We start from the raw sequence: 115,343 nt of genomic DNA, 5'->3' as shown, positions 1-115,343 counted from the left end.
CGCAGGAGATTTTCTCTTCGACGATTTCGCCAATCTACCCGCGCTTGGGCGGTACGGCGGCGTCAGAGATGTCGAATCGCTGGTCTGGTTTCTGACGTCCGGAATCGCAGACCCGACCGGCCGCCCGGTCTCGATGGCGTCCTTTCTGCTCGATGCAAGAGACTGGCCTGCCGACGCCTACGCGTTCAAACGAACCAACATTTTTCTGCATGCGGTCAACGGGCTGGCGCTGTTCTGGATGCTTTGCGCGCTCCTGGAGCGGACAACCCGTGACCGGTCCCGCGCGCGCTGGACAGCCTTCATCGCTGCTGCGATCTGGATTTCCCATCCGCTCTGGACATCCACCGTGCTCTATGTGGTGCAGCGCCAGGCAATGCTTGCCGCCTTGTTCTGCCTACTCGGCCTGCGGGCCTGGATCGGGGCGCTCAATGCATTCGATGCGGATCGCCGCTGTGCCGGCTGGTGTCTCGCTGTTCTCGCGATTCCTGTAGCCGGTCTGCTCGCAGGTTTGAGCAAGGCCAACGGATTTCTACTGCCACTGCTGGTCGCCAGTCTGCAATGGACCCTGCTAGGGGCGGCGCCGGCCACCGGCGCACAGGGCCATCGCCGCACCGTCATCCTTCTGCTGGTGGCGGTTCCGTCATTGCTGATCGTGAGTTACATCACCTACGCGTCCATTGCTGCCGCGCCAGGTGTGGAAGCGATGCGCGGGTGGTCCACTTCGCAGCGGCTGCTTTCCGAGCCGCGCGCACTCGCGGAATACGTGTCCGCGCTCTGGGTGCCCGGCCTAGATGCACGCGGTATCTTCGCGGACGACTTCGTAGTTTCGCGCGACCTTCGGACGCCGAACACCACGCTGCCCGCGCTGCTCGCCCTCGCGGCAGCGGTCGTCGCCATGGTCGTGCTGCGGAAGCGCCTGCCGTCGGTCGCTGCCGCCATCGCGTTCTTCCTTGCGGGACACCTGATGGAGAGCAGCGGACTTCCGCTAGAGCTGTATTTCGAGCATCGCAACTATCTGCCCGCCATCCTGCTGTTCCTGCCGCTCGCTATGTATCTCACCGCGCAGCGTCGCTATCGCCTTTACATCACCGCCGGAACGGGCGTGCTGCTTCTACTCCTGCTGGCGCTGACATTTGCCCAGGCGAGGCTCTGGGGCGACACCGGTGCGCTGTCTAGGGCGTGGGCAACCGCCATGCCTGACTCGGCCCGCGCCCAGAACTTTGCCGCGCTCGTCGAGCTCGATACGGGACGCGCAGATCTCGCAGAGGCGCGCCTTGTGCGCGCATCCTCACGCCTGCCTTCCGAAATCCAGCTCGCGATCTCGCTGTTCAAGGCGAGGTGCGCTCTCTGGAAAGCGCCTTCAGCAAGACAGGTCGAAGCGTTGTTGCCGCGGCAAGGCATATTGTTCGACGTGAGCTATAACTGGCTTCTCGAGGTCATGCGAACGCCTCCCGGAGACGAGTGCAGCCTCGACGTCGTCACGCGAAAGAGGCTGCTGGCGGCCGCCATTTCAAAGCCAACGGCGAGCGCGGAAGAACAAGGCCGCATGTCGAACCTCCGCGCACACGACGCACTTTCGCGCCTGGAGTGTCCCGCGGCCCTGGCTGCATTCCGGAGACGGCTGGAGATACAGCCAAGACCGGAATTCGCGCTGACCGACACAGGACTCTTGGCAACGGTCTGCGGCCCCGGTTCCGGACTATCGCTGCTGAACGCTTATCTCGAAGCCGGCACGCCGATCGCCCCCGCCGCGTCTCCCATCTTGCGGCTGCGAGACTCGCTGATGCAGCGGAACGACTATTGGGGCCGGGAACTGGAGACTCTGCGCCGAACACTGGTGTATGAGTCCGCTCCCTGACAATCGAGGTGCAGCTCAGCCCCTTATCTGCGACTGATTTCCGGCTTTGCCGGAACTGCTGGCGCTTTTCTTGCGTCGTTTGCGATCGCTATTGAAGTGCATCAGCCTGGCGCAGCTTCTCTCGCCCCTGATCTGAAGGCGCTCTGTGAGGCTCTTTTGGAGGAAAAACGACTTATGCAAGGCTCTCGCGGATTCAGCTTGATCGAGTTGATGATCGTCGTTGCAATCATCGCCCTGCTCGCTGCCATCGCGATTCCGTCCTACCAGGAGTACGTGGTACGCGGCCAGGTCGCCGAAGGCTTCTCGCTTGCAGAAGATGCGCGCATTGCTGTGGTTACTTTCCACGCCGAGCAGCAGGGCTACCCCGCGGGTAATCTGGATGCCGGACTTTCGGCGCCGGGCTCCATCGCCGGTCGCTATGTCACCGCGGTCGAACTCAGGCCGGGTGGTCAGGTCGAGATCACGTTCGGAAACAGGGCGAGTGCACGCATCCAAGGGCAGACGCTTTCCATGACCATGACCGATGAGGGGGGTAGTCTTCATTGGACTTGTGCCGGACTTTCTAAGCACTACGTTCCGTCGGCCTGCCGTTGACCGCCGTCTGTCCCTGGCTGCTTGTTCGGAGCGATGCGAGGAATTTCGAGGCACGCATCGCGCGGCATCGAAGCTCCGGGCAACATTCGCATACCGGGCTCAGCCTTGCCGCCGCTCCGGAGAGACAGATTTAAGGATGTAGAACTTCAAGATGACCGAGGCAACATTGCATCGAATTCTCCACGTTACCCGCAATCTCCCGCCGCTGGTGGGAGGCATGGAGCGCCTGAACTGGCACATCGCCGATGGACTCTCGCGCTGTGCCCAGGTGCATGTCGTAGGACCCCGTGGCGCGGCGGAGAACAAGCCGTTCGACGTCGATGTGCAGGAGGTACCGTTGCGGCCATTGTGGTGGTTTCTTTTGATCTCGGCTTGGCAAGCGTTCCGCTTGGCGCGCAAGCATCAGCCAGCACTTGTTCTGGCGGGAAGCGGATTGACGGCGCCCGCGGCCTGGCTCGCGGCGCGTGCGTGCGGTGGACGCGCTGCGGTTTACGTGCATGGCCTGGACATCTCGGTTCGGCATCCCGTGTATCGCGCCCTCTGGCATCCGTTTCTACGACGAATGGATGTTGTGATCGCCAATAGCCGGCCCACGGCGGTGATGGCCCATGGCATCGGCATCGCCCCCGGCAACGTCCACGTTGTGCACCCGGGGGTTGCTCTGCCTGAAGTGGCGCTCTCCGACAGAGCGCTGCGTGCTTTTCGCGAGCGACATGCTGTGGGCGATGCGCCGCTGCTGCTCTCAGTTGGTCGGTTGACTCAGCGCAAGGGCCTGCGCGAGTTCGTGCGCGAAGCGTTTCCGGCCATTGTCCGGCAAGTACCCAACGTCCAGTTGATGGTGATTGGCGACGCCGCCAAGGACTCGTTGTTGCCTGGAATGCAGTCCCGTGACGACATCCAAGCAGCCGCCGATGCCGCTGGAGTGGGTGCGCATCTCCGGTTCCTGGGAGGCGTGAGCGACCTGGAACTTGCCAGCGCATACGAGGCCGCCAACGTCCACGTCTTTCCGGTAATCGAAGTGCCCGGCGATCCGGAGGGTTTCGGCATGGTCGCCATTGAGGCGGCAGGGCATGGGTTGCCAACGGTCGCCTTCGCCGTGGGTGGAATCGTCGATGCTGTGCAGGAGGGCGAGTCGGGACGACTCGTCGCGCAAGCCGACTATCCCGCCTTGGCTTCCGCTGTGGTCGACCTGGTGCAACGCCCCGCGCTCGATCAGCATTACGCTGCGCGACGTTTTGCGGAGCGGTTTGCGTGGCCGCATTTCCATCGCGATCTATGGGCTGCACTCATGCCGGACAGCACTGCGGTGCCGGCCGCCCTCCCATCAGCGAATGGGTAAGCCTATGAGCGTCGTCCATTGTCATTCCGCTGCGTCGCGGCCCAGGAAACCGATGGTCTCCGTCTGCATCGCCAACTACAACGGCGTGGGTGTGCTGGAGGATTGCATCGCGTCTGTGCTGTCGCAGGACGCCGAGGTGACCATCGAGATCATCATCCACGACGATGCCTCCGCGGATGGCTCGGCAGAATGGATCCGATGCCGGTATCCAGATGTAGAACTGTTGGCATCCGAGCAGAACATCGGGTTCTGCGGCGCGAATAACCGCATGGTTGCCCATGCGCGCGGTGAGTATGTGCTGCTGCTGAACAATGACGCCGAGCTGTTTCGCGACGCCATTAAAGTGTTGCTGGCGAGCGCCCGCGCCATGCCCACGCCCGGCATCCTGTCGCTGCCGCAGTTCGACTGGGAAAGCGGCGCGCTGGTGGATCGTGGCTGCCTGCTGGATCCTTTCTATAACCCCGTACCGAATCTCGACCCGAATCGCTCCGACGTAGCCATGGTCGTCGGTGCGTGTCTGTTTTTGCCGCGCGCCACTTGGCAGGCCCTGGGAGGCTTCCCGGAAACATTCGGGTCGCTGGCCGAGGACGTCTTCCTGTGCTGCACCGCTCGGCTGCAGGGCCTGCCAGTCCGGGTGGAACAGCGCAGCGGCTATCGGCATCGTCAAGGCGCCAGTTTCGGGGGCAACCGCGTCGACCACGGCAAGCTGCGATCCACCTACCGACGACGTGCGTTGAGCGAGCGCAACAAGACTGCGGTGCTGTGCATCTGCACACCGGGACTTGCGATGGTGCCGCTGCTGCTCCTCCACGGCATTCTGCTGCTTGCCGAGGGCGCGGTCCTGGCGCTGCTGAAGCGTGACCTGCGGCTGTGGCGGGAAATCTACACCAATGCTGCCATCCAGACCTTCCGCCAACGTGCGTTTCTGCGGGCTGAGCGCTGGCGCGTACAGCGCGGGCGAGTGATCACCTTGCTGGAGTATGTCCGGCCCTTCGTGCTGCTGCCTCGCAAGCTGGTGATGCTGATCCGGCACGGCGTACCCGGCCTGCGTTGAGGAGCGTGTTCAAAACGCCTTGTGGAACAGGAAAAACGGTTCAGCCGGATTCACGCCATGGCGGATGACATCGCATTCGGGAAGTAAAGCGTCGTGGGTCTGCACCCGCGGGCGAAGTCCAGACCTCGCGAACCGGCTGACGATGTCCCGCCCGAACAGGCGAACGTGGTCCTCTTGGCCATAGGCCTGGAATCGGGCCTGCGGCGTGTCGACGCCCGTGTCCTCCCACGTGGCGTGCAGCTTCGTGCTGTAGGGCGTCTGCAGAATCGCGTGGCCGCCTGGCTTGAGAACGCGGAATATCTCGCCCAACGCCCTGTCGACATCGTCGACATGCTCGAGCACGTGATTGGCGATGAGCATGTCGACTGAAGCTGATTCGATATCCATGTCCAGCATGTCAACCCGGCGAACGTGCGATGCCTGCGGATACAGGTCGCAGGCGGTGTAGTCAGCCGGGCCCACGGCCTGAATCCAGCGCGGCAGTCGCTTCTCGGGAGCGAAATGCAGGATCGACCTGCCCTTCATCCACTTCAGCATCCCGCTGGCACGCAGGTACAACAAGAGATGTCGCTCACGGTCGTGCGCACCGCAGCGCGGACATTCGAAGTTGTCCACGTCGCTTCCGACAACGTCCAACGCGTGCATCAGTGCCGCAGCACCGCGCGAGCCATCGCGGTAAGGCATGAATCGCCAGACACGATGGCCGCAAACTGCGCAATGACGTCGCCCGCCGGGAATCCAGCCTGCAAGGGTATAGGGGACGATCCTTGTAAGTTGCAATGCCATTGGCGGCTCTGTCAGTGCCGGTAGAGGACGTTCTTCTCGTATCCAGAGAAGGAAATGTACGCGACCAGCATCTTGCCGGCCATGCGCAGCGTGTTGGCGGCGACTAAAGTGGTCATCCGTACTCGACCGTAAGGAGAGACGGCATAGACGCGCGCCACCCACGTACGAAGCAGTGCCAGACTCCGTGTTGCTATGGAGCGGAAAAGAACCCTGCGCAGGAAGTCGGCGAGGCCATGCGCGTAGTCGGCGTCATTCACCAGATCGCGCGGCACGCTCTGGATTGCCTGCCAATAGAGCTCGCGCACGCGGGCATTGGAAGCGGCGACCATTGACCCCCGAGTAGCAACCCGATAAACGGCGAGCGGCTCGGCGATGTGACCAAGCTGTCCATTGCGAACTAACTCGAGATGCAGCTGATAGTCGATTTGCTCGGATCTTTCCAACCAAGCGTATTGATTGCCATTGCGGAACAGCACCGAACTGTTGTTGAGAACATTACCTCTACGCACCAGAGCGGCCAGGTCCAATTGAACGTCGCCGAGGTCATTGAAATGACCAAGAATCTTGCCGGCTTCGTCCACCGTGACTGCATTGGTAAACACCGCGACACAACCGGCGTGGCACTTTAGATAGGCCAGCTGCCGTGCGAGCTTGCCAGGCAACCAGTAGTCGTCGCCATCAACTCGGGCGATGAAGTCCCCCTCCGCACGACCGATCAGATCGCACATGTTCTCGAAGGCGCCCAGGTTCGGACTGCGCACCAGGTGCTGGACGCGCGAGCCGTATTCTTGGACCAAAGCCGCGATAACCTCGCTGGTGCCGTCCGTGGACGCGTCATCCCCCACCAGCAGCTGCATCTCGGCATCTACCTGCTGGTCCAGAATGCTACGCAAGCAAAGATCGATGTAATCACGCTGATTGTAGGTCGTCACGCAGACGCTGATGACGGGCTTTCTCACTTCAGCTCACCTTGCCCGGCTGGGCTCCGACTCCACAGTGTTCGCACAAAGCTCAGAAGGTCTCGCCAAGCCTGAAGACGACTACTTGCGGCTCCGATCACGTAGGTACATGCGGCAGAAAATGCGGCAACAAAGATGGCTGTGGGCATGCTGGCGCTGGCCGCAATAGAGCTACGCAGACCCAAGGCGGCGACTCCGGTGCTCATCAGGGCCAACACCACGGTGGGCAGCGCATCACGCAACTGGGCGCGCAGGCCGTATCCGAATAGACGCTGTGAATGCCATGTGTTGATTACCACACACAACAGACTGGAAATGAACACCGCTCCTGCCACTGCGGTCACTCCAATAAAAGCTGCGACCATCACCAGCGGGATCGTGACAAGTGTCTTGACGATTTCCAGGCGCAGAACCAGATCCGCTTTTCCGATAGCGCTGACAGCGGCCAGGTTCAACACGTGGAGTGGCCAGAACACTGCTGATAGCGCCAACAAGCTGAGCAATGGACCAGCCGGCGCCCAATTGTCGCCATAGAGCAGCCTGATCAAAGGTGTGGCAATGACCGCGATGCCCATCATGCAGGGGGTGAATACAAAGACGGACAGGCGCAGGGACAGGCGAAGTGCGCCGGCGAGCTTTTCCGGCTGATTCGCGACGATGGAGAACATGGGCAGCCCGACCCGGTTCAACAGCGAGCCCAGGAACTGCGCTGGCGCTTGCTGGGTGTCCTGTGCGATAGCGTAGAAGCCAAGCGTGCGCGCATCGAATAGCCGGCCTATCAACAGCGATTGCAAGCGCGTCGAAGCCACATTGAGGAGATTGGCCAGCAACAGAGGTCCGCCGAAGCGGAGAAGCTGGACAAGTGCGGGTGCATCGAATCGCCCACGGGGCCGCCAACCCGACAAATACCACAGCAGCAACATGCGCACGCCGGCAGCGGCAATGATCTGCCAAGCCAGACTCGAGACACCCTGACCATGCCACGCCAGCAGGAGGGCCAGACCAGCACCGCATCCTGAAGCAAACAACTCGGCAAGCATGCGGCTACGGAAGTCCAGCCGCTGCGTCAGGACCGCTGCCGGGACGGTGGCCAGCGCGCTCAAGGGCAGCACCCACACCATCAGCTGCACAAGGGAGAGCAACGCCGGCTGGCGGTAGAAATGGGCGATGGCCGGGGCACACAGCCAAAGCAGAACCGTCAGCATGCAGCCCAGTCCGAGGTTCACAACAAAGACGCTGGATTCCTCATCTGGGGACGTCGTCTGTCGCTGCACTAGAGCGCTGCCTAGCCCGCTCTCGATCAGCAGCACGGAAAAGCTTGTGAACACCATTACCATCGCCATCAGACCGAAGTCTTCCGGTTGCAGCAGACGAGCTAGAACAACGGTGACCACCAGTTGCAATCCGTACCGGGTAGCGATCTCCGCCCCACTCCACCAAGTGGCATGCGTGGCACGACGGGTCAACACCGGGACATCTGCTTTTTGCACGGCCGATGAGCAGTCTGGAGTTGGAGGAGGCGGTCGGCGCTCGCCAGAAGCGACTTATGGATGATGACATGAAGCGCCGCCGAGAAGATCGATACCCAAGCCGCCTTGAACGCGCGCCTACCTAGATCATCGACATGCTTGTTTCCGAACTGCCTGTTGGAAGCGGTTGGCGACCTCACTGCGGCACCTCGGGCCTCCGTCAGCCAAGCTCGGCCAGACAGCCGAACTTGCCGGACACCTTGCTGTTGGTGGAAAGTTGTCTGGTCTTACACCCCGAGGAGGCAATCCCGACCGCCTTCGGTCCATTGCGGGGGCTCACGACTGACTGCGCTCCCCCACCTTACGGACCGGCACGGCGATGAAACTGGCGATCATGCAGCCCTACCTGTTTCCATACGCCGGCTATTTTCAACTGGTTGCCTCTGTCGATCGTTTTGTGTTCTACGACGATGTCAACTACATCAAGGGCGGCTGGATCAATCGGAACCGGCTCTACATGTCCGGCGGGGTGCGATGGTTCACCGTGCACCTGCAGGCAGCCAGCGCACATCGAAAGATCAACCAGCTGCATGTGGCGCCAGACCACTTCTGGAGGCGCAAGCTGTTGGCATCCGTCAGCGACGCCTACCGCAAAGCGCCTTATTTCGAACAGGCCTATGCCATGTTGGCCGACGTGATTCATTCCAGTGATACATCGTTGTCAGCGCTTGCCCGTAGCAGTGTGATCGCAGTGGCCCGTTATATCGGTCTGCAAACAGAGTTCGTGGTGTCCACAGAGCGCTATGGCAATGAATATCTGACGGGCGCCGACCGTGTGCTTGACATCTGTTTGCGCGAGGGCGCTGAGGAATATCACAACTTGCCAGGCGGAACGGGGCTGTACGCGGCTGAGAAGTTCGCGACATCCGGGGTTACCTTGCGGTTCGTGCAACCCGCTTTACGGCCCTACAGTCAGTTCAATCGTCCGTTCCAGCCTGGTCTATCGGCGCTGGATCTCCTGATGTTCAATGATCGTCTGTCCGCACGACGACTGATGGGTAAGGCTGTTATCGATGAGCAAGTGGCAGAAATTCTGGGATAGCTATCGCAATGATCATGCGTTGTCCGAGGCTGACCTGTTTATCCAAGTGGGCAAGACGGTGGCGCGGCAGCCGATATCGCGCGTGATGTTCCAGCACATGGTGCAGCGGATCGTGGATTCACTGCAGCTCGGGCAGAATGACCATGTCCTCGATCTGTGCTGTGGCAATGGCTTGATCAGTTTCGAGCTGGCGGCGGTTGCCAAGCAAGTCACCGGCGTGGACTTCGCGCGACATCTGATCAGCGGGGCGCAAGCCTTCAAATCACGCTCCAACATCAGCTACCGGGTAGCCGACGTCACCCTGCCGCTCTCAGAATTGGTTGGTGAAACTGACGGACTGCCCGACAAGCTGCTGATGAACGATGCACTGGCTTACTTCGAGCCCGGCACCTTGGCGGTGATTGTGGACAATGTGTGTGACGCGCTGGATGGAAGAGCATTCCGCTTTCTGCTGACCGGAATTCCCAGCAGTGCGCTTAAATGGAACTTTTACGACACGCCTGAGCGCAAACGCCGTTACCAGGAAAACCTGCAGGCGGGAGACAGCACCAATGACGGGCTGGGACGATGGTGGACGACCGATGAGATCGAAGCGTTGGCTATTTCCCGGGGCCTGTCTGTGCGAGTGGAGGACCAGCCTGAAGGTATTTCGAATTACAGGATGGATGCATTGATCTGGCGGGACTGACTTGTGATCATCTTTTCGACGGTGGGCGGCACCACACGCAAGGTGGCAAAGCGGATCGCAGCGAGGATCGGCGATACGGTATGCGTGGATGCGCAAACTGCGCGGGCGACGCCGCCTGTATCCGATGACCGCTGTGTTGTCCTGCTGTGTCCTGCCTACGGTGATGAAGAACTGGAGGATCATTTCGAGTCGCTGCTGCTGGAGTGGAACTGGTCTGCACTGAGTGGCAACAGCTTCGCTTTCTGCGAGATCGGCATTTACACCGGTTATGAAGACTTTGGTCATGGGCTGGCCAGGATGGTTAGGCAGAAGCTGCATGCCCACGGTCTGCGTGAACTGGTACCGCCACTGTCGGTGGATGCCGTACCGATCAGCGACTGGGCAATGATCGACGCTTGGGCCGACCTGCTTGTGCGGCCTTCCGGGGTGATCGATGAATGACCATGATGTCGTGCGAGCACTGCGCCGACGGGTCGGTTCGGAATTCGATTGCCGGTTCCAAGGTGATGTATGCGTATCGCTCAGCCTTCATGACCCCGACCATCCCTTGGCGGGGGTGATACGCAATCACACCGCTACGGAGAAGCGCGAAATCCTCCGAATGATCGCCAAGCTGCAGGGATTGGAACATTTGAACCTGCGCAAGAACAGGTTGGGTGACCTGCCAGATGACCTGATGGGTCTGTGGCACTTGCGCCATCTCAACTTGGGTAGCTGCGCACTGCGGGTTGTTCCCCAGTTCGTGCTCCACAACCGCTCACTGGAAAACCTGTTTCTCGGGAGCAATCCGATCGAGGCGCTCGACGCACGCCTGTTCGATCTGGAGCGAATGCGCAGTTTGCATTTGCACAAGCTGTTGCTGCGCGCGTTACCCGAGGGCTTGAGCCGACTGCGGTCGCTGGAAGTGATGCATCTGTATCTTTCCGGGCTGAAGGAGATGCCCCCCGAGTTGTTCGAGTGCCGAGACCTCTCCACCGTGAGCTTCGGCTTCAGCCCAATGCGGGTGCTGCCTGATGCGATCAGCAAGTTGCGCAAGCTGAAGTACTTCAGCCTGATCCTGACCAAGGTGGCCTCGCTTCCGGACAGTTTCTGCGAGCTGGGCGAACTGGTAGCAACACGGTTGTACAAGAACAGGATCCAGTCCTTGCCCGAAAAAATCGGCGATTTACGCAATCTTGAGCAGATGACGCTCTACCAGAACAATCTGCGGCAGCTTCCTGCATCGTTCGCCCAGCTTTCCAGACTACGCAAGCTCAACCTCGCCAAGAATGCATTCCAGCAAATGCCTGAAGCCGTGCAGAAACTTCCTGCGCTGGAATGGTTTGCTTTCTTTGACAATCCCGGCACACAGGACGCTCGCAAGCCGCCACGAGTGGAGACTTTGCTGGAACGCCCCTTTGGTGCGAGCCTTGATGCGGGAACTGTCATTCCTGCCGACACAGCTTCTTCCCCTGACTAACCCAAGGCCCGCAGAACATCGCCGGTTGTGATGATCGCCTCGGCCGCGTTGGGGAGGACGATGATTTTCTCCCCGAGCACGCAGGTATGAGGCAAGGCAGACGCTGCCTGCGGGAACAGTCCACGATAGGGCTGCATGCCGTGACAGCCAGGCCAGAAATACTTGCGTGCAAGGATGTTTTCCGCATGAAGGACGTCAATTATGGCGTCCCGGCTGACGGCAAAGCTGGCATCCACTTCCAGCACGATGTAGTGATGGCTGTTGCGTTCGCCGGGGTCATAGTCGAGCAGGGTGATGCCTCCGATCACACCCAGTGCAGCCTTGTAGCCAGCATGATTACGCCGGTTGGCATCGAGCACTGCATCGAAACCCTCCAGGTTGGCCAGCCCCATCGCAGCACAGACCTCGATCATCTTTCCGTTGGTGCCCGGGTGAATGACGTTGTCATACCCCTTGAAGCCGAAGTTGCGCATCAGCCGCATGGCTTCTGCCAGCTCGTCGTCGTTGGTCGTGACGGCGCCGCCTTCCATTGTGTTGAAAGCCTTGGTGGCATGGAAGCTGAAGACCTCGCACGCACCGAAGCTGCCCACGCTCTGCCCCCTGTAGGTGCTGCCGAACGCATGCGCCGCGTCGAACATCAGCTTGAGGCCATGCTCGTCGGCAATGACCTGCAGTTCGTCCACCGGGGCCGCCCGTCCCCACAGGTGCACGCCGATGATTCCGCTGGTGCGCGGAGTGATCATCCGGCGGACTGCAGCTGGATCGAGGTTGTGAGTGGCCGGGTCGATGTCGGCGAATACGGGGGTAATCCCCTGCCAATACAGTGCGTGGGCAGTGGCCACGAAGGTCCACGATGGCACGATGACCTCGCCTTCCAGCCCCAGTGCACGGATGGCAATCTCCAAGGCGATGGTGCCGTTGCACATCGCGATGCAGTGTTTGACGCCGAGATGCGTGGCAATGCGCTGTTCGAAATCCTGCACCATGGGACCGTTGTTGGTCAGCCACTGATTGTCGAGGATCGTTGCCGCCCGGCGCAGGAACCCTTCTCGATCGCCGATGTTCGGACGTCCGACGTGGAGAGGCTCAGCGAATGCCGGCGGCGCTCCGTACAAGGCCAGATCTTGCTGATTTCTGATCCTCTTCATGCGAGATCAGTCACGGCGATAGGTCAGATTGGTGATCTGTTCGCTGATGAGACCGATCAGGAAAATGATGACGCTCGCACTGAAGAGCAGCGTACTCATGTTGGTAAAGCGCCCCATGGTGGAAAACGTGTAGGCGTAGTAACCGAGCCCCGCCCCAAAAAACACCAACGTAGTTGGCAAAAACAGTTTCAAGGGTGAGTACAGGGTTGCGATCTTGAAGATGATCAGCAGAAATCGGATGCCATCGCGCATTGGCCGGATGTGGCTGGTACCAATGCGCTGCGCCACCGGGATCGGCACGTAGGCCACCGGATAGGCACTGCGGAAGAACGCCATCGTCGAAGTCGTGGGATATGAAAACCCGTTGGGCAACAAGTGCAGGAACTCGCGGAACTTCGAGGCGCGTACCGCGCGAAAGCCAGAAGTGAGATCGGCGATGCGATGCCCGGTCATCCAACTGGCGAGCCGGTTGTAGAAGTCGTTCGCCAGGCCACGGCCCCGATTTGCCTGGCCAGAGGCGTCGCGCGCGCCCACTACCATGTCGAAACCGGCACCCAGCGGTGCGAGCAGCGCGGCGATGTGCGCCGGATCGTGCTGGCCGTCAGCGTCCATAAAAACGATCACCTCGCCCGTGGCTGCCCGCGCGCCCCGCTTGATGGCAGCGCCGTTGCCCATCGAATATGGGGCGCTCACCACGCGCACCCCTGCTTCCCGCGCGACCGCAGCAGTGGCATCGGTGGAGCCGTCGTCCGACACGATCACCTCCGCCTCCGGAAACAGCGTGATCAACGCCGGCAGCGTCCGCCGAAGACCATCGGCTTCGTTCTTTGCTGGCAGTACGACCGATATCCGCATGCACGCTCCCCAAGTCCCAGCGCGAGGGTACCGCGCGTTCGCCGGGCCGGAAAGCGGACCTCGCCGCGGGATGATGGAAACGCCCTCCATCCGGCCTGCCTTGCAGTAAAGTTGCGCGCAGGCACTCGGGAAACAAGACCATGAACGCAGTCACCACGCCCAATCTGGTCGGCATCACCGGCATCGCGAGGCGGCTTGTTCTCGATGGCGCCCTGGATGAGACCTCTGCCCGAGAAGCGCTTGAGAAGGCCACCGCGACTCGCAAGCAGATCGCCACGTATCTGCGCGAGCACAAGCTGGTCAGCGCAGCCCAGATGGCGGCCGCACAGTCGGTGGAGTTCGGCATGCCGATCCTCGACGTCTCGGCCGTGGACTCGCAGTCCACAGCGGTCAAGCTGGTCAACGAGGAACTGCTGCAGAAGCACATGGTGCTGCCGCTGTTCAAGCGCGGTGCCCGCTTGTTCGTCGGCATCTCCGACCCTACGAATACGCCGGCGCTCGACGAGATCAAGTTCCACACCAACCTGACGGTCGAACCGATTCTGGTCGACGAAGAGAGTATCCGGAGAACCCTGGAGATCTGGCTGCAGTCCTCCGACAGCTTCGGCGAGGAGCTGGACGGCGCCGACGGTCTTGATGCCTTGGACACCGGGGGCGATGACGACCCCAGCAAGATGGACAATGTCGTCGACGGCAAGGACGACACGCCGATCGTCAAATTCGTCAACAAGGTGCTGGTGGACGCGATCAAGCGCGGCGCCTCCGACATCCACTTCGAGCCTTACGAGACCGATTACCGGGTGCGTTTGCGCATCGACGGCATCCTGAAGCAGGTCGCCAAGATGCCGGTCAAGCTCAACGGCCGAATCACCGCGCGCTTGAAAGTCATGGCGCAGCTGGACATCGCCGAGAAGCGGATTCCACAGGACGGCCGCATCAAGCTGAATCTGTCCAAGACCAAACAGATCGACTTTCGCGTCAGCACCCTGCCGACACTGTTCGGCGAAAAGGTGGTGCTGCGCATCCTCGATGCCAGCGCCGCCAAGCTGGGTATCGACAAGCTGGGCTACGAGCCGGACCAGCAGAAGCTGTTTCTCGACGCCATCCACAAGCCCTACGGCATGGTGCTGGTGACCGGCCCGACCGGCTCGGGCAAGACCGTATCCCTGTACACCGCGCTGGGTATCCTCAACGACGAGACCCGCAACATCTCGACGGCCGAGGATCCGGTGGAAATCCGCCTGCCGGGCGTGAATCAGGTCCAGCAGAACAACAAGCGCGGCATGACCTTCGCGGCGGCGCTGCGCTCGTTTCTGCGACAGGACCCGGACATCATCATGGTCGGCGAAATCCGCGACCTGGAAACGGCCGAGATCGCGATCAAGGCTGCGCAGACCGGTCATATGGTGCTGTCCACCCTGCACACCAACGATGCGCCCCAGACCATCGCGCGTCTGATGAACATGGGCATCGCGCCTTACAACATCACTTCGTCGGTGACGCTGGTCATCGCTCAGCGCCTGGCGCGGCGGCTGTGCTCCAAATGCAAGCGGCGGGTCGACCTGCCGGACCACGCCCTGCTGGCCGAGGGCTATTCGGAAGACCATGTCCGGGCCGGCATCGAACTCTACGAGGCGGTGGGCTGCGAGGAATGCACCAATGGATACAAGGGACGAGTCGGTGTGTATCAGGTCATGCCGATGAGCGAGCAGATCCAGGAGATCATCCTTCAGGGCGGCAATGCGCTGCAGATCGCCGAGGTCGCGGAACGCGCTGGTGTCAACGACCTCCGGAAATCGGCGCTCGAGAAGGCGCGACAGGGCCTGACGAGTCTGGCGGAGATCAACCGGGTGACGAAGGACTGATCACCTGCGGTCGTGGCACGCATGATGCATGCCCCCCCCCCCAGAACCGCACTCCCAGCCTGGTCGCTCTCAATCCTGACCCGCGCCTCATTTCTAAGTCCCGACCGACACTTTTTCTGGCAACCGGCTAACATGCGGCCGTAGTCCGGCTGGGGAAGGCCGGCCCTTGGGGGAACACCCGGATGTCCATCAGTCGAACTGCAGCCCGCAAGACCGTCGCCAAACCGGCGCAACCCGTCCGGCTGGGCGTGGAACTGGACACCTTCATCTGGGAGGGCACCGACAAGCGCGGTGTCAAGATGAAAGGCGAGCAGCAGTCCAAGAACGTCAACATGCTGCGGGCCGAGCTACGGCGTCAGGGCATCCAGCCCGGCGTCATCAAGGCGAAGTCCAAGCCTCTGTTTGGTGCGGCCGGCAAGAAGATCTCGGCCAAGGACATCTCGGTCTTCAGTCGACAGTTCGCGACGATGATCAAGTCTGGCGTGCCAGTGGTGCAGGCTCTGGAAATTGTCGGCAACGGCAACAAGAATCCGCGCATGGCGAAGCTGCTGAACACGATGCGCATCGACATCGAGGGCGGCTCATCGATCAATGAGGCGCTGGCGAAACATCCGGTGCAGTTCGACGAGCTCTATCAGAATCTGGTGCGTGCTGGCGAGTCGGCGGGTGTACTCGAAACAGTGCTCGATACGATCGCGACTTACAAAGAAAACACCGAGAAACTGAAGGGAAAGATCAAGAAGGCGCTGTTCTATCCGATTGCGGTGATCGCGGTTGCGATCATCGTCAGTGCGATTCTTCTGATCTTCGTGGTCCCGCAGTTCGAATCGGTATTCAAGGACTTCGGCGCCGAACTGCCTGCTTTCACCCAGATGATCGTGTCAGCGAGTCGCTTCATGGTGGCCTGGTGGTGGATCGTGCTGCTTGCTCTCGCCGGCAGCATCGCCGGCTTCATGTTCCTCTACAAGCGTTCCGTCCCGCTGCAGCACGGGATCGATCGTCTTCTGCTCAAGATTCCGGTGATCGGGCAGCTGCTGCACAATGCGGCGATTGCTCGCTTCGCGCGCACGCTCGCCACGACGTTCAAGGCGGGTGTGCCCCTGGTCGAGGCGCTCGAGATCGTCGCGGGCGCTACGGGCAATACGGTCTACGAAAAGGCCGTGCTTCGCATGCGCGACGACGTATCCGTTGGTTACCAGGTCAATATGGCCATGAAACAGGTCAACCTGTTTCCGCACATGGTGGTGCAGATGACGGCAATCGGTGAGGAAGCCGGCGCGCTCGACACCATGTTGTTCAAGGTCGCCGAGTTCTACGAGGAAGAAGTGAACAACGCGGTCGATGCACTCAGCAGCCTCCTGGAACCGATGATCATGGTCTTCATTGGCGGGCTCGTCGGCGGCATGGTCATCGGCATGTACCTCCCGATCTTCAAGTTGGCAGCAGTGGTCTGATGTGTGCAGTGAGCTGGTGATTGCATAGATGGCGTTCCTCGACCAGAACCCCGCACTGGGCTTCCCACTGGCGGCCGGCTTCGGCCTGCTGGTCGGCAGCTTCCTCAATGTCGTGATCCTGCGCCTGCCACGGCGCATGGAATGGCAGTGGAAGCGTGACTCGCGGGAGATGCTGGGGGAGCCGGAGCTGTACGATCCGCCGCCGCCGGGGATCGTCGTCGAGCGGTCGCACTGCCCGCATTGCGGCCATCAGCTGTCGTGGTACGAGAACATTCCCGTCGTGAGCTGGCTGGCGCTGCGTGGCAAGTGCCGCAGCTGCAAGGCGCCGATTTCGGCGCAGTATCCGGCGGTCGAACTGTTGACGATGCTGCTGTTCGTGGCCTGCGTTTGGCGCTTCGGATTCGGCTGGCAGGGGTTCGGTGCACTGGTGTTGACCGGGTTCCTGGTCGCGGCGTCCGGTATCGACGTGCGGACGCAGCTGCTGCCCGACTCGCTCACCTTGCCGCTGATGTGGCTGGGACTGATCGCGAGTCTCGACAACCTCTACATGCCCGCGAAACCGGCCCTTCTAGGCGCGGTGGTGGGCTACGCGAGCCTGTGGACGGTGTGGTGGCTGTTCAAGCAGGCGACCGGCAAGGAAGGCATGGGGCACGGCGACTTCAAGTTGCTGGCCGCGCTCGGTGCTTGGTGCGGGTTGAGCGGGCTGCTGCCGATCATCCTGCTGTCGGCCGTGGCCGGCGCGATCATCGGGTCGATCATGCTCGCCGTGCAGGGGCGTGACCGGTCGACGCCGATCCCGTTCGGGCCGTATCTGGCCATCGCGGGCTGGGTGACCTTCATGTGGGGTCACGATCTGGTCGACAGCTACAAGCAATTCGCCGGCCTCGGCTGACCGCAGCGTCGCGATGAGCGCGTTGATCATCGGCCTGACCGGCGGGATCGCCTCGGGCAAGACCGCAGCGACCCAGGCGTTCGAGCGACGCGGCATCGTGGTCGCGGATGCAGACCTCGCGGCGCGCGAGGCCGTCGCGCCGGGCAGTCCGGGACTGGCGGCGGTCGTCGATGCGTTCGGGGCGGAGGCGCTCGCAGAGGACGGCGGTCTGGATCGCGCCGCGATGCGGCGCCGGATCTTCGAGAATCCGCAGGCCCGTCTGCGACTCGAAGCCATCATCCATCCGCGTGTGCGCGCTGCGTTGCGGGCCGCTTGCGAGGCGGCACCCGGGCCCTATGCGGTGGCGGCGATTCCGTTGCTGACCGAAGGCGGCCGCGCGGCCTATCCGTGGTTGCATCGGGTGCTGGTGATCGACGTGCCGCGCGATCTGCAGCTGTCCCGCCTGCTCGCACGCGACGGGATCGACGAGATTCTCGCCGAGCGGATGGTCGCTGCGCAGGCCTCGCGCGAGGCGCGCTTGGCGGTTGCGGACGACGTGATCGTCAACGACGGCACGCTCGAGGCGCTGGGTGCTGCGGTGGGTGTGCTGGACAGGAAGTATCGCGCGATGGCGGCGTCGGGCTCCTAAGCGGCAAGGAGTCGCTCTGCAGCGTGCGCGTCAGCGAGGCCCGTCGACGACCGTCGAATAGGATGGAGCGAGGCACAAAACCCATCGTTCGCCTGGACGCCATACGTCACGCGACATCGCGGCCCTGGCCGCCCACGCTGACCGCGCGGCAACGGGTCGAGCGCTGGAACGCGTTCTCTCCGGCAGGCAGACGTGGGTCTCCGCGCCATTCGCTTTCGACGACGGCTGCCGATGCGATCCTCCCTCGCTCCATGATGCAAACCGGGGCCCGGTCAGGCTGGAAAAGCGGGTGCCACCTCGATCGTGCAGGCCGTATCGCGAGCATCCGCCCTCACTCCAACCCCGCTCCCGGAGGGAGACGGGCTCTGCAGCACTGCTTCGGCCATCGATGCGTGTCGCCTGCGCATCGCGCAGCGCGCGTCGATGACTGCCATCACCACGCAGTGTTCGCCCGCAGGCTCGTAAAGCGTGCAGGCAACTGCCGAACTCGGGCTTTTGCGGAGTTACTCGCGTGGCGAGATGGACTGAACCCGAACGCTCTTCCGGTATGCGGTCAGACGCTCGCATCGTCTGTATCGGGCGAGCGCGATGGGTTTCGCTTCGCTCTACCAATCCTACGAATGCTCGCGCAGCGCGCCATGCGCTCAGCCGGGCGACCACAGGCTCCGGATCGCGGCGATGCCCTGGGCGCCGTGGCGGCGGGCTTCGGGGATGTCGTCGGGACTCATGCCGCCGATGGCGTAGATCGGCAACGCCGTGGTCTCGCGCAGGTGGGCGAAGGCGGTCCAGCCGATGCCGGGTGCGCCGGGATGACTGGCGGTCTCGGCGACAGGACCGAGGACGACGAAATCGCAGCCCAGGCGGGCGGCGTGCGAGAGGTCGTCAGCCGTGTGGCAGGACGCTGCCAGCGGCGTGCCTTCCGGGACCGGGCGCTCGGCGAGTGTCTGGAGAACGGATGCCTTCAGATGGACGCCAACACCCGCCGCCAGCGCAGCTTCGACGGGACCGTTGAACAGGAGTTGCGCGTCACGTCTCCGGCAGCGGACGGCTGCCTGCTGCAGGAGCGCGTGCTGGCGCGCGTCCGCGATGCCCGGCAGGCGCAACTGGATGCGCCGGATACCGCGCCGGAGGGCGTCATCGAGCGCCTGCAGCCAGGGCGCGTCCGCGTCGCCCGGGGGCGGTGTCACGAGGTAACGGTCGGGGGTCTGCAGCGCGGCGACGACGGGGAGATCTGCCGGCGGCATCGAGTAGCGGCCAAGCTTCTCGGGCGCGACCCAGGCCAGCGCCTGCCCTTCGCGCCCCTTGGGCACGCCGTCCCAGTGGGTGACGTGACGGACGTCGAGCCGCAGGCGCTTGGTCGGATACCGCTGCGGCACCGCCATCAGCGGCGGGCCGACGGTGACGCGAATGCCCAGCTCTTCGTCGAGCTCACGGATCAGGGCGGCCTCGGGCGTTTCGCCGGCTTCGCGCTTGCCGCCTGGAAACTCCCAGAGACCCGGCATGTCGCGATTGGGCGTGCGGCGCGACAGCAGGATCCGGCCGCGCTTGTCGGTGATGACGCCGGCGACGACCTCGATGACGCGTTCGCTCATGCCGCTCGGAAGTTCGGAGAGGGCGGTCAGGTTAGGCGGGGTGCGGGCGGTTTGCCAGCCATCGCGATGGTCAGGCTCGCATCCGATGCGATGGTCGGTCCCCGGCGCCCTGAGTTCCAGGCAAGACCGGCTTGCAGGGCTCCATGGGCGCCTTGCCCGCAGCCGACGAGCGGTCCGCGTCGACCTTGGCTCAAGTCTCTCCCGGAGGGAGAGCTGCCGAGAACCACTGCCCGGAACTCAGCTCAACTGCCCGTGGCAGTGCTTGAACTTCTTGCCGCTGCCGCACGGGCACGGATCATTGCGGCCGACCTTGTCGCCGTCGCGGACGATCGGCGCCTGCGCGCCCTGCGACGCGGCGGCGGCGCGCACGTCTTCCGCTTCTTCGTCGGCGCCGTAGCCGCCGGCGTCGGCGTGCTGGAACTGGGCCTGGTTGAGCTTGGCTTCGACCTGGCGACGCTCTTCGGCTTCCAGCGCGGCGATCTCGTCCTCGCTGCGCACGCGTACGCGCGCCAGCATCGTCACGACGTCGTGCTTGACCTTGTCCAGCATCTCGGAGAACAGCTCGAAGGCTTCGCGCTTGTACTCCTGCTTCGGCTGCTTCTGCGCGTAGCCGCGCAGGTGGATGCCCTGGCGCAGGTAGTCCATGCGGCCCAGGTGCTCCTTCCAGCCCTGGTCGAGCACGTTGAGCATGATGTGCTTCTCGAGCATGCGCATCGTCTCGTCACCGAGCGAGGCTTCCTTCTCGGCGAACAGGCGGTCGACTTCCTTCTGCACGTGCTCGGCGATCTGCTCGGAATCGAGCTCCTCGCTGGTCTTGGCCATCTCGGTCAGCGGCAGACGCACGCTGAACTCGCGGTCGATCTCCGATTCCAGGCCCGGCAGGTCCCACTGTTCATCGATCGACTGCGGCGGCACGTAGCGGCCGACGATGCCGGCGACCACATCGGCGCGGATGCCGTCGACGTTCTCCTGGATGCTTTCGGCATCCAGCAGTTCGTCGCGCTGGCCGTAGATGACCTTGCGCTGGTCGTTGTTGACGTCGTCGAAGTCGAGCAGGTTCTTGCGGATGTCGAAGTTGTGCGCCTCGACCTTGCGCTGCGCGTTCGCGATCTGCTTGGTGACCAGCGGCGATTCGATGATGTCGTCTTCCTGCAGGCCCATGCGCGCCATGACCTTCTGCACCCAGTCGGCGGCGAAGATGCGCATCAGGTTGTCTTCGAGCGACAGGTAGAAGCGGCTCGAACCCGGGTCACCCTGACGGCCGGAACGGCCGCGCAGCTGGTTGTCGATGCGGCGCGATTCGTGGCGCTCGGTACCGATGATGTGCAGGCCGCCTGCCGCCTTGACCGCGTCGTGGCGCACCTGCCACTCGCTGCGCAGCTTCGCCTTCGTCGCGTCGTCGACCGGCACGCCGGTCTCGGCTTCCAGCGTCGCCAGTTCGGTTTCGAGCGAACCACCGAGCACGATGTCGGTACCGCGGCCCGCCATGTTGGTGGCGATGGTCACTGCGCCCGGACGACCGGCCTGCGCGATGATCGTCGCCTCGCGCTCGTGCTGCTTGGCGTTGAGCACCTCGTGGTGGATGCCTTCCTTGCGCAGATGCTCGGACAGCAGTTCCGACACCTCGATCGACGTCGTACCGACGAGCACCGGCTGGCCACGCTCGTTCGCGGCCTGGATCTCGCGCGCGACCGCGCGGTACTTGCCGGCACGGTTGAGGAACACCGCATCGGGCGCGTCCTTGCGGATCATCGGGCGATGCGTCGGGATCACCACGACTTCGAGCGAATAGATGCTTTCGAATTCGAACGCTTCGGTATCCGCGGTACCGGTCATGCCCGACAGCTTGCCGTACATGCGGAACAGGTTCTGGAACGTGATGCTGGCGAGCGTCTGGTTCTCGCGCTGTACCGGCACGCCTTCCTTCGCTTCCACCGCCTGGTGCAGGCCGTCGGACCAGCGGCGGCCCGGCAGCGTACGGCCGGTGAACTCGTCGACGATGATGACTTCGCCGTCCCGGATGATGTAGTGGTCGTCGCGCTGGTAGATCGCATGCGCGCGCAGGCCGGCATTGAGGTGATGCACGACGTGGATGTTCTGTGGCGCGTACAGGCTGTCGTCTTCGCCCAGGATGCCGGCCTTGCGCAGCAGTTCTTCCGCGTGTTCCTGGCCGGCTTCGGACAGGTGGACCTGCTTGGCCTTTTCATCGACCCAGAAGTCGCCGTCGCCGTCCTCGGCTTCCTGGCGGACCAGCGACGGGACGATGCGGTTGACCTTGATGTAGAGCTCCGGCGAATCATCGGCCGGGCCGGAGATGATCAGCGGCGTGCGTGCTTCGTCGATCAGGATCGAGTCGACCTCGTCGATGATCGCGTAGTTGAGACCGCGCTGGTACCGGTCCGCCTTCGACAGCGCCATGTTGTCGCGCAGGTAGTCGAAGCCGAACTCGTTGTTGGTGCCGTAGGTGATATCGGCGCGGTAGGCATCGCGCTTGGCTTCGCCGTGCGGCATGCCGGGCCAGATCACACCGACGGTGAGCCCCAGCCAGTTGTAGAGCTTGCCCATCTGCGCGGCGTCGCGACGCGCCAGATAGTCGTTGACCGTGATGACGTGGACGCCCTTGCCCTCGAGCGCATTGAGGTAGGTCGGCAGCGTGCCGACGAGGGTCTTGCCCTCACCGGTGCGCATCTCGGCGATCTTGCCCATGTGCAGCACCATGCCGCCGATCAGCTGCACGTCGTAGGGCCGCATGCCCAGCACGCGCTTGCTGGCCTCGCGGCAGACCGCGAAGGCTTCGGGCAGGATCTTGTCGAGCGTTTCGCCCTTGGCGACGCGGTCCTTGAACTCGGGGGTCTTGGCCTGCAGTTCGGCGTCCGACAGCGCCTCCATCTGCGGCTCGAGCGCGTTGATCTTCACAACGATCTTCTCGAGCTGTTTGACGAAACGGTCGTTGCGGCTACCGAAGACGCTGGTGAGCAGGCGATTGAGCATTGGAAGTCCGGGTTCTGGAGACGGAACGCGGCCCGGGGCGGTTTCCCCCGAATCCGCAAACAAGAAAAAGGGCGCTTGGCGCCCCTCGATGGCAACACGCATTGTAGCTTGGGGAGCGCAGCGGCGTTTTCAAGCGACTCGCCGCTCGTGCGCGACCGACCGTCGATCGCACACGACGTGGCGAGCGGGACGTCATCTGCGTCAGCGGACTGAAGCCCGCCCCGGCGGCGTGGGGGCGGGTTGGACGGTGGCGATCAGCGCAGACCGGATCGCCTGATCTGGGCGCCATCTCGAATGCGATACCCGCACGCTTGCGAGCGGGAGGCTCACCCAGTCCCGGCCTTTGGCCCATGAAGGGTCCACTGCTCCGCACGCGGAGGCAGGCAAAAAAAACTTACTGCCGGCTGACGCCCATGTCGCCGAGGAACTTGCGCGGGTTCTGCACGCGGCCGTTCTCCCAGACTTCGAAGTGCACGTGTGCGCCGGTCGAGCGTCCGGTCGAGCCGGCCTTCGCGATCTCGTCGCCGACGCGGACCAGGTCGCCCACCTTCACCACGTTGCGCGAGTTGTGCGCGTAGCGGGTCACGTAGCCGTTGCCGTGGTCCACTTCGACCACATTGCCGTAGCCGCTGCGCACGCCCGAGTAGCTGACCACGCCATCGGCGACGGTCATCACGCGATCGCCGGTGCGGGCGTCGAAGTCGATGCCCTTGTGGAACTGGCCACCGCGACCGAACGGGTCGGCGCGATAGCCGTAGGACGAGGTCACGTAGCTGCTCGCCACCGGCGAGCGCGACGGCAGTGCGTTCTGCTCGATCCGGCGATCGAACAGCAGCGCTTCGAGCACGGAGAGCTGCTGGCCGGAGTTGGCGAGATCGCCGTCGAGCGCGTCCATGCCGCCGATCAGCTTGCGGGCCGGCATGTCGCGCGCCGGTTCCGCACCACCCTGGCCGACCGGACGGTCGAAGTCGAACTCGCCGTCTTCCAGGCCCGCGCCACGCGCAAGGCGGTCACCGAGGGCATTGAGCCGGTTGGCCTGCGCCTGCAGTTCGCCCATGCGGGCGGCGAGTGCGTTGATCTCGCGCTGCGCGTCGCGGCGGGTGTCTTCGATGCCCTGCTCGTTCGCCGAGGCCACGCCGTGCATGCGCGCGACTTCGGCGGCATTGAGCGCGGCGCCGCCGCACAGGCTGGCGACCGCAACGGCGGTCATGACGGTGAGGGGCTTGCGGACCGCGAGTGCGCGGGCCTTGGCGGCCACCTGCGCAGCGCGGCCGCGCATATCATTCAACAACGAATCTAGAGTCATGCGTGCCAATGTCTGATTTCAGGTCCAGGTCCAAGCCACCCCGCATCGGTGCATCCCGTAGCGGGATTCCGACGGCCGCGCTGGACGCGGCACTGGGTGGTGCGTCGGCCGATCCGATCCGCCGGGCCATGTGGCTCGACGCGCTGGACCGCCGCCTCGTTCCCCTGCTCCCGCCGTCGCTGGCGCCGCATGCGCGGCTGGCCAATGTCGATGGCAGCAGGCTGGTCTTCCTCGTCGATTCGCCCATCTGGCACGCCAGGCTGCGCCTGTCGGCCGATGTGCTGCTCGACGCCGCCCGGTCCATCGGGCTGGATGTCAGCGACATCGTGATCAGGACCTCGACCCGACCGCTTCGACCGGAAGTCGATGCAGGCCGTGCCCGTCCGACACCGCCGTCCGCCGTGGCCCGCAAGGCCGTGGCAGCCGCGCTGGCCTCGTTGCAACCGCCTGATGACGACGACAACGGGACGCGATGAGTCGGGAGATCCGTCTTCCCCTGGTCACCGACGTCGACGTCGGGTGAAGGGGAGCGGGCATCCTACCGGCGGTGCGTCGGCGGGAAGTTAACTGAAAATTAAATATTCAGAAATTCAAAGTTAAATTTCTGTTATCTGCGCGGTGAGCCCTGAACTGCTCCGACTCGATGTCGAAGAAGTTCATCGCGGATTGCCGAAGCTGAATGCCGCGGATCAGGCGATCGCGGGCGTGCCGTAGGCGACCGGCGCAGGCGCGGTCTGGTCGAAGCTGATCTTTTCCCACGCATCCGCTTCGGCCAGCAATGCGCGCACCAGCTTGTTGTTGAGCGCGTGGCCGGACTTGTAGCCGACGAAACGGCCGAGGATCGGGTGACCGGCGAGGTACAGATCGCCCACCGCGTCGAGGATCTTGTGCCGCACGAACTCGTTGGCGTAGCGCAGGCCGTCGTCGTTGAGCACGCGGAACTCGTCGAGCACGATCGCGTTGTCCATCGAGCCGCCGAGGCCGAGGTTGCGCTCACGCATGTATTCGAGATCGCGCATGAAGCCGAAGGTGCGTGCGCGGCTGACTTCGCGGATGTAGGCCTCGGTCGAGAACTCGACTTCGGCGCGCGACTGCGCGACCGGGATCGCCGGGTGATCGAAGGCGATGGTGAAGTCGAGCTTGAAGCCGTCGTAGGGCTCGAAGCGCGCGATCTTGTCGCCTTCGCGCACTTCCACCGGCTTGAGCACGCGGATGAAACGCTTGGGCGCGTCCTGCTCGACCACGCCGGCCGACTGCAGCAGGAACACGAAAGGACCGGACGAGCCGTCCATGATCGGCACTTCGGCCGCGGACAGTTCGATATAGAGGTTGTCGACGCCCAGGCCCGCGAGCGCGGACATCAGGTGTTCGACGGTCTGCACGTTGGCCGGGCCGCAACTCAGGCCGGTGCACAACGTGGTTTCGGTGACGAGGTTGCCGTCAGCCGGAATCTCGACCACGGGATCCAGGTCGACACGGCGGAACACGATGCCGGTGTCGGGCGCTGCCGGACGCAAGGTCAGGAACACTTTCTCGCCACTGTGCAGGCCGACGCCTGTCGCGCGGATCACGTTCTTGATGGTGCGTTGGCGGGGCATGGGGGAGTCCGCAGGGAGGGAGGATCCGCGTGTCCGTCATGGGACTGTCATCGGAACCGGGGGGCAGATTATCACGGCACCGCCTGAACCTGAACGAAAGCGCGGCGGTGCTTCAGAACGCCGGATGCATGCGGAAATCCGCACGGCAGCGCCGGAAAACGGTCCACCGGGAACCCCGGTGGACCCAAAGGCGCCGCGCGGACAACGCGACGCCGGGCAAAGCTTCATGGCGGGAGGACGATCCGCCATGCAGCGGCACGCCATCGCCGCGCACCGCTCAACGGTGCGCGCACGACGGACTGCCGCGATCGACGCGGATCAGTCGGCCGGGCGGCGCAGGGCGCGACGAAGCGCTTGCGAGGCACTGCCTCGCGCTTCGTCGCGCGCCTGGCCATGGATGGCCGGGCCGGACCTGCCGGAGCCGATGATCTGCGCCATGGATGGCATCAGTCAGCCTGGCGACGCAGGAAAGCAGGAATATCCAGGTAGCTGCTGTCGCTGCCGAAGTCGGCCGCCTTCGGCGCGTCCGACGATTCGGCGCGGGTCGCACCACGCAGCGGCGAGGCCGCCGACGCGCCACCACCGTTGCCGCGCAGCGAGGCCGCGATGCTGTGACCCGGGCTGTACGGGGCCACGGCGTCGGACTCGTCGTCGATCAGCATGCCGGTCGTGCCGTCGCGGACACCGCGCTGGTTGTTGCTGATCAGCTGCACCTGCGGCTTGCCGCGGCCGGCGCTGTCGCCGTTGTAACCGGTGGCGCGCGCGGGTGCACGGTTGAGGCCGGTGGCGACCACGGTCACGCGGACTTCGTCCTGCATGTCGGGATCGAGCACGGTGCCGATGACGATGGTCGCGTCTTCGCTGGCGAAGTTCTCGACGGTGCGGCCGACTTCGTCGAACTCGGCCATCGTGAAGTCCGCGCCGGCGGTGATGTTGACCAGGATGCCGTTGGCGCCGGCCAGGTTGACGTCGTCGAGCAGCGGGTTCTGGATCGCGGCTTCGGCGGCGGCCTGCGCGCGGTCGTCGCCACGTGCGTTGCCGGTGCCCATCATCGCCAGGCCCATTTCCGACATCACGGTGCGCACGTCGGCGAAGTCGACGTTGATCAGGCCCGGACGGACGATCAGGTCGGCGATGCCCTGCACGGCGCCCAGCAGCACGTCGTTGGCGGCGCGGAAGGCCTGGATCATCGTGGCGTTACGGCCCAGGACGGTGATCAGCTTCTCGTTGGGAATGGTGATCAGCGAGTCGCAATGCGCCGACATCTCTTCGATGCCCTTGAGCGCGACCTGCATGCGGCGACGGCCTTCGAACGGGAACGGCTTGGTGACCACGGCGACGGTCAGGATGCCCATCTCCTTGGCCAGCTGCGCGACGACCGGCGCTGCGCCGGTGCCGGTGCCACCGCCCATGCCGGCGGTGATGAACACCATGTCCGCGCCCTGCAGCGCATCCATGATGATCTCGCGGTCTTCGAGTGCGGCCTGACGGCCGACTTCCGGGTTGGCGCCTGCGCCCAGACCCTTGGTGACGCTGCTGCCGAGTTGCAGCTGCAGCTTGGCGCCGCAATTCTTGATCGCCTGCGAGTCGGTGTTGGCGGTGATGAACTCCACGCCGTCGACGCTGTTGTTGACCATGTGGGCGACCGCGTTGCCGCCGCCGCCGCCGACGCCGATGACCTTGATCACCGCGTTTGGAGCCATCTTCTCGACCAGTTCGAAATGTGCCATGTCCGTCGTCCTCTGGGTTTGGGCCGGGTTCGGCGTGGTGTCCACGTCCTTCCCGGCATCTATTGGTTTAGGTACCGCCTGCCGCACTTGCGTCTGTCGCCGTCGCCCTGCCCGCCGCATCCCGCACTGGCGCGAATCAGAATTCGCCGTTGAACCGCGCCCACATCTTTTTCACCCACCCGCCGGCGCGACCGCCGGAAACCACCGGACGCCGCGGGTGCTCGATCTGGCTGCCCATCAGCAGCAGGCCCACGCCGCTGGCGTGCACCGGATTGCCGACCACTTCGCCCAGGCCCGTGACGTGCTGCGGAATGCCCACGCGCACCGGCATCTGCAGCATTTCCTCGGCGAGTTCGACCACGCCTTCCATCTTCGAAGCGCCGCCGGTCAGCACCATGCCGGCGCGGACGTGCTGCTCGAAGCCCGAGCGGCGCAGTTCGGCCTGCACCATCTCGAAGATCTCCTCGTAACGCGCCTGCACCGCCTGCGCCAGCGACTGGCGCGGCAGCCGGCGCGGCGGACGATCGCCGACGCTCGGCACCTGGATCGATTCTTCCGACGTTGCCAGCTGCGCGAGCGCGCAGGCATAACGGACCTTAATTTGTTCGGCTTCCGGCGTCGGCGTGCGCAGCATGTGCGCGATGTCTTCGGTGACCTTGTCGCCGGCGATCGGCAAGCTGGCCGTGTGACAGATCGCGCCCTGCACGAACACCGCCAGATCCGTCGTGCCCGCACCCATGTCGACCAGCACCACGCCGAGCTCGCGCTCGTCCGAGGTGAGCACCGCGGTGCTCGAGGCCAGCGACGACAGGATCAGATCGTCGATCGAGAGGCCGCAGCGCTGCACGCACTTGCTGATGTTGGCGGCGGCCGACTGCGCGCACACCACGAGATGCGCATGCACTTCCAGGCGCACGCCGGTCATGCCGACCGGATTGCGGATGCCTTCCTGCGAATCGTCGAGCACGTACTCGCGCGGAATCGCATGCAGGATCTTCTGGTCGGCCGGAATCGCGACGGCCTTGGCGGCGTCGAGCACGCGATCGAGGTCGGCCCAGGTCACTTCGTTGTCGCGGATCGGCACGATGCCCGGCGAGTTACGGCACTGCACGTGGTTGCCGGAGATCGACGCGTAGACCGAGCGGATCTCGCAGCCGGCCATCAGCTCGGCCTCTTCGACGGCGCGCTGGATCGACTGGACCGTCGATTCGATGTCGACCACCACGCCGCGCTTGAGCCCGCGCGATTCGTGGCTGCCGATGCCGATGACTTCGATCGGGTTGCCCGGCGAATACTCGCCGACCAGCGCCACCACTTTCGAGGTGCCGATGTCGAGTCCGACGATGAGCGTCTTGTCGCCTTTGCGGTTCATGTGAGGCCGTGCTTCTGGATGCGGAGTGCGTGGGAGATCGGGGCCACCGCGACGCGGTTGGCAGGTGCGCCGGCCGGCGCCGCGGCGCCTGCAGCGGCAGCGGCTTCGGCCGCTTCGGGCTGCGCCCAGACGAGAGCGAAGCCGTTGGTGTAACGGAGGTCTGCGCGCGCGAGCGGCTCGCTGCGGCCGGTGGTCAGGCGCGGCAGCATCCGTGCAAACCGCGCCAGGCGCAGGCGCGCTTCCTGGCTGCCGACGATGACTTCGGTGCCGCTCGACAGCGTCAGCTGCCAGCTGCCGCGCGCGTCGAGCACGACGCGCTCGACCTGCACGCCGGCGCCGCCGAACAGATCACGGGATTCGTTGTAGAGCGCGACGATGTCGGCGATGCGGTTCTCCGGACCGTCAAAGCGCGGCATCTCCGCCGGCGCCTCGACGCCTTCGGCGGCGAACAGCCGGCCGCGCGTCGACAGCAGGCGCGCGTCGCCCCAGTGCGCGAACGGCACGTGTTCGGCGATCCGCACTTCCAGCACGTCCGGCCACTTCTTGCGCACTTCGACGCCCGCGACCCACGGCACGCGTGCGACATCGCGCTGCGCATCGCCTAGATCGACGGCGAAGAAGCCGCGCTGCGCATGCGGCAGCACTGCAGCGCGTACGCGCGCGGTGTCGACCTGTTCCAGGCCGTCGTTGATGCGCAGCACGCGCAGCGGCCAGCGCTCGGCGCCGATCCAGCCGTTGACGACGGCGACCACCGGCAGGGCCACCAGCGCAATCGCCAGTGCCCAGGCCAGGACCCGCGCCATCGTGCCGAACGCCTGGTTCATCGCGGCGCCACCTCCGAAGGGATGGTCGCTTCGAGCACGCGCCAGCACAGCGCCGGATAGTCGATGCCGATCTTCGCCGCGGCCTTGGGCACCAGCGAGTGGCTGGTCATGCCCGGCGCGGTGTTCACTTCGAGCAGCAGCAGCGCGCCGGTGCGGCGATCGCGCATCACGTCGACGCGGCCCCAGCCGCTGCAGCCGGCCGACACGAACGCATCGACCGCGAGCGCGCCGATGCGCGTCTCGTCGTCACCGTCCAGGCCCGGGCACAGGTACTGGGTGTCGTCGGACACGTACTTGGCGTCGTAGTCGTACCAGGCGCCCTTGGGCACGATACGGATCGACGGCAGCGCGCGCGGGCCGTCGACGTCTTCGATCACCGCGACGGTGAGTTCGTCGCCCTCGACCATCTGTTCCATCAGCAGCTCGCCGGGATAGCGCGCGGCGAGTGCGACCGCGGCGTCCAGGTCGGCGTCTTCGAACACGCGGCTGATGCCGACGCTCGAGCCTTCCTTCGACGGCTTGATGATGACCGGCAGACCGATCTCTCGCGCAGCGGCGTGTACGTCGTCGCCCGGCTGCAGACGGCGGTAACGCGGCGTCGGCAGATCGAGGCTCATCCACACCTGCTTGGTGCGGATCTTGTCCATGGTCAGCGCCGAACCCAGCACGCGCGAACCCGTGTACGGGATCGCGAACGCATCGCACAGACCCTGCACCACGCCGTTCTCGCCATCGCCGCCGTGCAGGATGTTGAAGACGCGGTCGAACTCGCCGGCGACGATCGCCTTCGCGAGCGCGGGCACGCCATCGACGGCATGCGCATCGACACCGCGCGCGCGCAGCGCATCGAGCACGCCCTGCCCCGACTGCAGCGAGACCTCGCGTTCCGAACCCGGGCCGCCGAGCAGCACGGCGACGCGGCCGAACACGGCCGGATCGGTGAAACGCGGCGGCGACAGCGTCAGGCTCATCGCGCGGCCTCCGTCGTCTGGAAACCGGATTGCGCCAGCTGCTGCACGGCCGCGCCGATGTCACCGGCGCCCATCATCAGCAGCAGATCGCCGTCCTGCAGGATGTCGGGCAGCACGCCGGCGAGCTCGTCGGCGCCGCTGACGACGACGGGATCGATGCGGCCGCGCGCACGGATCGCACGCGCCAGCGCTTTGGCATCGGCGCCGGCGATCGGCGCTTCGCCGGCCGGGTAGACCTCGGTCAGCACCAGCGCGTCGACATCCGACAGCACGCCGGCGAAATCGTCGAACAGATCGCGGGTGCGGCTGTAGCGGTGCGGCTGAAACGCGACCACGAGGCGGCGATCACGCCAGCCACCGCGGGCGGCTTCGAATACCGCAGCCAGTTCCTTGGGGTGATGGCCGTAGTCGTCGACCAGCTGCACGCGTGCGCCGGTCGGGGTGACCAGTTCGCCGAGCAGATTGAAGCGGCGGCCGATGCCTTCGAAGCGGCCGAGCGCGGCGACGATGGCTTCCGGCGCGACGCCGAGCTGCCAGCCCACGGCCGCGGCGGCGAGTGCGTTGAGCACGTTGTGGCGACCCGGCAACGCGAGGCGCGCCCGGATGCGGGTGTTTTCGGGCAGGCACAGCGTGAACGTCATCGCCGCGCCGTCCTGGCCGATGTCTTCGGCGCGCACGTCGGCGTCTTCCGACAGGCCGTAGGTCATCACGTGACGCGGCGTCTCGGACGCGAGGCGCGCGACTTCGGCATCGTCGATGCAGAGCACCGCCAGGCCGTAGAACGGCAGGCGGTGCAGGAATTCATGGAATGCGGCCTGCACACGGGCGAAGTCGCCGCCGTAGTTCTCCAGATGATCGGCGTCGATGTTGGTGACGATCGCGATCAGCGGATTCAGGCGCAGGAAGCTGCCGTCGCTTTCGTCGGCCTCGGCCACCAGCCAGTCGCCACTGCCCAGTCTCGCGTTCGCGCCTGCAGCCAGCAGCTGACCACCGACCACGAAGGTCGGATCGAGACCGCCTTCGGCAAGCACGCTCGCGGTCAGCGAGGTCGTCGTCGTCTTGCCGTGCGTGCCGGCCACCGCAATGCTGCGACGGAAGCGCATCAGCTCGGCGAGCATTTCGGCGCGCGGCACCACCGGAATGCGCTGCGCGCGCGCTTCCATCAGTTCGGGATTGTCGTGACGGATCGCGCTCGACACGACCACGCAATCGGTGCCGAGCACATTCGCCGCGGCGTGGCCGCGATGCACGGTCGCGCCGAGGCGCGTGAGGCGACGCGTCGTCGCACTGTCGGCGGTGTCGGACCCCGATACCTTGTAGCCCAGCGTGCACAGCACTTCGGCGATGCCGCTCATGCCGATGCCGCCGATGCCGACGAAATGCACGCGCGAGAACACCTTGGCGAAGTCTTCCTTCGACAGGCCGCGGGTCTGGTGGAGACGACGGATCATGCTTGGCTCCTGCCGCCGAAGCTCGGTTCGACGCGCTGCTGCAGGCGGCTGGTGCCGCGCGACAGCGACGCCGACTGCACGGGCAGCGGCGGCTGGGTGGTGGGACGCACCGGGCCGGCCGGCGCCGGCGCTGCGGCATCGCCGCGCAACCGGGCGACCTGGCGCTGGGCGCGGTCGAGTTCGTAGGAGACGCGCAGCAGCAGGCCCATCGCCACGCAGGTCATCATCACGCTGGAACCGCCCGAGGACACCAGCGGCAGCGTCAGACCCTTGGTCGGCAGCAGGCCGAGATTCACGCCGATCGACACCAGGCTCTGCAGGCCGATCATCAGCGCCACGCCGAACGCGCAGTAACCGGCGAAGTGGCGGCGCATCTCGACGCACTTCAGGCCGACCCACAACGCACGGCCGACCAGCGCGACGAACAGGCCGATCACCAGGCACACGCCGATGAAGCCGAGTTCTTCGGCCAGCACCGAGAAGATGAAGTCGGTATGCGCTTCGGGCAGGTACGACAGCTTCTGCACCGAGGCCCCCAGGCCTACGCCTGCGAACTCGCCGCGGCCCACCGCCATAAGCGCATTGCTGAGCTGGTAGCCGGCGCCGAGCTGGTCCTCCCACGGATTCATGAAGGACGTGATGCGGCGCATGCGGTAGGGCTCGAGCACGGCGACGCCGATCACCAGCGGCAGCAGACCGATGACCGGCAGCATCATGCGCTGGAGATGTCCGCCGCCGAGCACCAGCATGCCGCCGGTTACGCCCAGCAGCAGCATCGACGAACCGAAGTCGGGCTGCAGCAGCAGCAGCGCGACCAGCACCACCGCGACGCCGATGGGCTTGAGCATCGCGCCCCAGGTCGCGTTGACGTCGTCCCGGAAGCGCACCAGATAGCTGGCGAGCCAGACGATGTAGATCACCTTGACGGCTTCGACGACCTGGAAGTTCGACACACCCAGCCAGATCCAGCGATGCGCGCCGTTGACCGAGCGCCCCAGGCCGGGCACGAACACCAGCAGCAACAGGCCCACGCAGCCGAGCAGCAGGAAGCGGTCGTACTTCTCGACCGTCTTGAGTTCGGTGCGCATCACCGTCACCGCCAGTGCCAGGCCGATGGCCAGGAACATCAGGTGGCGCGTCAGGAAGTGGTAACGGCCGACGTCGAGGTCTTCGCCGATCGCGATCGAGCTCGACGCGACCATGATCACGCCGAGCGTCGCGATCGACACGATGATGCCGACCAGCCACGGATCGAATCGGCCCACGATGTCGTCGATGCGCGTCGCCTGGCGGGCGGCGCTGTCGTGGGCGTGCTGCTCGTATGGCCGGGCCATCAGCGCACCTTCAACGTGGCGAGGCCGACCAGCACCAGGATCACCGAGATGATCCAGAAGCGCACGATCACGCGCGGCTCGGGCCAGCCCTTGAGTTCGAAGTGATGATGGATCGGCGCCATGCGGAACACACGCTTGCCGGTCAGCTTGAAGCTGGCGACCTGGATCATCACCGACAGCGTTTCGATGACGAAGATGCCGCCCATGATCACCAGCACCAGTTCTTGGCGCACGATCACCGCCATCGTGCCGAGCACGGCGCCGAGCGCCAACGCACCGATGTCGCCCATGAAGACCATGGCCGGATACGTGTTGAACCACAGGAAGCCGAGCCCGGCCCCGGCGATCGCCGCGCAGATGATCACCAGTTCACCCGCGCCCGGCACCTGCGGGATCTGCAGATAGTTCGAGAACACCGCGTTGCCCGAGGCATACGCGAACACGCCCAGACCGCAGGCGACCAGCACGGTCGGCATGATCGCCAGACCGTCGAGGCCGTCGGTGAGGTTCACCGCGTTCGAGAAGCCGACGATCCAGAAGTAGGCGATCGCGACGAAGCTGATACCGGCCAGCGGCAGGGCGATCGACTTGAACAGCGGCACGTAGAAGGTCGTGGCCGCAGCGACGTCGGCGTACAGATAGAGATACAGGCCGGCGGCGAGGCCGAAGATCGACTGCAGCAGGTACTTCCAGCGCGATTTCAGGCCATTGGGATCGCGCTTGACGATCTTGATCCAGTCGTCGTACCAGCCGATCGCGCCGAAGGCCAGCATCACGGCCATCACCACCCACACGTACCTGTTGCGCAGATCGCCCCACATCAGCACCGACAGGAAGATCGTCAGCAGGATCAGTGCGCCGCCCATGGTCGGCGTGCCGGCCTTGGAGAAATGCGTCTGCGGGCCGTCCTGACGGATCGGCTGGCCGCCCTTGAACTGGGCGAGCTTGCGGATCACCGCCGGGCCCAGCCACAGCGACAGCAGCAGCGAGGTCAGCGCCGCGAGGATGCCGCGGAACGTCAGGTACTCGAACAGCTTGAAGAAGTCTTCCAGACCCTGCAGCCAGCGGGCGAGTTCAAGCAGCATGTCCGGTTCCTTCAGTGGTGCGCAGCGCGGTGACCACACGGTCCATCGCACTGCCGCGCGAGCCCTTCACCAGCACGCGCGCATCGGCGTGCAGGTCGGCCCGCAGCGCTTCGATCAGCGCCTCGTGGGTATCGAATCGGCGCGCACCGTCGCCGAAGGCATCGGCCGCGGCCGCGCTCAGTGCGCCCAGCGCGTACAGCCGCGCGATGCCGGCGGACTTCGCGCGCACGCCGGCCTGAGCGTGCATCGCCGCGCCGTCGCTGCCGAGTTCGCGCATGTCGCCCAGCACCAACCAGCGGTCCCCGCCGCCGGCGGCGAGCGTGTCGATGGCGGCATTGAGCGAACCGGGATTGGCGTTGTAGCTGTCGTCGATCAGCACCGCGCCGTCGGCCACCGTGTAGCGGACCAGGCGGCCGGACACGGCTTCGGCGCTGCCCAGTGCGGCGACGATGGTGGCCAGCGGCACGCCGGCCGCGAGCGCGATGGCCGTCGCGGCGAGCGCGTTGCGCACGTTGTGGCGACCCGGCAGCGGCAGCGCGACGTCGGCCTCGCCCACAGGCGTGAGCAGACGGAAACGCGCACCGGTCTCGTCGAGGCGCACGTCGCGCGCGGAGATGTCGGCCGTGGCCTCGATGCCGAAGCGCAGCAGGCGACGGCCGTGCGCGCGCTGCGCGAAGAACGGGGCGAAGGCATCGTCGGCATTGATGACGGCGGTGCCGTCGGCCGGCAGCGCATCGTAGATCGCAGCCTTGGTGTCGGCGATGCCGAGCAGGCTGCCCATGCGCTCCATGTGCGCCGGCGCGATGTTGTTGACCAGTGCGATGCGCGGCTGCGCGATCGCGGTCAGATACGCGATGTCGCCCGGCTTGCCGGCGCCCATCTCGTAGACCGCGAACTGCGCATCTTCCGGTGCATCGAGCACGGCCAGCGGCAGACCGATCTCGTTGTTGAAGTTGCCGGGGTTGAAGCTGGTGGACGCGTGACGCGACAGGATCGCGGCGACCAGCTGCTTGACGCTGGTCTTGCCGTTGCTGCCGGTGATCGCCACGACCGTCGCCGCGCGCGCACGCTGGACCGCGGTCGCCAGTGCACCGAGCGCCAGCTGCGGATCGGCGACGACGATCTGCGGCAGCGCGATGTCGAGCGGACGCGCGACCAGCGCCGCGCGCGCACCGCGGGCCGCGGCATCGGCGACGTGATCGTGCCCGTCGAAGGTGTCACCCTTCAGCGCGACGAACAGCAGTGCGTGCACTTCAGCCGCGTCGAGCTTGCGGGTGTCGGTGGCGACGGCGTCGATCGGAAAATCGCTGTCGACGCCGTGCAGGCGACCGTTGACCAGCTGGGCGATGCGGGCGAGCGACAACGGATTCATCGCGCGCCCTCCGCGTTGCGTGCATCCAGCGCGGCCTGCGCGACGACGCGGTCGTCGAACGCATGCTGCACGCCGTCGATCTCCTGGTAGGGCTCGTGGCCCTTGCCGGCGATCAGCACGATGTCGCCCGGCTTCGACTCACCAATCGCACGTTCGATCGCGCGGCGACGGTCGCGCTCGATCGCGACAGACTCGGGTCGTGCGAAGCCGGCCATGATGTCGGCGACGATCGCATCGCCGTTTTCGCCGCGCGGGTTGTCGTCGGTGACGATGACGCGGTCGGCATTGGCTTCGGCAATGGCCGCCATCTGCGGACGCTTGCCGGTATCGCGCTCGCCGCCACAGCCGAACACGCAGACCAGCTCGCCGCGCAGATGGCCGCGCAGCGACTGCAGGGCCTGCTGCAGCGGATCGGGCTTGTGCGAGTAGTCGACGACGACCAGCGGTTGCGTGTCGCCGCCACCGAGGCGGTTCATGCGGCCGGCAATCGGCTGCAGCCTGGCGAGCACGCGCGCGATGTCCGCGGGGGCATGTTCCAGCGCGCGCAGCACGCCGGCGACGACCAGCAGGTTGTCGACGTTGAAGCGGCCGAGCAGCGCCGCGCGTACCGGCAGCGACTGGCCGTCGATGCGCAACGAGAACCCGATGCCGCGGTCGTCGAGCGCTATGTCGTGCGCGGCGATGTCGGCGGCGGCATCGCCGGCGGCGCTGATCATGATCGCGCGGACGCCGTCGGCGAGTTGCGCGGGCAGCGTCGCGCCGAAGGCATCGTCGATGTTGATCACGGCGGCCTTCAGGCCCTCGCGCACGAACAGCTTGGCTTTCGCCGCGCCATAGCCGGCCATGTCGCCGTGGTAGTCGAGATGGTCGCGGGTGAGGTTGGTGAACACCGCAACGTCGTAATGCACCGCGTCGACGCGGCCCTGGTCGAGCGCGTGCGAGCTGACTTCCATCGCCACCGCAGCTGCGCCGGCGTCGCGCAGTTGCGCGAGCAGCGCATGCGTCTGCAGCACCAGCGGCGTGGTGAAGCCGGTCGGCTCGACGGCGCCATGCAGACCGGCGCCGAGCGTGCCGATGGTGCCAGCGCGCGTGCCGATGGCCTCGAAGGCCTGCGCGAGCAGCTGCACCGTCGAAGTCTTGCCGCTGGTGCCGGTCACGCCGACCATCGTCATCGCGCGCGACGGCTGGCCGTGGAACGTATCGGCCATCGCGCCCATGCGCGCACGCAGACCGGCGACGGCGATCGCATCGGCCGGCAGCGACGCAATCTCCGCCGGCACCGGCGGTTCGAACAGGATCGCGCTGGCACCAGCGGCGCGCGCGACGTCGGTGAAGTGCAGACCGTGCGTGCCGAAGCCGCCGATCGCGACGAAGGCGTCGCCCGGACGGATCGCGCGGCTGTCCTGCACCAGACCGGTGATCACCGTGTCGGCCGGCACCGCAGCCACGTCGGGCAACAATGCGTTGAGGGCCATCGCGCGGCTCATCGCTGGCCTCCGGCGACGTGTGTCGCGGCGACCGGCGTGCTCTGCACGGCGGAAACGACCGGCGCGACCGCAGGCGTCGCCGGCGCGGGCACGGCACGGCCCTGCTCGCGCGCACGCTTGGCGTCGGCCGTGGCCTGCGCGGCCAGCCAGGTGTCGATATCGTCCGGCGGCACGTCCATCAGGCGCAGCGCGCCGTCCATGACCCGCTGGAACACCGGCGCGGACACGTAGCCGCCGCCGTAGGTGGAACCGCCCTTGGACGTATCCGGATCGTCGATGACCACGGCCATCGCGAAGCGCGGATTCTCGACCGGCACCAGGCCGGCGAAGAATGCGAGGTAACGCCGCGCGTATCCGCCGCCGCTGGCCTTGCGCGCCGTGCCGGACTTGCCGGCGACGTGATAGCCGAGGATCGCCGCGCGCGTGCCGGTGCCGCCGGGTTCGGTGACGGTCTGCATCATCCGCACCACTTCATCGGCGACCGCGGCCGAGACGACCTGGCGCGATTCGCCGGCGTGGCCCTTGACGAAGGTCGGCGCGATCGAGCGGCCGTGGTTGCCGAGCGTGGCGTAGGCGTGCGCGATCTGCATCGGTGTGACCGACAGGCCGTAGCCGTAGGACATGCCCTGCTTGCTCGTGCCGCTCCAGCGCGAGGGATCCGGGAACAGGCCCGCGGCTTCGCCCGGGAATCCGCTGCCGGTGCTTTGGCCGTAGCCGAAGCTGCGCACGAAATCGTAGAAGTACTGGTTCTCGAGCTTGTGCACGATCATCGCCGAGCCGACGTTCGAGCTCTTGGTGATGATGCCGGTGGTGTCGAGCACGCCGTAGTTGCGGAAATCGCTGGTGCGGAAGCGACCGTTCGGAATCCAGCCGGGGCTGGTGTTGAACGTGCTGGCCGGGGTGATGACGCCCTTCTCCAGCGCCGCGGCCACGGTGATCGGCTTCATCGTCGAGCCGGGCTCGAGCAGATCGGTCACCGCGCGGTTGCGGTGCGCATCGCGGTTCTCGCCGGTGACGCGGTTGTTGTTGTAGGTCGGCAGGTTGGCCATCGCCAGCACCTCGCCGGTGGCCACTTCGAGCACGACGATCGAGCCCGCGCTCGCGCCGGTTTCCTCCAGCGCGCGGCGCAGCTCGCGATGCGCGAGGAACTGGATGCGGCGGTCGATGCTCAGCACCAGGTCCTTGCCCGGCTCGGCGGCGCGCACCAGGCTCACGTGTTCGACGATGCGGCCGTGGCGATCACGGATCACGTTCTGCGCGCCCGGCTTGCCGGCCAGCCACTCGTCGAACGCGAGCTCCACGCCTTCCTGGCCGTTGTCGTCGATGTTGGTGAAGCCCAGCACGTGCGAGACCGCTTCGCCCTGCGGGTAGAAACGGCGGTATTCGCGCTGCGAGAACACGCCCGGCACGCCGAGATCGAGCACGCGCTTGGCCGCTACCGGGCTGATCCGGCGGTGGCGCGGGAGATACATGAATTCCTTGTCGGCGCGCTGCGACACCGCACGCGACAGCTCCTCGAGCGGCAGACCGGTGGCTTGGGCCAGCTCAGGCAGACGATCGGGATGCTTGCTCAGTTCCTGCGGATTGGCCCACAGCGATTCGACCGGCGAGGAGATCGCCAGCGGCTCGCCGTTGCGGTCGGTGATCATGCCGCGCGAGGCCGGGATCGGCACTTCGCGGCGGAAGCGCGCATCGGCCTTCTGCTGGTAGAACGCGTTGTCGATCAGCTGCAGGTCCACCGCGCGGCCCACCAGCGCCACCGCGCCCAGGCCCAGCGCGCCGCCGACCAGCATCAGGCGCAGGCGCAGATCGAACTGCGCGCGCTTGCGCGGCTTCTTGGCGTGGCCGTCGCCGGCCTTGATGAACTTGCGGAAGTTCATGGGCGCACCACGACGATTTCGGCCGTCTCGGGGAAGCGCATGCCCAGACGCTCACGCGCGACCTGGTCGACGCGGTTGCTCATCGCCCACGTCGCCTGTTCGAGCTGGAGACGGCCGAAGTCGATGTTGAGTTCGTCGCGCGCGCGCTCCAGACGGGTCAGGGCGATGTAGAGCTGGCGATAGTCGTGGCGGGCGTGGACCACGCCGATCGCGGTGATCACGTTGGCGGCGAGCAGGATCGCGACGACGAGATGGCGCAGCTTCATGCGGCCGCCTCCAGCTTCTCGGCCACGCGCAGCACCGCGCTGCGGGCGCGCGGGTTGGCGCGCAGTTCGGTCTCATCGGCCTTGGTCGCGTCGGCGACGATGCGCAGGCGCGGCACGAACGGCGCGGCTTCTGGCAGACGGCGATTGCCGGCCGGCGCCTTCGCATGACCGGCGATGAAGCGCTTGACGATGCGGTCTTCCAGCGAGTGGAAGCTGATCACCGCGAGACGGCCGCCGGGACGCAGCGCCGCGAGCGCGGCGTCGAGACCGGTTTCGAGATCGGCCAGTTCGCGATTGATGTGGATGCGGATCGCCTGGAACGAACGCGTCGCCGGATTCGTCTCCTTCTGGCCCGGCTTGGACTTGCTGCGCGGCACGTTGGCGCCGATCACCGCGGCGAGATCGGCGGTACGCAGGAACGGCGTCTCGGCCCGACGCGCGACGATCGCACGCGCGATGCGGCGGCTCATGCGCTCTTCGCCGTAGGTCCACAGCACATCGGCGATCGCGGCCTCGTCGGCGCGCGCGATCCACTCGGCCGCGCTCTCGTCCGCGTCCGGATCCATGCGCATGTCGAGCGGACCGTCCTTGCCGAAGCTGAAACCGCGCTCGGCAACGTCGAGCTGCGGCGAGGACACGCCCAGATCGAACAGCACGCCATCGAGGGGCGCTTCGGTGGCCTCATGCCAGCCGGTCAGCTCGATGAAGCTGCCGCGGTAGATCGACACGCGCGGATCCTCACCGAAACGGGCCTGGGCGACGGCGATCGCCTCGGGATCCTTGTCCATCACCAGCAGGCGGCCATCGGCGCCCAGTTGCGCGAGCACGCCGGCGGCATGACCGCCGCGGCCGAAGGTGCCATCGAGATAGCGGCCATCCGGGCGCACGTGCAGGCCGTCGAGCACCTGCGCGTACAACACCGGGAGGTGGCCGGACATCGCATCCGTACCACCGGCGGTCACAACGGCAATCCTTCGAGATCGTCGCCGGCCATGTCCTCGTCGGTCAGGGTCTGGCGGATCTGCGCCTGGTGCGCCTGCTCGCTCCAGAGCTCGAACTTGTCGCCCATGCCCACCAGCACCGCGCGGCGGTCGATGCCGACCGTGTTGCGCTGGCTGGACGGAATGCCGATGCGGCCACTGGCGTCGGGTTCGAGCACCGTGGCGGCGCCGACCAGCTTGAGCTGCAGGATGCGGTTGCGGGCCAGCGTGCGCGGCAGCGCATTGACCTGGTCGCGGAGCGTTTCCCAGGCCTTGAACGGGTAGAGGTACAGCCCGCCGGCATCGAAGGGGTTGTACGTCAGGACCAGCCGGTTGTCGCATTCACGCGCGACGAAGTCCCGATAGGCGGTGGGAATCGCCAGTCGGCCCTTCTCGTCGATGGTGATGGCGGTCTCGCCCTGCAACACGTCCGTTCCTGCCCGTTGGGTGCCCGTCTGAAGCGGGCTTTGGCGTTCGGAAAACCACGAAATTCCCGGTTTCCCCACGAGTCGCCACCTTAGGACCCGCCATTTGGGTTGTCAACAGCTTTGTCGAGAACTTTTCACCTGTCTGGTCAATGACTTGCAGCACTCTTCAGAGACTTGTTCAAGCTTTATCCACAAGCTTCTGTTTCGTCTCAAATTTTGAGATTCGGGTGAATTTGGCGATGAACGGAACCCTCACAAGGGCTTCACGCAATCGGCTTGCTGCATCGCAGCATTCACGTGTTTCGGGCAGGGGTCGGAGGGGCGTTGCGCGGACCAGTGGCCGGTCAAGCCGGTTCAGGTCGCATCGCAACTCGAACCAGGCGGGATCGGACGCCCGGTGTCCTCGATCGCGGGCGACACCTTCATCGATCCGGCTTCGATACCAAGTGAGCCGGACCGAGCAGACACCTTTCCCTCAGGGAGAGGTCGAGGCGCACAGCGCGTCGAGTGAGAGCGGACACACCACGCGACACCGCCTCCAATGCTTCGGAGGCTTCAGACAGAAAGGTGGCGGAGCCGGCCGATAAGCCGGGTTCTGTCGTGGACAGTCATTCCTCTAGGCGCACCGTCACCGGTACGCTCGAGCAACCTACCCGGACCCGACGCGGGCAACGTCATGAGGTCCCTATTTGGTCTTGCTCCAGGTGGGGTTTGCCGTGCCGGTCTGTTGCCAGACTCGCGGTGCGCTCTTACCGCACCATTTCACCCTTGCCGTCCTGCTTAAAGCAGTCTTGGGCGGTATCTTTCTGTTGCACTTTCCGTCGGCTCGCGCCGCCCAGGCGTTACCTGGCACCTTGCCCTGTGGAGCCCGGACTTTCCTCGGCATCGCCGGATGCGAGCACCCGGGATGACGCGACTGTCTGGCCGACTCCGCCGCGCGCATTGTCGCACGCCGGTGACACCGCAGACCGGCGCCCTGCGCTCAGTCGGTGGATGCCCGTTCCAGCAACGTGGTGAACGCGACGCCGAATTCCGGCGACAGCGTCGCGTCGTTGTGACCACGACCCGGCACGATCACCAGCTGCTTGACGCCCGCCTGCAACGGCGTCGCATCGAACAGCACCTGCGAGAACTTCGGCGCGGTGGTGACGTCGAGTTCGCCGACCACATACAGCACCGGCTCGTCGAGCCGACGCGCGACGTCGAGGTTGCCGGTCTTCTGCAGGGCTGGCGCGATGTCGAAGCGCCGCACCGCAAGCCGCGTCCAGAAGCCGGCCCGCGCGCGCATCGCCCGGGTCCAGTCCTCGGCGGTGGTCATCGAGCTCTCCAGCACCAGACCATCGAGCTGTCGCGCGTCGGCCACGTAACCGGCGAAGAAGCTGCCCAGCGACTGGCCGTGCACGATCAGCGGCCGGCCTGTCGTCTCGGCGCGCACCTGGTCGTAGACCTGCAATGCGTCCGCGCGCAGCCCGTCGATGGTCGGCGTGCCGGTGCTGGCGCCATAGCCACGATGATCGACCAGCACCAGATCCACCGGCAATCCCGCGTAGGCATCGAAGATGCGTCGGGCGTGCAGACCGGTGCGGAAACCGTTGCCGCCGAAATACAGCACCGTCGCGCGGGCGTCGGCGCGCTTGAGGTCGACGCGATAGATCGACACGTCGTCCGGCGTGTCGATCCGCGATTCGGTGGCGGTGTAACCGGCATGCGTGGCGGCCAGCACGGCGAGATCGGGCGGCGGTGCCGGCATCGGCCGGACCAGATGCGACTCTTTCAGCGAATAGGTGCAACCGGCCATGACGACACACAGCGCGACGACCACCAGGCCGCGGACGGATCGGGACTGCATGCGGTGACTTCCTTCCTTGGGACACCGTTGGACGCGATCAGGTGTCCGGAGTTCCCTGCCCGTACAGCGACTTGCGCGGCGCGCCGGTGATGTCGGCGGCGAGCTTCGCGGCCAGCGAGGGCTTTATCTCGCGGGACAGCAGTGCATATACGCGCCGGCCTTCGGCCAGCCGCGCATCGACATCGTCGCCAGCGCCTTCGATCAGCACCACGAACTCGCCCTTGCGCTGGTCGGCCTCGCCGGCGACGCGCGCGGCCAGGGCCTCCAGCGGACCGTCCAGCACGGTCTCGAACAGCTTGGTCAGTTCGCGCGCCACCACCGCCGGACGCGCGCCGCCGAAGGTCTGCACGGCATCGGCCAGCATCTCCTCGATGCGGTGCGAGGATTCGTAGAACAGCACCGTGCGCGGCTCGGACGCGAGCGTCCGCAGGCGTTCCCGGCGGGCACCGGCCTTGGCCGGCAGGAAGCCTTCGAACACGAAGCGGTCGCTCGGCAGACCCGCGACGCTCAGCGCGGCGATCAGCGCGCTCGGTCCCGGCACCGGCGAGACGCGAAGCCCCGCCTCGCGGGCGGCGCGCACCAGCCGGAAGCCGGGATCGCTGACCAGCGGCGTGCCGGCATCGCTGACCAGCGCCAGCGACTCGCCGGCCTGCAGACGCTCGACCAGACGCGCGGCCAGGCCGTCCTCGTTGTGTTCGTGCAGGGCGATCAGCGGGCGCTCGATGCCGAAGTGGCCGAGCAGCTGGCGCGTGTGCCGGGTGTCCTCGGCGCAGATCGCATCGACGCTGCGCAGCACTGCCTGCGCGCGCGGCGACAGGTCGCCCAGATTGCCGATGGGCGTCGCCACGACGTGCAGGACGCCGGGGGCGCGGGAAGGGTCGCTCATCGTCTGCACACCGGGAACGCTAGAATGCACCCATTATCCCGCAGCGGAACCGCGACATGGCAGCAACGGCCCAGCCTTCGAACGCCCGCACGCGCACGACGCGCGCCGTCGGTGCGCCGCCCCGCGCTCTGCGCCTGCTCGCCGGCGCTGCGCTGGTGGCGGCGCTCGCCAGCTGCGCGACCGTGCAGACCACCGGCAGTGCCGGCCCGGTCGCGGCGCCGTCGGAAGCGCCGGCTGCGCCGGGTCGCTGGACCTTCGACGACACCCGCCCGGCCGCCGAGCGCGATGGCTACCGCCCGCCGCGCAAGCTCGCCGTGCTGCTGCCGATGAGCGGCGCACTCGCGACCGCCGCTGCGCCGGTCCGTGATGGCCTGCTGGCCGGCTACTACGGCGAGCGCCGCGAGCGCCCCGAACTCGCGTTCTACGACACCGCCGGCACCGCGGCCGGCACCGCGAACGCCTACAGCCGCGCGATCGCCGAAGGCGCCGACCAGGTCGTCGGTCCGCTCGGCCGCGAGGAAGTCGACGCGCTGTTCCACAGCCCCGCGCAGGTGCCGGTGATCGCGCTCAACCGCGGCTCCGTGCAGGCGCCGGACAACGCGGCTGCGTTCTCGCTGGCGCCCGAAGACGAAGGCGACGCCGCGGCGCAGTACCTGCTCAAGCGCAACGCGCGCAACGTGCTGGTGCTGAGCAACGGCGAAGACGCCGCGCGTCGCAGCGTCGATGCGCTGACCGCGCGTCTGGCCCAGAACGGCGGCAGCGTCGTGGCGACGCTTGCGATCGTCGGTGACACCCCCGTCGACCAGACGCCGGCGCTGCAGAACGCGTTGGCCGGCGGCGCCGGTGTCGACGCGGTGTATCTCGCGATCCGCGGCAACCAGGCGCGCGTGCTCGCGCCGCAGCTGTCGGTCGCCGGTCTCGCGACGCGCCCGCGCGTCGGCAGCTCGCTGCTGGCGCAAGGCACCGGCAAGGCAGAAGAAGACCAGATTCTCGACGGCATCGTGTTCCCGACCGAAAGCTGGTCGACCGGCGCCAGCGCGCGTTCGCTGCCGCCGCTGACCGAGGTGTCGCGCGAACTGCCCACCGCACGGGGCGGCGCGGCGCGCCTGTTCGCATTCGGCTTCGACGCGTGGCTGCTGAGCGGCTATCTCGAACACCTCGCCCGCACGCCCGATGCCGCCATCGGCGGCGCGACCGGCATGCTGCGCATCGCCGGCGACGGCAACGTCATGCGCCAGCCCGCATGGGCCACGTGGCGCAACGGCTACGTGGTGCCGCAGGCGGACGCCGGCGGTTGAACGACCGGCGGCGCGATGGCGCTGCCGTCGAGCAGGCAGCGGCCGCGCACCTGCAGGCCGCCGGCCTGCGCCCCCTCGCCGCGAACGTCGGTTTCCGCGGCGGCGAACTCGATCTGGTGATGCTCGACGCACGCGGCGCGACGCGCGTCGTCGTCTTCGTCGAAGTCCGCCATCGCCGCACCGCGGCGTTCGGCGGTGGCGCGGCCTCGATCGATGCCGGCAAACGCCGGCGACTGGTGCTGGCTGCGCAGCAGTTCCTGATGCGTGAGCGTGGGCTGCGTGATCTGCCCTGCCGGTTCGATGTGGTGGAAGCGAGTGGCGATGCCGATGCGCCGACGCTGCGGTGGATCGAGGATGCGTTCCGCGCGGATGATTGATCCGTTCTGGCGGGACGCGACTCCATCTCTGCGTTCGATTTTTAATGCCGTCGTGTACTTGCGCTGACGGCTGCTAGGCCCTGGCCTCGTTATCTCTTCGGCTTTCGCTCCAGCTCCAGCTCCAGCTCCAGCTCTGGCTTCGGCTTTGGCTTTGGCTTTGGCTTTGGCTTTTAGCTTTTGACTTGAGTCGAGCCGTAAAGCGAGTCGAGCATCGCAGGGCGGCGGGGTCGAAGAGCAGTCCATGTCTGAGCGCAGCGAGTTTGGGTTGCGTGCCCCGTCGCCCGAGAAGCGCAGGGGACAGCCGCAGCTGTATCGCGGCGGATCGCGTCCGGCGAAGACGGTTTTGCTTACTTTTGCCAAGACAAAAGTAAGCCGCGCGACAGCGCGGAAGCCCTGTCTTTGATCTTCGCTTGTGAGCACCTCGTTTGGCGGCGCATCAAAATCCAACGCCAAGGCTAAGGCTAAGGCTAAAAAGCGAACCTCAAGTGCAGGGCTTTCGCCCGCTGTGCGTGCGAGTCCCTTTTGGATGGACCCAAAAGGAACCAAAAGGTCCCTTCGCCGGACGCGAGCCGACGCGATGGAGCCGCGTCGGTGCCCTCCGCTCCTCGCCTGACGCGGCACGCAGCCCAAACTCGCTGCGCTCAGGCATGGGCTGCTCTTCGGCCACGCCAGGCTCCGGTGCTCGGCTCGCTCTACGGCTCGACTCAAGTCAAAAGCAAACAGCCAGAGCCAAAGGCAAAGCAGAAGCACTGCAGCTCCCGAACCAAGCAGGCATCCGACAACGCCATCCCGGTGCACACGTTCCGTCAGCGGGTGCGCTTCAACCCGAGAAGTGATCCCATCCAGCGCGCACCGGCGCCCAGAGCTCGCCATCTGCCGTCGTCGCGACGACCCCCTGCCCTTTGACGATGCGCCCGATCCGGGTCACCGAAACATCTGCTTCCAGCGCAGCGGCCACGATCGCGTCACGCGCACCGACCGGCGCGGTAAAGCAGAGTTCGTAATCGTCGCCGCCACTCGCCTGCAGCGTGCGACGCGTATCCGGTTCGAGCCCAGCGGCGCGCAGCGCATCCGACACCGGCACCGCGTCGATGTCGAGCTCGGCGCGCACGCCGCTGGCGCGGCAGACGTGGGCGAGGTCGGCGAGCAGACCATCGGAGATATCGATCGTGGCATGCGCCAGCCCGGGCAATCGCAGGCCGAGCGCAACACGTGGCGTCGGCCGGTCGAGCCGCGCGCGCAGCGCGCGCAGCGCAGGATCGCGCGCACCACCGGCCGACCACTGCGCCAAGGCCTCCGCGGCATCGCCCGGCGTGCCGCTGACCCAGATCTCGTCGCCGACGCTCGTGGCATCGCGGCGCAGCGCGCGACCGGGCGAAACGAAGCCGAACACGGTCACGCAGACCGACAACGGCCCACGCGTGGTGTCACCGCCGACCAGGGCCACGGCGTGTTGCCGCGCGAGGGCATCGAAACCATCCAGAAACGCATCGACCCACGCGGCATCGGGTTCGGGCAGGGACAGCGACAGCGTGCACCACGCCGGCGTGGCGCCCATCGCCGCGAGATCGGACAGGTTCACCGCCAGCGCCTTCCAGCCGATATCGGCCGGCGCGGTGTCGTGCGGGAAATGGATGCCGGTGTTGAGCGTGTCCATCGCGACGACGAGCTGCATGCCGGCGGGCGGCTGCAGCAGTGCGGCATCGTCGCCGATGCCCAGCACCACGTCGTCGCGCGCCACGACGCGCGCGCGGATACGGTCGATCAGGTCGAACTCGCCGGCCATTGCAGCCGTGCCGGGCTCAACGCCCGCGCAGCGCTCCGACTTCCGGCGCACGCCATTCGGCGGCGGCACGGTCGAGCACGCCGTTGACGTAGGTGTGGCCATGTTCGGAGCCGAAACGCTTGACAGTCTTCAGGGCTTCGTCGATGACGACGCGGTACGGCACGTCGACGCGGTGCTGCAGTTCGTAGGTGGCGATGCGCAACATCGCGCGCTCGATCGGATCAACTTCTTCGATCGTGCGGTCGAGGAACGGTGCCAGGGCCGCATCGAGTTCGCGATGACGCGTGCCGACGCCGTGGACCAGATCCTCGAAGTACGCAAGATCGGCCACTTCCTTGGCCTGCTCGTGCGCGAACTGGGCGACGATCTCGCGCGGTTCGGTGCCCGACATCTGCATCGCGTAGATGGCCTGCAGCGCGCGGCGACGCGCGCGCGAGCGCAGCACCGGGTCGACGCCATGGGGTTTGCGGGTCTGGTTCATCCGATCTTGTCCAACAGGTTGCTCATTTCGATGGCGACCAGCGCCGCTTCTTCGCCCTTGTTGCCGTGGCTGCCGCCGGCACGCTTCTCGGCGTCGACGTAATCCTCGACCGCGAGCACGCCGTTGGCGACCGGCACCCGGCTGTCGAGCGCCACGCGCATCAGCGCGTCGCTGCAACCGTCGGCCACCTGCTCGTAATGGCGGGTGTCACCGCGCACCACACAGCCCAGGCCCAGCAGCGCGGCATGCGCGCCGGCGGCGGCGAGCCGCGCGCAGACCACCGGGATCTCCCAGGCACCGGGTACGCGGATCACGTCGACCGCATCCTCGGCGACGCCGTGATCGGCGAACGCCTTGCGCGCACCGGCGATCAGCGCGTCGGTGATCTTGGGATTCCAGCGGCTGGCGACGATCGCGTAACGCGCGCCGGCCGGGGCGCGCAGGTCGCCTTCGATGTAGCTCATGGGCATGAGAGATTCGCGCAGGGCCGCTCAGTTTAGCGTGGGTCAGGCCGTGACGTATTCGACGACCTCGAGGCCGTAGCCGGCGAGGCCTACCTGCTTGCGCGGCGTGCCCAGCACGCGCAGCCGGCCGAGGCCCAGATCGGCAAGAATCTGCGCGCCGGCGCCGTTGCGACGCCACTGGCCCACGTCCTTGTCCTTGCCGGGCGGCCGGACCACGGCCTCCTTGCGCAGGCGTGCCAGCAGGGCGTCGGAGTCGCGCGGCGCGGACAGCACCACCATCACGCCCTGCCCCGCGTCGGCGATCGCGCGCAGCGCATCGCTGCCGGCGACGCCGAAATCGTCGCGACGCCAGTGCAACAGATCGGCGAGCGGGTTCTCCACCTGCACGCGGACCAGCGTCGGCGTATCGGCATCCGGCGTGCCGCGCACCAGCGCGAAATGCAGCTCGTGGGCGATGCGGTCGCGATACGTCACCAGATGGAAGGCGCCGAACTCGGTGTCGATCTCGCGCTCGTCGATGCGCTCGACGGTGTGCTCGGTGGCGAGACGATGGGCGATGAGATCGGCGATCGAGCCCATCTTCAGGCCGTGTTCGCGGGCGAAGACTTCCAGCTCCGGGCGGCGCGCCATGCTGCCGTCGGGATTGAGGATCTCGACCAGCACACCGGCCGGCTCCAGGCCCGCGAGCATCGCCAGATCGACGCCGGCCTCGGTGTGCCCCGCGCGGGTCAGCACCCCGCCGGGCTGGGCGACCAGCGGGAAGATGTGGCCGGGCTGGTGCAGATCCTCGGGCTTCGCGTTCGCCTTCACCGCGGTGCGGATCGTGTGCGCGCGGTCGTGCGCCGAGATGCCGGTGGTGACGCCTTCGGCGGCCTCGATGCTGACGGTGAAGTTGGTCTGGAACTGCGCGGTGTTCGCGCGGACCATCGGCGCCAGGCCCAGCTGCGCGGCGCGGCTCGGCGTCACCGGCAGGCACACCAGGCCGCGACCGTGGGTGACCATGAAGTTGATGTCCGACGGCTTGACCAGCTCGGCGGCCATGATCAGGTCGCCTTCGTTCTCGCGGTCCTCGTCGTCGACGATGACGACCATGCGGCCCTGGCGGATCTCTTCCAGCAGTTCGGGAACGGGTGCGAAATTCATGCCGCAGCTCCCGCCGGGACGACGCCCGCGCTGAGCAGGCGCTCGACGTAGCGCGCGACCAGATCCACTTCCAGGTTCACCGCCTCGCCAACGGGCGTGCTGCCGAACGCGGTATGCGCAACGGTGTGCGGCACCAGCGCGACCTCGAAGCCGCTCGCATCGACGGCGTTGACCGTCAGGCTGACCCCGTCGACGCAGATCGAACCCTTGTGCGCGATGTACTTGAGCAGCGCGGCCGGCGCATCGAAGCGCCAGCGCTGCGCGCGTGCATCGTCGTGCACCGACGCGACGCTGCCGACGCCGTCGACATGGCCGCTGACCATATGGCCGCCGAGCCGATCGGTCGGGCGCATCGCACGCTCCAGATTCACCGCGCGGCCCGGCGCCAGCACGCCGAGCGTGGTCAGCGAGAGGGTTTCGGTCGAGGCATCGGCCTCGAAATGCGCGTCGTCGAACGCGACCACGGTCAGGCAGACGCCATTGACCGCGATGCTTTCGCCCATCGCCACGCCGTCGAAGGGCAGCGTGCCGACCGCGATGCGCAGCCGCGCGTCGCCGCCACGCGACTCGGTGGAAACCAGGCGTCCGACGCCCTCGATCAGTCCGGTGAACATGTCGCTGCCTCCGTCCGCACGGGGCACGCCCGCACGGTCAAGCCGAAAGGGAACGGTCCGGGACGCGACGGCGTGCGCGGCCGATCGGCCACGCATGAGGTCGTCTTCTCGCATCCGGACTCTGACCGTCGGCTCCGGAGTTCGACCGGATCTGCTGACCCGCCGGCATGTGCCGGCAGCGCTCGCGGGCTCGCGCGTCGCCGCGCCTACCGCCGGTGGGGACTTCCACCCCGCCCCGAAGACATTCGATTGTGTGTTGCCGGCAAGGCCGGCCTGCGCATTCTAGCAGCGCGCCGTTGCACGGCTGCCCGCGAGCCCGAGACGCTTCATTGCACAGATGGGTCAACTTTGCACCATCTGGCGCATCGTGAGGAAAACGTTAGAATCCGCGCCGCGACAAGTACGTCGCCTCTGCCCCGCCGCAATGGCCGGGTGACATGGATTTCATTCACCGGAGACATTTCTCAATGCGGAACATCCTTCTCGCCAGCTTGCTGGCCGCACTGCCGTGCGCTGCCAGTGCAGCCGACATGCCCAGCTACACCTTCGTTGAAGCCGGCTGGACCCAGCTGCAGATCGAAGACGATTTCCTCGACAAGGGCGATGGCGGTTACGTCCGCGGCTCGCTTGCGATCGCTCCGACGGCCTATGTGTTCGGCGGCTACTCGGAGGTCAGCAAGACCTGGCGCGCTTCCACCATCGATGCGGAATTGACCGTCGACGAGGTGGAGATCGGCATCGGCTATCGCATGGACGTCGCCGATCGCCTCGACTTCACCGCCGACATCGCCTACGTGCGCCTGGGCGTGGAATCCGATCTGCGTATCGGAACGTCTCGCGAGACCATCCGCGACCACGTCAACCTGTGGCGCGGTACCGCCGGCCTGCGCGGCAAGCCGTCGCCGAAGACCGAAGCGTGGATCAAGGCAGGCTATGCGGATGGCGAGGATCTGGACGACAACTTCTTCGGTGTGCTCGGTGGCCAGATCAACCTGACCCGCATGTGGGGTCTGGTCGGCGAAGTCGAGAAGTACAGCGATACGACCCAGTTCCAGGTGGGTGTGCGCGCGAGCTTCTGATCCAATCCCGCTGTTGTCACGGAACGGGCCCTTCGGGGCCCGTCCTGGTCGATAGCTAAGCCAGAAACGGACGCGTCAGCTCACCCGGCAAGCGGACATTCACCGCATTACAAAGCGGACCTAGACCGCAGCAACAGACGCAGGTCATCGCCGATCCGGCGCGTCTCGATCGTCTGCAGATGCAGACGCTGCGCCATCGTGTCGATGCCCAGGCCGTCGAACAGCGGACGGCCCCGCTCACCCAGCAGCACCGGGGCGACGTAGAGCAGCAGTTCGTCGACGAGGCCCGCGCGCAGGAACGCGCCCGAGAGCGTCGCGCCTGCTTCGACCTGGACCTCGTTGATGCCGCCCTCGCCGAGCGCCGCCAGCACCGCGTGCAGGTCGAGCTGGCCGTCGGCGCCGCGTGGCATCGAGACACGCGGTGCATCGAAGCCATGCGGGACCTTGGTGTCGTGCGCATGCACGTAAAGCGTGGGCGCCGCGCCATCGCGGACGTTACCGCGCGCGATCGTCGCCAGACCCGCGTCGAGCACCACGCGCAGCGGTGTCGCGACCGGCGCGCTTTCTTCGAGACGCACGGTCAACTGCGGATCGTCGGCCAGCACCGTGCCGCTGCCGGTCATCAGCGCGCCTGCGCGCGCGCGCCAGCGCATCACGTCCGCGCGCGAGGCTTCGCCGCTGATCCATTTCGAATCGCCGTTCGCCATCGCCGTGCGTCCGTCGATGCTGCAGGCGAGCTTGATCCGCAGCCACGGCCGACCGCGCTCGATGCGCGACAGGAAGCCGCGATTGAGCGCACGCGCCTGCGTTTCCATCAGGCCGGATTCGACCTCGATACCCGCCGCGCGCAGCCGATCGAAGCCGGCGCCGTCGACCTGCGGGAACGGATCCCGCATCGCGGCGACCACCCGCGACACCCCGGCCGCGATCAGCGCGTCGGCACACGGCCCGGTGCTGCCGGTATGCGCGCAGGGCTCCAGGGTCACGTACGCCGTCGCGCCGCGCGCACGGTCGCCGGCCGCCTGCAGCGCGACCACTTCCGCGTGCGGGCCGCCTTTCTGCACGTGGAAACCTTCGCCGACGACTTCGCCGCCGGCAACGAGCACACAACCGACCATCGGATTGGGACGCGTGGTCCAGGCGCCGCGCTCGGCGAGGCGCAGCGCCTGCGCCATGAAACGGTGGTCGTCGGCGGTGAAGTCGGACATGGAATTCTCCAGACAACGTGTTCGATCACGATCGGGAAGGACGCCTGGACAGCGTCCGCGTGCAGCAAGATCACCTCGCGCCCGATGCCGCTACTCAGCGCCTGCGCGGGCCCTTGCCGGCCGGCGCCGTCTCGCCTTCGAGCAACGGCAGCTGGCCATCGCCCGGCAGATCACGTTCGAGCCGGTCGAGCTCCTCGCGGAAATCGGCGACGTCCTCGAACGAGCGGTACACCGACGCGAACCGCACGAAGCCGACGTGGTCGAGCTTGCGCAGTTCAGCGATGACGAACTCGCCGACCCGGCGCGAGGACACCTCGCGTTCGGCGGTCATGCGCAGGTGATGCACGACCGCACGCACCGTCGCTTCGATCTGCTCTTCCGACACCGGGCGCTTGTGCAGCGCGCGGTCCATGCTCAGGCGCAGCTTGCGCGCATCGAACGGCTCACGCCGCCCGTCGCCCTTGATGATCGTCGGCAGCTTGAGCTCGATCGTCTCCAGCGTGCTGAAACGTTCCCCGCACGCTTCGCACTCGCGGCGGCGACGGATCGTCGCGCCGTCCTCGGACACGCGCGAATCGATCACGCGGGTGTCGGTGTGCTGGCAGAAAGGGCAATGCATCTATCGGACCGCTTCTCGTTGCATCAGCTCTTGAAGGGTGGCGTCTGCATACCCCGGACCACCTGCACCGTCAGGCTGGGGTGCATCGCTATCCAACGCCGGTGCCATCGCTCGCAGGCGAAGGTGTACCAGGAACGCTGATGCGAGCAAAAGGCCATCCAGCGTGGCGATCCGCGCCGCGAGGGATGGCAAAAAAATGAGGGTCGGAGGGCCGATTCGCAACTGCTGGACGAGCCCCGCCCAACTCATGACCGCAAGAGGCGCCACCGCGAGCACACCTAGTGCGAGCCCCACCCACCACAGCCCATGCGCACGCCGCAGATAACTGGAATTCCCCCGCCAGAATCGAAGCGAGAGATATGCCCAGCTGGCGATGCCGACCAAGCCGGCAAGCGGCCAGACTGTCACCAGCGCGGCGAAGAACCATGTATCGAAATCACCGAAATCGTTCAGGGCCAAGACAAAGCTGGCACCGAACGCCAGGAAGCCGAACAGCGCTGTGAGGATGCTCAGGGGCGCGAAGGCCCCGACCACAATGGAAAGGAGCCTGTAGACATCGCCCGTCTTGTCGCCAGACCAACTCATTCGACTAAACGTACACCGGATACTTCGCGCACTGCGCGGCGACCTTGTCGCGCACGGTGGCGATGACGGCCTCGTCCTTCGGTGCATCGAGCACGTCGCAGATCCAGTGGGCGAGATCGGTGCAGTCCTGCTCGACGTAACCACGCGTGGTCACCGCCGGCGTGCCCAGGCGCAGGCCCGAGGTCACGAAGGGCTTGCGCGGATCGTTGGGCACCGAGTTCTTGTTGACGGTGATGTGGGCGCGGCCGAGGGCTTCTTCCGCGTCCTTGCCGCTGACGTCCTTGCCGATCATGTCGACCAGCATCAGATGGTTCTCGGTGCCGCCCGAGACGATCTTGTAGCCGCGCTCGATGATGACCTTGGCCATCGCCTGCGCATTCTTGACAACCTGCTGCTGGTAGGTCTTGAACGCGGGCTCCAGCGCTTCCTTGAACGCGACCGCCTTGCCGGCGATCACGTGCATCAGCGGGCCGCCCTGGATGCCGGGGAACACGATCGACTGCAGCTTCTTGGCGATCTCGTCGAACTGCTCGCCGGCTCCCTGCTGGCTGGACACGATGATGCCGCCGCGCGGACCGCGCAGGGTCTTGTGCGTGGTCGAGGTGACCACGTGCGCGTGCGGCACCGGCGTCGGGTACACGCCCGCCGCGACGAGGCCGGCGACGTGCGCCATGTCGACGAACAGGTATGCGCCCACCTTGTCGGCGATGGCGCGGAAGCGCGCCCAGTCGACGATCTGCGAATACGCGGAGAAGCCGGCGACGACCATCTTCGGCTTGTGTTCGACCGCAAGGCGCTCGACCTCGTCGTAATCGATCAGGCCGGCGTCGTCGACGCCGTACTGCACCGCGTTGAAAAGCTTGCCCGATGCATTGACCTTGGCGCCGTGGGTCAGATGACCGCCGTGCGCCAGCGACATGCCCAGGATCGTGTCGCCCGGCTGCAGCAGCGCGAAGTAGACGGCCTGGTTGGCCTGCGAGCCCGAGTGCGGCTGCACGTTCGCGTAATCGGCATCGAACAGCTGCTTGAGACGGTCGATCGCGAGCTGCTCGGCGATGTCGACGTACTCGCAGCCGCCGTAATAGCGCTTGCCCGGATAGCCTTCGGCGTACTTGTTGGTCAGCTGGCTGCCCTGCGCCTCCATGACCAGCGCGCTGCAGTAGTTCTCCGAGGCGATCAGCTCGACGTGGTCTTCCTGGCGGCGGACCTCGTTCGCGATGGCCTGGGCGAGTTCGGGGTCAAAGCTTTCGAGACGGGCGGCGCGCTGGAACATCGAGGGCTCCGGAACAGTGAACGGCGAGGCCGGCCATTGTAGCGCCGGCCCGCCCGGCACGCGGCCTCACCGGGCGCGAGCCGTTATAATCGTCGCCATCCTTTCCTCACCCGACGCCGCCCGACCGGGCCCCGGCGCGGGCCGGCACAACCGGAGCCCCCATGTCGCAATACATCTACACCATGAATCGCGTGTCCAAGGTGGTCCCGCCGAAGCGGCAGATCATCAAGGACATCTCGCTGTCGTTCTTCCCGGGCGCGAAGATCGGCCTGCTGGGCCTCAACGGCGCCGGCAAGTCGACGGTGCTCAAGATCATGGCCGGCGTCGACACCGATTTCGAAGGCGAGGCCCGTCCGCAGGCCGGCACCAAGGTCGGCTATCTGGCGCAGGAGCCGCAGCTCGATCCCGAGATGACGGTCCGCGAGGCGGTCGAGGAAGGCGTGGGCGAAGTGCTGCAGGCCCAGGCCGCCCTGGACAAGGTCTACGACGCCTACGCCGAGGAAGGCGCCGATTTCGACGCGCTGGCCAAGGAACAGGAGCGCCTGGAGGCGATCCTCGCCGCGGGCGATGCGCACACGCTGGAAAACCAGCTCGACGTGGCCGCCGATGCGCTGCGCCTGCCGCCGTGGGACGCCAAGGTCGGCAACCTGTCGGGCGGCGAGAAGCGCCGCGTCGCGCTGTGCCGCCTGCTGCTGCAGAAGCCGGACATGCTGCTGCTCGACGAACCGACCAACCATCTCGACGCCGAGTCGGTGGAGTGGCTGGAGCAGTTCCTCGCGCGCTACACCGGCACCGTCGTCGCGGTCACCCATGACCGTTACTTCCTCGACAACGCCGCCGAGTGGATCCTCGAACTCGACCGCGGCCGCGGCATTCCGTGGAAGGGCAACTACACCGAGTGGCTGGTGCAGAAGGACGAGCGCCTGAAGCAGGAAGACAACCAGGAGAAGTCCCGCCAGAAGGCGATCCAGAAGGAACTGGAATGGTCGCGCCAGAACGCCAAGGGCGGCCGGTCCAAGGGCAAGGCGCGCCTGGGCCGTCTGGAAGAGCTGCAGTCGCAGGAATACCAGAAGCGCAACGAGACCAACGAGATCTTCATCCCGCCGGGCGAGCGCCTGGGCAACTCGGTGATGGAGTTCAAGAACGTCAGCAAGAAGTTCGGCGACCGCCTGCTGATCGACGATCTGTCGATGATCATTCCGCCGGGCGCGATCGTCGGCATCATCGGCCCCAACGGCGCCGGCAAGTCCACGCTGTTCAAGATGATCACCGGGCAGGAGAAGCCCGATTCCGGCGAGATCGTCGTCGGCCCGACCGTGCAGCTGTCCTACGTCGACCAGAGCCGCGACGCGCTGGAGGGCAACCACAACGTCTTCCAGGAAATCGCCGGCGGCCTCGACATCCTCAACATCAACGGCATCGAGATCCAGTCGCGCGCCTACATCGGCCGCTTCAACTTCAAGGGCCAGGACCAGCAGAAGCTGGTGGGCACGCTGTCGGGTGGTGAGCGCGGTCGCCTGCACATGGCCAAGACCCTGCTGCAGGGTGGCAACGTGCTGCTGCTCGACGAACCGTCGAACGACCTGGACATCGAAACCCTGCGTGCGCTCGAGGACGCGTTGCTTGAGTTCCCCGGCAACACGTTCGTGATCTCGCACGACCGCTGGTTCCTCGACCGTATCGCCACCCACATCATCGCGTTCGAAGGCGACAGCCACGTCGAGTTCTTCCAGGGCAACTACCGCGAGTACGAGGAAGACAAGCGCCGCCGCATGGGCGACGACGCGGGTCCGAAGCGTCTGCGGTTCAAGGCGCTGAAGTAATCGTCGTGGGTCGGGATCCGCGCAGGTACGCGCGGACCCGATGCCTGGCGGACGTGAGCCCCTCTCCCCGCGGGAGAGGGGTTGGGGTAAGGGCAGCGCAGACAACCGGGAGCCCCGCATGACCATCCAGACCTTGGCAGAACTCGAAGGCCTCAAGCGCGCCGGTGCACTCGTCGCGCGCATCCTGACGACGATGCGCGAGCAGGCACTGGCCGGCACGACGCCGCGCGCACTCGACGCCATCGGCGCCGACATGCTGCGCGACGCCGGTGCACAGTCCGCGCCGGTGCTGACCTACGGCTTCCCGGCTGCGACCTGCATCAGCGTCAACCGCGTCGTCGCGCACGGCATCCCCAATGCGACGCCGCTGCAAGAAGGCGATCTGGTCAACATCGACGTTTCCGCCGAGCTCGACGGGTTCTTCGCCGACACCGGCGCGAGCTTCGTCGTCGGCACCGCGAGCGCCGCGCAGCAGCGTCTGCTCGATGCGACGCGCGAAGCGCGCGATGCCGCCATCGCCCAGCTGCGTGCGGGCGAACTGCTCTCCAGCATCGGCCGCACCATCGAAACCGTTGCCGCGCGCCGCGGTTTCCGCATCATCCGCAACCTGCAGAGCCACGGCGTCGGCCGGGCACTGCACGAATCGCCCGGTTCGATTCCCGGCTATTTTGATCCCCGCGACACCCGCCGCCTGCACGACGGCATGGTGATCACGGTCGAGCCGTTCCTCGCGACCCACGCCACGCGCACCGAAGACCTGGACGACGGCTGGTCGCTGATCTGCCCCAAGGGCTTCGGGGCGCAGTTCGAACACACGGTCGTCGTCACCCACGGCGCGCCGATCATCGTCACCTGAGAGCCGTTCCATGACGCACACCTTCATGCAGGCGCTGCGTGCGCGCTGGCAGTCCGCCGACACGCTCGTCTGCGTCGGCCTCGACCCCGAGCCGGCGAAGTTTCCCGCACGATTCGCCGCTGATGCCGACGCGGTATTCGCGTTCTGCCGCGACATCGCCGATGCGACCGCCGAGTACGCCTGCGCGTTCAAGCCGCAGATCGCGCACTTCGCCGCACTGGGCGCCGAAGACGCGCTGCAGCGACTGATCGCGCATCTGCATGTTGCGCACCCGGGCGTGCCGGTGATCCTCGATGCCAAGCGCGGCGACATCGGCAGCACCGCACAGCGCTACGTCGCCGAGGCCTTCGCGCGTTTCGACGCCGATGCGGTGACGGTGAATCCCTACCTCGGTCGCGATTCGGTGCAGCCTTTCCTCGACCGCAGCGACAAGGGCGTCGTGATCCTGTGCCGCACCTCGAATCCGGGCGCGGCCGATCTGCAGGACCTGCCGGTCGCGCATGCCGGCGCCACGCGTCCGCTGTACCAGCACGTCGCCGAGACCATCGCGCGGGACTGGAACGTCCACGGCAACGTCTCGCTGGTCGTCGGTGCGACCTGGCCCGAACAGTTGCGCGAAGTCCGCGCGATCGTCGGCGACATGCCGTTCCTGGTGCCGGGCGTCGGCGCGCAGGGCGGCGATGTCGAAGCGGTGGTCACGCACGCGAAGACCGCCGACGGCACCGGCCTGATGGTCAGTTCCTCACGCGCGATCCTCTACGCGTCGAACGGCGACGACTACGCGGACGCGGCGGCGCGCGAGGCGCGCACGTTGCGGGATGCGATCAACCGGTTTCGTTGAGCGCGCACAAGCTCCAGACGAACCTGCAGGTCAGAGCCCCTCTCCCCCGGGGAGAGGGGTTGGGGTGAGGGCGGCTTTATCTTGCGCGTGCGGTGGAGACCTTCTGTGATGTCCTGCCCTCACCCGACGCGCTCCGCGCGCCGACCTCTCCCAGAGGGAGAGGTGCCCCATCTTCTGGTTTCGTTGGCTTGCGCCAAAAGCCTCAGCGCGCAACCTCGATAAACACCGGATTCGAGTAGAACCACAGGTCCTGCCACGGATCCTCGCCGGCGGCGTCCGGCGTCGGCTCGATCTGCGCGTTCGACGTGCCGCGCACGCGCACGAACCCACGTGTTTCCGGCGCCGGCAACGTGAGATCGAATGCGATGCGGTTGCCGGTCTGCTGCCACTGCGCGGCGCGCACAGTGTGGACGCTCATGTCCAGCGTGCCGTCGGCGGACGCCTGTCCGGCGATCACGTCGATGTGGTCGATCGCATTGCGGTCGCCGTTGAAATTGGCGCCGTCCGGCACCGTGACCGACACGCGCACCGTCATCTGCGCACCGGCAGCGGCCTGCAACGTGCCGCCCATCGTGGCCGGCGCCGTGCCATCGGTGTCGACCTGCAGGTCGAGCGTGTCGATCAGGTCGCCGGTCACCGCGAACATGCGGCCCTGGCGCAGGCCGTCGAAGATGTCCGCGCCGTCGTGGCGCGCCAGCACGTAGGTCTTGCTGTACTGCCCCGGCCAGAAGTCCGCGCCGCCCATGTCGATGTTGCGATGCGAATCCGACGTCGAGGTGATCCAGAAACGTCGGCCCTCGGCGAGCAGCGTGTCCCACACGCCGCCGAGTTGCGCTGTCATCTGGTCGAAGCCGCCCCAGGTCTTCGCCGCATCGTTGCGGTACAGCCCGCGATGGCGGCGGTCGGCTTGATGGCCGGGCGCGCCTTCCATGCCGACGAGGACGTCCGGCGCCGCGTCCTGCCAGGTGCGCAGTTCCTGCGGATCGACCTTGCCCCAGACGCCGATCCCGGTCGCGGTGCGCGCGGGATGATTGACGAACATCAGCGGCTGCGGCTGCTGCGCCTGCATGTGGCGCAGCGCGGCGAGCATCGCCTCCGGCGTGTCGCGCGCGTCGTCGTCCACTTCGCGGCGGCTGAAACGCCGCTCCAGGTCGACCAGCATCGTGTTCTCGTGCGCGCCTGGCGCCATGATCAGCGAGGCGTGTTCGCCGGCCGGAACGTCGAACTCCATGCCGTGGAACTGCAGGACCTCCGGCACATCGTTGCGCGCCTGCTGCAGCGCCGGCCACGCCGAGTCGTGCGTCACCGCCGAATGGTTCGGGCCGCCGTGATCGGTGTGCACCATCCACACCAGACCGTGCCGACGTGCTTCCTCGGCATTGCGCGTACGCGAGTACGGCGAATCGCCGCCGCGGATCGGCGTCGGCGGTGAGGTGGACGTGTCCCAGTCGACACTCCACTCGCTGTGGACGTGATGATCGCCGGCGCGCCAGGCGCGGCCATCGTCGCGATCGGTGGCCGAGGCGGTGCCCATCAGGGCCAGCAACAGGAGAGAACAGGACGCGCGGCGCGCGTGCCGGGAAGAAGCAGGGTGGAGGGTCATGCAGAATCCGGACGATGGAGGAACACGGCGCGGTACGCCGCAACCGCGTATTCCATCGCAGCCCCATGTCATCCCGATGAAACCCGCGCGGGTTTCGTGCGCGATGATCAGGCCGCTGTGTCGGCCGGCAGTCCGAACACCTGGCGCAGATAGGTCAGATAGCCCGGGTCATCGCACATGCTCTTGCCGGGCGAATCGCTGAGCTTGGCCACGGGCTGACCGTTGCAGCGGACCATCTTGATGACGATGCTGAGCGGCGTCGGCCCGAGATCATTGGTCAGATGCGTGCCGACGCCGAAGGCCAGTTTGCAGCGGCCGCGGAAGTAGGCGTGCAGGCGTTTGACCTTGTCGATGTCGAGGCCGTCGCTGAAGACCAGGATCTTGCTCGACGGATCGACGCGGTTGTCGGCGAAGTGCGCGAGCATCCGGTCGCCCCAGACGAAGGGATCGCCCGAGTCGTGGCGCACGCCGTCGAAGAGCTTGCAGAAGTACATGTCGAAATCGCGCAGGAATGGATCCAGCCCGACGACATCCGACAACGCGATGCCGAGATCGCCGCGGTATTCATGCGCCCACGAATCCAGTGCCACGACCTGCGAATCGCGCAGCCGCGGCCCCAGCGCCTGGAACGCCTGCAGGTACTCGTGCGCCATCGTGCCGTGCGGCGTCATGCCATGGATGCGCGCGAAGTGGACGTTGCTGGTACCAACGAACTGGTCGCCCAGCGCATCGCGCAGCAGCGGCAGCATGTGCCCGTGCCAGTGCTGCGAATAGCGGCGGCGCGTGCCGTAGTCGGCGATCCGGCAATCCTCGTAACCGGCGACGTCGCGCAGCAGCGCGGCCTTGGCCTGCAGACGCCGCTCGCCCTCGGCGAAATCGGCCTGCGTGGTGTTGCGGAACCAGACCTCGTTGATGATCGCCAGCAGCGGCACCTCGAACAGGATCGTGTGCAGCCACGGGCCGGTGATGTCGAGCGCGATCTCGCCCGGCACATCGGTGGAGGCCCGCAGATCGATGTACTTGCGGTCGAGATGGAACAGGCCGAGGAAGTCGGCGAAGTCCGGCTTCACGAACCGCAGCGCGCGCACGTAGGCCAGCTCGTCGGCAGTGAAGCGCAGCGCGCACAGCGCATCGATCTCCGCATCGATTTCTTCGATGCACTGCGCCAGATCGATGCCGGGCGTGCGGCACTTGAAGCGGTACTGCACGACCGCGCCGGGATGCTGGTGCAGCACCGCCTGCATCATCGTGAACTTGTAGAGATCGGTGTCGAGCAGGGAGGCGATCGCGGCCATCGGTCAGCCTGCCGCCTGCGCGGCGCGGCGCAGCAGCGCGACCGGGAAGCGCGCCCAGATCATCGCCCACACCGCGATGCGCTGCGGCCAGCTGCGATGCGCGGCTTCGAAACGCCGGAAGTACCGCCACAACCCGCGATGCTTGTGCCATTCGACGAACACCGGCCGCGAGCGGCTGGACACGCCGCGCACGTGCAGCACGGCGATGTCGTTGGCCACCGCGACCACCGCGCCCGCCTCCCGCGCGCGCCTGCACAGGTCCAGGTCTTCGGCATGCAGCCGGTAGCCGGTATCGAAACCGTCGATGCGGTCGAACAGCGTGCGCGGCAGCAGCATCAGCGCGCCGGAGACCGCCTGTAATCGCTGCAGCGGCTGCGTGGCATCGCGTGGAACCGCGAGCACGCGCGCCTGCGGGTCGCGCAGCATCGCGACGAAGTCCGGATCGCGACGGCGCGCGGCGGGATCGCGCGCGCCGTCCTCGCCGACGAGTTCGGTGCCCAGCAGGCATGGCGCGGCCAGCGCATCGGCGTGCGAACGCAGGCGCGCGAGCGTCTCGACATCGACCAGACAATCCGGATTGACGAACGCGATCCACGGCGCGTCCCCGTCGCGCGCGCCCTGGTTGCAGGCGACGGCGAAGCCGGGATTGTCGGGATTGCCGATGAAGTGCACGCGCGGATCGAGCGAGGCGTGCCGCTGCACGATGGCCAGCGTGGTGTCGTCGGATGCGTTGTCCACCACGCGGACCTGCGCGACGCGGTCGGCCGCACGCAGGCGCGTCAGACAGGCGTCGATCGTGCTGCCGCTGCGATGGGTGACGACGACGGCAACGATGTCGGACGTGGCGGAGTGTGCAGCGGTCACTTTGGCAGCGTGTCTTCGGTGGACGCGACATTGTCCGCTGCGCCGGGTGCAGCGTGTGTGGTGCCGTCGTCGCCCGGGTGGGACACGGCAACCGGTGATGCGTCATCGACCGCATCAGCCACGTCGTCCGCATCGAACAGTTGCTGCTGCGCCGGCGCGTTCTCCAGCGCATCGAAGCCGCGCTGCAGCGCGACGCGCGTCGCGTACAGCGGGTCCTGCATCAGGAAGGTCGCCAGCCGCGAATGCCACGCCGGCCAGCGCACCGCGAGCGCATCCATGTCGCCGTCGGCCGGCCCGCCTTCGCCGCCGCGCGCGACAAATGCGGTCTCGCACAGCGCATTGCGCCAGCCCAGGCCGGCCATGCGCAGCGACAGGTCGATCAGGGCGGCGTACCAGGAGCGGTAGCTCGACGCATCGAGACCGCCGGCCTTGCGCCGCGCATTGCCGCGCAGCAGCACCGCGTGGCCGATCGCAGCCGGCAGTTCGGGATACAGCGGCGGCAGCGCTTGGCAGGCACGCGCGAGACGCGCGGGCGCATCGGGCACCGGATTGATCTCGCCGATCCGCGGCCAGGCCGCGGACTCGCCGGCGTTGCACCACGGCGTCGCGGTCGCGATCGAGGCATCGCGCGCGAAGCAGGCCGCGAGCGCGTTGGCCCAGCCTGGCGCGGGAATCGCATCGGGTGCGAGCACGACGACGTCGGCATCGCCGCAGGCGCGCAGCACGTCGTCGAGGTGCGCGACCTCGCCGATCGAACGCTGGCGGCAGGTGTAATCGGCCTGCAGCGGCGTGCGGGCGAGCCAGCGCTGCACGATCTCCGCGCCACGCGGCCCGATGCGCGCATCGTCGGCCAGCCAGATCCGCGTGCCCGCCGGCGTGCCGGCATCGAGCGCGGCCAGGCACGCGTCGAGCGCGTCGTCGTCGTGCCCGACCGGCAGCAGGATCACCGGCAACTCAGGCATGCGCAGCATCTCCGCGCATCGCGGCCCTTAGTCCTGCGGACGCTGCAGCGGCTGCAGCGCGCGGAAACGGCGCCCGTATTCGTCGGTCAGCTGACGCGCCTCGAGCGGATTGCGCACGATGGTCGGCGTCAGCAACACGATGACTTCGCTGCGTTCGGTGCGCGATGTCTGCGAGCCGAACAGACTGCCGATCACCGGGATACGGCTCAGGCCCGGCAGGCCACCCGAGGTGCGGCCGACCTGGTCACTGATCAGTCCGGCCAGCATCACCGTATCGCCCGCCTGCACCGCAGCCTCGGTCTTGAGCCGGCGTGTGTCGATGCGCACGTTGCCCTGCGAATCGGCAGTGTTCTGCGGCTGCGGCGAACTCACTTCCTGCACGATGTCGAGGAAGACCATGCCGTCGCGGGTGACGCGCGGCCGCACCTTGAGGATCGTGCCGGTCTCGATGTACTGGACCTGCGTGTACTGGCTGTCCCCGAGAATCGGATTCACGCTGCTCGACGAGATCGGAATGCTCGCGCCGACATTGAACTCCGCCATGGCGTTGTTGCGCACGAACACCGATGGCGACTGCAGGATCTGCACGTCCGTCACTTCATCCAGCGCGCGGATCACTGCCGCCGCGTCGTTCTTGACCAGCGACCATGCGAGCCCCGAACCCGAGACACCGCCGATGCTCGCACCGAGGGTGCTCCAGCTGGTCGGCCCCGCGAGACCCTGCCCTGCACCTGGCGGACCGAACGGGCCGAAGCCGTTGTCGGTCATGCCCTTCTCGATGAACCAGTTGACGCCGTATTCCAGCGCGCCGGTCAGCGCGACCTCCACCACCTGCGCCTCGATATGCACCTGCGCCGGCATCACGTCGAGCCGTTCGACCACATCGCGGATCGAGCGCCAAGCAGCGGGCGTCGTCCGCACCAGCAGCGTGTTCGTTTCGTCGACTGCGGACACCCCGACGCGATCGCCTTCGACTTCCAGCGTCACGCTGCTCGGCCCGTCCTGCTGCTCACTGAGTTGCATCTGGCCGATATTGGCGCTTCCACCACCACTGCCACCGCGGCCCATGCCCGAGCCGCCACCGCGATTGTTGCTGCCGAGCCCGGAACCGCTGCCACTGCCGCTGTCCAGACCGGACGAACCATCCGTGCCGCCGGTGCGCAGGGTGTTGCCGGTCAAGCCCGGCATCAGCGACGCCGCATCCTGGCCGCCACTGCTGCCGCTGCCGCCGCCGAAGACTTCCGACAGGCGCTGCGCGAGTTCGCGAGCCTTGATGAACTTGAGTTCGTAGGAGAACAGCTTCGGGTCCTGGCCCGCGTTGTCGATGCGCTCGAGCCACTGCTGGATCTCGCCGAGGTAATCGGCCTGCGGGGTGATCACCAGCACCGCGTTCGCGCCCTCCAGCGGCATGAAGCGGAACATACCCGAGACCGGCGATTCGCTGTCCTGGCCGAACACCTTTTCCAGATCGGCGACGACCTGGGTGGCCTTGCCCGACTGCAGCGGGAACACGCCGACCGACATGCCCGACAGCCAGTCGACATCGAAGATCTCGATCGTGCGCAGGTAGTTGTCGAGTTCGGAGCGGCTGCCGGAAATCGTAATGACGTTGCGCGCGTTGTCGGCGGAGACGATCGCGTTCGGCCGCGCATACGGCTCGAGCACCTTCTCCATTTCGGTCGCGGAGATGTAGCGCAGCGGCACGGTGCGGACCTCGAAACCGCGCGCGGCGCCGGTGCTGCCGGTGCGCGGCGCGACGGTGCCGGTGGCGAGCGCGGTGTCGGCGGCGACGATGTTGTAGCGACCGTCGCTGTAGATCATGCGGGCGTTGTTCCAGCCCAGCACCATCTCCAGCAGGCTCAGCGCCTGCGCCGCGCTCACCGGCTGCGGCGTCGCCAGGGTCACCGTGCCCTGCACTTCCGGCGCGATGACGTAGTTCTGGCCGAGCATGTCGCCGAGGATCGCCTTGGCGACGGCGTGCACCGATTCGCCTTCGAAATTGAACGAGGCCTGCCCGCTGGTCGCGCCCAGCGTGGGCGGCGCGGCGGACGCGGCGCGCTGGTTGAGCACGGTGCCGCTGCCGCGGCGGATCTGCGGCTGCGGACGTTCGTCATCGCCGAGCAGGGGCTGGGTGCGTACGCCCGTCGCCGATGCGGTGTCGGCGGAGGAGGTGCCCGCCTCCGCACCCTGGCGCAGGTCGGCATCGCGGCGCATCGACGCGGTCGGCGCGGTGGCGCAGCCGGCGAGCAGTGCGATGCCGGTACCGAGGGCGATCGCCCGGAGATGGAAGGCTGGCGTCTGGGAAGGCTTCATCGACGGGAGTCTAGTCCTGGGCGGAATTGGGTTGCTGTTGCTGCTGGCGCAGACGTGCGCGCCGTTCTTCGATCCGGCGACGGATCGCTTCGACCTGGGCCTCGGACGGGCCGGCGGCCGGCGCGGCTTCCGGCGTGACACCGCCGCTCGCGTCGACGGGCGTCGTCTGCGGCGCAGCCGCGCCGCGTGGCTGTCCGTTGCCGCCAAGCTCCGAGGCGCGGGCCGATGCGGTGGCACGTCCTGTCGTGGCGCCCGGACTGCCGGTGGCCGGGGGCGGCGGGCGCGAGGCGGCCTGCGCCGGCGATTGACCATCCGGCGGCGGTGTCGGCGTCATCGGTGTCGGCGGCTGTCCGCCATTGCCGTCGAACACGCGCAGTTCCAGCGTGCGCGGGCCTTCGGGCGTGGTGAACACCACGCTGCGGGCATCCACCGAATCGAGCAGCCAGTTCGAGGCCTCAGGCGGACCTTCGCCGACCTTGAGCCGGATCGATTCGCCGCCGCCATTGGGCTGCAGGATCGCCATCGCGAAGTCGGGCGTGCGCAGCACGCTGGTCAGCACGTAGTCGAAGCCCGTGCCGGCCCCCTCGCCTTCGTCCTGCGGATCGATGAAGAAGGGATGCGGACGGCGGTCGCCGGAGAACAGCGGCCGCGCGGCGACTTCGTCGAAGCTCGACAGCGGCGGTGCGGGCGCGGCGTCGCCGGGCGCGGGGCCGATCGGCGCGGCGACCACGCCGTCGTCCTCCAGCGTGCCGATGCGGCTGCCGAGTCCGGCCAGCGACAGCAGCGCGAACAGCAGCGCCCAGCCGCCGACCGCGGCGACCAGCCAGGTGCGCGCGTTGGTGGCATCAATCCGCATCGGCGCCTCCGTTGGCGGCGGCCGGGCGTGCACGCGCGGCGGCATTGGCCGCCGGCGTCGCACCGGGCGCCGGCAGCACGTAGCCGGACAGATCGAAACTCACGTCGACACCGCCACTGGTCGCACCGGCCGCGAGCGTGTGCCGCTGGCTGAGGATGTTGAGGTTGTCGATGAACAGCCGCGGCGTGCCGGTCTCCAGCGAGTGCAGCACCGCCGCCAGCTCGGCATTGCCGCAGCGCAGGCGCACCTGCACGGTCGCGCGCGGGTACTTGTCGCTGCGCTGGCCGGCGATCGGCGAGCGGTTGCTGATCGCGCAGCTGCGATTGCCGGGGCTCGCCTCGAGCACGGCGCTCTCCAGCCGCTGCACCAGCGCCGCGGTCGCGAGTTCCACGCCGGCCTGCGGCATGAAGCCGGGCGTGTCGTCCATCGACGCGCGCGCGCGTTCGAGTTCGGCGCGCACCTGCGGCGCCTGCTCGAGTTCACGGCGGATGCGCAGCTCGCGTTCCTGCAGCGTGTCGATACGCGTGCCGAGTTCGCGCATGGGCTGGGTCCACCACGGATGGATCAGCAGCAGGTATCCCAGCAACAGCACGCCCAGCAGCAGCGCGAGCGCCAGCCAGCGGTCGCGGGCCGACACGGGCCTATCGGGCATCGTCCGCACGCACGGGCTCCTGTGGTGGAGTGGACGTGGACGCCGGCGCAGTCGCGGGCGGTACGAGTTCGGCGGTCAGGGTGAAACGGTCGGAGCGCGTGCGCGGATCATTCTGTAGCGCGCCGGCGAGCGCGGGTGCGCGCCACAGCGTGGAGCCCGACAGCTGTCCGACCAGCGCCGAGGCTTCGGTGCTCAGGCCGATCAGCAGCACACGGTCGCCCTCGATCGCGGCCTTCTCCAGCGACGTGGAATCCGGCAGCCGGCGCGCGAGTTCATCGAGCACCGCGACCGTCAGCGGCCGCGCGGCGCGCTGCGCCTGCAGGAAGGCCATGCCTTCGCGCAGATCGGTCAGTTGCTGGCGCTGCGCGGATGCCGCGCGCGCACGGGTGGCTTCGGCGGCGACGCGTGCTTCGAGTGCATCGGCGGCGGCGCTGCGGTTCTCGCGCATCTGCCACAGGCCGAACGCGGTCAGCAGCACCGCGATCGCGAGGAGCATCACCTGCACGCGACGCTGTGGATCCTCGCGTCGCCGACGACGCGCGTCGTCGATCAGGTTGACGCCCAACGGGCCGGCGTCGCCGGCGAGATCGATACCGGCCAGCATCGGCGCCAGCGGGCCGAGGGCGGCGAGTTGCGCGTCGATCGCGGTGCGCGGCACCACCACCAGTTCCACGTCGATCTGGCCATCGCCGCGCCGGCCGAGCACGCGATGGTCGTAACGCACATCGGCGGCGGCGAACGGCGTCTGCCGGTCGATCTCGAACCCCAGTACATCGTGCAGCCGATCGCCGGCGGCTTCGGGCAGCGTCAGGCGCCGACGCAGGCCGGTGCGTGCGGGCAGCAGCAGCCAGCGCGGCAGATCGATCGTGCGCGGCGCGAGCAGCGCGGCCAGCGGATCGCCATCGGTGTCGTCGAACGAGGCGCGCGGCACGTGCGCGAGGTCGCGCACGCCGTCGGCGTCCTGCAGGCGCAGGACGATGTCGCCGCCGTCGCCGACCAGCAGCAGGCGACGGCTGGCGAGGCCGAACAGTTCGCGCACGCGCGCCGGCAGCCACGCCGACAGCGACGCGCCCCACCACGACAGGAACGTCCTGGCACGCGCCGACGTGCGGCCGTCCAGGCGCCAGGCGCGGCGGCCGGGCACGGTCTCGCCCGGAGTTGCGGGTGTCGCGGACATCATCGTGGTGACGCTCCTTCCTCCCAACGCAGCACGGTGTAGGCCGTGCCCGGTACGGCGCCAGCGCCGGTTCTGACGACTGCCCGCAGCCGCGCGGTCCGCCCCTCCGGAAGCCGCGCCTGGCTCTCGATACTATACGTGCCGCTGCCACTGCCCAGCAGTGCACCGGCGAGTTGCGCAACGGTCGCGTCGCGGGCCGCGAGGATCGGATCGGCGTCGACCCCCATCGCCTGCAGCACCGGCGCGGCGGCGAACTGCGGATCGGGCGACGGCAGGCGGCTGTAGATCGTCAGATACGGCGCGACCGCCTCGTACAGCTCGGGCGTCATGCCGAGCACCTGCTCGACCTCGGCGACGCTTTCGAATGGCGCATTCTTGGCGCCGTAGGGCCGCCCCGCGCTGGCGTAATCCGCGGCTTCCGCGCCGCCGGTGACCTGCACGAAATCGTCGCCATCGCGCCAGTCGACGATCGCACCAGCGACCTGCACCGCAACGCTCTGCTCGGCGCCGGTGGTCTGCAGCAGCGCGGCGAGCAGCAGGCCGTCGGCGGCATTGAGATCGACCTTGCCGGTTTCGTCGACGATCTCGAGTGCCACGTCGATGTCGTGGAACCGCCAGGCATAGGGACGTCCGTCCGGCTGCCACTGCAGCGCGGGGTCCTCCATCGCCAGCCGGGTCAATGCGTATTCCAGGCCCGCGCGCGCGGCCTGGTCGCCGGCAACGCCGCGGCTGAGCACGCGGCCCTGCTGCTGTTCGATGCGCGCGGTCAGCGCGAACGCCCCGACCAGCGCCGCCAGCAGCGTGATCAGCCACAGCACCAGCAGCAGCGCCGCCCCGCGATGCGTGCGCGCGTTCATGGCATCGCCACCGGCGCGGCCTGCCCGGTGCCCTGTGGCAGCGTGACGACGAGTGTCGGCCAGGCGCCGTCACGCTCGGTCTCGATCTGCACCTCGACCTGCAACGGCAGCGCGGCCGGGCCCCAGCGCTCCTGCCACTCGCCGAGTGCGCCGGCGTCGTCGAAGCCGCGATAACGCATGCGCAGCTCGACCAGATCGTCGACCAGCGGCTCGGGCGGGCGCGGACTCGGCGGTTCGATCGTGCGGCCGGTCATCACCATGCCGAAGGCGACCGTCAGACGTTGGGCACCGCGCACCTCGTCGACCGCGATGTCGTGTAGATGCGGCCCGCCCTGCCCGAGATAATTCGGCAGATCGGCGACGAAGCGCAGGCGCTGCGGTTCGCCGATGAACTGCGAGATCTCGCCGGTGTTCTCGTCGGTCTGGAACGCGATCTGCTGCGCGGACGCGATGCGCCGACGCAGGAAGCCTTCGACCGCGCGCATGCGTTCGGTGCGCTGCGACAGCGCCTCGCCGCGATCGACGGTCGCGGTCGCGGCGCGCAATGTGGTCAGCGCCAGGGCCAGTCCGGCTGCGAGCAGCACCGTCGCCAGCAGCACTTCGATCAACGTGAATCCGCGCGCATGCCTCATGGCATCGGCGCTCCGAGTACATCCGGTTCGCGCAGCCGCAGCGTGTGGACCTGCAGACGCTCGCGCGGACCGCGTTCGCCCCAGTCGACGGCGAGCGCGATCTCGAACAGCTGCTGGCCGCTCGGATCGAGCAACGCGGGCGGCATCGCCGGATCGACGTAGGGCGCGATTTCCAGCGTCCAGCGATAGCGTCCGTTCTCGAATTCGCCGGTGGTGCTGCCCGGCAGCACCGGAATCTCGATGCCGAGGCCATCGAGCAGCGACTGCGCATGCAGCGCCGCGCGTCCCGAATCGGCCGCCCAGCGCACCTGGCGCGTGCCGTTCGACAAGGTGCCCAGCAGCAGCATCAGCGCGATGCCCAGCACCGCGAATGCCACGATGACTTCGATCAGGGTGTAACCGCGCTGGCCGCGACGACTCATTCGGTCGCGTTCGCGCGGGACAGACGCACTTCGCCGGTCAGCCAGGCCACGTCGACCTGCCACGCGGCATCGCGCAGCAACACGCGTACGCGGCCGCCGGTGGCCGCGCCATCGGCGAAGAACAGGATCGCGCCTTCGCTGTCGCTCGATTGCAGCTCGCGCGCGCCGGTGAACTCGACCGCGAGCGGCTCGGGAATCGTGCCGTGGCGACCGTTCGGCGCCTGCCACGTGCGCGCCTGCGGATCGATCACGAAGCGCTGCGGCGCACCGGTCGAAATCGCCTGTGCCCGCGTGTAGCGCAACTGCGCCGCGATGGTCTTGCTCGTCGACTGCAGCGCGATGCGATCGAACCCGCCACTCATGGCCGCCGCCGCCAGCACGCCGGTCACGGCGATCAGGCCGACGACCAGCAGCACTTCGAGCAGCGAGAAACCGCGGACCCTGGCGATGCGATGCGACATCTGGCGCGGCGACGTTCCGGAGCGGGAGCAGCCCCGGAATCTAGCATCATCGGCGCCGCTTTCCACGGCGCGCGAAGTGCTTATTCGTAGCGGATATCGGCGTTCACACTGTCGCCGCCCGGCTTGCGATCAGCGCCGTAGCTGACGATGTCGAACGGCTGGCTGTTGCCTGGCGCCGCGAACTCGTAGGGCGTGTTCCAGGGATCGCGCAGTTCGGCGTCCTTGGCGTACGGGCCGAGCCAGCCGCTGGCGCCGCCAGGCTGGGTGACGAGATCGCCGAGTGAATTGGGCAGCGTGCCGGTGTCCATCTCGTACTGGTGCACCTTCTCGGCCAGCGTCTGCACCTGCGCCTTGGCGAGATTCACGCGCGCGCGGTCGCCGCCGCCGAGGATGCGAGTCGCGGCAAACGCCACGATGCCGCCGATCAGGACGACGACGAGGATGATCTCGATCAGGCTGAAGCCGCCCTGCGCGCTGCGCGGGCTGCCGAGGGGACGCGATCTGCGGATGTGCTGCATCGACACTGCCTCGTTCAAGAATCTGGATCGCATTGTATGACGCTGCGCAGCTGAACCTAGCCGATGACGCTGGTCAGGTCGTAGATCGGCACCAGCACCGCGAGGATCACCACCATCACAACGAGCGCGAGCAGCATCGTGATCGCCGGCACCAGGGCGGCGAGCATGCGGTCGAGCGACGTGCCGGTCTGCTGATCGAAGGTGTCCGCGGTCTTGAGCAGCATCGTGTCGAGCGCGCCGGATTCCTCGCCGACCTGGATCATCTGGATCGCGAGCCGGGGAAACCGCTTGGTGCGCCCCAGCGCCGTCGACAGGCCGACGCCGTTCTTGACCTCGGATTCGGCCGCTTCCACGTCCGCCGACAATGCGAGGTTGCCCAGCACCTTGCGGCCGATCCCGAGCGCGGCGATCAGCGGCACCCCGTTGCGCAGCAGCGTGCCGAGCGTGCGGGCAATGCGCGCGGTCTCGATGCGCGCGACCAGTGGCCCGAAAATCCGCCGCTGCAGCAGCCAGCTGTCGAAGCGCAACCGGAAGCGCGCATCGCGCAGCTTCAGCACGAAGGCGTAGATCCCGATCACCGGCACCGCCAGCATCAGGAGCCACCAGTCGCGCACGAACTCGCCCAGACCGAGCACGATCTTCGTGAACACGGGCAGCTCGGCATCGAGGCTGTCGTACATCGCCGCGAACTGCGGCACCACGTAGCCGAGCAGGAACATCAACGACGCGCCGACCATGACGATCAGGATCGCCGGGTAGATCAACGCGTTGACCACGCGACCGCGCAACAGGCGCGCGCTCTCGAGGTAATCGGCGAGGCGCTGCAGCGTGTCTTCGAGACTGCCGCCGGCTTCACCGGCGCGCACCATGTTCACGTACAGCCGCGAGAACGTGCCGTGCTGGCGCTCGAGCGCCGTCGACAGCGACACACCGCCACGCACCGCATCGCGCAGCTCGGTGATCGTGCGCTTGGCTTCAGGTTCTTCGGGCAGATCGAGCAGGATGGTCAGCGCACGATCCAGCGGCTGCCCCGCATTGAGCAGCGTCGCAAGCTGCTGGGTGAACTGCACCAGCCGCTGGCCCGAGAACGGCTTGGGCTTGAACAGGGCCTTCCAGTCCTCGACCGCCCGCGCCTCGCTCGCCGGCCGCGCCTCGATCGGCAGATGCCCCTGCTCCTGCAGACGCAGCGCGACCTCGGCTTCGCTGCCGGCATCCATCGTGCCGTCGAGCGTTTCGCCGCGGGTGTTGAGGGCTTTGTAGCGGTAGAGGGTCATGGGAACGGATTTCTCACGGCGCGTTGACCATTGCCACGTCCGGATCCGTCGAGAACAGGATCCGCATCTCGCTGGCACCGCCTGGCCAGGTGAACGCCATCTGGGCAAACACCGGCAATGGCATTGGCGGCTCGTTGGCGTCTGTTTCGTACCACCCGGCGTACCGCTCATCTGCGCCCGGCACAGCGAGCGGAATCGTCGCGGCACACAGGCTGCGCCCACAGCCGAATCCGGATATCTCGAGACCATGGCGGCCGAGCGATGTGCGTAGCCAGTCGCCGAACAACTGGTGCAGATCTCTTGCGTCGGGATCGGTCAGGCCATCGTTCTCGAACGCACGGACCGCATCTGTCCAAGCCTGCCCATTGTTGATGATTCCGAATGTATCGGACATCAGCGCGCCGTCCTGCAGCAACCGTGATTCCACGGAATCACGCGATCGCGGCGAGGCCTGTGCCTGACGTGTGGACACGCCGTCAGCCCGGAGTTGCCCCGTTGCGCGTGCGCCACCGGTCTGCGGCGCAGTCGCATTGATCGACACATCTCGATCCGTCAGATCAGCGCGCTCTTCGACGTTTCCGTTCGCGACGCGGGCATCGGCATCTGCGACTCGTCCATCCACATCCCGGTCGCCGCCACAGGCCGCGACCATCACCGCCGTCGCGCACACCAGTCCTGCCAGCCTCATGGGCTGCCTTCCGGGCGTATCCGTCGGTGCAGGCGACATCTTCCCGCGCCCTCCGTCACCCGCAGCACTTCCACGATCATCGTCTCGCCGACCTCGGCTTCGCTGCCGGCACCCATCGGGCCATCGAGCGTTTCGCCGCGGGCGTTGAGGGCTCTGTCGCGGTAGAGGGTCATGCGCCGGAGACCCGATCGATCAGCACGTGCATCGCACGCGCGCCCGGAACGCTCCGCGTCACGCGATATCCGAGTGCCGGCAGATCGAGCCCGGCCAGCAGCGACTCGCCGCGCCCGAGCAACACGGGCGCCACGGCGAGGTGCAGCCGATCGATCGTGCCGGCCTGCAGAAACTGGCGGATCGTCGCGGCGCCACCACCGATCCGCACGTCCGCGCCGCCCGCGGCATCGCGTGCCAGCGCCAGTGCCGCTTCGGGACCGTCGGTGACGAAGTGGAACGTGGTGCCGCCCGCCATCGCCAGCGGTGCGCGCGCATGGTGCGAAAGAACGAAGACATCGCAGTGGTACGGCGGCTCGTCGCCCCACCAGCCGCGCCAGCCGTCGTCCGGCCAGGCGCCGCGCGAGGGGCTGAACATGTTGCGGCCGAGAATCCACGCGCCGATGCCGTCGAAGCCGCGCGCGGCGAAGTCGTCATCGACGCCGGACTCGCCGACCTGTTGGCCGAGCACGTGCCGCTGGAAGGCGCGTGTCGGGCGGAACCAGTCGTGCAACGCGATGCCGCCGGCGCCCAGTGGATCGTCGAGCGACTGACCGGGGCCGGCCGCGAACCCGTCGATGGAGATGGCGAAGCTGTCGACCCGGACCTCGGCCATCACGCGTCCTCCGTCACCCGCAGCACTTCCTCGATCGTCGTCTCGCCGGCCAGCGCCTTGAGGATGCCGTCTTCGTACATCGTGCGCATGCCTGATTCGCGGGCGAGCTGTTCGAGTTCGCCCATGCCTGCATGGCGCATCACCGCGCGGCGCAGCGTGTCGTTCATGACGAGGAACTCGACGATCGTGGTGCGGCCGAGATAGCCGGTCGGCGCACCGGCCGACGGGCCCGGGCGATACAGCACGATCTCGCCGTCCGGCTGGAAGCGGCGCAGTTCGAAGCGTTCGATCTCCTCGGGCGATGCCGCATAACGCACGCGATGCGTCGGCTCGAGCTTGCGCACGAGGCGCTGGGCGAGGATGCCGTTGACGGTCGAGGTCAGCAGGTAATCCTCGACGCCCATGTCGAGCATGCGGGTGATGCCGCCGGCGGCGTTGTTGGTGTGCAGCGTGCTGAGCACCAGATGGCCGGTCAATGCGGACTGGATCGCGATGCGTGCGGTTTCAAGATCGCGCATTTCGCCGATCATGATGATGTCCGGATCCTGGCGGACGATCGAGCGCAGCGCATGCGCGAAATCCAGACCGATCTGCGGCTTGGCCTGAATCTGGTTGATGCCTTCGATCTGGTATTCGACCGGATCCTCGACGGTGATGATCTTCACGTCCGGCGTGTTGAGCTGCGACAGCGCGGTGTAGAGCGTCGTCGTCTTGCCCGAACCGGTCGGGCCGGTGACCAGCAGGATGCCATGCGGCTGGTCGAGCACCTTGTTGAACTGCGGCAGGAACTCGTCGGTGAAGCCGAGCTTGTAGAAGTCGAAGACCACGGTCTCGCGATCGAGCAGACGCATCACCACGCTCTCGCCGTGCGCGGTCGGCATCGTCGACACGCGCAGGTCGAGCTCCTTGCCTTGCACGCGCAGCATGATGCGACCGTCCTGCGGCAGGCGGCGTTCGGCGATGTTGAGCCGCGCCATGATCTTGATGCGGCTGATCACCGCCGCGGTGAGGTTCACCGGCGGACTTTCGCCGTCGATCAGCACGCCGTCGACGCGGTAGCGCACTTTGAGCCGGCTCTCGAACGGCTCGATGTGGATGTCGGACGCGCGCAGTTCCACGGCGCGCTGGATGACGAGGTTCACCAGCCGAATCACCGGCGCCTCGGATGCGAGATCGCGCAGGTGCTCGACGTCGTCGACGTCGCCGCCGCCTTCGCCATCGGCCGATTCGATGATCGTGCCCATCGCGCTGCGGCCCTGGCCATACCAGCGCTCGATCAGATCGTCGATCTCCGAGCGCAGGCCGACCGCGGGCGCGATGTCGCAACCGGTCGCCAGCCGCACAGCGTCAAGCGCGTAGTCGTCCTGCGGATCGGACATCCACACGTGCAGACGACCACGGCTTTCGCCGATCGGCAGCACGTGGAACTGGCGCAGGAACCGCACCGACAACGGCTGGGCGCCGTCGACGAGTTCCGGCGGCTCCTCGGGAACGGATTTGGCGCCGAGCAGTTGCAGGCCGAGTTCGGCGGCGCAGGCTTCGGCATGGTCGCGTTCCGACACCAGCCCCAGCCGTCCGAGCAGGGTCAGCAGGCTGCCGCCGGCTTCGGCGTGCAGGCGCTGGGCGCGCGCCAGATCGACGTCCTTGAGCCGGCCGCTGGCACGCAGGCGCGCGACGATGCGCGCCTCGGGCGTGTCGGGCGTCGCTGTGGAATCCTCGAGCACCGCATTCACTGCACGGCCATCCCATCGATTACGGATCGGCCGACTTTAGCAGTTCGACGGCGCCCGGCGCCGCCGCGGATCAGCCCTGCGGAAGCGGGTCGGTCGCGGCCTCGGCGCCGCGCTGGAGGTCCGCCGGCGGCGGATCCTCGCGGCGCATCTCGTCGGCGCTGGGCTTGCGGTCGCGGCTGCTCGGCGCGGGTACGTAATAGCCGACGCGTTCGAAGAATCGGCGGTAGAAGCCGGTGTCCTGCACGGTGCTGCTGGCGGTGCGCACCAGCGAGTCCTCGCGGCTGCCGACCGGCAGCGACAGCGAGCCGATGCCGCCGACGCCGACGCTGGCAGAGTTGGAACTCTTGCGCATCACGTAACGGTCGAGCAGCGCGCTGACGAACAGCAGCGAGCGGTCGCTGCCGCGCGACACGCAGGACACGCGCACCGACAGCTGCGTGTGCACATCGTCCTCGGGCTGGAAGTTCTTGGATGCTTCCACCGCCTCGTCGCTGGACTTGGCCACCGCGTAGCCCTGACCGAGGAGCGCCAGACGCGCGGCGCTGCAGACCTGCGCCGGCGGCAGCTCGTAGGTGCGCGAGTAGGTCTCGTCAGAATCGAAGGATTCCCCCATGAACGGCGCGTCCTCGCGCGCGTTGCGCCCGCATGCGGCCAGCACGAACACGGCGACGGCGATGGCGGTCAAACGCGGCAGGGAGCGGACGGATTGCATCGGGACAGATCGGAAGCCGGGACCGCGGCATGATACCGGCGTCGCCGCGCGCCCATCCCGACGCGGTCTGCACGGTTCATCGTGCAGCCGGATGCCCCGCGGCTTCAGTGCGCGGTGGGCGGCGCCTCGGGCGGCGCATTGCGCGTGCGGCGCTCGGCTTCGAGCCAGTCCAGATGCTCGGTCAGCGTGCGGCCCTCGGCCTGCGCCTCGGCGCTCGCGGCGGCATCGAGCGCCTTGGACACCGACAGGCGCGTGGCGATGCCGTTCGCGTGGCGCGAGGCGGCGGTGTGCCGCAGCATCGCCAGCAACATCGCTGCGCTGTGCGTCGTCGCCACCGGTTCGCCGCGCAGCACGAGCGTCCACTCGCCCTCGTGATAGGTCGCGCCGGCGAGCACGCGATCGTCGGGACCCTTGAGCTGTGCGTGGATCTGCGGTGCGCCTGCGCTGCCGTCGCTGCGACGCGGTGCATTGCGACGCCGGGCGTCGCGGCGGGACTTGGACGAGATGGACATCGGACTGCGGTCGTACGGAAGGCTGGCGCGACAGTATCCCAGATCGGCGCGCGGCCGCTGACCGCTCCATCACGGTGGCGCTGCTGGAATGCACGCCCCCGACCTCGAAGGATCCGCATGGTCCAGGTGCCGCCTCCCGTCCGCGCGCTGCGCACGCACGCCCGTTGCGCGGCGGCCAGTACCGGCTGTCGCTGCGCGCCGCAGGGCGCGAGGCCCGCGGCGCACGAGGCGGCGGCATGAGTGCGACGGAGGCGCCGACGAAGGCGCCGGTGCAGTCGACGGACGTGAACACGTCGACGGTCTACACCGGACGCATCGGCGCGATCGATCTGGCCCGCGGCTTCGCGGTCTGCCTGATGATCCTCAGTCACGGCACCAACGGTCTGATGCCGCTCGACGATTTTCCCGCGTGGGGCCAGGTGCCGGTCCACGCGATCACCAAGTTCTCCTCGTCGTTGTTCGTGATCGTGTTCGGCATCGCGCTCGCGGTCGCCTTCGTCCCCAAGACCACCGCGCCCGACTGGCCACAGCGACGCAATCGGCTGCTGTGGCGCGGTCTGCTGGTGCTGTTCTGGTACAAGGTCCTGACCGTCGTGGAGATGTATGGCCGCCACGACACCGCCGCAATCGTCGACACGCTGCTGTACCGCGATTTCCCGTCGTTCGTCGAAATCCTCGGCTTCTATGCGATCGCCCTGCTGTGGATTCCCTGGCTGCTGCCGCTGTGGGCGAAGACGCCGGCAGTGCTGCGCTGGTTGAGCCCGGTTCCGGTCGCCTTCGCATCGTGGTGGCTGCTGCACCATTTCGATTTCTGGGGCGTGCCGCAGTTGCAGGCACTGATCAACGAACACCCCGATTACTACACCTGGGGCCAGCTCGCGCGCGGTCCGCTGATCCTCGTCGGCCTGTTGATCGGTGGCGTGCTGCTGCAGGCCTACCGCGAGCCGCGGACGCGCTGGGCGCTGGCAGGTGCACTGGCGCTGGTGTCCGCGGCGCTGTTCGCCTGGTTCGCGATCCGCGCCGGCGATCTGCGCCCACTGCTGGTCGAGATCGCGCGCAATGCCGGCAAGCACCCGCCGCAGTTGATGTTCATGCTCTTCAGCACAGGTGGCGCGTTCGCGTTGCTGGCGCTCGCGGTCGCGGGTGGCGAACGGCTGGCGAAATGGCTGCGACCGATCGCCGTCATCGGCAGCGACGCGCTGATGGCCTTCATCGTGCACATCAGCGTGATCTTCCTGTTGCTGCGCGAAGCGTTGGGTCTGTACCAGGCGGTGACTTACGAGCGTGCGTTGTTGCTGACGCTCTTGTTGCTGGCTGCGACCGCGACGTGGATCTGGCTGTGGGGCACGATGAAGCGGGCTTTGAAGCGCGCGCCCGACACGGAAGTTCAGCGCAAGTGAAGCGACGCGGCACCAGGCTTCCGAGCCCATGCTGAGACGCCTGCGTCTGCTGTGTATCGTCGCTTCGCTCGCGCTTTCCTCGATGAGCGGCGCGGCGCTGTCGCAGCCGGCCATACCTCCTGCCAAAGCGATGGTGCCGGTGAAACCCGGTATTGCGAAGACGGCACTGGCGGCATCGCCGCCTGTGGCCAGGCCTTCCTGGTCAGCCGAGCTCGACCGTCGCGTACGCGACATCGATGCGCGCTTCGCCGGCGAGCTGGGCGTGCACGTGCAGCGGCTCGGCGACGGCGCGCAGTACGACTTCCGTGGCGACGAGATCTGGTATCTCGCGTCCGGCGTCAAGGTGCCGATCGCGATCGCGGTGCTGCGCGAGATCGAACAGGGCTGGCTGACGCTCGACACGCCGATCACGCTGCTCGACAGCGATTTCGTCGATGGCGCCGGCCGCACCAACGCGCATCGCGCCGGCGACCGGCTGACCATCGGCTGGCTCATCGAGCAGATGATCGTCCACAGCGATAACACCGCAAGCGACGTACTGATCCGCACCGTCGGCCTCGGCCAGGTCAACGCGGTCGCGTCGGAACTGATCGCGCGCGACGTGCGCATCACGACCTTGGCCGATGTGCGTCGCCTCGCCTACGGCATGTTCCATCCCGGCGCCGCGGCGCTCACCTCGCAGGACATGCTGGCGCTGCAGCGCGCCGGCAGCAGCCAGGCGCGCGTGCGCGCGCTCGCGCAACGGCTCGGCGTGACACCCGCCGATTTCCTGCTGCCCGATCTCGACAGTGCGTTCGAGTCCTATTACGCCACCCACGTCAACAGCGCCACGCTGCGCGACTACGGCCACATGCTGGCGGCGCTGCAAGCGGGGCGCGCACTGGACCCCGACCGCACGCGCTATCTGCTCGAAGTGATGGCCCGTGCGCAGACCGGCAAGCAGCGCATCCGCGCGGGTCTGCCGTCGACAGCGCGCTTCGCACACAAGACTGGTACCCAGTACCGGCGCGTTTGCGATTCCGGTATCGCCAGCCTGCCGGCACGCGAAGGCACCGCACCAGTGGAGGTGGTCATCACCGCCTGCGCCCGCGGCGCCGGCACCGCCGCCAGCGAACGCGCATTGCGCGAGCTCGGCGCAGCGATCACCGCATCGGGCGTGCTGAATCCCGTCTCTTCGCTCGAACCTGCCCGATGACGACACGACCGCACGCCCGCCGCACGCAGCGGTTCTTCTCCGTCCTGCTGGCCGTTGCCCTGCTGCCGGCCTGCCGCGGTGGCGAAACACCGCCAGCCACCGACGATCCCGCCGCGCAGTCCGCCGTCGATGCGGCGCTGCAGGCCGATGCGCCGTGGGTCGCCGCGCTCGGTACACGGGTCGCCGCACTCGATGACGCGATGCCCGGACGTTTCGGCGTCTACGTGCGGCATTACGGTGCACAGCCGGGCACGCTGGACCGCGGTGACGATCGCGCGTGGTATCTGTCGTCCACGATCAAGATCCCGGTCGCGATCGCGGTGCTCGAACAGGTCGACGCCGGCACGCTGTCGCTCGACGAGACGTTGACGCTCGCGCAGACCGATTTCGTCGACGGCTCCGGCGACATGCTCGAACATAAGCCTGGCGAGACTTTCAGCATCGCCACGCTGCTGGAAAAATCGCTGCGCGACAGCGACAGCACCGCGACCGACATGCTGATCCGCAAAGTCGGCGAAGACCATCTCAACGCCCGCATTCGCGACTGGACCGGCGGCGGCTTCGGACCGATCACGACGATCCTGCAGGTGCGCTATGACGCCTACGGCCCGGTGCATCCGGGCGTCGCGCAGCTCGACAACATGGCGATCGTGCGCCTGCGCAATGCGGACGCCGGCGAGCCGCGTCTGCAGGCGTTGGCGCAGGCACTCGGCGTGTCGCGCGCGGATCTCGATGCCGACACGCTCGAATCCGTGTTCGATGCCTACTACCGCAGCGATCGCAACACCGCGACCCTGCCCGCGTTCGCCACCTTGCTCGACCGTCTGGCAGCTGGCGAACTGCTGTCCGCCGACAGCACCCGCCGCGTGCTCGACCACATGCGCGCCATCAGCACCGGCGACCGCCGCATCAGCGCGGGCCTGCCACCCGATACCGACTTCGCGCAGAAGACCGGCACGCAGTTGCGACGCGCGTGCAACGTCGGCGTGATCGATCCCGAACGCGCCCGCAAAGGCGCCACGCTGGTGCTCGCATGCGCGGAGGATTTCGACGACATCGCGCAGGCTGAAACCGCGTTCCAGGGTCTGGGACGTGCACTGGCCGAGACGGTGCTGGATCCGGAAGGCGGTTGACAGTCCGTCGTGCAGGCGCGCCTGCGCCGGAGTGCTTCATCGCTGCGCCCCTACCGACATCCGCGACGGATATCTCGCAAAGCGCCCATAAAAAAGCCGGCGGATGCAGCCATCCGCCGGCCAGACATTACGGTCCACCCGACCCGCGCGAACGCGGGCCGGGCCTTGAATCAGACCGGCGGCAGGGAGAAACGCGCCTGCAGCGTGACGTTCGAGTACGCGCGAACGCCCGTCAGCTTGATGTAGTACGTCCCTGCGGTCGGGGCATTGATGCGGATCGTTTCCGCATTGCCCGGGCGCGAGGAGTTCCACGTACCCGTTGCCGCCGGCGCCTCGCCGAGGCTGACGTGCAGCGAGACGTCGCCGCTGCCACCCGTGGTGGTGATGCTGAGCGGACCGGTGACACCCGACGGCACGTCGATGCTGTAGAGCGTCTCGGCGCCGGCAGCGCCGGAGAGCGAACGCACCGGTGTCGCGTTGACGATGGGCGTCGCCGGCGGTGCGCAGTCGACCTCGCAGGGCGGCTCGATCGCCTTCAGAACGGCCGCACCTGCATTGACGATGCCAGGCCCGATCGGACGGTTGGCCACCGGTGCGACTGCAAACGGCGTCGCGGTCTGCTTGATGATGTCAAGCACTTCCGTAGGCGTCAGCAGCGGAAGGTCCGCGGCAAGGCGCGCACTCTGCATCAGCGCAACGACACCGGCCACGTGCGGGGATGCCTGCGATGTACCGGCAGAACCAGACGCATAGGTCGGCGAAATGTTGGCAACCGGCGTCGGCGTCGTGGTGCTCGGATTCTTCGCCTGCCAGATGAAGCCGTCGTAGATCTGCGCGCCGCTGCCGGCATCGTTCGCGAACACGCCGCCACCCGGTGCCGAGATGTCGATCCCGGCGCCGTAGTTCGAGTAGTACGCACGCGCACTGGTCACGCCGTTCGACGCAACCGCGATCGCACCCGGGCAATTGGCCGGCGAGAAGTTGGCGACGTCGCCATTGCTGTTGCCCGCAGCGATGACGACCGTTGCACCCAACGCGTTTGCCTGCGCGATCGCAGCTGCTTCAGCAGAAGAACAGGGACCGGATCCACCGAGGCTCAGATTGATCACCTGTGCGGGGTTCTGGTTCGCAGGCACGCCTGCGACCGTACCGCCGGCCGCCCAGATGATCGCGTCGACGATGTCGGCCTCGGCGCCGCCACAATGGCCCAGCACGCGCACCGGCAGATGCTTCGCGCCATAGGCGACGCCGGTCAGGCTGACGCCGTTGTCGGTGAGCTGCGCACCGGCGCTACCGGCCACATGTGTACCGTGCCACGAGCTGTTGCGCTGCTGGCAGGTTTCCGCTCCCGGATAATTGATCGTCCAATCGCCCAGATCCCAGCCGCCAGGCGCGCGACCGGCGGTCGCACGGCCCGACGTCGTAGCGTTGGTGATGAAGTCGTAGCCCGCGTCGGCCAGCGAGGTATCGATGTCGGGATGCGCAGTGATGCCGGTGTCGAGCACGGCAATGGTGATGCCCTCGCCGTCCGAGAGATCCCACGCCGCCGGGACATTGGCGCCGCCACGGTTCGGACCACCGTCGAAAGTCGTGCCGCCGTCCGGCGCGCGCATATGCCACTGGTATTCCTGGAAGTCCGGGTCATTCGGCACGTAAGCCGGCTGCACCGAGGCGATCTGGCGGACGCGGTCGACGCTGACCGACTTCACGTTCGGATCCGCGGCGATCTGGCGGACCAGCGCATCGGCTTCGACCGCGTCGAGACCGCTGGCCAGGTTGACCAGCTCGTGGCCGGTCGCGAGCTTGCGCTGATAGCTGACGTTGGAGGCCTTGCTCGCGCCGCGCACGAGGCCCGAACGCACCAGCGCGCCCTGGACGTTCGTGACGACCGCGGCCTGGTTGCTCTTCTCGCGGGCTCCGTCGCGGTACTCGATGATCAGGCGCTTCACAGGCTGCGCGTCGACGCGCCCTTCGATGTTGTCGGTGGAGACGTTGCCGGCGGCGCGCGAGGTCTTGCCCGCGTTGACGCCGCCAACGGTCAGTGCCGCTGCAACTGCGACCGCAAGCGTGCACGGAATGATGCCCTTCTTCATTGGAACCCTCTCTCTGCAGAAATGATGAAATGCGACGACTGATCCGCGCAGCGTAGGTCCGCTGCACCCCTGTCGCCGAGTCCCGGACCGCCTTCGCGGCCCGGTTGCCCCGCCCGTCTCCATCGCGTCACCGTTGTGCAACGGCGACGCGACGGTCAGTCCTTACCAGCCGAAACCGGCACCCACACCGACCGACTTCTCGTCACCGCTGAACGCACCACCGACGGTCACCGTCGCGCGCTCACTGATCGCACGCTGATAGCCGACCGACAACGCGCTCTCGCCACCCTGGAAACCGACACCGACGCCGACGCGATTCTCGGTGCGGATGCCCGCGGCGCTGGTCGCCATGTTGAGCATTGCCGCGCCCATCGCGCCTTGGCGGTCGATGCGGCGATCGGTGTCGTAGAAGCGACGATCGACGTCACCCTTGAAGGTGTCGAAGTTGTCGTTCCACGCGGCGAACTTCTGGTCGGTGTAGGCGTTGGATGTCGCGACGGCCTGGGTCCGCGCGGCATCCACCTGACCCACGTTCGCCGCATCCGTCGCCTGCGTACCCGCTGCCACGTTGGTGATCTGGCGCTGGTTGCCCGCGCTGCCTACCGACACCGTATTCGCGCGATCGGCCGTCGAACCCTGACCCAGTGCCACCGCCCCTTGGGCGGTCACGCTCGCGCCTTGGCCGACCGCAGTGCCGGACGCCGCCGTCACCGACGCGCCCTCGCCCACTGCCACCGCATTCGTCGCGTTCGCCGAGATGTTGGTGTTGGCACCGACTGCCGTGCTGCCGTCCGCATTGACGCGCGCGTTGCCACCGATCGCAGTGTCGTTCGGACCGTGGGCATACGCATTGCCGCCGACGGCCACGCCGTTCTGGCCATTGGCCGCGGCGTTGGAACCGACTGCGACTGCGTTCGTCCCCGCGCCGACACTGGCGTCATCGGTGCCGGTGCCGTCACCGCCGACCGCGACGCGATCATTGGTGCCGTCGCCGGCTTCGATCACCGTTTCGACCGCGCCGACGCGCTGCTTCAGCTGGGTGATTTCAGTGTTGAGCGCACCGAAGGTCGCCTCGATACCGGCGTAGTTGCTGCCCTGGATCGAGTAGCTCGGTGTCGAGATCGTCCCGAAGGCCGTGTCCACCATCGAACCACCGCCCAGCGCGTCCGCAACACTCTGCAGACCGGCGTTGAGGCTTTCACCCGCGCCGTCGGAGATCCGACGAAGCTGGGCCAGGTTCACCGCATCGGTGTCTTCGGTGCCTTCGGCCACGTTGACGATCTGGCGCTCGCTGCCGCTCGCACCCACCGACACCGTGTTCGCGCGATCCGCCACGGCGCCCTGACCCAGCGCCACGCTGTTGTCCGCGCTGGCGACTGCGGTCTGGCCGACCGCAGTGCTGTTGAGGCCCGAGGCTGCAGCCTGGCGACCCAGCGCCGTGCTGTTGTCGCCGGTGGCAGCCGCCTGATTGCCGACTGCCGTGGACAGTGCGCCCGTGGCATCCGAGTCCCAGCCGATCGCAGTTGCGCCGCGGCCGCTGGAGATCGCGAGCGCGCCGATCGCCGTCGAATGGAAGCCCGACGCGTTGGCCGCCTGACCAAACGCCGCGGATTCTTCATCGCTGGCCGATGCGCCCTGACCGACCGCCGTCGTCCGCAGCGCGGACGCCGTCGCCGCGCGGCCTAGTGCCGTGCTGTTCTCGCCGGTGGCGGAGGCGGAGTTGCCCAACGCGGTGGACAGCGCGCCGGAAGCCGTCGAATCCCAACCGATCGCGGTCGCACCGCGGCCGCTGGACTCGGCCAGCGCGCCGATGGCGGTCGAATGGAAGCCCGATGCATTGGCCGCCTGGCCGAATGCCGCAGCCTCCTCATCGCTTGCGGATGCGCCCTGGCCCACGGCCGTCGAACGAACTCCGGTGGCGCTGGAATTCGCACCGACCGCGACCGTGTTCTCTGCGGACGCTTCCGCCAGTTCACCCGCGGCAACCGAATTCACACCGCTTGCGGTTGCGCCGACACCCGCTTCACCTTCGGCAGGGCTTGCAGCGAAGTAGCGATTGCCTTCGGCGTCCACGTTCGCGATGGCGCCTTGCAGCTGATCGAGGTTGACCGCATCGGTCCCTACCGTCGCAGACGCGACATTGGTGATCTGCCGCTCATTACCGGCGCTGCCAACCGAAACGCTGTCGGCACGATCGGCCAGAGAGCCTGCGCCCAACGCGACGCTGTTGCCAGCGAAGCTTCTGGCATCGCGGCCGATCGCAGTGCCGTCCTGCGCCAGCACGACGCTGTTACTGCCGACACTGGTCGCGCCCACGGCGACCGCATTGACGTTGTAGCCGACCGCCGTCGCATCGTCCTGTGGCGCGAACGCCTGGCTGCCGAGTGCGGTGGCGCGGTTGCCACTCGCCACCGCGTTGTAGCCGAACGCCGAAGCGAACTGGGCGCCGTCTGCGTCGAAGATGTTCAACGCGCTCGCACCCGAGCCGAACGCGGAGCCCGTGGCACCAGCGCGGCTGAAGTAGCCCACCGTGGTGCCGTCCGTCCCACGCGACTCGGCGAACTCGCCGATGGCCACCGAACGCGCACCGGCCGCACCACTCAGATGGCCGATCGCCACGCTCGCTGCGCCGGTCGCAGATGCACCAGCGCCGACAGCGACACTGTTCGTGCCGCTTGCGACGGCGTCATCGCTGCCGTCCTGCGCGCCGTCAGCCTTGAAGTAGCGTGCGTTTCCTGTCACCGCATCGCTGACTTCGGTGAGCTGATCCAGATTGACCGCATCGGTGCCCACCGTACCGGCTGCGACATTGGTGATCTGACGCTCGTCGCCCACATCGCCTACCGACACCGTGTTCGCTCGGTTGGTGAACGCGTTGGCACCGATCGCGACGCTGTTGGCTGCAGTCGCATAGGCGCTCAGACCGAGCGCCATCGAGTTCACGCCAGTTGCATACGAATCACGACCCACCGCGGTGGCGCCGATGGCCGTGGCCCATGCGAACTGACCCACTGCCGTGGTGTTGTCCGCCGTCGCCCATGCCGTGCCGCCGAGAGCGGTGCTGTTGAGATTGGTCGCACGCGACGCCGTGCCCAACGCCACGCTGTTCGCGCCACTGGCAGTCGACGTGTTGCCCACCGCCGTCGCATTTGTGCCGCTCGCCGTTGCCTGGATACCGACTGCCGTGGTCCGCGTGTTCGATGCCGTCGCGCTGTAACCCAATGCCGTTGCGAAATCACCGCTGGCGGTGCTGAAGCCACCGTTGGCCGTCGACGCCAGACCGCTCGCGGTGCTTGTGTAACCCGTTGCAGTTGACTGCGTATTGGTTGCCGAAGCGCGTGCACCGGTCGCGGTGGCGTAAGCACCGGACGCAGTCGCACCCGCGCCGAAGGCCGACGCGCCATCCGCATTGGCGGTGGTCTGCACGGTCACGGTCGCACCCTGTGCATCGACGAACTCCAGCGTGCCGCCGACAGCGGTCGCAGAGTTGGCAGTTGCGGAGGCGCCGTAACCCGATGCCGTCGCGAACTGGCCATCCGCCTGCGCCCCAGCGCCATACGCCGACGCGCCCAGACCGAAGGCATTGGCGCCTTCACCGGATGCAGTTGCGAAATCGCCCTCGGCGTAGGCACCGACATCACCATCGGGGTCGCCCGTGCCGGTGGCCGCGAAGTACTTGTTGTACTGCGTGGCCTCTTCCAGCTGATCGACATTGACCGCATCGGTGCCCTGTGTGCCCGCGGCCACGTTGCTGATCTGGCGCTCTGCACCGGACTCACCCACCGACACGCTGTTCGCACGATCTGCGACGGATCCGGCACCCAGCGCGACGCTGTTCTCCGCGCTGGCGTACGCGCCGTAACCGAATGCCGACGCGTTGTCAGCCTCTGCCCACGACGCCGCACCCACTGCAGTCGAGTTCTCGCCATCGGCGCTGCTGATCCAGCCCAGCGCGGTGGCGTAATCGTTGATCGCCCAGGCGCCGGAACCGAAAGCGGAGGCGCCATCGCCGGACGCACGGACCGGAATGAATCCGAACGCCGTGCCGCCGACCGCAACGCTTTCGAGACCCGTGGCTTCACTGTACTCGCCGACGGCGACGCTGCTGACGCCCGAGGCCTGTGCAGCGATACCGACTGCAGTGGCGTAGTCGGCGCCTGCTTCGGCACCGTAGCCGAGCGCAGTCGCGCCGAAGCCCGAAGCAGCGGAGTAGCTGCCGTAAGCCGATGTCGCATTCTCGGAGGCATTACTGCGGAAGCCGGTTGCCGTCGCCTGCTGACCGGACGCTGCGGCTTCGGTACCGACGGCCGAGGCGTAGGCGCCGGTCGCCTGCGCGCTGCTGCCGACGGCCGCTGCGCCAATTTCACTGGCATACGCCGAGCTGCCGACCGCGACGCTCAACTCACCGGCGGCCTCGCTGTAAGAACCCATTGCCAGCGCGTTGGTCGTGCTGGCCAGCGCGTTGAAGCCGACGGCGGTGGCGTAGTCGGCCTGCGCCATCGCGCCACTGCCCAGCGCCGATGCGCCTTCGCCGAACGCATCGCTCGAAGCACCGATGGCCGTGGCGTAATCGCCATCGGCGTAGGCGTTCGAACCTGCAGCCGTGGCGTCCTCTCCATTGACCAGCGCTTCGCCGTCACCGCTTGCGCGGAAGTACTGGTTGTAGGCAGTGGCTTCTGCCAGCTGACCGACGTTTACAGCATCCGTCGTTTCCGTACCGGCGGCGACGTTGGTGATCTGGCGCTCGCTGCCCGCCGAACCCACCGACACGCTGTCGTCCCGATCCGCAACCGAATCCGCGCCCAGCGCCACGCTGTTCACCGCGGACGCCTCGGCGAAGTTGCCGAGTGCCGTGCTGTTCTCACCCGATGCAACCGCCGCACCGCCGAGTGCGGTAGCAAAGTCGCCTGATGCCTCCGCGGCCGCGATGCCGAAGAACGCACCACCCACTGCAACGCTGTTGTAACCGGTCGCTGTCGCGGCCTGGCCGACCGCGGTGCTGTACGCACCCGATGCGGTGCTGTCCGCACCCAGCGCCACGCTGCTGCCACCGGACGCGTTGCTAGCGTTGCCGAAGGCCGAACTGTTTGCCCCCGTCGCGGCCGCACTGCCACCCACGGCCGTCGCGTAGATACCTGACGCTTCCGCGCGGAAGCCGAAGGCTGCGGCTTCTTCGGCACTGGCGATGCTCTCTGCACCGACTGCGGTCGCGACTTCACCAGATGCGTCTGCGAAGAAGCCAACCGCCGTCGCTTCGACGCCGGACGCTTCCGCCAATGCGCCGCTGGCCAACGCGCCGTCGCCACTGGCGACCGCGCCTGCGCCGGTCGCGGTCGACAGTTCGCCGCTCGCCAGACTCTCGGCGCCCAGCGCCACGGCGTACTCGCCGTTGGCCTCTGCCGTCGCGCCGATCGCGATCGCATTGGCCGCCGATGCTGTGGCGTTGAAGCCGATCGCTGTGGCGAGATCGGCGCCCGCGAACGCACCGCTGCCGAATGCGGAAGCACCATCACCAAGTGCATTGCTGGCATCGCCTGCCGCGGTCGCGTTGAGGCCGTCAGCGAAGGCGCCGACATCGTCCGCCGGATTTTCGTTGTTGCCGGTTGCGGCGAAGTACTTGTTGTACTGCGTCGCGGTTTCCAGCTGGTCCAGGTTCACCGCATCGGTGCCCTCGGTACCGGCAGCGACATTGGTGATCTGACGCTCGCTGCCGACATCGCCGACTGACACGGTATTCGCGCGCGTCGCGGTGGAGTTGGCACCCAACGCAACGCTGTTCGCACCACGCGCGGTGGAGTAGTAGCCCAGCGCGAGGCTGTCCTCGCCGCTGGCCCAGGACTCGCTGCCGATCGCGGTGGCATTGGTGCCTGCTGCATAGGCGAAGTAGCCGACCGTCGTGCTGCCGTCGCCCTCCGCCGCGCTGAGGGTGCCGAGTGCCGTGCTGTTGTTGCCCGACGCCACGGTGCCCGCACCGAACGCTGCAGCGTTGTCACCCGACGCGGAGGTCGACACCAGGAGGCCAAAGCCGGGGATCAGATCGGCAGGTCCGCCAACCGCGACGCTGCTGGCGCCGCTGGCGGTCGCCTGCGAGCCGACCGCCGTCGCGAAATCGGCAGATGCCGTCGACACGGCACCCAATGCCAGCGACTGGTCGCCGATCGCGCTGGCACCCACGCCGACTGCCGCAGAAGCAAAGCCCGATGCTTCTGCACTCGCGCCGACGGCCGTCGCGGCCACGCCTGCGCTGGTCGCGGATGTCTCGACAGGTGCGCCACCGAGCGTCAGCAGGGGATTGCCCTCCTCGTCGACGGCATTGCCGCCGATCGCGACGCTCGCAGGACCGTCGGCCTGCGCGCCGGCGCCGAACGCCGCACTGTTCTGACCGAATGCAGTCGCGTTGAACCCGACGGCGGTCGAGTTCATCGACTGCGCGGTCGCGCCGCTGCCGAACGCCGACGCCCCTTCGGCATTGGCGCTGCTGGAGGCACCGATTGCCGTGCTGTAGTCGCCTTCGGCGTAAGCGTCCGAGCCGGATGCCGTGGAATCCGCGCCGAGCGCGTATGCCTCGCCCTCGCCTGTTGCGCGGAAGTACTTGCTGTTGGCGGTTGCCTCATCCAACTGACCTAGATTCACCGCGTCCGTCGCTTCCGTACCGGCCGCGACGTTCGTGATCTGGCGCTCGTTGTCGACGCTGCCGACCGACACGCTGTTCTCGCGATCCGCGATCGAATCCGCGCCAAGTGCGACGCTGTTCACCGCGGACGCCTCGGCGAAGTTGCCGAGTGCCGTGCTGTTCTCACCCGATGCAACCGCAGCACCGCCGAGTGCGGTAGCAAAGTCGCCGGATGCCTCCGCAGCCGCGAGGCCGAAGAACGCACCGCCCACCGCCACGCTGTTGTAACCGGTCGCCGTCGCCGACTGGCCGACCGCCGTGCTGTAGTCACCCGATGCGGTGCTGTCTGCGCCCAATGCAACACTGCTCGAGCCGGAGGCCGCGCTCGCATTGCCGAATGCCGAACTGTTGAGGCCGGACGCTGCCGCGCCGCCACCGACTGCCGTGGCGTAGTCGTCGGTGGCCTGTGCGCCGTACCCGAACGCTGCCGACTCGGCACCGCTCGCGGCACTCTCGGCGCCGACCGATGTCGCGGTCTCGCCGGTCGCGGCAGCCGCATACCCCACAGCGACCGACTCGATGCTGCTCGCTTCGGACAGGCCGCCCACGGCGACGCTGCCTTCGCCGCTCGCGCTGGCGTTCATGCCGATTGCGGTGGATGCCGCTTCGATCGCGAAGGCGCCACTGCCGAATGCCGATGCCCCGTCAGCGCCTGCGTACGCGCTTTCGCCCGCTGCCGTGGCGTACTCGCCATCGGCGGCCGCGGCGTTGTCGTTGTCGACGCCGCCGGTCGCGGTGAAGTATTTGCTGGTTTCTTCCGCGACGTCAGCCACGGCTTCCAGCTGCGCAAGATTCACGGCGTCGGTCGCCTGTGTACCCGCAGCGACGTTGACGATCTGACGTTGACTGGTCGCTGTACCCACCGACACAGTGTTCGCCCGGTTGGCGAGCGCATCAGCGCCGAGGGCTACGCTGTTAGCCGCGGACGCATAAGCGCCCAGTCCGAGCGCAGTCGCATTTGCGCCCGTCGCATAGGAGTCCTGGCCCAGCGCAGTCGTGCCTGCACCGGTCGCCCATGCAAATTCACCGACCGCAGTCGCGTTGGCACCGGTCGCCCAGGCGAACTCGCCAAGTGCCGTCGCGTTCGCCGCGGTTGCACGCGAGCCGCTACCGACTGCAGTCGCGTAGAGGCCCGTTGCACTGGCGCCCGCACCGACCGCCACGCTGTTCGCGCCGGTCGCCGCACTTTCCGTACCGACCGCGGTAGAGAAATCGCCCGTTGCATTAGCCACCGCACCGAAGGCCGACGCCTGCGCGCCGGTTGCAGCCGCACCCACACCTGCCGCCGTCGAGGCGAAGCCGGACGCGTCGGCGCTCGCGCCCAACGCGGTGCCCCCTACACCCGCGCTCGCTGCGCCGGTTTCAATCGGGTTGCCATCCGCATCGATCAGCAGCGGATTGCCGTTCTCATCAACAGCCTGACCGCCAACTGCGACGCTTCCCGCGCCGTCCGCCTGTGCCAGGGCGCCGAGCGCGACGCTGTTCTGGCCTTGCGCGGAGGCGTTGTAACCAACGGCCGTCGCGTAGTCGGCCTGTGCGGCCGCGCCGCTGCCGACTGCCGAGGCACCGACGCCATATGCATCGCTCGATGCACCCAAGGCGGTGCCGTAATCACCATCTGCAAACGCATTTGAGCCGACTGCCGTGGCGTCATCGCCAGACGCAAACGCCTGGCCGTCACCCGTTGCCTGAACGTAGTCGAGCTGTGCCGTGGCCTCTTCCAGTTGGCCCAGGTTGACCGCATCGTTTGCCTCGGTGCCCGCCGCGACATTGGTGATCTGACGCTGATTGTCGGACGTGCCCACAGACACGCTGTTCTCGCGGTCGGCGATCGACAGGGCACCCAGCGCGACGCTGTTCTCAGCGCCTGCATAGGCGCCGTAGCCCAGCGCAGTCGCGCCCAGTGCATCCACTTCGGACAGCGTACCGACAGCAGTCGCGAAATCCGCGAGTGCTCCCGCGCCTGCACCCAGTGCGGCAGACCGGTAGCCGACTGCCTCCGCGGCAAACCCGTTCGCGATACCGCCGAGCGCCGTGCTCTCGTCCGCCGAGGCGATGCTGTTCTGACCAACAGCCGTGCTGGCTAGGCCCGACGCCGTGCTGTCCGAACCGACGGCGACGCTGGCGTCGCCTGAAGCAGTGCTGGCGTTACCGAACGCGGAGCTGTTGAGACCGCTAGCCGTCGCGTAGCCGCCTACGGCCGAAGCGAAATCACCCGCCGCAGAAGACTGCAGACCGAATGCCGATGACTGTGCGCCCGATGCGGCGCTTTCTGCGCCGACCGCGGTCGCACCATCACCGGACGCATCCGCGATGTAGCCGGTCGCCGTCGACTCGACGCCCGACGCCTGCGCGCCGGCACCGGTCGCCGTGCTGCCGAGGCCATTCGCACTGGCACCCGCGCCGGTCGCGGTGGCCTGGGAAGCCAATGCGCTGCTGCCATAGCCGACTGCCGTCGCATCGATGCCAGTCGCAGTCGCGCCGCTGCCCAGTGCAGTGGTCTGATCTCCCAGCGCCTGGGCGTTCGAGCCGACTGCAGCGGAATAATCGCCTTCGGCCGTGGCGCCCGAACCGACGGCAAGCGCTTCCTCGCCTTCGGCGATCGCGGCGGCATCGCCTGTCGCTTCGACGTAAAGGGCGGTTTCGCCCGCGACATCGGCGACCGCTTGAAGCTGCGCCACGTTCACGGCGTCGCTCGCCTGCGTACCGGCGGCCACGTTGGTGATCTGGCGCTGGGCATCCGCGGTGCCGACCGAGACGGTATTCGCACGATCGGCAACCGAGTTGTGGCCGAGCGCCACGCTGCCGTTGGCACTGGCGACCGCACCGCGACCCAGCGCGGTCGAACGCACCGCCTCGGCGCTGGCCGAGGTGCCGAGCGCGACCGAACCGTCGCCGGACGCGGTGCTGTTGGTACCGACGGCCGTCGATACGCCGCCGAGCGCCTGGCTGCCGCGACCGAGTGCGACAGCGGAATTGCCGCCTGCAATCGCAGCGGTGCCGATCGCGGTCGAGTTGAGGCCCGATGCATTCGAGAGCGCGCCGAAGGCGGCTGCATTGGTGTCGACCGCATTGGCACCGCGACCGACCGCCGAGCTGTTGGTGGCCGTGGCGTTGCTGCCGGTGCCCAGAGCCGTGGTGTTGATTTCCGATGCAGTGCTGTTGACGCCGACCGCTGCGGCATTGGTGCCGCTGGCCGTGGCGTTGCGACCGAGTGCGGTCGAAGCGTTACCGGTCGACTGGGCGTTGTTGCCGACTGCCGTGGCGTTGTCGCCGGTGGCATTGGCGCGCGCGCCGACTGCCGTGGCACGCAGTCCGCTGGCGACGGCGGCACGACCGAATGCGGTCGATGCAGCCCCGGTCGCCTGGGCGCCCACACCGCACGCCGTGCTGTCCGCCCCGACTGCCGTACCGATCGGATTGCCGTTGGCGTCCAGACAGACCGCTTGCGCCAGGGCCATGGGTGAGGCCATGCCGAACAGCATCAGGCTCAGGGCGATTGCAAGCGCGGAACGGCCGGGCGCGGCGGCGCCACCGCCGTCGGATGCGCCGGCGCTGTCGCTGGATGCCAGCTCGGAGGCGACCACGACCTGGCCCAGCGACTTGTTCCATACCTTGCGATAGATGCGATTCATTTCGAGCCCCTCGAAGTGCTTGGTTTGATTGGAATTTCGGCGAAAAAAAAGCCGCAGCGTCGTCGAGCGACCGCTGCGGCTTCCGGGTGTCTCAGGCGTTGGCCGTTCCGTGCTCCGGAAGCGGCTCTGCAGCGCGGGAACGCGCTACATGAAGGCGGGATGTACGCAACTTGAATCTTCCCCAAACGCCAAACTGTGACCCGATACTCCTCCCGGGCAATCCGTGCCGTCAAGCGTTGCGGCGCGGATTCGACAGTCCGGCATCGAATATGCCTAAGGGCCTAGCCACTTACGTCAGAATCGAATATTCCGGATTAGATTCCAGCCACATCCAACTGATTTTTATAGGATTTGGCTATTCAGTTAGACGCACTGAAACGTCAGAGAATTCTGAAAAAACCGCGTCATGACGGGCTTGCGGACGCCTGCGAGGCCCCGAACGCAGATCGGGCCGGGAGACTGTTCCGTCTCCCGGCCCGACCGGTTTTTGCGAAAAGTGACGCAGTGCGTCACGTCATCCGAGATGCCGCCTCGCGTTCCGGAACATCCGCAGCCACGGGCTGTCTTCCGGCCAATCGGCCGGCGCCCAGCTCAGGTTGGCCGTGCGCGGGGTGCGCTCTGGGTGCGGCATCAGGATCGTCGCCCGGCCGTCGAGCGACGCGAGGCCGGCGATGGCATCCTGGGAGCCGTTCGGATTCGCCGGGTAGCCCATGGCCTGCCCGTTGCCGTCGACGTAGCGCAAGGCCACGGTCGCTGCGATCCGGTCGGCATCGTCGTCGAACTGCACGCGACCTTCGCCGTGGGCGATCGCCACCGGAATCCGCGAACCGGCCATGCCGGTGAAGAACAGCGACGGCGATTCTTCGACCTCGAGCAGGCCGAAGCGCGCCTCGAACTGCTCGCTGCGATTGCGCAGCAGGCGCGGCCAGTGCTGGGCGCCGGGGATGATCGGCTTGAGCTGCGACAGCATCTGGCAGCCGTTGCAGACACCGAGCGAGAACGTATCGCCGCGCGCGAAGAAGCGTTCGAACGCCGCACGCAGCTCGGCGGTCTCCAGGACCGACGTCGCCCAACCGCGGCCCGCGCCGAGCACGTCACCGTAGCTGAAACCGCCGCAGGCCACGAGGCCCTGCATCGTTGCCAGATCCACCCGGCCGGCGATCAGGTCGCTCATGTGCACGTCGACCGCGGTGAAACCGGCGCGATCGAAGGCCGAGGCCATTTCGATCTGACCATTGACGCCCTGCTCGCGCAGCACCGCGACCTTCGGTCGTGCGCCGGTCGAGATGTACGGCGCCGCGACATCCTCCGACGGGTCGAAGGTCAGGACCGGACGCATCGCCGGCGCATCGAAGCGGCGCGCGTTTGCGCGCTCTTCCTCGGCGCACTCCGGGTTGTCGCGCAACGCCTGCATCGCATGCGTCACCGACCACCAGGCGTCGAACAGCGTTTCCCACTTCCACTCGGCCAGCACGTCCTCGCCGTCGAGCACGCGGATCGCATTGGCGGTCGTCGGGCGGGCGATGCGCTGGGCGCATTCGATCAGGCCGTGACGCGCGACGAGATCGGCGAATTCGGCGCGGTCCTCGGCGGAGATCTGCACCACCGCGCCCAGCTCTTCCGAGAACAGTGTGCGCAGCGCGTCGCGGCTGCGGTCGTCTCCCCAGCCTTCGAGATCGATGTCGAGGCCGAGATGCGCGGTGAACGCCATTTCGCAGAGCGCGGCGAACGCGCCGCCGTCGGAGCGGTCGTGATAGGCCATCAGCAGACCGGCCTCACGCGCTTCGCAGATCAGTTCGAAGAACGCTTTCAGGCGCTCGGGTTCGTCGACATCCGGCACCGCGCCGCCGAAGCCTTCGAAACACTGCGACAGCACCGAACCACCGAGACGCTGCTTGCCGGCGCCCAGGCCGATCAGCCACAGCTCGGTATCGGGCTCGCGGCTGAGCAGCGGGGTAAGCTGCGTGCGCACGTCCGGCACCGGCGCGAACGCGGTGACCACCAGTGAGACCGGCGAGACGACCTTGTGCGCGGCGCCGTCGGCCTGCCACTGCGCCTGCATCGACAGCGAATCCTTGCCGACCGGAATCGACAGGTCGATCTCGGGGCACAGCTCCATCGCGACCGCATGCACGGCGTCGAACAGGCGCGCGTCCTCGCCGGCGTGTCCGGCCGCGGCCATCCAGTTCGCCGACAGCTTGACCCGGTGCAGGGTCTCGACCGGCGCGGCGCACAGATTGGTGATCGCCTCGCCCACGGCCATGCGCGCGGCGGCGGCGGAATCGATCAGCGCCAGCGGGCTGCGCTCGCCGATCGCCATCGCCTCGCCCGTGAAGCCTTCGAACCCGGACAGCGTGATCGCGCAATCGGCGACCGGCAGCTGCCACGGGCCGACCATCTGGTCGCGTGCGGTCAGGCCGCCGACGCTGCGGTCGCCGATCGTGACCAGGAAGGACTTCGACGCGACGGTCGGATGCGCGAGCACGCGCAGACCGGCTTCGTGCAGATCGACGGCGCGGCTGTTGAGCGCCGGCCAGCGATGCGGCGTGGTGCGCGCGGTGTCGCGATGCATCTTCGGCGGCTTGCCGAACAGCACGTCCATCGGCAGATCGATGGGCCAGTCATGGCCGCTGCCGATCGTCTCGGGTGTCGCACCATGGCCGACCGTCAGATGTTCTTCGGCCGTCGCCACGCCGACGATCGCGACCGGGCAGCGCTCGCGCGCACAGATCGCTTCGAATTCCTCGACGCGGTCCTGCGGAATGCCGAGGACGTAGCGTTCCTGCGATTCGTTGCACCACAGCTGCATCGGCGACAGCGACGGATCGTCGCTGGGCACGCGGTCGAGATCGATGATGCCGCCGACGTCGGAGTCGTGCAGCAGTTCGGGAATCGCGTTCGACAGACCACCCGCGCCGACGTCGTGGAACCACAGGATCGGGTTGCGCTCGCCCAGCGCCACGCAGCGGTCGATGACCTCCTGCACGCGGCGCTCCATCTCCGGGTTGTCGCGCTGCACGGAGGCGAAATCGAGATCCTCGGCGCTTTCGCCCGAGGCCACCGAACTCGCCGCGCCGCCGCCCAGCCCGATCAGCATCGCCGGACCGCCGAGCACGACCACCGCATCACCCGCCGACAGCGTCTTCTTCTCGACCATCGCGCGATCGATCGCGCCCAGGCCGCCGGCCAGCATGATCGGCTTGTCGTAGCCGCGCACCAGACCGTCGTCGCCTTCGGGCAGTTCGAAACTGCGGAAGTACCCGAGCAGGTTCGGGCGGCCGAACTCGTTGTTGAACGCGGCGCCGCCGAGCGGGCCGTCGAGCATGATCTCCAGCGCCGGCGCCATGCGCGGATTCAGCGCGCGCGGCGCTTCCCACGGCTGCGGCAGCGTCGGAATGCGCAGGTGCGAGACCGAGAAACCGGTCAGGCCGGCCTTGGGCTTGCCGCCGCGGCCGGTCGCGCCCTCGTCGCGGATTTCGCCGCCGGCCCCGGTGGCCGCGCCCGCGAACGGCGAGATCGCGGTCGGATGGTTGTGGGTCTCGACCTTGATGCAGAACGCGCTGTCGATCAGCGGCTCGCTGCGGTACTCGAACGACACCGGATCGGGCCGGAAGCGGCGCGCCGGATAGCCTTCGACGACCGCGGCGTTGTCGCTGTAGGCCGACAGCGTGTGCTCGGGCGTGCTCGCGTGCGTGTGGCGGATCATGCCGAACAGCGATTGCGCGCGACCGTTGCGCTGCATGTCCTCGCCGTCGATGGTCCACGACGCGTTGAAGATCTTGTGTCGGCAATGCTCGGAGTTCGCCTGCGCGAACATCATCAGCTCGACGTCGGCCGGGTCGCGACCCAGCGCGCCGAAGCGCTCGCGCAGGTAGGCGATCTCGTCGTCGGCCAGTGCCAGGCCGAGGCGGCGGTTGGCGGCGTCGAGATCGTCGAGCGCGATGCGTTCGAGCGCGCCGCGCGCGGGCGCCGCGAACAGCGCATCGGCGGCGTCCACGTCGCCCAGCAGCGACTGCGTCATCGGGTCGTGCAGCAGCTTCGAGACCGCCGCCTGCGTGGCCGCGTCGTCCGGCCAGCCGGTCAGATCCAGACGCAGGCCGCGTTCGACGCGATGCACCGGCAGGCCGGCGCCGCGCAGCAGCTCGGTCGACTTGCTGGCCCACGGCGAAATCGTGCCCAGCCGGGGCGAGACGACGCGCGAAACCGCGCCACCGACGCGCGCCGGTGCGGGACCGGCATCGACCTCGAGGATGCGTCGCAGCGTGGCGTCGTCGGGCGACTGCCCGGCCTCGGCTTCGACGAAGTAGACATGCCAGGCACCGGCGACGGAAAGCGCGGGCGACACCGACTGCAGACGTGCTTCAAGCCGTTCGCGGCGGAACGGCGACAGGGCCTGCTGGCCCTCGAGGACGATCATGTCCGGGGAAACCGTATTTCAGGGCCGGTCATTGTAGCCAATGGCCGCGCCCGCCGCCCCAACGATCGCTGTGCGCGGGGCGTGTTGCCTCAGCGGCTGCCGCCCGCGGCCTCGCCATCGAGGCGCTGCAGCGCTTCGAGCAGCTGGTCCGGCGGCATGTAGCCCGGCATCTGGGTGCCGTCGGCGGCGATGATCATCGGCGTACCGGTCAGGCCGGCGCGCTGGCCGAGCGCGTAATGCGCGGCGACCGGGTTCTCGCAGGCTTTCGAATCGACACGGCGGCCGGCCTTGGCATCGGTGAGCGCTTTCTTGCGGTCGGCCGCGCACCAGACCGATTCCATCAGGCGGAAATCATCGCTACCCGGGCCCATGCGCGGGTACGCGAGGTACTCGATCGCGATGCCGCGCTTGTTGTACTCGGCGATCTCCTCGTGCAGGCGACGGCAGTAGCCGCACTCGACGTCGGTGAAGACCGAGACCGTGTACTTCGGATTGGCCGGCGCGAAGATGATGCGCTGGTCTTCCGGCACCTCTGACAACAGGCGCTGGCGCAGCTTCGACAGGCCGGCCTGGCTCAGGTCACGCTTCTCGCGCGCATCGAACAGGCTGCCCTGCAGCACGTAGCGGCCGTCGTTGCTGACGTAGAGCACCTGGCCGGAGACCACGACTTCCTGGAAGCCCGGCAGCGCGGCATCGGAGACGCTCTCGATGGACACGCGCGGATTGATCGACAGGATCGCGTCGCGGGCCTCGGCAGCGGGCGAGCCTGCCGGCGCTTCGATCGCGGCCGGTGCCGGCGTGGCGGGCGTCGCGGCCGCGGCGGTGTCGGACGCACCCGGGTTCTGGGCACAGGCGGACAGGCTGAAGGCGCCGAGCAGCGCGAACACGTATCGCTTCATCGAATCTGACGACCAAGAGCGGGGGCGATCCCGGGGGCGGCCATTCTGGCATGAAGGGATGGGGCGGGCTTCGGGCGGCTTGAAGCGGGGCTGGGGGCGTTCATGGTGGGGGCGGGTGGTGGCTTGGCGGGCCAGGCCTGGTGATGGACGCCCCGGTGTGTCGCGTTCGACCGCCCAGCAACGTGGAGTCGTTCTGCTTCGTAGGATGGGTAGAGCGAGGCGAACCCCATCGCTCGTGGTTCGCGTGGCGGGTTCGCTGCGATCTGCAGCCCTCACCCCAACCCCTCTCCCAGGGGAGAGGGGCTTTGACATCCGGCGTCTTGGCGAACGACGTCTCTGATCTGGTGCGGGCCATCTACGCGCGAACTGCGTGCAACCGAAGTAGCACGCTCAGTCAGCCACCTGATCGACTCGCAAGAACAAGCGTTGTATCCGCACGGTCTTGATCGAACTGCCGCAGGCCATTCGCTTCACCGCACGCCCGGCCCGGCGAAGCACGCCGGGCGTTCGGCGCACCCGCGCGGTCGGAATCGGAGATCTATCGGCTTTTCGTTTCATCGCACGCCCGGCCCGGCGAAGCACGCCGGGCGTTCGGCGCACCCGCGCGGCAGTGCCGCGCAAACGGGTGCACCTCACCCCCTCGGATGATGCGTGGCGTGCAGCCGCTTGAGCTGTTCGCGCGCGACCAGCGTGTAGATCTGCGTCGTCGACAACGAGCTGTGGCCCAGCAGCATCTGCAGCGCGCGCAGGTCGGCACCGTGGTTGAGCAGATGGGTGGCGAAGCTGTGCCGCAGGCCATGTGGGCTGATACGCGCGGGATCGATGCCGGCCGCGGCGGCGTGGCGTTTCACGAGCACCCAGAACTGCTGCCGGCTCATCGCCGTGCGGCGCGCGGTCAGGAACAACGGCGTGTCACCGGCGGCATCGCGGGCCGGGCCCTTGCCGCCGGCGAGCGTCGGACGTGCGTCGTCGAGGTAACGCTGCAGCCAGTGCTGCGCCTCCTCGCCCAGCGGCACGAGACGCGTGCGCTCGCCCTTGCCGGTCACGCGCAGCGCGCCCTGGCGCAGGTTGACGCCGTTGGCCGGCAGGCCGACCAGTTCGCTGACGCGCAGCCCGCAGGCATACATCAGTTCGAGCATCGTGCGGTCGCGCAGACCGTCGACGCTGGCGGTGTCCGGCACGCCGAGCAACGCGTCGATCTCGGACTCGCCCAGCGCCTTCGGCAGTGAGCGCGGCAGCTTGGGTGGATCGAGCAACGCGGTGGGATCGTCGACGCGTCCATGCCGGCGCTGACGATGCGCGAAGAACGCGCGCAGCGCGGACAGCAGGCGGGCATTGCTGCGCGGCGACCAGCCGTGACGGGTGCGCCAGGCGAGATGTTCGAACAGGGCCACGCGGTCCGCGTGCGCGATGCCTCCATCGCGTCCGTCGCGCCAGCGCGCGAGCCCTTCGAGATCGCGCCGGTACGCGGCCGCGGTCTGGTTCGCGATGCCGTGCTCGGCCCAGAACGCATCGAGGAATCCTTCGATGTCGCGGCGGTCCTCGTCGCGCAGCGGTGGCAGTGCGACCGCAAGGGCGCGGCGTTCGGCAGGCGTGGTCGTGGTGCTGCGGCTGGACATCGACGACAGCTTAGACGCTCGACGCTGCCGCTATGCTTCGGCGATGCCCGACGCCTCGACGCCCCCCATCTCCCCGTCCCGCCCGTGGATCGGCTGGCGCCTGCTGGCGCTGGTCTACGACCTGTGGCCGGCGCTCGCCCTGTGGCTGCTGCTGTCGGCGGCGTTCACGGCCGCCTTCACCTTTCTGGACCATCACGATGCGCACGAGAACATCGCGCCGCTGAGCGGCCTGCAGCTCACCTTGTGGGCCGCGTGCTGGCTGGTGACCGGTCTGTATGCCGTCGTCAGCTGGCGCAATGGCGGGCAGACGCTGGGGATGCGGCCGTGGCGTTTGCGCGTGCGCGCGATGGACGGCGGGCGGGCGTCGACGCGGTCGCTGTGGGTGCGCTTCGTTGTGGCGACACTCTCGCTGCTCGCCGGAGGACTTGGATTCTGGTGGGCGTGGGTCGATCGCGAGCGGCTGACCTGGCACGACCGGGCGAGCGGGACGCGGATGGTGCGGGAAGCGAAGCAGGGGTTTGGAGGCGGTTGATTCGTCGCGCTTGAGCCGGGGATCTACAACCAGGCTGCCAAGTGGGGCCCGGGAAGTCAGGGTGTCGCGTTCACGCCTGTCGTCATCCCGGCGCACGCCCGGATCCAGTGACGTGCATCACCCACGACGTCGTCTGCGTTCTCACCGCAAAGGCGACATCGTTTTCAGCAGCCGACTGAAGAAGTGCCGGACGCGTGGCGCGCGCAGAGCCCAGTCACTGGATCCCGGCCTGCGCCGGGATGACGGCGTTCGGGCTGGTCGGGGCAGCCATCAGCCGTTGAGTCTCGTCCGGCCTTACGACGCATTCGGCGCCGCGCGCGCCGCACGTCGACGTTCTACTGGCGGTCTGCTTCATCGCCCGCCTGGCCTCGCGAAGCACGCGAGGCGCTCGCTGCCGCGCGCCGCATGTCGAAATATTATCGGCGATCTGCTTCATCGCCCGTCCGGCCCGGCGAAGCACGCCGGGCGTTCGCCGCACCCGCGCGGCAGTGCCGCGCAAGCGGGTGCGCCTCACCCACTCCGGCGACGGAAGAGGGTCCAGGAAATGATCAGCATCACGACAGGCGGCACGAGATAGGCCAGCCGGTAGTCGATGCGGTACACGGCGGCGAGTTTCACGATCTGGGTCTGGCCGAGCCAGAAGCCCAGGGCGAAGACCACGCCGATGAAGAGACGCTTGCCGGCGTTGCCGCTGCGCAAGGAACCGAACGCGAACGGGATCGCGGCCAGGCACAGCGCCAGCACGTTGAGCGGATAGAACCAGCGGCCCCAGTAATGCTCTTCGAATTCGCTGGCGTCGAGCTGGTTGCGGTGCCGGTACTCGATGCCCGCACGCAGTTCGCTCGCCGGCATGTAGCGCGGGCGCCAGATGTTGCTGGCACTGGCGGCGAGCGTGGTGGCGTCGAGTTGCGACTCCCAGTGTTCCTCCAGCGCCTCGGTGCGGGTCACCGCGCGCGGTTCGAACCAGGTGCGCTGGACGTTGCGCAGCAGCCAGCCGTCGACGCCGTGTTCGGCCGTCTTGGCGTGCGCCACCGATTCCAGACGGCCGTCGCTGGCGAACTCGAACAGGCGCACGTCCTGCAGCTGGATCCGGGCGCCGGCGCCGTCGCTGATCTCGGTGCCGTTCTGCGCGTTGAGGAAGGTGTCGCCTTCGCGTGCCCACAGGCCGGAATAACGGCCGACGATCATGTCGCTCGAACGTGCGGCCGACTTCATGCTGTCGGCGTTGCGCTGGGCCATCGGGCCGAGGGTTTCGCCGTTGAGCACCATCACCGCGGTCAACACCAGCAGCGGCAGTGCGACCGACACGCTCAGGCGGGTGCGCGACAGGCCCACGGCGCGCATCGCGATGAGTTCCGAGGTCGCCGCGAGCTGCCCCAGACCCATCAGCGAACCGATGACGGCCGCCGTCGGGAACATCACGTAGGCGCGACGCGGCAGCGTCTGCAGGATGTAGGTCAGGGCGCCGAAATAGGTGTAGTCGCCCTGCCCCACGGCGCCGATCTCGCTGACACCCGCCATGAGCGCGTCGAGACCGACCAGCACCACCCAGGTCGCCATCACCATCACGGTGACGACCTTGGCGACGTACAGATCATGGATGCGCAACAGGGTCTTCATTTCGCGCGCCTCCACTTGGGCGCGGTCACCCGGCCATCGGTGAAGTACATCCACGCCGCGAAGCCGAGCAGCGGCAGCACTAGCCACCACAGGCCCAGCAGCACCGGAATGCGCCCCTCGGCGACCCAGTCCTTGCCGAGCATCATCAGGTTCATGCCCATCACGTAGGCGAGGAAGCCGGTCATCATCCGGCCGTAGCGCGCCTGCCGCGGCGGGCTGCGGGCCAGCGGCACCGCCAGCAGCGCGAACGCCAGCGTCAGCAGCACCGGCGCGAGGCGATAGTGCAGTTCGGCATGCGCTCCGGGGCGCGCGTCGCCGAACAGCGAGAACGTCGGCTGCAGCTCGGGATCATCGCCATCGGCGCGCGACTCCACCGCCGGCAGGCGCAATTCGTTGCTGGCGTAGCGCATCAACCGGTAGTCGAGGCCGGCATCGAGCGGACCTTCGACACGGAAGCCCTCATCGAGGCGAAGGAAGCGCTCGGTGCCGTCGATGCTCAGTGCGCCGGTCAGCGACGTGGTGACGTCCATGCGGCCCTCGTCCTGGCGATAGACGAACACGCGGCCGAGCTTGCTGCCGTCGTCCGACATCGCGTTGACGTAGACCACGCCGCCACCGCCGGGGAACTCGACGAAGCGGCCGGCCTCCAGACCGGTCACCAGCAGGCTGCGCTGTCCGGCCTCGATCATCTGCTGCGAGTAGTCGCGCGCCCACGGGCCCAGCCACAGCGAGCAGGCGCCGATCACCAGCAGCATCGGCCCGACCACCAGCGACAGCGGCCGCAGCAGGCGTCGCGGCCCGATGCCCACCGAGGTCAGCACCGGCATTTCCGAATCGCGGTACAGACGGCCGAAGCCCAGCATCAGGCCGAGCATCAGGCCCAGCGGCAGGATCAGCGGCATGTAGCTGATCACCGACAGGCCCAACTGGGCCAGCATCAGCTTGGCCGGCACCCGGCCGCGGGCGATGTCGCTCAGCACGTCCGCGAACACGCCGCCCAGGCTCACGATCAGCAGCACCACGAGGGCGGCGAACGTGGACTGGGCCAACTCGCGGGACAGGTATCGGTCGAGCTTCGACATCGTGTGCGGGGGCTTTGCTTTAGACTTGGGGGTTCGTCCAGCCGCGCCACCACGGCGCTTCTGCAGCGGCAAGCCTGACTGGGCGCCGCGCGCTGGACCGTGAAGTGTACCGATCACCCCATGGAATCTGGTTGATGACCCTCGAATTCACCCTGAACCAAGCGTCCCCCGCCACCCTGTCCAGCGACTGCCTCGTCATTGGCGTCTTCGCTGACGGCCCGCTGGCCGGCGCTGCTGCCGCGATCGACACCGCCAGCGGCGGTCGTCTGTCCACCCTTGCCACGCGTGGCGATCTGTCCGGCAAGGCCGGTCGTACCAGCCTGCTGCACGACCTGCCGGGCGTCACCGCGCCGCGCGTGCTGGCGATCGGTCTGGGCGAGCGCGCCAAGTTCGGCGTGCCGCAATACCTCAAGGCGGTTGCCGATGCCGTGCGCGCGCTGCGCGACGGCAACAGCACGAGCGCTGCGATCGCGCTGGCTGACCTCGACGTCGCCGGCCGCGACACCGCGTGGAAGATCCGCCAGGCAGTGGTCGCCGCCGACCATGCCGCGTATCGCTACGTGGCCACGCTGGGCGCCAAGAACAAGAAGCGCGAGCCCGACACGCTGACCGCGATCGCGATCGTCGGTGACGACGCCGATGCGCTGGCGCAGGGCAAGGCGATCGCCGCGGGCGTGAAGTTCGCCCGCGAGCTCGGCAACCTGCCGCCGAACATCTGCAACCCGGCGTATCTCGGCGAGCAGGCGCAGACCTTCGCGTCGCGCTTCGACAAGGCCTCGTGCGAAGTCCTCGACGAAACCCAGATGGAAGCGCTGGGCATGGGCTCGCTGCTCGCCGTGGCGCGCGGTTCGGCCAACCGTCCGCATCTGGTCGTGCTGAGCTGGAAGAACGGCGGTGACGCCAAGCCCTTCGTGCTGGTCGGCAAGGGCATCACCTTCGATACCGGCGGCGTCAACCTCAAGACGCAGGGCGGCATCGAGGAAATGAAGTTCGACATGTGCGGCGCGGCGACGGTCATGGGCACGTTCGTGTCCGCGGTCGGCCTTGATCTGCCGATCAACCTGCACGTGATCGTGCCGGCGGTGGAGAACGGCATCGACGGCGATGCGTATCGCCCGTCGGACGTCATCACCAGCATGTCGGGCAAGACCATCGAAGTCGGCAACACCGACGCCGAAGGCCGCCTGATCCTGTGCGACGCGCTGACCTACGCCGAACGTTTCGAGCCGGCCGCACTGGTCGACGTGGCGACCTTGACCGGCGCCTGCATGATCGCGCTGGGCACGCAGGCCACCGGCCTGATGAGCAAGCACGACGATCTGGCCGCCGAACTGCTGGCCGCCGGCGAGCACGTGTTCGACCGCGCCTGGCGTCTGCCGTTGTGGGACGAATACCAGTCGATGCTCGATTCCAACTTCGCCGACGTCTACAACATCGGCGGTCGCTGGGGCGGCGCGATCACCGCGGGCTGCTTCCTGTCGCGCTTCACCGAAGGTCAGCGCTGGGCGCATCTCGACATCGCCGGCAGTGCCAGCGGCAGCGGCAAGATGGCCTATGCCACCGGCCGCCCGGTCGGTCTGCTGAGCCAGTGGCTCATGGACCAGGTCGACTGACCGGTCCGGGCCTTGCGGGGATGCGGCGTCGCGCCGCGTCTCCGGTTCCGGCCCGACCGCCACCGCCATGGCCCGCGCCGACTTCTACCTGATCGCCAAGCCGCGCTTCCGCGAGGAACCGCTGCGCCTGGTGTGCGAACTGGTCCGCAAATCCTATGCGGCCGAACTCTGGACGCTGATCCTCGCCCGCGACGCCGAACAGGCCGAAGCGCTCGACGATCTGCTGTGGGACATGGGCGAGGACGCCTACATCCCGCACCAGATCGCCGGCATGGACGAGGAGGACGACGACACCCCGGTCCTCATCGCCACGCCCGACTTCGACGCGCCGATGCGCGCGCTGGTCATCAATCTGCGCGACGAAGTGGCGCCGCCGGGTTTCGAGCGCGTGCTCGAAGTGGTGCCGGCCGACGACTCGGCCCGCGAACCGCTGCGCGAGCGCTGGAAGCAGTACAAGGCCGCCGGCCTCGATCTCGCCAAGCACGACATGTGAGACGCGGTAACGGGTGATTGGTGATTGGTGATTCGAAAGAGCACTGGGCCGATCGCTTGATGCCGCTTCGCGTTTCCAATCCCGAATTACGAATCACCCATCACGGCCCTCCCCATGTCCCTCGCCCAAAGCTACGACCCCGGTACCTTCGAAGCCCGCCTGTACGCGGAATGGGAGAAGAGCGGCGTCTTCCAGCCGCAGGGAGACGGCCCGGCCTACACGATCCTGCTGCCGCCGCCGAACGTCACCGGCACGCTGCACATGGGTCACGCCTTCCAGCACACGCTGCAGGACGCGCTGACCCGCTATCACCGCATGCTGGGGCATCGCACGCTGTGGCAGATGGGCACCGACCACGCCGGCATCGCGACCGAGATGGTGGTCTCGCGCAACCTCGCGCTCGAAGGCAAGGGCGAAACCCGCGACTCGCTGGGCCGTGACGGCTTCATCGAGAAGGTGTGGGAGTGGAAGGGCCAGTCCGGCGACACGATCGAACGCCAGATGCGTCGCCTCGGCGCGTCGGGTGACTGGTCGCGCAAGACCTTCACCATGGATCCGCTGCCCTCGCAGGCGGTCGTCGAAGCCTTCGTGCGCCTGCACGAGGAAGGCCTGATCTATCGCGGCCAGCGCCTGGTCAACTGGGACCCGGTGCTCAAGACCGCGATCTCGGATCTGGAAGTCGTCAGCGAAGAAGAAGACGGTTCGCTGTGGTCGATCCGCTATCCGCTCGCCGATGGCGCCAGTTACGAACACGTCGAAGTCGATGCCGACGGCAACGAGACGCTGCGCGAGACGCGCGACTATCTCGTCGTCGCGACGACGCGCCCGGAAACCATGCTCGGCGACACCGCGGCGATGGTGCATCCGGACGACGCGCGCTATGCGCACCTGATCGGCCAGTCGGTCGTGCTGCCACTGACCGGTCGCATCATCCCGGTCATCGGCGACGGCTACGTCGACCGCGCGTTCGGCACCGGCGTGGTCAAGGTCACGCCCGCGCACGACTTCAACGATTACCAGGTCGGCCAGCGCCACGACCTGCCGATGATCAACCTGTTCACGCCGGACGCCGCGGTCAACGAGAACGCACCCGAGCAGTACCGCGGTCTCGATCGCTTCGACGCGCGCAAGGCCGTGCTCGCCGATCTGGAAGCCGGCGGTTTCCTCGTCGATACCAAGCCGCACAAGTTGCAGGTCCCGCGCGGCGACCGCACCGGCCAGGTCATCGAGCCGTATCTGACCGACCAGTGGTTCGTCGCGATGGACGGCTTCGCAAAGCGCGGCATGGATCTCGTCCAGAGCGGCGACGTGAAGTTCGTCCCACCGAACTGGACCAGCACCTATCGCCACTGGATGGAGAACATCCAGGACTGGTGCATCAGCCGCCAGCTGTGGTGGGGCCACCGCATTCCGGCGTGGTACGACGCTGACGGACGCGCCTACGTCGGCCGCGATGAAGCCGAGGCGCGTGCACGCAACGGACTCGGCGCCGATGTCGTGCTGACCCAGGACACCGACGTGCTCGAGACCTGGTTCTCGTCGGGCCTGTGGCCGATCAACACGATGGGCTGGCCGGACAAGGCGGCGATGGCCGAGCGCGGCTTCGACCACTTCGTGCCGTCGAGCGTGCTCGTCACCGGGTTCGACATCATCTTCTTCTGGGTCGCCCGGATGATCATGCTGACCGATCACCTGACCGGCCAGGTGCCGTTCCGTGATGTCTACATGACCGGCCTGGTGCGCGACCGCGACGGCCAGAAGATGTCGAAGTCGAAGGGCAACGTGCTCGATCCGCTCGACATCATCGACGGCATCAGCATCGAAGACCTGGTTGCCAAGCGCACCACCGGGCTGATGAAGCCCAAGGACGCGCCGAAGATCGAGAAGGCGACGCGCAAGGAATTCCCGGACGGCATCATCGCCCACGGCGCCGACCCGCTGCGCTTCACGATGGCCGCGCTGGCCGGTCCGGGCCGCGACATCAAGTTCGATCTCGGCCGCGCCGAGGGCTACAAGAATTTCTGCAACAAGCTGTGGAACGCGACGCGTTTCGTGCTGATGAACACCGAAGGCTTCAGCGCCGAGGGTGCGCCCGAGCCGACGACCGACGCCGAGAAGTGGATCCTCGCGCGCCTGGCGACGACCGCCGATGACGCGCGCGCACACTTCACCAGCTACCGCTTCGACCTGCTCGCGCAGACGCTGTACGAGTTCGCATGGAACGACTTCTGCGACTGGTTCGTCGAGCTCGCCAAGCCGGCGCTGCTCGGCGACGACGCCGCAGCTGCGGACAGCACCCGTCACACGCTGCTGCACGTGCTCGAATCGCTGCTGCGTCTGCTGCATCCGCTGATCCCGTTCGTCACCGAGGAACTGTGGCGCCAGGTCGCACCGCGCGTCGGCATCACGGACGCGACGATTTCGCTGCGGCCCTACCCGGCGCCCGACCGCGACCTGATCACGCATTGCGCGCAGGCCACAACCGACGTCGAATGGCTCAAGCAGATGGTCACCGCGCTGCGCCGCGTGCGCAGCGAATTGGGCGTGTCGCCGGGCAAGCAGGTGCCGTTGCTGGTGCAGGTCGGCAGCGACGCCTCGCGCGCGCGGCTACAGTGCTTCGATTCGCAGCTGAAGTTCCTCAACCGGCTCGAGCGCATCGACAGCGTCGACGGCGACCCGCCGCCGGCCGCGACCGGTCTGGTCGGTGACGTGAAGCTGTTCGTGCCGCTGGAAGGCCTGGTCGATCTGGACGCCGAGCGCGCGCGCCTCGACAAGGAAATCGCCCGCGTGCTGTCGGAGAAGGAAAAGAGCGCCGCGAAGATCGCGAAGTTCAGCGACAAGGTGCCGGCGGCCGTCGTCGACCAGGAACGTCAGCGCCTCGTCGACTGGACCGCGCAGCACGACGCCCTCGCCGCGCAGCGCGCGCGGCTCTGAGGCATCACGCCGGCGCACGCACGCGCCGGCGTTCGACTGCTGGACATGTGGCCGCGCAGCGCGCGTCCTGACGAAGCGTTGCCGGCCGGCCGCCTACAATCGGCCTCCCCCACGCACGTCGATCACATGTCCAGTTCCGATCGCACTCCCCATGTCGTCATCGTCGGCGGCGGTTTCGCCGGCCTCTGGGCCACGCGTGCGCTGGCACGCGATCCGGTGCGCATCACCCTCGTCGATCGCGGCAACCATCATCTGTTCCAGCCGCTGCTCTACCAGGTGGCGACCGCAGGCCTGTCGGCGCCGGACATCGCCGCGCCGCTGCGGCACATCCTGCGCAGCCAGGACAACGTCGAGGTGCGTCTGGCCGAAGTGCAGGGCATCGACACCGCCGCGAAGACGCTCGCGCTCGCCGAGGGCACCGCCCTCGCCTTCGACACGCTGGTGCTCGCCGCCGGCGCGACCCATGCCTACTTCGGCAACGACCACTGGGCCGCGTATGCGCCGGGGCTGAAGACGCTCGACGATGCGCTGCTGCTGCGGCGCAAGCTGCTGCTCGCCTTCGAGCGCGCCGAGGCCGAAACGGACCCCGAGAAGCGCGCCGCGTGGCTCAGCTTCGCCGTCGTCGGCGGTGGCCCGACCGGCGTCGAACTCGCCGGCACACTGGCCGAGATCGCCCGTCACACGCTGCGCAGCGAGTTCCGCAACATCGATCCGGCGCTGGCAAAGGTGCGCCTGGTCGAAGCCGGACCGCGCGTGGTGTCGTCGTTCCCGGACGATCTGTCGGACAAGGCGCGTCGCCAGCTGCAGAAGCTCGGAGTCGAGGTGCAGACCGGCACGCCGGTCGCCGACATCGATGCCGACGGTTACCGCCTCGGCGATCAGCGCGTCGCCGCGAAGACGGTGATCTGGGCCGCGGGCGTTGCGGCGTCGCCGCTCGGCGCCCTGCTCGATGCGCCGCGCGACCGTGCGGGGCGCGTGCAGGTCGATCCCGATCTGCGCGTGCCGGGCCACCCCGACATCTACGTCGCCGGCGATCTCGCCGCGATCCAGAGCGCGGGCCAGCCTGTGCCGGGCGTCGCGCCGGCCGCCAAGCAGATGGGCCGGCACGTCGCGGCCGGCATCCGCGCGCGTCTGCGTGGGCAGACGACGACGCCGTTCGCCTACCGCGACTTCGGCAACCTCGCGACGATCGGGCGCATGGCCGCGGTCGTCCATTTCGGCCGGCTGAAACTGTCGGGCGCGCTCGCCTGGTGGTTCTGGCTGATCGCCCACGTGTTCTTCCTGATCGGCTTCCGCAACCGCGTGGTCGTGCTGCTCAACTGGACCATGGCGTACTGGAGCTACCAGCGCGCGGCGCGGATCATCTTCGGCCCGCCCGTCGATGCCGAGCCGGTCACACCGCCGGATCGTGAAGGACCCGATGCCCCGCGCATCGGCTAGCATGGCCGCGCGCCCACCCACGCCGGATCTGCAGCCGGGCTGAGTCGCTCCCTCCCACGTTCCGGCGTTCCCGCGCATGCTCGAAATCTCGACCCACAACTTCTGGATCGCGCTCGCGGTCACCACCGCGGCCGGCCTGGCGACCGGGCTCGGCAGCCTGCTGGTGCTGTTCTCCAAGCAGCCCAACGCGCGCCTGCTGTCCTTCGGTCTGGCGTTCGCCGCCGGCGCGATGGTCTACGTGTCGCTGACCGAGATCCTCGACAAGTCGATCCTCGCCTTCACCAATGCCTACGGCGCGCAGCTCGGCTTCACCTGGGGCACGCTGTCGTTCCTCGGCGGCGTGCTCTTCATCGTCTCGATCGATCGACTGGTGCCCAACCCGCACGAGCGACTGGAAGTCGACGATCCCTACTTTCGCGAGCACAACACCAGTTACATCAAGCGCGTCGGCCTGCTGACCGCGGTCGCGATCACCGCGCACAATTTCCCCGAAGGCCTGGCGACGTTCTTCGCCACGCTGGAAAACCCGGGCGTCGGCCTGCCGCTCGCATTCGCGATCGCGATCCACAACATCCCCGAAGGCATCGCGATCGCGGTGCCGGTGTACTTCGCCACCAACAACAAGCTCTACGCCTTCATCGCCTGCCTGCTGTCGGGCCTGGCCGAACCGATCGGCGCGCTGATCGGCTATGCGGTACTGCGGCCGTTCCTATCCGAACCGGTGTTCGGCATCGTCTTCGGCCTGATCGCCGGCGTCATGGTGTTCCTCGCTCTCGACGAACTGCTGCCCGCCGCCAAGCGCTACGCCAAGGGACACGAGACGGTCTACGGCCTCGTCTCCGGCATGGCCGCACTGGCGATCAGCCTGGTGCTGTTCAAGTGGTGAGTGCGCGCCGCGCCTGGCGCGCCTAGACATCGCAAACAGAAACGGCCCGCTTGCGCGGGCCGTTTCGGATGTCGCATTCGAGCCGGGGATCAGGCCGCGAACAGCGCCTTCATCTTCTTCAGCGCGTTGGCTTCGACCTGGCGGATGCGTTCGGCGGACACGCCGTACTCGTCAGCCAGTTCCTGCAACGTCACCTTGTGCTCGTCGTCGAGCCAGCGGCGGCTGATGATGTCGCGCGAACGGGCATCCAGCGTGGCCATGCCTTCGCGCAGCAGATCCAGCTTGCTGCCCTCGCTGTCGCGACGCTCGTAGGCCTGCGCGGGATCTTCATCCTGCGCGACGAGGTAGGCGACCGGCGCCGGCGGCGCGTTGTCGTCGTCCTCGCCTGCGGGCGCGTCGAAGCCGATGTCGCGACCGGACAGGCGCGACTCCATCTCGAGCACTTCGCGCTCGGACACGTTCAGATCGGCAGCGACCGCACGGACCTCGCTCGCATTGAGCCAGCCCAGACGCTTCTTGCTCTTGCGCAGGTTGAAGAACAGCTTGCGCTGCGCCTTGGTCGTGGCGACCTTCACGATGCGCCAGTTCTTCAGGATGAACTCGTGCATCTCGGCACGGATCCAGTGCACCGCAAAGCTCACCAGGCGCACGCCCACGTCGGGGTCGAAACGCTTGACCGCCTTCATCAGGCCGATGTTGCCTTCTTGGATCAGATCGCCCAGCGGCAGGCCGTAGCCGTTGTAGCCGCGGGCGACGTGCACGACGAAGCGCAGGTGCGAGTGCACCAGTTCGCGCGCGGCGTCGAGATCATCGTCGTCGCGGTAACGCTGCGCGAGTGCCTGCTCGTCTTCGACCGACAGCACCGGGATCTGGTGCACGGCGCCGATGTAGGCATCCAGCGAACCAAGCGGGTTGAGGGTCGGAAGGCTGTTGGCAACCAGGGCGTGGGACATGGTCTGCGTGCTCATGGGGAGGGATGTTAGCAGTCGATACATCTGACTGCTAAGACGCACAGGAGTTCCCGAACGTTCCATTCACAGAACGACGGCGGGATTTTCGTTGACTTCTGTTCACGGTCGAGAATGTGATACTTCCAGGTCGTGCGTTGACGTCGTGGAGCAAGTCTGCGGATCAGGCCGCTAACCTCGCATGAAAACCGCCGCATTCAGGTCCAAGCGGCGGCGCAACGGATCGTCTCGCGCGCCGCATCGAGCTCGGGCGTCTCGACGACGATCCGGGTCCGCCGATCCAACGTGCAGCCCAGGCCCAACTCGAGCAGCGTCGCGTGGGCGGCCCGCAGGCCCGCGCTCAAGGCCGCATCGAGCACCCCTTCGGCACCGGCCGCCTCCAGCAGCAGGGGCGTTGCGCGCGGTGCGAGCAAGGCGGGCCGCGTCGCCGCCTCGCGCAGCACGATCCATTGCAGCAGGAATTCCAGATCGACCAGGCCGCCCCTGCCCTGCTTGAGGTCGAAGCGGTCCCCGACGCTGCGGTCGAGCTCGGCGCGCATGCGCCGGCGCATCGACAGCACGTCTTCGTGCAACTTTGCCGGATCACGCGGCTTCGCCAGGATGTCGCGGCGGACGTCTTCGAACGCGGCCGCCATCTCGTCATGCCCGGCCACGAAGCGTGCACGCACCAGCGCCTGGTGTTCCCAGGTCCAGGCCCGCTCGCGCTGGTACTCGGCGTAGCTGGCCAGCGACGAGACCAGCAGCCCCTTGCCGCCGTCCGGGCGGAGGCGCACGTCGACGTCGTAGAGGCGGCCGCCGCCGGTCACGGTGCCCAGCAGCGCGACGATCTTCTGCCCCAGCCGCGCGGCCCAGCGCTGTGCATCGAGCGGGCGCGCACCGGTGGACTGTGCATCGGCGGGCGCGTCGTAGAGGAACACGAGGTCGAGATCGGAACCGAAGCCGAGTTCCTCGCCGCCGAGGCTGCCGTAGCCGATCACCGCGAACCGCGCATCGGGCAGCGCGCCATGCGTGGATTCGAGATCGCGCATCGCCAGCGCGAGCACGGTGTCCACCACCGCGTCGGCCAGCCACGCGAGCTGGCGCGTGGCGTCCTGTCCGGACTGGCGTCCGTCGAGTGTCGCGAGCGCGATGCGGAAGCTCAGCTGCTGGCGGGTCTCGTTGAGATCCAGCAGGCCGGCTTCGAGATCCGGCTGCCGCAGCGCACGCGCGCAGGACTGGGCCATCTCGCCACGCTGCAGGAGTGGCCCTTCATCGCGCGTGTCGAGCAGTTCGTCGAGCAGCAGCGGATGCGCGGCGAGCCGTTCGGCGAGAAAGGCGCTGCGCGTGACCACGTCGACCAGACGCGCCAGCGCGGCCGGGCGTTCGTCGAGCAAAGCCAGATAACTCGCGCGTCGCAGGATGTTGTGCAGCAGGGCGAGCAGGCGGCGGATCGCCTGCAGCGGACGGTCCGCGGGCGCGGAGGCCTGCAGCAGCACCGGCATCAGCCGGTCCAGCCGCGTGCGCGCGCTGTCGGACAGATCGCGCACGCTCGGCGAACGCGCGAAATCGCGCAGCGCGGCGTCGACTTCGGCGCTGTCGGTAAAGCCGGCGGCGTCGAGCACCGCGCGCTCGCCGCCTTCGGGCAGCGCACGCCAGTAGCCGGCGATATCGTCATCCGTCTCGACCGCCCGCTGCTGGCTGCGCACGGCGAACAGCGCATCGAACTCCTGCGCGACCGACGCGCGCACGGCGCGCAGCGCATCGACGAGCGCGTCCCAGTCGGCGTATCCGAGGCCGCGCGCGATCCGCAGGCGGTCCAGCGGATCGGCGGGCAGCCTGTGCGTCTGTGCATCGCGCAGCATCTGCAGCCGGTTCTCCAGCTGCCGCAGGAATCGATACGCGCGTTGCAGCAAGCCCAGCGTGTCCGTATCGATCTGCGCGTGTGCGTGCAACGCCTCGAGCGTGGGCAACAGGCGCCGGTCGCGCAGCGCCGGCTCGCGGCCGCCGCGGATCAGCTGCAGGGCCTGGGCGAGGAATTCGATCTCGCGGATGCCGCCGTCGCCGCGCTTGATGTCGTCGGACAGTTCCTTGCGCGCGACCTCGGCCGCGATCATCGCCTTCATCTGGCGCAGGCCGTCGAGCGCGCCGTAATCGAGATAGCGGCGATAGATGAAGGGCCGCAGCTGCGACAGGAACCGCTCGCCGGCCTCGATGTCGCCCGCGACCGGCCGCGCCTTCTGCCAGGCGTAACGCTCCCAGTCGCGGCCTTCGTGCTGGAAGTACTGTTCCATCGCCGCGAAGCTCAACGCGATGCGTCCGGCATTGCCGAACGGACGCAGACGCAGATCGACGCGATGGCTGAAACCGTCGGCGGTGTTCTCGTCGAGCAGCTTCGCGAGCTGCTGGCCCAGCCGGGTGAAGTAGTCCTCGGCCGCGAGTGCGCGCGCACCGTCGCTCTCGCCCGCGGTCGCGAAGCCGTAGATCAGATCGATGTCGGAACTGAAATTGAGTTCCCCGCCGCCCAGCTTGCCGAGGCCGAACACGACCAGTCGCACGACATTCCCGTCGGCATCGCGCACCTGGCCGTAGCGCTGGGCGAACTCGGCTTCCAGCGCGTCGAGCGCAAGCGTCAGGCAGGTGTCCGCTAGCGCCGTGCTGCCGGCGAGCGTCGCGTCGACATCGTCGAGACCATGCACATCGCGCCACACCAGCCGCGCCGAAGACGCCGTGCGATAACGACGCAACAATGCCGGCCATTCGCTGCGATTGCCTGCGTCGAGCGTCGGTGACGCGATGCCGTGTTGCGCGTCGTCTTCCAAAAGTTGGGCGAGCACCTCCGGCTGACGCTGCAACACATCGAGCGCGAAATCGCTGGCGAGCGCGACCGGGCGGATGCGCGCGATGGCATCGGCATCGCTGCGGATGGTGTCCGGCAGCCGCGCGATCAGGCGGTCGATCTGGGCGTCGATTTCGGGCGGCAACGATGCGTCAGGCATCCGCGGATTGTCGCATCGCGATGCGGATATCGCGCCCAGACGCGTGGCGTTCCGGGATGCCCCGCAAAAACATCAGGCAAAAAAAAGCCCGCGACCGGTAAACCGGTTGCGGGCCTTGCTCCCTCCCCCACGTCGGGTGCAGGGCGATAGTGAAAGAGTCGTTACCGCTTTGCACGCTGCATTGCAAAACGATACCGGCGGGTTCAAAAAATCGCCCGGAGCGATTTTTGAGGTCACGAAGCGACGGCCCAGCGGGTGGCTGCCATGGATGGCGGCCACAAAAACCTGCCGCCTGCTCAGGGTCTTGGGCCGCGTCGCAGGTCGCGCAGGATCTCGCGCGCGGCGTTGCGTCCGGGCAGACCGGTGACACCGCCGCCCGGGTGCGAGCCCGAGCCGCACAAATACAGACCACCCAGTGCGCCGCGGTAATTCCCTTGCCCGAGCACGGGTCGAGCGCTGAACAGCTGATCCGGGCCCAGCGCGCCGTGGAAGATGTCGCCGCCGATGAGGCCGAGCCGGCGTTCAAGATCCAGGGGCGTCAGTGCGTCATAGCCGAGCACGCTGCGCGCGAAGTTCGGCGCCTGCGCATCCACGGTGTCGATCATCAGTTTCGCCACGGTGTCGCGATGCGCGTCCCAGCCGCCGTCGGCCTCTTCGACCACCGGATTGACGTGCTGGCAGAACAGGCTGGCGACGTGCTGGCCGGGCGGCGCGAGGCTGTCGTCGAGCGTGGACGAGATCACCAGTTCCACGACCGGCGCACGCGCCCAGCCGGGATTGTGTTCGCGCGATTTCGCATCGAAGTACGCGCGCTCGAAATAGCCGAGCGAATCGCCGATCAGAATGCCGCTCTGATGATGCGGTTGCAGCGTCGTGCCCGGCGCTGCGCGGAAATCCGGCAGTTCCGACAGCGCGACATTCATGCGGAACGTGCCGGAGCCGCAGCGGTAGCGGCGGATGCGCGCGGTGGTGTCCTCGTCGAGATGTTCGGACGCGACCAGACGCGTGTAGAGCAGCTTGGGATTGAGGTTGGACGCGATCACGCCTGCGCGCAGTGTGCGCCCGTCGGCGAGTGCGACACCGACCGCGCGACCGCCTTCGACCAGCACCTGCGCGACCTCCGCATCAGTGTCGATCACGACGCCACGCGCGCGGCATTCGGTCGCGATCGCCTCGCTGATCGCGCCCATGCCACCGATCGCGTGGCCCCACACACCGCTCTTGCCGTTGACCTCGCCGAACACGTGGTGCAGCAATACATAGGCCGAGCCCGGCGTGTAAGGACTGGCGAAATTGCCGACGATCGAATCCCAGCCCAGCGCCGCCTTCAGCGGTGCGCACTCGAACCAGTCGTCGAGCAGTTCGCCAGCGGATTTCGAG

At 67.4% G+C, this 115,343-nt stretch carries 91 protein-coding genes, 1 other RNA gene, 1 pseudogene and 1 riboswitch (2 of these 94 running past the window's edge); of the genes and pseudogenes, 28 read left to right on the top strand and 65 right to left on the bottom strand.

The window, feature by feature from the left end:
* The 4 genes from V3391_RS16565 to V3391_RS16550 all read left to right on the top strand — a co-directional run.
* Nucleotides 1-1,858: the 3' portion of a hypothetical protein gene (locus tag V3391_RS16565; RefSeq protein WP_332079529.1), read on the top strand. 113 nt of this gene lie to the left of the window's left edge; only the last 1,858 of its 1,971 coding nucleotides appear in the window; its start codon lies beyond the left edge, outside the window; its stop codon occupies nucleotides 1,856-1,858.
* Nucleotides 1,859-2,032: 174 nt separating this feature from the next.
* Nucleotides 2,033-2,452, top strand: coding sequence for a pilin (locus tag V3391_RS16560; protein ID WP_332079528.1), 420 nt, complete (start codon nucleotides 2,033-2,035; stop codon nucleotides 2,450-2,452).
* A gap of 151 nt (nucleotides 2,453-2,603) precedes the next feature.
* Entirely contained in the window at nucleotides 2,604-3,791 is a 1,188-nt protein-coding gene (locus V3391_RS16555; RefSeq protein WP_332079527.1) for a glycosyltransferase family 4 protein, read from the top strand.
* 4 nt (nucleotides 3,792-3,795) lie between these two features.
* Nucleotides 3,796-4,845, top strand: a complete 1,050-nt coding sequence (locus tag V3391_RS16550; protein ID WP_332079526.1) for a glycosyltransferase family 2 protein — start codon at nucleotides 3,796-3,798, stop codon at nucleotides 4,843-4,845.
* Between the two features lie 9 nt (nucleotides 4,846-4,854).
* Here V3391_RS16550 and V3391_RS16545 read toward each other — a convergent pair whose 3' ends face one another.
* Genes V3391_RS16545 through V3391_RS16535 form a run of 3 tightly spaced genes read right to left on the bottom strand, consistent with a single transcriptional unit; the run spans nucleotide 4,855 to nucleotide 8,059 of the window.
* Nucleotides 4,855-5,631: a class I SAM-dependent methyltransferase gene (locus tag V3391_RS16545; RefSeq protein ID WP_332079525.1), complete on the bottom strand. Its 777-nt coding sequence runs from the start codon at nucleotides 5,629-5,631 to the stop codon at nucleotides 4,855-4,857.
* An 11-nt stretch (nucleotides 5,632-5,642) separates the two neighbouring features.
* A complete protein-coding gene (locus V3391_RS16540) occupies nucleotides 5,643-6,590 on the bottom strand; it encodes a glycosyltransferase (RefSeq protein WP_332079524.1) in 948 nt (315 codons plus the stop codon).
* Complete coding sequence (locus V3391_RS16535) at nucleotides 6,587-8,059, bottom strand: lipopolysaccharide biosynthesis protein (protein WP_332079523.1); 1,473 nt, start codon at nucleotides 8,057-8,059, stop codon at nucleotides 6,587-6,589. The genes V3391_RS16540 and V3391_RS16535 overlap by 4 nt, the downstream gene beginning before the upstream one ends.
* 379 nt (nucleotides 8,060-8,438) lie before the next feature.
* On the opposite strand from V3391_RS16535, the gene V3391_RS16530 reads away from it, so the two are divergent.
* Genes V3391_RS16530 through V3391_RS16515 form a run of 4 tightly spaced genes read left to right on the top strand, consistent with a single transcriptional unit; the run spans nucleotide 8,439 to nucleotide 11,308 of the window.
* On the top strand, nucleotides 8,439-9,161 hold the full coding sequence (locus tag V3391_RS16530; protein WP_332079522.1) for a WbqC family protein: 723 nt from the start codon (nucleotides 8,439-8,441) through the stop codon (nucleotides 9,159-9,161).
* Complete coding sequence (locus tag V3391_RS16525) at nucleotides 9,133-9,849, top strand: class I SAM-dependent methyltransferase (protein ID WP_332079521.1); 717 nt, start codon at nucleotides 9,133-9,135, stop codon at nucleotides 9,847-9,849. The genes V3391_RS16530 and V3391_RS16525 overlap by 29 nt, the downstream gene beginning before the upstream one ends.
* Before the next feature lie 3 nt (nucleotides 9,850-9,852).
* A complete protein-coding gene (locus tag V3391_RS16520) occupies nucleotides 9,853-10,290 on the top strand; it encodes a flavodoxin family protein (RefSeq protein WP_332079520.1) in 438 nt (145 codons plus the stop codon).
* Complete coding sequence (locus V3391_RS16515) at nucleotides 10,283-11,308, top strand: leucine-rich repeat domain-containing protein (RefSeq protein WP_332079519.1); 1,026 nt, start codon at nucleotides 10,283-10,285, stop codon at nucleotides 11,306-11,308. The genes V3391_RS16520 and V3391_RS16515 overlap by 8 nt, the downstream gene beginning before the upstream one ends.
* Here the strand turns inward: V3391_RS16515 and V3391_RS16510 are convergent.
* Together V3391_RS16510 and V3391_RS16505 are read right to left on the bottom strand one after the other, a co-directional pair.
* Nucleotides 11,305-12,456, bottom strand: a complete 1,152-nt coding sequence (locus V3391_RS16510) for a DegT/DnrJ/EryC1/StrS family aminotransferase (RefSeq protein ID WP_332079518.1) — start codon at nucleotides 12,454-12,456, stop codon at nucleotides 11,305-11,307. The two genes, V3391_RS16515 and V3391_RS16510, sit on opposite strands and share 4 nt — an antisense overlap.
* Nucleotides 12,457-12,462: 6 nt before the next feature.
* Entirely contained in the window at nucleotides 12,463-13,311 is an 849-nt protein-coding gene (locus V3391_RS16505; RefSeq protein WP_332079517.1) for a glycosyltransferase family 2 protein, read from the bottom strand.
* A gap of 140 nt (nucleotides 13,312-13,451) precedes the next feature.
* On the opposite strand from V3391_RS16505, the gene pilB reads away from it, so the two are divergent.
* The 4 genes from pilB (at nucleotide 13,452) to coaE (ending at nucleotide 18,150) form a co-directional block, all read left to right on the top strand.
* Entirely contained in the window at nucleotides 13,452-15,176 is a 1,725-nt protein-coding gene (gene pilB, locus V3391_RS16500; protein WP_332079516.1) for a type IV-A pilus assembly ATPase PilB, read from the top strand.
* 182 nt (nucleotides 15,177-15,358) lie between these two features.
* Nucleotides 15,359-16,630: a type II secretion system F family protein gene (locus V3391_RS16495; RefSeq protein ID WP_332079515.1), complete on the top strand. Its 1,272-nt coding sequence runs from the start codon at nucleotides 15,359-15,361 to the stop codon at nucleotides 16,628-16,630.
* A gap of 28 nt (nucleotides 16,631-16,658) precedes the next feature.
* Complete coding sequence (locus V3391_RS16490; protein WP_332079514.1) at nucleotides 16,659-17,522, top strand: prepilin peptidase; 864 nt, start codon at nucleotides 16,659-16,661, stop codon at nucleotides 17,520-17,522.
* Nucleotides 17,523-17,535: 13 nt separating this feature from the next.
* Nucleotides 17,536-18,150: a dephospho-CoA kinase gene (gene coaE, locus V3391_RS16485; protein WP_332079513.1), complete on the top strand. Its 615-nt coding sequence runs from the start codon at nucleotides 17,536-17,538 to the stop codon at nucleotides 18,148-18,150.
* 644 nt (nucleotides 18,151-18,794) lie between these two features.
* Here coaE and V3391_RS16480 read toward each other — a convergent pair.
* From V3391_RS16480 to V3391_RS16470, 3 genes are all read right to left on the bottom strand, one after another.
* Entirely contained in the window at nucleotides 18,795-19,742 is a 948-nt protein-coding gene (locus V3391_RS16480) for a Nudix family hydrolase (protein ID WP_332079512.1), read from the bottom strand.
* A gap of 237 nt (nucleotides 19,743-19,979) precedes the next feature.
* Nucleotides 19,980-22,733: a preprotein translocase subunit SecA gene (gene secA, locus V3391_RS16475; protein WP_332079511.1), complete on the bottom strand. Its 2,754-nt coding sequence runs from the start codon at nucleotides 22,731-22,733 to the stop codon at nucleotides 19,980-19,982.
* A gap of 394 nt (nucleotides 22,734-23,127) precedes the next feature.
* The gene (locus tag V3391_RS16470) at nucleotides 23,128-24,039 is read right to left on the bottom strand and encodes a M23 family metallopeptidase (protein WP_425497281.1); all 912 of its coding nucleotides are present in this window, start codon (nucleotides 24,037-24,039) and stop codon (nucleotides 23,128-23,130) included.
* A gap of 8 nt (nucleotides 24,040-24,047) precedes the next feature.
* On the opposite strand from V3391_RS16470, the gene V3391_RS16465 reads away from it, so the two are divergent.
* Entirely contained in the window at nucleotides 24,048-24,515 is a 468-nt protein-coding gene (locus V3391_RS16465; protein WP_332079510.1) for a DciA family protein, read from the top strand.
* A 213-nt stretch (nucleotides 24,516-24,728) separates the two neighbouring features.
* Here V3391_RS16465 and lpxC read toward each other — a convergent pair whose 3' ends face one another.
* The 17 genes from lpxC to rsmI all read right to left on the bottom strand — a co-directional run bounded on the left by lpxC (nucleotide 24,729) and on the right by rsmI (nucleotide 43,552).
* Complete coding sequence (gene lpxC / locus V3391_RS16460) at nucleotides 24,729-25,637, bottom strand: UDP-3-O-acyl-N-acetylglucosamine deacetylase (protein WP_332079509.1); 909 nt, start codon at nucleotides 25,635-25,637, stop codon at nucleotides 24,729-24,731.
* 446 nt (nucleotides 25,638-26,083) lie between these two features.
* Nucleotides 26,084-27,367 carry a cell division protein FtsZ gene (ftsZ, locus tag V3391_RS16455; protein WP_232134304.1) on the bottom strand — a complete coding sequence of 428 codons (1,284 nt, stop codon included), beginning with the start codon at nucleotides 27,365-27,367 and terminating at the stop codon, nucleotides 26,084-26,086.
* A 136-nt stretch (nucleotides 27,368-27,503) separates the two neighbouring features.
* Entirely contained in the window at nucleotides 27,504-28,739 is a 1,236-nt protein-coding gene (gene ftsA / locus V3391_RS16450) for a cell division protein FtsA (RefSeq protein WP_332079508.1), read from the bottom strand.
* On the bottom strand, nucleotides 28,736-29,563 hold the full coding sequence (locus V3391_RS16445; protein ID WP_332079507.1) for a cell division protein FtsQ/DivIB: 828 nt from the start codon (nucleotides 29,561-29,563) through the stop codon (nucleotides 28,736-28,738). The genes ftsA and V3391_RS16445 overlap by 4 nt, the downstream gene beginning before the upstream one ends.
* Nucleotides 29,560-30,534, bottom strand: a complete 975-nt coding sequence (locus tag V3391_RS16440; protein ID WP_332079506.1) for a D-alanine--D-alanine ligase — start codon at nucleotides 30,532-30,534, stop codon at nucleotides 29,560-29,562. Before V3391_RS16440 ends, V3391_RS16445 begins: the two co-directional genes overlap by 4 nt.
* The gene (gene murC / locus V3391_RS16435; protein ID WP_332079505.1) at nucleotides 30,531-31,985 is read right to left on the bottom strand and encodes a UDP-N-acetylmuramate--L-alanine ligase; all 1,455 of its coding nucleotides are present in this window, start codon (nucleotides 31,983-31,985) and stop codon (nucleotides 30,531-30,533) included. Before murC ends, V3391_RS16440 begins: the two co-directional genes overlap by 4 nt.
* Nucleotides 31,982-33,319 (bottom strand): putative lipid II flippase FtsW, encoded by a 1,338-nt coding sequence (gene ftsW / locus V3391_RS16430; protein WP_332079504.1) that lies wholly within the window; start codon nucleotides 33,317-33,319, stop codon nucleotides 31,982-31,984. Before ftsW ends, murC begins: the two co-directional genes overlap by 4 nt.
* The gene (mraY, locus tag V3391_RS16425; RefSeq protein WP_332079503.1) at nucleotides 33,319-34,404 is read right to left on the bottom strand and encodes a phospho-N-acetylmuramoyl-pentapeptide-transferase; all 1,086 of its coding nucleotides are present in this window, start codon (nucleotides 34,402-34,404) and stop codon (nucleotides 33,319-33,321) included. The genes ftsW and mraY overlap by 1 nt, the downstream gene beginning before the upstream one ends.
* On the bottom strand, nucleotides 34,394-35,776 hold the full coding sequence (locus V3391_RS16420; RefSeq protein ID WP_332079502.1) for a UDP-N-acetylmuramoyl-tripeptide--D-alanyl-D-alanine ligase: 1,383 nt from the start codon (nucleotides 35,774-35,776) through the stop codon (nucleotides 34,394-34,396). Before V3391_RS16420 ends, mraY begins: the two co-directional genes overlap by 11 nt.
* Complete coding sequence (locus V3391_RS16415) at nucleotides 35,773-37,251, bottom strand: UDP-N-acetylmuramoyl-L-alanyl-D-glutamate--2,6-diaminopimelate ligase (RefSeq protein ID WP_332079721.1); 1,479 nt, start codon at nucleotides 37,249-37,251, stop codon at nucleotides 35,773-35,775. The genes V3391_RS16420 and V3391_RS16415 overlap by 4 nt, the downstream gene beginning before the upstream one ends.
* 8 nt (nucleotides 37,252-37,259) lie before the next feature.
* Nucleotides 37,260-39,143, bottom strand: coding sequence for a peptidoglycan D,D-transpeptidase FtsI family protein (locus V3391_RS16410; protein WP_332079501.1), 1,884 nt, complete (start codon nucleotides 39,141-39,143; stop codon nucleotides 37,260-37,262).
* On the bottom strand, nucleotides 39,140-39,409 hold the full coding sequence (gene ftsL / locus V3391_RS16405; protein WP_425497280.1) for a cell division protein FtsL: 270 nt from the start codon (nucleotides 39,407-39,409) through the stop codon (nucleotides 39,140-39,142). Before ftsL ends, V3391_RS16410 begins: the two co-directional genes overlap by 4 nt.
* Nucleotides 39,406-40,347 carry a 16S rRNA (cytosine(1402)-N(4))-methyltransferase RsmH gene (gene rsmH / locus V3391_RS16400; RefSeq protein ID WP_332079500.1) on the bottom strand — a complete coding sequence of 314 codons (942 nt, stop codon included), beginning with the start codon at nucleotides 40,345-40,347 and terminating at the stop codon, nucleotides 39,406-39,408. Before rsmH ends, ftsL begins: the two co-directional genes overlap by 4 nt.
* Nucleotides 40,348-40,367: 20 nt before the next feature.
* Complete coding sequence (locus V3391_RS16395) at nucleotides 40,368-40,817, bottom strand: division/cell wall cluster transcriptional repressor MraZ (RefSeq protein WP_332079499.1); 450 nt, start codon at nucleotides 40,815-40,817, stop codon at nucleotides 40,368-40,370.
* Nucleotides 40,818-41,385: 568 nt separating this feature from the next.
* An RNA gene (gene rnpB, locus V3391_RS16390) (RNase P RNA component class A) lies at nucleotides 41,386-41,749 on the bottom strand.
* Between the two features lie 50 nt (nucleotides 41,750-41,799).
* Nucleotides 41,800-42,666, bottom strand: coding sequence for an alpha/beta hydrolase (locus V3391_RS16385; protein WP_332079498.1), 867 nt, complete (start codon nucleotides 42,664-42,666; stop codon nucleotides 41,800-41,802).
* Between the two features lie 37 nt (nucleotides 42,667-42,703).
* Nucleotides 42,704-43,552 (bottom strand): 16S rRNA (cytidine(1402)-2'-O)-methyltransferase, encoded by an 849-nt coding sequence (rsmI, locus tag V3391_RS16380; RefSeq protein ID WP_332079497.1) that lies wholly within the window; start codon nucleotides 43,550-43,552, stop codon nucleotides 42,704-42,706.
* A gap of 56 nt (nucleotides 43,553-43,608) precedes the next feature.
* Between rsmI and V3391_RS16375 the strand changes: the two genes are divergently transcribed.
* Together V3391_RS16375 and V3391_RS16370 are read left to right on the top strand one after the other, a co-directional pair.
* Nucleotides 43,609-44,850 carry a penicillin-binding protein activator gene (locus V3391_RS16375; RefSeq protein ID WP_332079496.1) on the top strand — a complete coding sequence of 414 codons (1,242 nt, stop codon included), beginning with the start codon at nucleotides 43,609-43,611 and terminating at the stop codon, nucleotides 44,848-44,850.
* Nucleotides 44,796-45,227, top strand: coding sequence for a YraN family protein (locus tag V3391_RS16370; protein WP_425497279.1), 432 nt, complete (start codon nucleotides 44,796-44,798; stop codon nucleotides 45,225-45,227). The genes V3391_RS16375 and V3391_RS16370 overlap by 55 nt, the downstream gene beginning before the upstream one ends.
* A gap of 820 nt (nucleotides 45,228-46,047) precedes the next feature.
* Here V3391_RS16370 and thiL read toward each other — a convergent pair.
* The 5 genes from thiL to V3391_RS16345 are packed head-to-tail and all read right to left on the bottom strand — an operon-like array spanning nucleotide 46,048 to nucleotide 49,715.
* Nucleotides 46,048-47,013, bottom strand: a complete 966-nt coding sequence (gene thiL / locus V3391_RS16365) for a thiamine-phosphate kinase (protein WP_332079494.1) — start codon at nucleotides 47,011-47,013, stop codon at nucleotides 46,048-46,050.
* A 16-nt stretch (nucleotides 47,014-47,029) separates the two neighbouring features.
* Nucleotides 47,030-47,494, bottom strand: a complete 465-nt coding sequence (gene nusB / locus V3391_RS16360; RefSeq protein ID WP_332079492.1) for a transcription antitermination factor NusB — start codon at nucleotides 47,492-47,494, stop codon at nucleotides 47,030-47,032.
* Nucleotides 47,491-47,958, bottom strand: coding sequence for a 6,7-dimethyl-8-ribityllumazine synthase (gene ribH, locus V3391_RS16355; RefSeq protein ID WP_232134287.1), 468 nt, complete (start codon nucleotides 47,956-47,958; stop codon nucleotides 47,491-47,493). The genes nusB and ribH overlap by 4 nt, the downstream gene beginning before the upstream one ends.
* A gap of 42 nt (nucleotides 47,959-48,000) precedes the next feature.
* Nucleotides 48,001-49,101 carry a 3,4-dihydroxy-2-butanone-4-phosphate synthase gene (gene ribB, locus V3391_RS16350; protein ID WP_332079491.1) on the bottom strand — a complete coding sequence of 367 codons (1,101 nt, stop codon included), beginning with the start codon at nucleotides 49,099-49,101 and terminating at the stop codon, nucleotides 48,001-48,003.
* Entirely contained in the window at nucleotides 49,098-49,715 is a 618-nt protein-coding gene (locus V3391_RS16345; RefSeq protein WP_332079490.1) for a riboflavin synthase, read from the bottom strand. Before V3391_RS16345 ends, ribB begins: the two co-directional genes overlap by 4 nt.
* Nucleotides 49,716-49,813: 98 nt before the next feature.
* A riboswitch (FMN riboswitch) is annotated at nucleotides 49,814-49,962 on the bottom strand.
* A gap of 220 nt (nucleotides 49,963-50,182) precedes the next feature.
* Between V3391_RS16345 and V3391_RS16340 the strand changes: the two genes are divergently transcribed.
* Complete coding sequence (locus V3391_RS16340) at nucleotides 50,183-50,794, top strand: hypothetical protein (RefSeq protein ID WP_332079489.1); 612 nt, start codon at nucleotides 50,183-50,185, stop codon at nucleotides 50,792-50,794.
* Nucleotides 50,795-50,901: 107 nt separating this feature from the next.
* On the opposite strand, the gene ribD is transcribed toward V3391_RS16340, so the two are convergent.
* The 4 genes from ribD to glyA all read right to left on the bottom strand — a co-directional run bounded on the left by ribD (nucleotide 50,902) and on the right by glyA (nucleotide 54,479).
* Nucleotides 50,902-52,002, bottom strand: coding sequence for a bifunctional diaminohydroxyphosphoribosylaminopyrimidine deaminase/5-amino-6-(5-phosphoribosylamino)uracil reductase RibD (ribD, locus tag V3391_RS16335; protein ID WP_332079488.1), 1,101 nt, complete (start codon nucleotides 52,000-52,002; stop codon nucleotides 50,902-50,904).
* A gap of 94 nt (nucleotides 52,003-52,096) precedes the next feature.
* On the bottom strand, nucleotides 52,097-52,621 hold the full coding sequence (gene nrdR / locus V3391_RS16330) for a transcriptional regulator NrdR (RefSeq protein WP_332079487.1): 525 nt from the start codon (nucleotides 52,619-52,621) through the stop codon (nucleotides 52,097-52,099).
* Nucleotides 52,622-53,206: a hypothetical protein gene (locus V3391_RS16325; protein WP_332079486.1), complete on the bottom strand. Its 585-nt coding sequence runs from the start codon at nucleotides 53,204-53,206 to the stop codon at nucleotides 52,622-52,624.
* 4 nt (nucleotides 53,207-53,210) lie between these two features.
* The gene (gene glyA / locus V3391_RS16320) at nucleotides 53,211-54,479 is read right to left on the bottom strand and encodes a serine hydroxymethyltransferase (protein ID WP_332079485.1); all 1,269 of its coding nucleotides are present in this window, start codon (nucleotides 54,477-54,479) and stop codon (nucleotides 53,211-53,213) included.
* 161 nt (nucleotides 54,480-54,640) lie between these two features.
* On the opposite strand from glyA, the gene ettA reads away from it, so the two are divergent.
* From ettA to pyrF, 3 genes are all read left to right on the top strand, one after another.
* The gene (gene ettA / locus V3391_RS16315) at nucleotides 54,641-56,302 is read left to right on the top strand and encodes an energy-dependent translational throttle protein EttA (protein ID WP_332079484.1); all 1,662 of its coding nucleotides are present in this window, start codon (nucleotides 54,641-54,643) and stop codon (nucleotides 56,300-56,302) included.
* Nucleotides 56,303-56,420: 118 nt separating this feature from the next.
* Nucleotides 56,421-57,158: a type I methionyl aminopeptidase gene (gene map, locus V3391_RS16310; protein WP_332079483.1), complete on the top strand. Its 738-nt coding sequence runs from the start codon at nucleotides 56,421-56,423 to the stop codon at nucleotides 57,156-57,158.
* Nucleotides 57,159-57,168: 10 nt separating this feature from the next.
* Nucleotides 57,169-57,999 carry an orotidine-5'-phosphate decarboxylase gene (pyrF, locus tag V3391_RS16305; RefSeq protein WP_332079482.1) on the top strand — a complete coding sequence of 277 codons (831 nt, stop codon included), beginning with the start codon at nucleotides 57,169-57,171 and terminating at the stop codon, nucleotides 57,997-57,999.
* 202 nt (nucleotides 58,000-58,201) lie between these two features.
* Here pyrF and V3391_RS16300 read toward each other — a convergent pair whose 3' ends face one another.
* From V3391_RS16300 to V3391_RS16205, 20 genes and pseudogenes are all read right to left on the bottom strand, one after another.
* Complete coding sequence (locus tag V3391_RS16300) at nucleotides 58,202-59,602, bottom strand: CehA/McbA family metallohydrolase domain-containing protein (protein ID WP_332079481.1); 1,401 nt, start codon at nucleotides 59,600-59,602, stop codon at nucleotides 58,202-58,204.
* Between the two features lie 107 nt (nucleotides 59,603-59,709).
* The gene (pncB, locus tag V3391_RS16295) at nucleotides 59,710-60,897 is read right to left on the bottom strand and encodes a nicotinate phosphoribosyltransferase (protein ID WP_332079480.1); all 1,188 of its coding nucleotides are present in this window, start codon (nucleotides 60,895-60,897) and stop codon (nucleotides 59,710-59,712) included.
* Nucleotides 60,898-60,900: 3 nt separating this feature from the next.
* The gene (locus V3391_RS16290) at nucleotides 60,901-61,761 is read right to left on the bottom strand and encodes a glycosyltransferase family 2 protein (protein WP_332079479.1); all 861 of its coding nucleotides are present in this window, start codon (nucleotides 61,759-61,761) and stop codon (nucleotides 60,901-60,903) included.
* A gap of 128 nt (nucleotides 61,762-61,889) precedes the next feature.
* Nucleotides 61,890-62,723 (bottom strand): annotated as a pseudogene (locus V3391_RS16285) (glycosyltransferase family 2 protein); the annotation flags it as partial.
* A 27-nt stretch (nucleotides 62,724-62,750) separates the two neighbouring features.
* Nucleotides 62,751-65,036 carry a type II secretion system secretin GspD gene (gene gspD, locus V3391_RS16280; protein ID WP_332079478.1) on the bottom strand — a complete coding sequence of 762 codons (2,286 nt, stop codon included), beginning with the start codon at nucleotides 65,034-65,036 and terminating at the stop codon, nucleotides 62,751-62,753.
* A 10-nt stretch (nucleotides 65,037-65,046) separates the two neighbouring features.
* On the bottom strand, nucleotides 65,047-65,892 hold the full coding sequence (locus V3391_RS16275; RefSeq protein ID WP_332079477.1) for a hypothetical protein: 846 nt from the start codon (nucleotides 65,890-65,892) through the stop codon (nucleotides 65,047-65,049).
* Nucleotides 65,882-66,544, bottom strand: a complete 663-nt coding sequence (gspM, locus tag V3391_RS16270; protein ID WP_425497278.1) for a type II secretion system protein GspM — start codon at nucleotides 66,542-66,544, stop codon at nucleotides 65,882-65,884. The genes V3391_RS16275 and gspM overlap by 11 nt, the downstream gene beginning before the upstream one ends.
* Nucleotides 66,534-67,721, bottom strand: coding sequence for a PilN domain-containing protein (locus V3391_RS16265; RefSeq protein WP_332079475.1), 1,188 nt, complete (start codon nucleotides 67,719-67,721; stop codon nucleotides 66,534-66,536). The genes gspM and V3391_RS16265 overlap by 11 nt, the downstream gene beginning before the upstream one ends.
* Nucleotides 67,721-68,578 carry a type II secretion system minor pseudopilin gene (locus V3391_RS16260; protein ID WP_332079474.1) on the bottom strand — a complete coding sequence of 286 codons (858 nt, stop codon included), beginning with the start codon at nucleotides 68,576-68,578 and terminating at the stop codon, nucleotides 67,721-67,723. The genes V3391_RS16265 and V3391_RS16260 overlap by 1 nt, the downstream gene beginning before the upstream one ends.
* A complete protein-coding gene (locus V3391_RS16255; RefSeq protein WP_332079473.1) occupies nucleotides 68,575-69,210 on the bottom strand; it encodes a prepilin-type N-terminal cleavage/methylation domain-containing protein in 636 nt (211 codons plus the stop codon). The genes V3391_RS16260 and V3391_RS16255 overlap by 4 nt, the downstream gene beginning before the upstream one ends.
* Nucleotides 69,207-69,632, bottom strand: a complete 426-nt coding sequence (gene xpsI / locus V3391_RS16250; protein ID WP_332079472.1) for a type II secretion system protein XpsI — start codon at nucleotides 69,630-69,632, stop codon at nucleotides 69,207-69,209. Before xpsI ends, V3391_RS16255 begins: the two co-directional genes overlap by 4 nt.
* Nucleotides 69,629-70,093, bottom strand: a complete 465-nt coding sequence (gene xpsH / locus V3391_RS16245) for a type II secretion system protein XpsH (RefSeq protein ID WP_332079471.1) — start codon at nucleotides 70,091-70,093, stop codon at nucleotides 69,629-69,631. Before xpsH ends, xpsI begins: the two co-directional genes overlap by 4 nt.
* Before the next feature lie 80 nt (nucleotides 70,094-70,173).
* Nucleotides 70,174-70,611, bottom strand: coding sequence for a type II secretion system major pseudopilin GspG (gspG, locus tag V3391_RS16240; protein WP_332079470.1), 438 nt, complete (start codon nucleotides 70,609-70,611; stop codon nucleotides 70,174-70,176).
* A gap of 56 nt (nucleotides 70,612-70,667) precedes the next feature.
* A complete protein-coding gene (xpsF, locus tag V3391_RS16235; protein ID WP_332079469.1) occupies nucleotides 70,668-71,885 on the bottom strand; it encodes a type II secretion system protein XpsF in 1,218 nt (405 codons plus the stop codon).
* A gap of 13 nt (nucleotides 71,886-71,898) precedes the next feature.
* Entirely contained in the window at nucleotides 71,899-72,612 is a 714-nt protein-coding gene (locus V3391_RS16230) for a hypothetical protein (protein ID WP_332079468.1), read from the bottom strand.
* A complete protein-coding gene (locus tag V3391_RS16225) occupies nucleotides 72,570-72,746 on the bottom strand; it encodes a hypothetical protein (protein WP_332079467.1) in 177 nt (58 codons plus the stop codon). Before V3391_RS16225 ends, V3391_RS16230 begins: the two co-directional genes overlap by 43 nt.
* A complete protein-coding gene (locus tag V3391_RS16220; protein WP_332079466.1) occupies nucleotides 72,743-73,399 on the bottom strand; it encodes a dihydrofolate reductase family protein in 657 nt (218 codons plus the stop codon). Before V3391_RS16220 ends, V3391_RS16225 begins: the two co-directional genes overlap by 4 nt.
* Complete coding sequence (gspE, locus tag V3391_RS16215) at nucleotides 73,399-75,123, bottom strand: type II secretion system ATPase GspE (protein ID WP_425497302.1); 1,725 nt, start codon at nucleotides 75,121-75,123, stop codon at nucleotides 73,399-73,401. Before gspE ends, V3391_RS16220 begins: the two co-directional genes overlap by 1 nt.
* Nucleotides 75,124-75,202: 79 nt before the next feature.
* Nucleotides 75,203-75,844 (bottom strand): DUF2242 domain-containing protein, encoded by a 642-nt coding sequence (locus V3391_RS16210; RefSeq protein ID WP_332079465.1) that lies wholly within the window; start codon nucleotides 75,842-75,844, stop codon nucleotides 75,203-75,205.
* 104 nt (nucleotides 75,845-75,948) lie between these two features.
* The gene (locus V3391_RS16205; RefSeq protein ID WP_332079464.1) at nucleotides 75,949-76,356 is read right to left on the bottom strand and encodes a hypothetical protein; all 408 of its coding nucleotides are present in this window, start codon (nucleotides 76,354-76,356) and stop codon (nucleotides 75,949-75,951) included.
* A 236-nt stretch (nucleotides 76,357-76,592) separates the two neighbouring features.
* Between V3391_RS16205 and V3391_RS16200 the strand changes: the two genes are divergently transcribed.
* Genes V3391_RS16200 through V3391_RS16190 form a run of 3 tightly spaced genes read left to right on the top strand, consistent with a single transcriptional unit; the run spans nucleotide 76,593 to nucleotide 80,084 of the window.
* Nucleotides 76,593-77,756 (top strand): acyltransferase family protein, encoded by a 1,164-nt coding sequence (locus tag V3391_RS16200; RefSeq protein WP_332079463.1) that lies wholly within the window; start codon nucleotides 76,593-76,595, stop codon nucleotides 77,754-77,756.
* 28 nt (nucleotides 77,757-77,784) lie between these two features.
* Nucleotides 77,785-78,951, top strand: coding sequence for a serine hydrolase (locus tag V3391_RS16195; RefSeq protein WP_332079462.1), 1,167 nt, complete (start codon nucleotides 77,785-77,787; stop codon nucleotides 78,949-78,951).
* On the top strand, nucleotides 78,948-80,084 hold the full coding sequence (locus tag V3391_RS16190) for a serine hydrolase (protein WP_332079461.1): 1,137 nt from the start codon (nucleotides 78,948-78,950) through the stop codon (nucleotides 80,082-80,084). Before V3391_RS16195 ends, V3391_RS16190 begins: the two co-directional genes overlap by 4 nt.
* Before the next feature lie 170 nt (nucleotides 80,085-80,254).
* On the opposite strand, the gene V3391_RS16185 is transcribed toward V3391_RS16190, so the two are convergent.
* From V3391_RS16185 to xerD, 5 genes are all read right to left on the bottom strand, one after another.
* Nucleotides 80,255-82,177 (bottom strand): S8 family serine peptidase, encoded by a 1,923-nt coding sequence (locus V3391_RS16185; RefSeq protein WP_332079460.1) that lies wholly within the window; start codon nucleotides 82,175-82,177, stop codon nucleotides 80,255-80,257.
* Between the two features lie 162 nt (nucleotides 82,178-82,339).
* Nucleotides 82,340-92,485 (bottom strand): ESPR-type extended signal peptide-containing protein, encoded by a 10,146-nt coding sequence (locus tag V3391_RS16180; protein WP_332079459.1) that lies wholly within the window; start codon nucleotides 92,483-92,485, stop codon nucleotides 82,340-82,342.
* A 514-nt stretch (nucleotides 92,486-92,999) separates the two neighbouring features.
* On the bottom strand, nucleotides 93,000-96,902 hold the full coding sequence (purL, locus tag V3391_RS16175) for a phosphoribosylformylglycinamidine synthase (RefSeq protein WP_332079458.1): 3,903 nt from the start codon (nucleotides 96,900-96,902) through the stop codon (nucleotides 93,000-93,002).
* Between the two features lie 89 nt (nucleotides 96,903-96,991).
* Nucleotides 96,992-97,801 carry a DsbC family protein gene (locus tag V3391_RS16170; protein WP_332079457.1) on the bottom strand — a complete coding sequence of 270 codons (810 nt, stop codon included), beginning with the start codon at nucleotides 97,799-97,801 and terminating at the stop codon, nucleotides 96,992-96,994.
* Between the two features lie 632 nt (nucleotides 97,802-98,433).
* A complete protein-coding gene (xerD, locus tag V3391_RS16165; protein ID WP_332079456.1) occupies nucleotides 98,434-99,420 on the bottom strand; it encodes a site-specific tyrosine recombinase XerD in 987 nt (328 codons plus the stop codon).
* A 43-nt stretch (nucleotides 99,421-99,463) separates the two neighbouring features.
* Between xerD and V3391_RS16160 the strand changes: the two genes are divergently transcribed.
* Nucleotides 99,464-99,952: an RDD family protein gene (locus V3391_RS16160; protein WP_332079717.1), complete on the top strand. Its 489-nt coding sequence runs from the start codon at nucleotides 99,464-99,466 to the stop codon at nucleotides 99,950-99,952.
* A gap of 214 nt (nucleotides 99,953-100,166) precedes the next feature.
* On the opposite strand, the gene V3391_RS16155 is transcribed toward V3391_RS16160, so the two are convergent.
* The 3 genes from V3391_RS16155 to lptF form a co-directional block, all read right to left on the bottom strand.
* Nucleotides 100,167-100,388 (bottom strand): hypothetical protein, encoded by a 222-nt coding sequence (locus V3391_RS16155; RefSeq protein WP_332079455.1) that lies wholly within the window; start codon nucleotides 100,386-100,388, stop codon nucleotides 100,167-100,169.
* Nucleotides 100,389-100,462: 74 nt separating this feature from the next.
* Nucleotides 100,463-101,626, bottom strand: a complete 1,164-nt coding sequence (gene lptG, locus V3391_RS16150; protein WP_425497277.1) for an LPS export ABC transporter permease LptG — start codon at nucleotides 101,624-101,626, stop codon at nucleotides 100,463-100,465.
* Nucleotides 101,569-102,654 (bottom strand): LPS export ABC transporter permease LptF, encoded by a 1,086-nt coding sequence (gene lptF, locus V3391_RS16145; RefSeq protein WP_332079453.1) that lies wholly within the window; start codon nucleotides 102,652-102,654, stop codon nucleotides 101,569-101,571. The genes lptG and lptF overlap by 58 nt, the downstream gene beginning before the upstream one ends.
* Nucleotides 102,655-102,788: 134 nt before the next feature.
* Between lptF and V3391_RS16140 the strand changes: the two genes are divergently transcribed.
* The 5 genes from V3391_RS16140 to zupT all read left to right on the top strand — a co-directional run bounded on the left by V3391_RS16140 (nucleotide 102,789) and on the right by zupT (nucleotide 110,020).
* A complete protein-coding gene (locus V3391_RS16140; RefSeq protein WP_332079452.1) occupies nucleotides 102,789-104,267 on the top strand; it encodes a leucyl aminopeptidase in 1,479 nt (492 codons plus the stop codon).
* 67 nt (nucleotides 104,268-104,334) lie between these two features.
* Nucleotides 104,335-104,760, top strand: a complete 426-nt coding sequence (locus V3391_RS16135) for a DNA polymerase III subunit chi (RefSeq protein WP_332079451.1) — start codon at nucleotides 104,335-104,337, stop codon at nucleotides 104,758-104,760.
* 114 nt (nucleotides 104,761-104,874) lie between these two features.
* Nucleotides 104,875-107,694 (top strand): valine--tRNA ligase, encoded by a 2,820-nt coding sequence (locus tag V3391_RS16130; RefSeq protein WP_332079450.1) that lies wholly within the window; start codon nucleotides 104,875-104,877, stop codon nucleotides 107,692-107,694.
* Nucleotides 107,695-107,820: 126 nt separating this feature from the next.
* Complete coding sequence (locus V3391_RS16125) at nucleotides 107,821-109,134, top strand: NAD(P)/FAD-dependent oxidoreductase (RefSeq protein WP_332079449.1); 1,314 nt, start codon at nucleotides 107,821-107,823, stop codon at nucleotides 109,132-109,134.
* A 76-nt stretch (nucleotides 109,135-109,210) separates the two neighbouring features.
* Nucleotides 109,211-110,020, top strand: a complete 810-nt coding sequence (gene zupT, locus V3391_RS16120; protein WP_332079448.1) for a zinc transporter ZupT — start codon at nucleotides 109,211-109,213, stop codon at nucleotides 110,018-110,020.
* Between the two features lie 89 nt (nucleotides 110,021-110,109).
* On the opposite strand, the gene rpoH is transcribed toward zupT, so the two are convergent.
* From rpoH to V3391_RS16105, 3 genes are all read right to left on the bottom strand, one after another.
* The gene (gene rpoH / locus V3391_RS16115; RefSeq protein ID WP_232134244.1) at nucleotides 110,110-110,988 is read right to left on the bottom strand and encodes an RNA polymerase sigma factor RpoH; all 879 of its coding nucleotides are present in this window, start codon (nucleotides 110,986-110,988) and stop codon (nucleotides 110,110-110,112) included.
* 197 nt (nucleotides 110,989-111,185) lie between these two features.
* Nucleotides 111,186-113,963, bottom strand: coding sequence for a bifunctional [glutamate--ammonia ligase]-adenylyl-L-tyrosine phosphorylase/[glutamate--ammonia-ligase] adenylyltransferase (glnE, locus tag V3391_RS16110; protein WP_332079447.1), 2,778 nt, complete (start codon nucleotides 113,961-113,963; stop codon nucleotides 111,186-111,188).
* A gap of 296 nt (nucleotides 113,964-114,259) precedes the next feature.
* Nucleotides 114,260-115,343 carry the 3' portion of a phytoene desaturase family protein gene (locus tag V3391_RS16105; RefSeq protein ID WP_332079446.1) on the bottom strand. Its footprint extends 545 nt past the window's final position, so 1,084 of the gene's 1,629 nt are visible here — the last part of the coding sequence; its start codon lies off the right edge, out of view; the stop codon is at nucleotides 114,260-114,262.

Origin of the sequence: Luteimonas flava (assembly GCF_036584485.1) — a bacterium.
GTDB lineage: Bacteria > Pseudomonadota > Gammaproteobacteria > Xanthomonadales > Xanthomonadaceae > Luteimonas > Luteimonas flava.
The sequence above is the reverse complement of the archived record's forward strand: the minus strand, read 5'-3'. Positions and strand labels throughout refer to the sequence as shown.

Coding starts and splice junctions, on each gene's coding strand:
- V3391_RS16190 (WP_332079461.1), top strand. CDS start 78,948: ATGACGACACGACCGCACGCCCGCCGCACGCAGCGGTTCTTCTCCGTC.
- thiL (WP_332079494.1), bottom strand. CDS start 47,013: ATGGCCGGCGAGTTCGACCTGATCGACCGTATCCGCGCGCGCGTCGTG.
- V3391_RS16505 (WP_332079517.1), bottom strand. CDS start 13,311: ATGCGGATATCGGTCGTACTGCCAGCAAAGAACGAAGCCGATGGTCTT.
- V3391_RS16480 (WP_332079512.1), bottom strand. CDS start 19,742: ATGAGCGAACGCGTCATCGAGGTCGTCGCCGGCGTCATCACCGACAAG.
- ribB (WP_332079491.1), bottom strand. CDS start 49,101: ATGAATTTCGCACCCGTTCCCGAACTGCTGGAAGAGATCCGCCAGGGC.
- rsmI (WP_332079497.1), bottom strand. CDS start 43,552: ATGAGCGACCCTTCCCGCGCCCCCGGCGTCCTGCACGTCGTGGCGACG.
- V3391_RS16140 (WP_332079452.1), top strand. CDS start 102,789: ATGACCCTCGAATTCACCCTGAACCAAGCGTCCCCCGCCACCCTGTCC.
- V3391_RS16170 (WP_332079457.1), bottom strand. CDS start 97,801: ATGAAGCGATACGTGTTCGCGCTGCTCGGCGCCTTCAGCCTGTCCGCC.
- lpxC (WP_332079509.1), bottom strand. CDS start 25,637: ATGCCCCGCCAACGCACCATCAAGAACGTGATCCGCGCGACAGGCGTC.
- V3391_RS16340 (WP_332079489.1), top strand. CDS start 50,183: ATGCGGAACATCCTTCTCGCCAGCTTGCTGGCCGCACTGCCGTGCGCT.
- V3391_RS16345 (WP_332079490.1), bottom strand. CDS start 49,715: ATGTTCACCGGACTGATCGAGGGCGTCGGACGCCTGGTTTCCACCGAG.
- ribD (WP_332079488.1), bottom strand. CDS start 52,002: ATGTCCGACTTCACCGCCGACGACCACCGTTTCATGGCGCAGGCGCTG.
- V3391_RS16560 (WP_332079528.1), top strand. CDS start 2,033: ATGCAAGGCTCTCGCGGATTCAGCTTGATCGAGTTGATGATCGTCGTT.
- V3391_RS16510 (WP_332079518.1), bottom strand. CDS start 12,456: ATGAAGAGGATCAGAAATCAGCAAGATCTGGCCTTGTACGGAGCGCCG.
- xerD (WP_332079456.1), bottom strand. CDS start 99,420: ATGTCCAGCCGCAGCACCACGACCACGCCTGCCGAACGCCGCGCCCTT.
- V3391_RS16440 (WP_332079506.1), bottom strand. CDS start 30,534: ATGAGCCTGACGCTGTCGCCGCCGCGTTTCACCGATCCGGCCGTGTTC.
- V3391_RS16410 (WP_332079501.1), bottom strand. CDS start 39,143: ATGAACTTCCGCAAGTTCATCAAGGCCGGCGACGGCCACGCCAAGAAG.
- V3391_RS16415 (WP_332079721.1), bottom strand. CDS start 37,251: ATGGCCCTCAACGCATTGTTGCCCGACGTGGCTGCGGTGCCGGCCGAC.
- mraY (WP_332079503.1), bottom strand. CDS start 34,404: ATGCTGCTTGAACTCGCCCGCTGGCTGCAGGGTCTGGAAGACTTCTTC.
- V3391_RS16515 (WP_332079519.1), top strand. CDS start 10,283: ATGAATGACCATGATGTCGTGCGAGCACTGCGCCGACGGGTCGGTTCG.
- ftsL (WP_425497280.1), bottom strand. CDS start 39,409: ATGAAGCTGCGCCATCTCGTCGTCGCGATCCTGCTCGCCGCCAACGTG.
- V3391_RS16260 (WP_332079474.1), bottom strand. CDS start 68,578: ATGAACGCGCGCACGCATCGCGGGGCGGCGCTGCTGCTGGTGCTGTGG.
- V3391_RS16530 (WP_332079522.1), top strand. CDS start 8,439: ATGAAACTGGCGATCATGCAGCCCTACCTGTTTCCATACGCCGGCTAT.
- secA (WP_332079511.1), bottom strand. CDS start 22,733: ATGCTCAATCGCCTGCTCACCAGCGTCTTCGGTAGCCGCAACGACCGT.
- V3391_RS16265 (WP_332079475.1), bottom strand. CDS start 67,721: ATGTCCGCGACACCCGCAACTCCGGGCGAGACCGTGCCCGGCCGCCGC.
- V3391_RS16470 (WP_425497281.1), bottom strand. CDS start 24,039: ATGACTCTAGATTCGTTGTTGAATGATATGCGCGGCCGCGCTGCGCAG.
- V3391_RS16130 (WP_332079450.1), top strand. CDS start 104,875: ATGTCCCTCGCCCAAAGCTACGACCCCGGTACCTTCGAAGCCCGCCTG.
- V3391_RS16210 (WP_332079465.1), bottom strand. CDS start 75,844: ATGCAATCCGTCCGCTCCCTGCCGCGTTTGACCGCCATCGCCGTCGCC.
- V3391_RS16465 (WP_332079510.1), top strand. CDS start 24,048: ATGTCTGATTTCAGGTCCAGGTCCAAGCCACCCCGCATCGGTGCATCC.
- glnE (WP_332079447.1), bottom strand. CDS start 113,963: ATGCCTGACGCATCGTTGCCGCCCGAAATCGACGCCCAGATCGACCGC.
- purL (WP_332079458.1), bottom strand. CDS start 96,902: ATGATCGTCCTCGAGGGCCAGCAGGCCCTGTCGCCGTTCCGCCGCGAA.
- nrdR (WP_332079487.1), bottom strand. CDS start 52,621: ATGCATTGCCCTTTCTGCCAGCACACCGACACCCGCGTGATCGATTCG.
- V3391_RS16185 (WP_332079460.1), bottom strand. CDS start 82,177: ATGAAGAAGGGCATCATTCCGTGCACGCTTGCGGTCGCAGTTGCAGCG.
- V3391_RS16490 (WP_332079514.1), top strand. CDS start 16,659: ATGGCGTTCCTCGACCAGAACCCCGCACTGGGCTTCCCACTGGCGGCC.
- V3391_RS16370 (WP_425497279.1), top strand. CDS start 44,796: ATGGGCCACGTGGCGCAACGGCTACGTGGTGCCGCAGGCGGACGCCGG.
- ftsA (WP_332079508.1), bottom strand. CDS start 28,739: ATGAACCGCAAAGGCGACAAGACGCTCATCGTCGGACTCGACATCGGC.
- V3391_RS16205 (WP_332079464.1), bottom strand. CDS start 76,356: ATGTCCATCTCGTCCAAGTCCCGCCGCGACGCCCGGCGTCGCAATGCA.
- V3391_RS16445 (WP_332079507.1), bottom strand. CDS start 29,563: ATGAACCAGGCGTTCGGCACGATGGCGCGGGTCCTGGCCTGGGCACTG.
- ftsZ (WP_232134304.1), bottom strand. CDS start 27,367: ATGGCACATTTCGAACTGGTCGAGAAGATGGCTCCAAACGCGGTGATC.
- pncB (WP_332079480.1), bottom strand. CDS start 60,897: ATGGCCGCGATCGCCTCCCTGCTCGACACCGATCTCTACAAGTTCACG.
- V3391_RS16495 (WP_332079515.1), top strand. CDS start 15,359: ATGTCCATCAGTCGAACTGCAGCCCGCAAGACCGTCGCCAAACCGGCG.
- gspG (WP_332079470.1), bottom strand. CDS start 70,611: ATGCAGCACATCCGCAGATCGCGTCCCCTCGGCAGCCCGCGCAGCGCG.
- gspD (WP_332079478.1), bottom strand. CDS start 65,036: ATGAAGCCTTCCCAGACGCCAGCCTTCCATCTCCGGGCGATCGCCCTC.
- V3391_RS16550 (WP_332079526.1), top strand. CDS start 3,796: ATGAGCGTCGTCCATTGTCATTCCGCTGCGTCGCGGCCCAGGAAACCG.
- V3391_RS16200 (WP_332079463.1), top strand. CDS start 76,593: ATGAGTGCGACGGAGGCGCCGACGAAGGCGCCGGTGCAGTCGACGGAC.
- V3391_RS16300 (WP_332079481.1), bottom strand. CDS start 59,602: ATGACCCTCCACCCTGCTTCTTCCCGGCACGCGCGCCGCGCGTCCTGT.
- coaE (WP_332079513.1), top strand. CDS start 17,536: ATGAGCGCGTTGATCATCGGCCTGACCGGCGGGATCGCCTCGGGCAAG.
- V3391_RS16160 (WP_332079717.1), top strand. CDS start 99,464: ATGCCCGACGCCTCGACGCCCCCCATCTCCCCGTCCCGCCCGTGGATC.
- V3391_RS16375 (WP_332079496.1), top strand. CDS start 43,609: ATGGCAGCAACGGCCCAGCCTTCGAACGCCCGCACGCGCACGACGCGC.
- V3391_RS16180 (WP_332079459.1), bottom strand. CDS start 92,485: ATGAATCGCATCTATCGCAAGGTATGGAACAAGTCGCTGGGCCAGGTC.
- V3391_RS16255 (WP_332079473.1), bottom strand. CDS start 69,210: ATGAGGCATGCGCGCGGATTCACGTTGATCGAAGTGCTGCTGGCGACG.
- gspM (WP_425497278.1), bottom strand. CDS start 66,544: ATGCCCGATAGGCCCGTGTCGGCCCGCGACCGCTGGCTGGCGCTCGCG.
- rsmH (WP_332079500.1), bottom strand. CDS start 40,347: ATGTCCGGCCACCTCCCGGTGTTGTACGCGCAGGTGCTCGACGGCCTG.
- glyA (WP_332079485.1), bottom strand. CDS start 54,479: ATGTTCCAGCGCGCCGCCCGTCTCGAAAGCTTTGACCCCGAACTCGCC.
- rpoH (WP_232134244.1), bottom strand. CDS start 110,988: ATGAGCACGCAGACCATGTCCCACGCCCTGGTTGCCAACAGCCTTCCG.
- V3391_RS16230 (WP_332079468.1), bottom strand. CDS start 72,612: ATGTCGCCTGCACCGACGGATACGCCCGGAAGGCAGCCCATGAGGCTG.
- pilB (WP_332079516.1), top strand. CDS start 13,452: ATGAACGCAGTCACCACGCCCAATCTGGTCGGCATCACCGGCATCGCG.
- V3391_RS16135 (WP_332079451.1), top strand. CDS start 104,335: ATGGCCCGCGCCGACTTCTACCTGATCGCCAAGCCGCGCTTCCGCGAG.
- V3391_RS16195 (WP_332079462.1), top strand. CDS start 77,785: ATGCTGAGACGCCTGCGTCTGCTGTGTATCGTCGCTTCGCTCGCGCTT.
- V3391_RS16420 (WP_332079502.1), bottom strand. CDS start 35,776: ATGAATCCGTTGTCGCTCGCCCGCATCGCCCAGCTGGTCAACGGTCGC.
- V3391_RS16525 (WP_332079521.1), top strand. CDS start 9,133: ATGAGCAAGTGGCAGAAATTCTGGGATAGCTATCGCAATGATCATGCG.
- xpsF (WP_332079469.1), bottom strand. CDS start 71,885: ATGACCCTCTACCGCTACAAAGCCCTCAACACCCGCGGCGAAACGCTC.
- ftsW (WP_332079504.1), bottom strand. CDS start 33,319: ATGGCCCGGCCATACGAGCAGCACGCCCACGACAGCGCCGCCCGCCAG.
- V3391_RS16220 (WP_332079466.1), bottom strand. CDS start 73,399: ATGGCCGAGGTCCGGGTCGACAGCTTCGCCATCTCCATCGACGGGTTC.
- map (WP_332079483.1), top strand. CDS start 56,421: ATGACCATCCAGACCTTGGCAGAACTCGAAGGCCTCAAGCGCGCCGGT.
- V3391_RS16545 (WP_332079525.1), bottom strand. CDS start 5,631: ATGGCATTGCAACTTACAAGGATCGTCCCCTATACCCTTGCAGGCTGG.
- xpsI (WP_332079472.1), bottom strand. CDS start 69,632: ATGAGTCGTCGCGGCCAGCGCGGTTACACCCTGATCGAAGTCATCGTG.
- V3391_RS16385 (WP_332079498.1), bottom strand. CDS start 42,666: ATGCAGTCCCGATCCGTCCGCGGCCTGGTGGTCGTCGCGCTGTGTGTC.
- V3391_RS16325 (WP_332079486.1), bottom strand. CDS start 53,206: ATGAGTTGGTCTGGCGACAAGACGGGCGATGTCTACAGGCTCCTTTCC.
- zupT (WP_332079448.1), top strand. CDS start 109,211: ATGCTCGAAATCTCGACCCACAACTTCTGGATCGCGCTCGCGGTCACC.
- xpsH (WP_332079471.1), bottom strand. CDS start 70,093: ATGTCGCATCGCATCGCCAGGGTCCGCGGTTTCTCGCTGCTCGAAGTG.
- V3391_RS16225 (WP_332079467.1), bottom strand. CDS start 72,746: ATGACCCTCTACCGCGACAGAGCCCTCAACGCCCGCGGCGAAACGCTC.
- ribH (WP_232134287.1), bottom strand. CDS start 47,958: ATGAGCTACATCGAAGGCGACCTGCGCGCCCCGGCCGGCGCGCGTTAC.
- V3391_RS16555 (WP_332079527.1), top strand. CDS start 2,604: ATGACCGAGGCAACATTGCATCGAATTCTCCACGTTACCCGCAATCTC.
- pyrF (WP_332079482.1), top strand. CDS start 57,169: ATGACGCACACCTTCATGCAGGCGCTGCGTGCGCGCTGGCAGTCCGCC.
- nusB (WP_332079492.1), bottom strand. CDS start 47,494: ATGAACCAGACCCGCAAACCCCATGGCGTCGACCCGGTGCTGCGCTCG.
- V3391_RS16275 (WP_332079477.1), bottom strand. CDS start 65,892: ATGCGGATTGATGCCACCAACGCGCGCACCTGGCTGGTCGCCGCGGTC.
- V3391_RS16125 (WP_332079449.1), top strand. CDS start 107,821: ATGTCCAGTTCCGATCGCACTCCCCATGTCGTCATCGTCGGCGGCGGT.
- ettA (WP_332079484.1), top strand. CDS start 54,641: ATGTCGCAATACATCTACACCATGAATCGCGTGTCCAAGGTGGTCCCG.
- V3391_RS16155 (WP_332079455.1), bottom strand. CDS start 100,388: ATGAAGCAGATCGCCGATAATATTTCGACATGCGGCGCGCGGCAGCGA.
- murC (WP_332079505.1), bottom strand. CDS start 31,985: ATGATCCGTCGTCTCCACCAGACCCGCGGCCTGTCGAAGGAAGACTTC.
- lptF (WP_332079453.1), bottom strand. CDS start 102,654: ATGTCGAAGCTCGACCGATACCTGTCCCGCGAGTTGGCCCAGTCCACG.